The following is a 115,343-nucleotide window of genomic DNA, read 5'->3' on the forward strand; positions in this document are numbered from 1 at the left end:
GTAAACAACGTACAGCCTTACGAGTTCTCCACGGAGGCCGGCGAGCATACGGAGAGGTTCGAGGTGGTGTTCTCGCAACAGTCCCAGACCCTATCTCAGATAGACCAGGACATAGAGGATCTTAGGCTCTACTATGCGATGGGCAGGAAGAAGATCGTGGTTATGAATCCTAGGGGTGTTGAGATCTCACAGCTAAGCGTGACCAACATACTCGGCCAGAGGGTGTACCAGAACGGAAACGCCTATCCAGGGTCCTACAACGAGTACGATCTCCAGGAACTCGAAACGGGTACTTATATCGTCGAACTGGTGACGGACGGCAACACAAAGGTCACCAAGAAGTTTATAGTAAAGTAGTATATTTTAAATATAAAATAACACAAAGTCTTTCTATCTATTAGAAAGGCTTTTTTTTAGGATCAACAACTTATCCATGTTTTAGACATCTTCATAGGATTAATTTGTTTCAGAAGGGATTATTTGTGTTATTCGTTTTAACTATTTTAAATTATGAGCCATGGATGACCCTAGCTTTGATTTTTTGAAATCAAAATTCCATGTTACAAAAGAAACATATAAAGTATTAGAAGATTTAGCCAAGAAAAGAAAGCTAAAATCTGGGGAATGTATTGTTCGGCAAGGTAATAAAAGTAATAACGTAGCTTTTTTGACCTCTGGGTTAATGCGTGCTTATAGTACCTTAGAATCAGGTAAAGAAATTACCAAAAATATATTTGTACCAATTAGTTTTGTTGGCCCTTTTTCTTCAATTTTGAAAGACAAACCAGCATTGTTTTGTTATGAAGCTTTGGTTGATTCAACGGTTTTTGAAATAAATTTTTATGATTTTATTAAAATTTCAAAGACAAATATTGATATAAGTACTTTATATAATAGAATTTTGGAATCTGTATTTATTATGTACGAAACCAAACAATTAGAAACTGCCGCTTTAGACGCAACTCAACGCTATTTAGAATTAAAAAGAAGAATACCCAATATAGAAAACTTAATTCCCCAATATCAAATAGCTTCATATTTAAATATTTCACCAGTACAATTAAGTAGAATAAGAAAAGCGTTAAAGTGATTTTAACATATGTTATTTAATTCTCATATTATTCAATTTAAATTTGTTTAAGATTAATTTTTTTACGAACAAGATTAATTAATAGTCCTAGCAAGAAAAAGTAAGCCATCACGGTTTGCTTTTTTTTATTTTAAAATCAATCCTTTAAACAGAAATTCTTAATTTCGCGACTCCAAAAGAATTTTGATGTCATGAGTACAAAGTTCCCTGAATACAAAGGACTTAACTTGCCAAAAGTAGCTAACGCGGTTAGTGACTATTGGGAAGCAAATAATATCTTCGAGAAAAGTGTTACAACTAGAGAAGGTAAGGAGCCTTATGTTTTCTTTGAAGGACCACCATCAGCTAACGGATTACCAGGAGTACATCATGTCTTAGCGCGGGCTATAAAGGATATTTTTCCGCGATATAAAACCATGAAAGGATTTCAGGTTAAACGGAAGGCAGGTTGGGACACTCATGGATTACCTGTGGAATTAGGTGTTGAAAAGGAGTTAGGTATAACCAAGGAAGATATTGGCACTAAAATAACTATAGAGGCGTATAACGAAGCTTGTAAAGTGGCTGTTATGCGATATACAGATATTTGGAACGATTTAACCAAGAAAATGGGGTATTGGGTTGATATGGAGGATCCATATGTAACCTACAAGTCTAAATACATGGAAAGTGTATGGTGGTTACTTAAACAGATTTACGATAAAAATTTGTTGTATAAAGGATATACCATACAACCGTATTCACCAAAAGCAGGTACCGGTTTAAGTTCGCATGAGCTAAATCAGCCAGGGACTTATCAGGATGTCACAGATACAACAGTAGTTGCTCAGTTTAAAGCTATTGAGGACTCGTTACCAGATTTCTTAAAAGATGAAGGAGATATTTATTTCTTAGCCTGGACCACTACTCCTTGGACACTGCCTAGTAATACAGCCTTAACAGTTGGGCCTAAAATTGACTATGTTTTAGTTGAAACATATAATCAATATACATTTAAACCCATAAATGTCATTCTAGCTAAAGGATTGGTAAATAATCAATTTGACACTAAATTCAAATGCGTTGAAACTAAACCTGAGTTAATTGAATATAGCAATGGTGATAAAAAGATTCCATATTATGTTGTAAAAGAATTTAAGGGCAAAGATTTGGTTGGTATAAAATATGATCAGCTATTGAATTATGCATTACCAAACGATAATCCTGAAAATGCCTTTAGAGTAATTTCTGGAGATTTTGTTACAACAGAAGATGGTACAGGTATTGTGCATACAGCACCGACTTTTGGTGCAGATGATGCCATGGTTGCAAAACAAGCTAAACCAGAAATACCACCATTATTAGTAAAAGATGAAAACGAAAACTTAGTACCATTAGTTGACCTACAGGGACGTTTTAGGCCTGAACTTGGAGATCTAGGCGGTAAATATGTTAAGAATGAATATTATGATGAAGGTGAAGCGCCAGAGAAATCAGTTGATGTAGAATTGGCCATTAAATTAAAGATTGAAAATAAAGCCTTTAAGGTTGAAAAATATAAACACAGTTACCCAAATTGTTGGAGAACTGACAAGCCAATTTTATACTATCCTTTAGACTCCTGGTTTATAAAGGTAACTGATGTTAAGGATAGAATGCATGAGTTGAATACTACAATCAATTGGAAGCCAAAATCTACTGGTGAAGGCCGTTTTGGAAATTGGTTGGCAAATGCAAATGATTGGAATTTGTCACGCTCACGTTTTTGGGGTATTCCATTACCAATTTGGCGATCAGAAGACGGTAAAGAACAATTATGTATTGGTTCTGTTGAGGAATTAAAATCTGAAATGCATCGTGCAGTTGAAGCTGGTTATATGACTGAAGATATATTTTCCGATTTTGAAGTTGGTAATATGTCTGAAGTCAACTATGATAAGGTTGATTTACATAAAAATATAGTAGATAAAATAACTTTGGTTTCACCTTCAGGAAAACCAATGAAGCGAGAAAGTGATCTAATTGACGTTTGGTTTGATTCTGGTTCAATGCCATATGCACAATGGCACTACCCGTTTGAAAACCAAGAATTGATAGATAATAAAGAAGCTTTTCCGGCAGATTTTATTGCCGAGGGCGTAGACCAAACAAGAGGTTGGTTCTATACACTTCATGCTATAGGAACTATGGTTTTTGATTCTGTAGCTTATAAGAATGTTGTATCAAATGGACTAGTATTAGACAAAAATGGGCAAAAAATGTCCAAACGATTAGGAAACGCAGTAGATCCGTTTGAGACACTAGCAAATCTAGGTGCTGATGCTACGCGTTGGTATATGATAAGTAATGCGAATCCATGGGATAATTTAAAGTTTGATATTGATGGTATTGAGGAAGTTAAACGTAAGTTTTTTGGTACTTTATATAATACGTATTCATTCTTTTCACTTTATACTAATCTTGATGGATTTAATTATTCAGAGAGTGATTTGCCATTAAAGGAAAGGCCGGAACTAGATCGTTGGATACTTTCAGAGCTGAATACATTAATTAAAAAGGTTGATGCCTACTATGCAGATTATGAACCGACAAAAGCAGCAAGAGCAATATCTGATTTCACACAAGATTATTTAAGTAATTGGTATGTGAGGTTAAGCAGAAGGCGTTTCTGGAAAGGCGATTATCAAAAAGACAAAATTTCGGCATATCAGACATTATATACTTGTATGGTAACCATTGCAAAACTAGGAGCACCTATTGCACCATTTTTTATGGATCGTTTGTATTTGGACTTAAATTCTGTTACGAAAAAAGAATCATTTGATAGTGTACATTTGGCAGAGTTTCCGGAAGTGGATAAATCTGCTATAGATAAGATTCTAGAACGAAAAATGGAGAATGCTCAAACAATATCATCTTTAGTTTTATCGTTACGTGCAAAAGAAAAGATAAAAGTGCGACAGCCACTTCAAAAAATAATGATACCTGTTGATTCTCAAGAGCAGAAACAAGAAATTGAAGCAGTTTCTAGTTTAATTAAACACGAAGTTAATATTAAAGAAATTGAGCTTTTGCAGGATGCTTCAGACATTTTAGTTAAGCAAATTAAACCAAATTTCAAGGTGTTAGGACCTAGATTTGGGAAAGATATGAAGTTGATTTCTAGTGCAATAGGAAATTTTACATCAGATGATATAAAAAATATTGAACAGAATGGTTCAATTGCACTTGATATTAACGGAAAAAATATTACATTACAACTGGAAGATGTAGAGATTACGTCGCAAGATATTGAAGGCTGGCTTGTTGCTAATGAAGGTGCATTAACTGTGGCTTTAGACGTAACTGTAAGTGATGAGTTGCGTAAAGAAGGTATTGCTAGAGAACTGGTAAATCGTATTCAAAATTTACGCAAAGATTCAGGATTTGAAGTTACTGATAGAATTGATGTTCAGATTCAAAAAGATGAAAATATTGTTGCGGCAGTGGCTTCGAATGAAGCCTATATTAAATCTGAAACTCTAACAGAAGAATTACAAATAAAAGAAATATTAAATAATGGTATAGAAATTGCTTTTGACGACGTAAATACCAAATTGTTTATACAAAAACATTAATACATATGGCAGCAGAAACAACAAACCGTTACTCGGATAAGGACTTAGAAGAATTTAAGGTTTTAATTCAAGAAAAAATTGATAAAGCAGAGCATGATTTAGAGCTAATTAAAAGTGCTTATATGAATGACCATAATAATGGTACTGATGATACTTCGCCAACATTTAAGGCTTTTGAAGAGGGAAGCGCAACAATGAGTAAGGAAGCAAACTCAGCTTTGGCGATTCGTCAAGAGAAATTTATTCGCGATTTAAGAAATGCGATGATTCGTATTGAAAATAAAACTTATGGAGTTTGCCGTGTTACAGGCAAACTAATTAAAAAGGAACGCCTAAAACTAGTGCCTCACGCAACATTAAGTATTGAAGCTAAAAACATGCAGAAATAATACCTTTGAAAAAAGGTCTCAATTTCTGTGAGAATGAATTTTGAATACTACTAAAATCATACAGCCTTGGATTTTTTATTTCAAGGCTTTTTTAATAGTGTTATTTTCTCAATTTGTTTTTGCTCAAAACACCTCTATTAAAAAGATTGAAGCAGAAAATGTTGAAATCATTTCTATTGATGGTAATCAATTGTTTATGATTGAAGTAATGACATCGAATTTAAAGGAATTTAAAATAACTTCAATAGTTGATGGTGAATATGAAAATAATTATCAAATTATTAGTTCATTAGACGAAAATACTTTGAATATAAAACTTGAACGAGTTGCATTTGCAGAAATTGAAGATGACAAGCGAAATGCTCACAAGGTTATTGATGCAAAATTGCTTCTGGAAATACCGAAAAAAATGAACCTAAGTATTATCAGTGACATAGCTTCTGTTCAATTAGATGGCAATTACAATACAATTTCAATTCAGTTAAGACAAGGTTACTGTAATCTGAATGGCAGTTCAAAAACTACGTCAATAAATACTATAGATGGTAATATAAGTGTTATAACTGAAGAAGCTGATGTCAGGGCAATTTCTAATAAAGGAAGTGTAAACGTGTATCCATATAATTTAAAAACATCAATTTATAACTTAAGGTCTATAAATGGAGATATTTCAGTAAGAAGACCTGATTAATTTTATATGTATTAAAATGACTAATGTCTAAAAGAAAAACAATCATAGTTATTCTAATTATTTTACTAATAGATCAATTAAGTAAAATTTACATTAAGACACATTTTGTTTTAAATGATGATGTTAATGTCTTTACATGGTTTAAAATAGCCTTTGTTGAGAATGATGGTATGGCTTGGGGAACCAAACTAAGTGATTTTATTCCAGCTATATCTGATAGAAGTGCTAAATTGATACTAACCATATTTAGAATATTTGCGGTAACAGGTATTGCATTTTGGTTAATTGATGTACTAAGAAAGAATAAGTCTAAGACTTTGATTTTTGCAATTGCCATAATATTTGCAGGAGCATTGGGTAATATAATTGATTCAGTTTTTTATGGAATTTTATTTAGTGACAGCGCTACGGAAGTAGCAACCTTTTTACCTGCAAATGGAGGTTATGCAGATATTTTTCATGGTAAGGTGGTAGATATGTTACATTTTCCTATTTGGTCGGGCATATTACCAGATAATTTACCATTGTTTGGAGGTACATATTTCTCATTTTTTGATCCTGTTTTTAATGTGGCGGATGTTGCAATAAGTACAGGTATCGGTATTTTGATTGTTTTTAATAGGAAGGCATTCAAAGAAGTATCTAAAACTGAAAAATTTCAATTGGAGTCACACAATAATCCAACCTAATATCATTTTCTGAAGTATCCAAAACTTCATCTTCAGCGTCAAAAAAAGACAGCCCAATTTTTATTGTTTCTGGTTTGCATTCTTTTAAAAAGCGATCGTAAAACCCTTTACCATAACCAACTCTATTACCAGTTTTGTCAAATGCTAGAAGTGGAACAAAAACAACATCTGTTTGGGAAGCAGAAATTTCTATACCTTCGATTGGTTCAGGAATATTGTAGTCATTTTTTTTAAGTTTAGTGCCATCTGTTAGAAGATAGTGCGACATTGAAAAGTCTTCAAAATTACTTTTAGAGATTACAATGTTTTTATCTTTTCCCGCAAGAATATTTAATATATACTCTGTATTTATTTCTAGTTGTTCTTCAATAGTTAAGAACATATGATAAAAGGAATGATTCCAAATGTTTAGTTTTAAAAGTTGATTGGCTATGGCAAGGCTTAAATCTTCAATCTTATCCTTTGAAAGCTCTTTTCTAAGTGTCTTATACTTTTTTCTAAGTTCTGATTTGGTCACGATTCTAATTTTGTAGAAATATGAAAAATAGCATCTCCTTGGTAGATAATCGGAGATTCATTAACATTGAACAGGTAACCGTCATTTGGTGCTTTTACAAAATGATTAAAACTGCCATAAGGATCTGTAATGTGGCCAAGTACATCTCCTTTTTCAACCATTGTATTAACCGCAATATTAGATTTAAACATACCTGAATGGTTAGCACGCACCCATTTACTATCTAAAATTCTGATACAACTTTTTTTAGGATTAGATACTTTAAACTTACTTCTAAGCATACCCAAATGAGCCAAAACGCGTTTAATACCATTAACACCAGTATTAGTTATTGTTCTATCAATATTGAAGGATTTACCACCCTCAAATAGTAACATTGGAATTCCTAATTTATAGCAAGTATGTCTAAAGGATTTATTAAGGTTTTTTGAATAATAAATTATTGGAGCACCAAATATTTCGGCCAATTCATCTAAAACAACCTCGTTTTTTACAATTCTTATTTGAGCAGCATTAAACCGGTCTGCACCTCCAGTATGAAAATCTAAAATTAAATCTGCATGAGGTACAATTTCTGTCATAAGTTTATTTGCAACCCTACTTGCTAATGATCCACTTTTGCCACCCGGAAAAACACGATTTAAATCGCGCCCATCGGGAAATTCACGATCCATGTGAATAAACCCAAAAACATTAATTACAGGAATACAGATAATAGTTCCATTTTTTGGTTTATTAATTCCTTTTGCAATGATTTGGCGTACAATTTCTACACCATTAACCTCATCACCATGAATACCTGCAGTAATAAGTACAGTTGGCCCTGGTTTTTTGGATCTTTCAATAATAACAGGTACATCGATAGTGTTTTGGGTATGTAACTTGGCGACATTGAAACTTACTTTTGCACTTTCTCCAAGTGCTACTTTTTCACCTAAAATATGAAGTACTTCCTTTTCACTCATTTTCTGTTTCTTTCAATAAAGGTGATGATTGCTTTAGCTATATTTTTTTGGGTTGCTTTTTCAATACCTTCTAAACCAGGTGTGGAGTTAACTTCCATAATCAATGGACCTCTTTTAGATTGTAACATATCTACACCGCAAACAGGGAGTTTTAAAGCTCTTGCAGCCTTGATTGCAAGTTTTAGTTCGTCTTGAGAAAGTTTAATATAATTAGCACTACCGCCTCTGTGTAAATTAGATCTGAACTCGCCTTCTCGGCCTTGTCGCTTCATAGCTCCAACAACTTGTCCATCTACTATTAATGCTCTTAAATCTGAACCTTTTGCCTCTTCAATATATTCTTGTACTAATGCTCTAGCTTGTAAGCCATTAAACGCTTCAAGCACAGACTCTGCTGCATTTCTAGACTCTACTAAAACTACGCCTAATCCTTGTGTGCCTTCTAATAATTTAATTATTACAGGTGGTCCACCAACATGGTCTAAAACTTCTTCTACATCTCTAGAATAGTTTGTAAAAACGGTTTTTGGCATACCAATTCCTGCTTTTGATAAACGTTGAAAGCTTCTTAATTTATCTCTACTTCTAATGATAGCGTCAGAGGTAACAGTTGTAAAGACGTTCATCATTTCAAATTGTCTAACTACTGCACAGCCAAAAAAGGTTACTGAAGCACCAATTCTTGGTATAATAGCATCTACATAATCTAGATACCTATCTTTATAATAAATAGTTGGCTTTTCCTTTTCAATAATGATATCGCATTTAAGAGGGTCAATAACTTCTATATCGTGACCTCTATTTTCACCTTCATGAATGAGACGTTTTGTAGAGTAAAGATTTTCGTTTCTTGAAAGGATAACGATATTCATAATTGTACTTAAAGAGCCTAAAGTTAAGAAGTATTTAGAGTTAGTCAAACATTATAGACTTATAACTTATTGAACTTATAACTTATTACTTTTATTTACCTTTGAATTAATGTCAGAAACAGCCTTAGAGATACAAATAAAAACCTTACCTCACCAACCTGGCGTTTATCAATATTTTGATAAAGATGAGAACATTATCTATGTTGGTAAGGCAAAGGATATTAAGAAGAGGGTTAGTAGTTATTTTACTAAAAATCATGACTATGGCAAAACCAGAGTTTTAGTAAAAAAAATAATAGCAATTAAACATATTTTAGTAGAGACTGAAAATGATGCCTTATTGCTAGAAAACAATCTGATTAAGAAATATCAGCCTAAGTATAATGTGATGCTAAAGGATGATAAATCGTATCCATGGATTTGCGTTAAAAACGAAAGGTTTCCTCGAATTTTCCCCACAAGAAGAGTAATAAAAGATGGGTCTGAGTATTTTGGTCCATATACAAGTATGAAAACTGTTAAAACACTTTTGGGATTAATCAAGGGGCTTTATCAGTTAAGAACATGTAATTATGATCTTTCAGAATCTAAAATTGAAGCTGGTAAATATAAAGTATGTTTAGAATTTCATCTAGGTAATTGCAAAGGAGCTTGCGAAGGAAAAGAAACAGAAACTGAGTACCACGCTAATATTATTGCGATAAGAGAAATATTAAAAGGTAACTTTAAAGACTCTTTGCAACAATTTAGAAAACAAATGAAATTGTATGCTGATAATATGCAATTTGAGGATGCACAAAAAATAAAAGAGAAACTTGAAATATTAGAGAATTATCAATCTAAATCTACTGTTGTAAACCCAAAAATTAGTAATGTAGATGTATTCTCAATTGTAAGCGATGAAACTTATGCTTATGTTAATTTTTTACAGCTTAGTTATGGATCAATAATAAGGTCCCATACATTAGAGTTAAAAAAGAAATTACAAGAATCTGATAAAGAATTACTGGAGTTGGCTATAACGGAAATAAGACAGAGATTTAACTCAAATTCTAAAGAAATTTATGTGCCATTTAAGGTAGATTCAGGCGAAGATGTAAAGGTCACAATTCCTAAGCTAGGCGATAAAAAGAGTATTGTAGATTTATCTAAACGAAATGCCATGTACTATCGTATGGATAAGCTCAAACAAATTAAAATAGTAGATCCAGATAGACATGCTAATAGAATTATGGCTCAAATGAAGGCTGATTTACGATTGACTGAAGAGCCAAGACACATAGAATGTTTTGATAATTCTAATATACAAGGTACCAATCCAGTGGCTGCGTGTGTTGTATTTAAAAACGGAAAACCCAGCAAGAAAGATTATAGGCATTTTAATATAAAAACGGTTGAAGGACCTGATGACTTTGCATCAATGGAAGAGGTTGTGCATAGAAGGTACAAACGACTTTTGGAAGAAGATGCTTCCTTACCACAGTTGATAATTATTGATGGTGGCAAGGGTCAGCTTTCTTCAGCTCTTAAAAGTTTGGATTTGTTAGGTTTAAAAGGAAAAATTGCAATTATCGGAATTGCCAAGCGCTTAGAAGAATTATTTTATCCAGATGATCCAATTCCATTATATTTAGACAAGAAAAGTGAAACACTTAAAATAATCCAACAATTAAGAAATGAAGCACATCGTTTTGGTATTGAGCATCATAGAAATAGAAGGAGTAAAAGTGCTCTCACAACTGAGCTCGAAAACATTCCGGGTGTTGGCGAGCAGACAATAGTAGATTTAATGAAACATTTTAAGACTGTAAAACGCATAGCAAATGCTAAACTCGATGAATTAGAGAACGTTATAGGTGTTTCAAGAGCAAATAAGATTTACAATTATTATCACAAAGAATAGATTGAATATATCAATAAAATATACAACCAGAATTAATCCAATAGTTATTCTATTTATACTATTAGTTGGAGTAACTTTTTTTGATGCTGTTTATGCCCAAAAAAAGGATGAACCAAAAGTAGGATTGGTACTAAGTGGAGGAGGTGCGAAAGGATTCGCACATATTGGTGTGTTAAAAGTTATAGACAGCCTTGGTATCAAAGTAGATTATATCGCTGGTACTAGTATGGGAGCAGTTATAGGATCCTTATATGCATCAGGTTATTCAGGTGAGCAACTAGAAGCCTATTTTAATAATCAGGATTTTAATGTATTAATTAACGATGAATTTGAACGATCTTCTAAAACAATTTATGAGAGGGAAAACGCAGAAAAATATGCAGTCAGCTTGCCATTTGAAAATTTCAAAATAAGTCTTCCTTCCGCATTATCAAGGGGTCAGAACGTATATAACTTATTATATCAGTTAATGTTTCCTGTTAAGGATATTAATGATTTCAGTCAACTTCCAATCCCATTTTTTTGTATTGCAACAGATATTGAAACGGGTGAGTCCATAATAATGGATAATGGAAATCTTGCAGAAGCTGTTACGGCAAGCGGTGCCTTACCGTCATTATTTGAACCTGTTGTAATTGATGATAGAATTTTAATCGATGGTGGTGTAACCAATAATTTTCCAGTTGAAGAGCTTAGAGCTAGAGGTATGGATATAATTATTGGAGTTGACGTTCAAGATACATTAAAGGATAGAGAATCTTTAAAATCTGCACCAGATATATTATTTCAAATCAATAATTTTCGAACTATCAATGCAATGAAAGGCAAGGCGCCATTAACTGATATCTATATCAAACCTGATATTACAAATTATTCAGTCATTTCTTTTGATGAAGGTAGGGATATTATTGAAAATGGTGAATTGGCAGCAAAAGCTAAACTCAACGAATTAAAAAAAGTAAGAGATAACCAAGATTATGTTGTCCCTAGACCAAAAACATCTCCACTAGACAGCTTAAGAATAGCCTCCGTAAAAATAGATGGTTTTGAACGTTTCACCCGCTCGTACTTATTGGGTAAATTAAAATTTAAAGGCAATGAAAAAATAAGTTATTCCAAATTTAAAAAGGGGATTAATAATTTAATTGCTACTAACAATTTTGATGCTTTTAGATATCAACTAAAATCTAGTGCAGAAGATTCTACCTATTATTTAACGGGTAAAATAAGAGAATCTGAAACTACAACATTTTTAAAATTAGGTGTTCATTATGACGGCTTGTACAAAAGTGCTGCACTGGCAAATTTAACTAAGCAGCAGTTATTGTTTAAGAATGATCTGGCATCCTTAGATTTTATTTTAGGAGATAATTCTAGATATAATTTCGATTATTTTATAGACAAAGGATTTTACATCAGTATTGGTATAAAATCACGCTTCAATCATTTCAGTAAAGGTGTAAACCCAGGGATAGCTTTAGAGGATGACTCACCATTGTTGACTTCCCTTAACAAAATTGATGTGGATTTAAATGATTTTACTAACCAAGTTTATATACAAACTATATTTAGAAAAGATTTCGCACTAAGACTTGGTGGTGAGTATAAGCGCCTTAAGATTACGTCAGAAACACTTTTAGAAGAAGATCAGGACGATGAAATAACTTTTGAAAACACGGATTATTTTAGCCTATATGGTAATTTAGTTTTTGATGATTATGACAATCCTTATTTCCCAAAAAGTGGTTTTTATTTCAGTGGTGATTTTCATTGGTACGTGGGTGCTTCAGGGTTTAATACCAACTTTGAGCCTTTTTCTATTGCAAAGGCTGATATTGGCTATGCTTTCAGCTTTTCTAATAACTTGGTGTTTAAGGCAGAAACACATGGTGGATTTAAAATTGGAGATGATTCCACAAACTCATTGAATTTTGCTTTGGGTGGTTATGGAAGAAATTTTATTAATAATTTCTTTTCTTTTTATGGATATGATTATTTAGAAATTACTGGCGATAGTTATGTAAAGGCAACCTTCACTTTAGATTATGAGTTGTTTAATAACCATCATATGTTACTATCTGCTAATTATGCAAATGTTGAAAACGGACTATTTGAAACTGGCAATTGGTTATCCGCTCCCGACTTTACAGGTTATGCAATTGGGTACTCACTAGAAACTTTTTTAGGGCCTTTAGAAGGTAAGTACACATATTCTCCAGAAACAGGAGATTCTTACTGGTTTTTTAACCTTGGATTTTGGTTTTAAGTGTAAATTTTCTCAACTTTACACAACTATGAAAGTGTTTTGGGCAGATATTAAACTTCACTTACATTTCCTGATTAAGAGGAACCCAGAATAGATACGCATTTTTTGTACCTTTAATACAGTTTAAATTTACACGTTTCAGTGTATAATTAATTCAACCTTTAAACCAAAAAAGAAATGCCATTTTATCATAAGCTTGGAAAAATTCCACCAAAAAGACATACACAGTTTAAAAAGCCAAATGGAGATTTCTACTATGAGCAGTTGTTCGGTACCATTGGATTTGATGGAATGTCTACTAATAGCTATCACGAGCAGAGGCCAACACAAGTAAAAGAAATTAGATCTCAATATAGTATAGCGCCAAAGGTTGCCAAGGCTAACAACATGCAATCCTATCGTTTACATGGGTTTAAGGTTAAACCAGAAAAGGACTATTTAGATAGTAGAAAAGTGGTATTAACTAATAGTGACTGCAACATTATTTTGGCTGCACCAAAAGAATCTACCAGAGATTATTTTTATAAAAACACGGATGCAGACGAACTTATTTTTGTTCATAAGGGCACGGGGAAGCTGAGAACTATGCTTGGTAATCTAGATTTTAAATATGGTGATTATTTATTAGTGCCTCGTGGTATCATTTATAAAATGGATTTTGATACTGATGATAACAGGTTATTCATAGTTGAATCATACAGACCTATTTATACACCAAAGCGATACCGTAATTGGTTTGGTCAGCTTTTAGAGCACTCGCCATTTTGTGAACGCGATTTACGCCAGCCAAAAGAACTTGAGACCTATAATGAATCTGGCGACTTTTTAATAAAGATTAAGAAACAAGATGAAATCATAGAAATGGTTTATGCTTCTCATCCATTTGATGTGATTGGTTACGATGGATATAATTATCCATATGCATTTTCAATTCATGATTTTGAACCTATCACAGGTAGAGTTCATCAGCCACCACCAGTACATCAAACATTTGAGACTGATGCATTTGTAGTTTGTAGTTTTGTGCCTAGATTATATGATTACCATCCGCTCGCTGTACCTGCACCATACAATCACAGTAATATTGATAGTGATGAAGTATTGTATTATGTTGATGGTGATTTTATGAGTAGAAATGATATAGAAGCAGGGCATATTTCCTTGCATCCTGCAGGTATTCCTCATGGACCGCATCCCGGTGCTATGGAACGAAGTATAGGTAAAGTAAAAACCGATGAATTGGCTGTAATGGTAGATACATTCAAACCATTAAAGGTGACAGAAGAAGCATTAAAAATAGCTGATGAGGATTATTTTAAATCTTGGCTAGAATAAATAGTATCAATTTTAGAATATGAACAATAATAAGTTAGCAGCAGATCCACTAGCACTGGTTCTTGGAATTTTATCTCTTGTCTTGGGTATAGCCGGATGTTGTTGTTATGGTCTAACAGCAATAATTCCATTAGTATTAGCAATAGTGGGATTAATATCTGCAAATCGAAGCTTAAGAGAATATCGTGAAAATCCAGAAGCTTTCTCACCACAATCCGCGAGTAATGTTAATACAGCTAGAATCTTAAATATAATTGGAATTGTAATCAACGGTTTCGTAGTTTTAATATCAGTAGTAATTATTGCTTTTTATGGTACAATGTTGTCTTCTGAAATTTTTGATGAAATCCGGAATAATTCTAATACCAGTAGTTATTACGACTATGAATTTGTAATAGATTCTTCAGAAACTAGCGAAGAGGAGTATTATTTAGAGGAAGAAGATTCGGTTAATATAGATGTATTGATTGAAGATGAAACAGTAGAATTAGAACAAGAATTTAATTAATTATTATGGCAAAAGAAGTTAAAAGCGTTAACTATGGCTTAGAAAAAATATTTGATGAGGCTCAAGATTTTTTACCCCTCTTAGGGACAGATTATGTAGAGTTTTATGTTGGTAATGCAAAACAATCAGCACACTATTATAAAACTGCATTTGGATTTCAGTCTTATGCATATAAAGGATTAGAAACAGGTTCTAAGGATTCTGTGAGTTATGTGCTAAAACAAGATAAAATTAGACTTGTGCTTACAACGCCGTTAAATAGCGAATCTCCAATAAATGACCATATTGTAAAACATGGTGACGGTGTAAAAGTAATAGCGCTTTGGGTTGATGATGCGAGAAAATCTTACGAGGAAACAACCAAACGCGGTGCTAAATCATATATGGAACCTGTAGTAGAAAAAGATGAGTTTGGAGAAGTGGTAAGATCAGGTATCTATACTTATGGTGAAACTGTTCACATGTTTGTTGAACGCAAAAATTACAATGGAGTTTTTATGCCCGGTTTTGTGGAATGGAAAAGTGATTACAATCCAGAATCTGTGGGTCTTAAGTATATTGACCATATGGTAGGAAATGTAGGTTGGGGCCAAATGAACAAATGGGTAAAATGGTATGAAGATGTTATGGGTTTTGTAAATTTTCTATCTTTTGATGATAAACAAATTCATACTGAATATTCAGCCTTAATGAGTAAGGTTATGAGTAATGGAAACGGTAGAATTAAATTTCCTATTAATGAACCTGCAAAAGCGGCAAAGAAATCACAGATAGAAGAATATCTTGATTTTTACGAAGGGTCTGGCGTGCAACATATTGCAGTTGCTACTGATGATATTATTAAAACTGTAGCGCAACTTAAAGCGCGTGGTATAGAATTTTTGCCACCACCGCCACAATCCTATTATGATATGATTCCTCAAAGATTAGGTGTGCATATGGAAATGATGAAAGAAGATATTAAAGAACTTCAGAAGCTTTCAATTTTGGTTGACGCTGATGAAGAAGGTTATCTACTTCAAATTTTCACAAAACCTGTAGAAGATAGACCGACCCTATTTTTCGAAATCATTCAAAGGATGGGTGCAAAAGGATTTGGTGCTGGTAATTTTAAAGCTCTTTTTGAGTCTATAGAAAGAGAACAAGCCAAGAGAGGAACACTTTAAAATAATTATTCCGATTTTCATCTTAGTTATTGGGATGTGTTTTTATGATTTTATACTTTTGGAACAGTAATTGTAAATAGCCTAAATATAAGCTGATAAACAGTGACTATTTATTAAGATAATTGTAACACATTAAATGTGACACATTATTTACATTTACACTAAAAGAATTATGAAATACATTTTTGTAATACTGCTATTTTTTGCGGGACTGGGTTCTCCTGGAGTTCAGAAGGGCACTGCATTCCAAAAGGGAGAATGGTTTAAATTCAAAATGAGTTATAGTGGCTGGTTTAAAGCTGGTGAAGCAACCTTAAAAATAGATGAGAAGAAATTAAACGGAAAGCCTGTTTTTCATGTAGTGGGAAAAGGAAAAACCACAGGATTAATCAATGCGTTTTTTAAGGTTAGAGACCGTTATGAAAGTTATTTTGATAAAAAAACAGGCGCCCCATATAAGTTCATTAGAAAAATTGATGAAGGTGGCCATACGAAGGATATTGAGATTAATTTCAATCATCAAGAACAAAAAGCAATTGTCAATAACAAAAAACGCAAGAAGGTTACTACAATAACCACTGAGCGCGATGTACAAGATATGGTTTCTATGTATTATTACTTAAGAAATAATATCGACATCGATGCGTTGAAAGAAGGTGATGAAATTCAAACCACTATGTTTTTCGATGAGGAAAATTATGGTTTCAAACTAAAGTATTTAGGCAGAGAGACTATTAAAACTGAGGTTAATGGTTCTAGGGTGAAAGTAAAAACATTAAAATTTAGGCCTTATGTAATGGCTGGTCGTGTTTTTAAAGAAGAAGAGAGTTTAACCCTTTGGGTAAGTGCTGATAAAAATAAAATTCCTTTAAAAATTAAAGCAGACCTTGCGATAGGTTCCTTAAGAGCAGATTTAGAAGCGTTTAGAGGCCTAAAGCACTCTTTTCAGATTGAACTTGATGATTAAATTATGGAAGACCAACCCAATTATGACGATATCATAAAACAGCTTCAAGAGAAGTACGAAAAAATAGACCAAGATACAGATGACCATTTATACGGCTTGCTTTACAGCAAGCCGATTACGTATTGGGACTACATACAAACAGATGCATTATTAAACCTTCAAATTCAGCGCACTACTTTACCTGATGAGATGGTGTTTATTGCCTATCACCAGATTAATGAACTTATTTTTAAGATGATTCTTTGGGAAATGTCTCAAGTTGCAGAAAAGGAAAATTTGGATGTTACTTATTTTGAAAATAAATTAATGCGTATTAGTCGTTATTTTGATATGCTATCGACTTCATTCAATATAATGAGAGAAGGTATGGAAGTTGAGCAGTATATGAAGTTTAGATATACGCTCACACCTGCGAGCGGATTCCAAAGTGCTCAATATAGATTTATTGAATTTGCTTCTACAGAATTAATCAATCTTATAGACTATCGTTTTAGGTCTTCAATAAATAGGGACACGCCCTATACATATGCCTTTGAGCATCTTTATTGGCAAGCAGCAGGAAAAGATCATAAAACTGGTAAAAAATCCACACTTTTAATTAATTTTGAAAAGCGTTATAAAGATGAGTTCTTAAGATTTATGGAAAATTATAATACCAAAAATCTTTGGACACGTTTTAAGGAATTACCAGAAGCAGACCAAAATGATGAAGATTTGGTTAAAGCTATGAGACACTATGATTATACCGTAAATGTAACATGGGTAATGGCGCATTATAACGCTGCGGTACATTATATAGAAAGCGGATTGGGAGATGGAGAGGCAACAGGTGGTAGTGATTGGAAAAAATATATGCATCCAAAATACCAAAGACGGATTTTCTTTCCGGATTTATGGACCGAGGAAGAATTAAAAAATTGGGGAAATAACATAAAATAAGTGCATTAATGCAGTTAAAACGATTAGTAGCATTAGCCGTAGTAACTTTAGTTTTATTTAATTGTAAAAATGAAGATCCGGTAAAAGACAATCAAATTGATATAGCGGAAGTAGTTGAAGAAAAGAAAATCCTAGAATTTGGATTTAATCTCAATGACTATGTGGTTAAGCGCGATACAATAAGAAAGGGTGATAGCTTCGGACAAATTTTAGAGAAAAACAAGATTGGTTATCCTAAAATATTTGAAATTGCAGAAAAAGCGAAGGACACTTTTGATATAGCAAGACGACTCATTCCTGGTAAACCTTATACTTTATTATGCACAAAAGACAGTTTAGAAATACCAACTACCTTTATCTATCAACCAAGTATAGAAGACTACGTTGTAATTAATTTTAAAGATTCTATTGAAGCTTATACAAGTAAAAAACCGATAAAGTATATCGAAAAAACTGCAACTGGAATTATTGAAAATAATATTTCAGAAACACTTGAAGAAAAAGGATTAAGTCAAGTTTTAGCCTTTAAAATGGCAGATGACATCTACGCTTGGACCATAGATTTTAGGAGATTGCAAAAAGGTGATCGTTTTAAGGTTATTTATACAGATAAGTATATTTCGGATTCTATTTATGCTGGTGTGCACGACGTAAAAGCTGCCTATTTTGAGCATAATGGAGACTCTCTATATGCTTTTGAATTTGTAACAGATTCTGTAAAAGGGATTAAGGATTATTTTAATGATAAAGCAAAAAATTTAAGACGTGCATTTTTAAAAATGCCAGTAAAATTCGGAAGACTATCTTCTAGGTATAATCTTAAGCGTCGTATTGCTTATTATGGTTATAAAGTGAGACCTCATAAAGGTACTGATTTTGCAGCACCTGTTGGAACACCAATTATGGCTACAGCAAATGGTACAGTTGTAGAATCCACTAGTCGAGGTGGTAATGGTAAGTATGTGAAAATTCGTCATAATGATACTTATACTACACAGTACTTGCATATGAGTCGTCAGGCAGTTAAGAAAGGAGAATTTGTTAAACAGGGTGACATCATTGGATACGTTGGTATGACAGGAAATTCTGGTGGTCCTCATGTTTGTTATCGCTTCTGGAAAAATGGTAGGCAGGTAGATCCATTTAGACAAAAATTACCTGAAGCAAAACCGATATCAGACAGCCTTAAAATAAGATATTTAGAACATATAAAACCTATTAAACGGCAATTGGATAATATATTCTTCTTAGAGGCAGAGCCTAAGAAAGTTGAAACTACAATTACTGAAGATCCAATTTTATAAATCATGGCATTAAAATCGACCAATCCGACTACCACAAATTCGTGGAATAAGTTACAATCTCATTTTAAAAATATAGAACATAGTCATCTTAGAGATTTATTTAATTCTGATATTAATAGAGCTAAAGATTTAACCATTCAATGGGAGGATTTTTATGTAGATTTTTCAAAAAATAGAGTTACGCAAGAAACTTTGAATCTTCTAGTAGAGTTGGCAAATGAAGTTGACTTAAAAGATGCAATTTCAAGATATTTTGAAGGAGACGTAATAAATGTTACAGAGGGTAGAGCTGTTTTGCATACTGCCTTAAGAACTGCGAAAGATTCTGAAGTATTTGTTGATAGCGAAAATGTTGTACCAGGTGTTTTTGAGGTAAAACAAAAGATAAAAAACTTTACAGATAATGTTTCTTCTGGAGAGCATAAAGGATTTACTGGAAAGGCCATAACCGATGTTGTTAATATTGGTATTGGTGGCTCCGATTTAGGACCTGCAATGGTTGTTGATTCATTACAGTTTTACAAAAATTATCTAAATACACACTTTGTCAGTAATGTTGATGGAGATCACCACAAGGAAATAATTAAAAATCTTAACCCTGAAACTACGTTATTTGTAATTGTTTCAAAAACATTTACTACACAAGAGACATTATCTAATGCAAACTCTATTAGATCTTGGTTTTTAGAGTCGTTACCACAAGATGCTATATCTAAACATTTTGTTGCGGTATCAACAAATATAAATAGTGTCAAAGCTTTTGGTATAGACGAAAACAACATCTTTCCTATGAAGGATTGGGTTGGTGGACGTTTTTCGCTTTGGAGTGCAGTTGGGTTATCAATAAGTTTAGCACTGGGTTATGATCATTATGAAAGTCTTCTTAATGGCGCTTACAAAATGGATGAGCATTTTAAAACAGCAAGTTTTAATGAGAATATACCCGTAATTGCAGCACTACTTACTATATGGTATAATAACTTCTTTAATGCAGAAAGCGAAGTAATAATTCCATATACACAGTATTTAAATCAATTTGCAACCTACCTTCAACAAGGTATCATGGAGAGTAATGGAAAAAGTGTGGATAGAGATGGTAACTCTGTTTCGTATCAAACAGGTACAATAATTTGGGGTGAGCCTGGCACAAATTCTCAGCATGCATTTTTTCAATTAATCCATCAAGGGACAAAATTAATTCCTGCTGACTTTATTGGCTTCGTAAAATCATTGCATGGTAATAGTGATCATCATGATAAATTGATGTCTAATTATTTTGCGCAGACCGAAGCATTAATGAATGGAAAGACCAAAAAAGAAGTTTTACAGGAGTTACAAGGGCAAGGTCTTTCTGATAATAAAATAAAGGCATTACTTCCCTTTAAAATATTTGAAGGGAATAAGCCTACAACATCAATTCTTATTGATAAACTTACACCTGCGAGCCTAGGTAAATTAATAGCCATGTATGAGCATAAAATATTTGTTCAAGGTGTTATTTGGAATATTTATAGTTATGACCAATTCGGTGTAGAATTAGGGAAACAGCTAGCTAAGACCATTCTAAATGAGCTAAATGATAAGTCAAAATCTAATCCTCACGATGCTTCTACACAGGGATTGGTAGATTTCTATAGAAAGAATAGCTAAAACCTGTTAAAATATTTCAGATATTTTAATTGTGCGCGCATAATATTGTTATTTCTCTAAATTAAAGCCAATGTTAAAAATTTTAACATTCAGTTAATGTTTTAACAATAGATATATGTAATTTTGCACCACTAAAAGAAACCAATTAACTTAAATTTTATATGAAAAAATTTAACTATTTTTTATTTGCAACTGTATTAACCTTATTTACTACAGTAGCATTTGCTCAGAGTACACTTACTGGTAAAGTAATTGACGGAGAGATGAATGCACCACTTCCAGGAGCAAACGTAATTGTAAATGGAACTACTAATGGTGCAACAACAGACTTTGAGGGTAATTTCACAATTACTGCTCAATCAGATTCTGGTGAAATTGTAATTTCATATGTTGGATTCGAATCTAAGACTCTTTCTTTTAATGGAGATACAGATTTTGGTTCAATTGTATTGAATTTAGACAATACCTTAGATGAGGTTGTTGTTGTAGGTACAGGGATTATCGATTTAGCTGAGGGTAGAAAAACACCTGTGGCAGTATCGACAATTACAGGTAGAGACATTCAACTTAAGGCTTCAGGTAACGTAGAATTTGGTGAGTCAATGAAAAACACACCTTCTGTATACGTTTCTAACCAGGCAGGTGGTTTTGGTGATAGCCAGATATTCTTAAGAGGTTTTGACCAAACAAATACAGCTTACTTATTAAATGGTCAACCAATTAATGGTATGGAAGATGGCAGAATGTACTGGTCTAACTGGTCTGGTATGTCAGATGTTGCTAACGCAGTACAGGTTCAAAGAGGTTTAGGATCTTCTAAGCTTGCTATCTCATCTGTTGGTGGTACAGTTAACATTGTCTCTAAATCGACTGAAAAAAGAAAAGGTGGTTTTGTACGATTCTTAACAGGTAACGACAGTTATATGAAAGGAACTATTAACTATAATTCTGGTATAAATGATAAAGGCTGGGCATTTTCTGTATTAGTTGATCACTGGCAAGCACACAGAAAGTACTCAATTGGTACTGCTGGTCAAGGACAAAACTATATGATATCAGTTGGTTACAAGCCAAATGAAAATAATACATTCAACTTCTTATTAACTGGTGCACCACAATGGCACGACCAAAATTTCTCAGAAGATTTAGAATTTTATGAGGCATATGGTGAAAAAGCTAACGATAATTCTGGTTTTTACGAAGGTGAACGTTTTACTGAAAGACGTAATTACTACCACAAGCCAGTAGCCAACTTAAACTGGGACTGGAAAATCAAAGAAGGTTTAGATTTATCTACTGTATTATATGCGTCTTGGGGACGTGGAGGTGGAACAGGAAATCTTGGTCGTGGTCGTATAAGAAACGAAGACGTAGGTGTTTTTGGTCTTAACGAAAGAGAAATTAACTTCGATGCTATAGAGGAAAACAATATCGCAACTTCAGATGCCAATGGTAATGGTAGTTTTGGGGACTCTTACCTAAGAAGATCTTCTGTAAACAACCATAACTGGTATGGGATATTATCAAATTTAAATATTGAAACAAGTGAAAACTGGACATTTAATGTTGGGTTTGATGGAAGAACGTATAATGGTATACACTTTAGACAATTAAATGAGAAATTTGGTCTTAATGGATATGTGGACAATTTTAGAATTCCTGAGCGTCCAGATGATTATGTGATTTCAGAAACATTTGAAGCAAATCCATGGTCATCATTATTTGACTTTGCTGATGACGATCAGAGATATGACAGAAACTATGAAGAAGTAATTAATTACCTTGGTGCGTTTGGACAAGCAGAATTCTCTCAAGACAATTTCTCTGCTTTCATACAAGCTGCTATCTCAACTCAATCTTATCAAAGAGAAGGTTTCTTCGGAGGTTCAACTTCTACAATATATGAAGGGACATCAGCAGAGACAACGATTGATGGTTTAGGGAAATCTACAAAAGTAAATAAAACAGGTTACCAAATTAAAGGTGGTGCTTCTTATAATATTAATGAGAATCACTCAGTATTTGCTAATGCAGGTACGTTTTCTCGTCAACCTTTCTTAGATAATGTTTTTGCAAATATCCGTTATTCAAATGAATTAGTAGATACTAACAAAAATAATGCTAAAGACGACTTAATAGATAATGAAGAAATATTAGGTTTAGAAGCAGGTTATAGATTTAAAAATCAAACTTTAAGAATTAACCTTGATGTTTACAGAACAGAATGGGGTAATAGGTTCTTATCTTTTGGTACTAATCTTCCATTAGACGAGTTTGGTATTTATAGATTTACTGATGTAACTCAAATTCACCAAGGTGTGGAATTTGATTTTGAATATAGACCAATTGCTGCTGGATGGAGTTTAAGGGGTTATGGTTCATTCGGTAATTGGAAATATGAAGGAAGCACACCTTATACATTACAAAACGATGACACTGGTGATTTCTTAGTTACTGATGGTAATGTTGAATTAACAGATGTAAAAGTTGGTAATGCACCACAAACATCTTTTGGTGTTGGATTTAGAGCAGATATTTGTGAGGGTCTTTCTTTTGATATGGACTATAACTTATATACTGATTTATATGAGTTTGTTGATGTGGAGGATGTTGTCGACGCTGCATTAAATAATCAAAAGTATGAATCAGTGAGATTACCTGCATATACTTTAGCAGATGCTGGTATTACTTATAGATTCTCATTAGGTGATAATCCTATGGTATTTAGAGCTAACGTTTATAACTTATTTAACGAAGCTTATATAAACCAAACGGATAATTTTGGTACTTACTTAGGTATTGGAAGAACCTTCAACGCGAGTATCCGTTACAACTTTTAAAATTAATACCTTAAATAAACAAAAAGGCAACCTTGTTAAAAGGTTGCTTTTTTTATGAGTAAACTTTAAAGATTTATTCTTTCCATTTAAGCGATTCCATAAGACGTTCAATATCCTTTTTTAAGTATTCTGAAGCAGGATAGATGGAATCGTAGTTTGGTTTAGCATAGAAATATAATGAACCACTAATAAAATGGTTTATGCTGTCTGTAAGGTAAAATTGAGATTGCGAAGCTGCATCGCCACCAATTTCATATAACATACCATATGTGTTTGACTTTTTATTTTCAAATAAATTACTAGCTATTTCATCGGCTTTGATAGTGTGTTTTTGAGTTAAGTTTTGAGCATCCCTCAACAAACTGTCTAAGTTGTTATTTCTTATTTTTTGATAAGTGAGATAGATAGTAGCTTTCATTGAAGGATATTGAATATCAATTCCCTTAACTGCACCTGAAGACTTTATATTTTTTACAGGTGAAGTAGTTTTATTCTTATCAAAAGTAAAAGGTAAAGGAATATTAACCTTTGTATACTTAGCCTCTGGATACTGTAATCTTAAATAACCTTTGGGTTTAGGTAGCGGTTCGTCACCACAACCAATGAATAAAAGAGTCATTAATGGTATAATTATCTTTTTCATTCTAATGGTTTAATTAAGGTTAGTTTTATTTGTTTTATACGTTTACGCTCTAAAGCCTCTACAGTAAAAACGTAGGTTTTAAAATTTATTTTACTTCCAATTCTAGGAAACCCACCAGAAATCTCTAAAACAAATCCAGCTAAAGTCTCTGCGTCTCCTTTTTTGGATTCAAAATCTTCAATATCTTCTTCAATACCAACAATTTTATAAACATCTTTTAAAGGCGTCTTTCCTTCAAAACTATAGTTGTTATCATCGAGCTTAGTATATACTAAGTCCTCGTCATCATATTCATCACTAATATCTCCTACAATCTCTTCAATGATATCTTCTAGAGATACTAAACCAGAGGTACCACCATATTCATCTACAACCACGGCCAAATGCACTTTTTTAGTTTGAAACTCTACCATTAAATCATCTAGCTTTTTGTTTTCAGGCACAAAAAATGGTTCGCGTAATATTTTAGTCCAATCGAATTTATTTTTATTAAGATGTGGCAAGAGGTCTTTAACATAAAGTACTCCTTTAATAGTATCAATAGATTCCTCATATACAGGGATTCTTGAATAACCATTTTTGATTATTTCTTTTATTATTGTTTCAAAAGGTGTGTTTAAATCCAATGCAAACAAGTCCATTCTAGGACGCATTACTTGTTTGGTGTCAGTATTGCCAAAAGAGACGATACCTTGAAGCAATTTATGCTCTTCTTGTGTTGTGTCTTCATCATTTGTGAGCTCTAGTGCTTGCGATAATTGATCAACACTTAAGTTGGATTTTTGCTTTCCAAATGTATTCTGAATTTTCATTGTTACATATCTCATGGGAAGACTTATAGGAGAAAATAAAACATCTAATACTTTTAAAGGTCTCGCCATAAATGAAGAGAATTGTATACTATTTCTGCTTGCATAAATTTTTGGAATTATTTCTCCAAAAAGTAAGATTAGGAAAGTGGCACAGACAACCTCTAATAAAAATCTCATTATACTGTTAGTGACATTACTAAACAATGTTTCACCTATGTACGCAAATAATAATACAATTGCGATATTAATAAAGTTATTAGCCACAAGAATTGTAGCTAGGAGTTTTTTTGGGCGCTCTAATAGCACAGAGATAATCTGCATTTTTACAGATTTATCATCAATACCTTCGTCTATATTAGACTTTGTTAAGGAAAATATTGCCACTTCAGCACCAGAGATCATTGCGGAGCAAGCAAGTAAAATTATTAGTAATACAATACTTGTTATGAATGATGTATTTATTGCTAGAAAAGTTGAAATTAAAACCGAGGGCTCTGGATCCAAATTAGTCTTATTTTATTGTTTAGAATGGTAAATCATCATCCTCATCAGGTACAACACTCTTCTGTTCCGTCTGTTGAGGTTGTGCACTAGATACTGGTACGCTTGGCTGTTGTGTTTGTTGTTCATTTTTATTGGTTAAAAATGTAAAATCTGTACACTGTATTTCTGTAGAGTAGCGTTCCATACCTTTATCATCAGTCCATTTACGTGTTTTAATTCGTCCTTCAATATAGACTTTGTCCCCTTTAGTGAGGTATTTTTCACATATTTCTGCAGCTTTATTTCTAACTACAATATTGTGCCACTCAGTATTTGAAACTCGCTCATTAGTGGTTTTGTTTGTATAGGTCTCATTAGTTGCCAATGGAAAACGACCGACACAATTTTTATCATCAAAATAATGCATTTTCACTTCATCTCCTAAATGCCCTATAAGCATTACTTTATTTAACGTTCCTGACATATTAATTATATTTTATTGCAAAGTTAGTGTTTTATATACTCTATTAAAGGTAATAAATTTTTGTGATTCTTAAACTGCTTCAAAATTGAATTCGTCAATAAAGTTACTTATTAAGACAGGTGCAGGATAAGCCTTTAACTTCTCAATAGAAATACTTTCTCGAGGTAATTGATCTATCTCAATTATCCAAAATTTGGTATATAAATGTTGATGTGATAATTTATGAATCTTATCAGTTGCATTATAGAGTGAATGATCAAAATTAGAATTCTCTATAACTGTGTTTTTTAAATTTAACTGGTTAAACTCGTCTGCACTTAAACTTCTGTTAGACTCTATTAATGGGAACTGATAGAGGTTCTGCCAAATTCCCTTACCCGTTCTTTTTTCTAACAGGATATTCTTTTTTTTATCTATACATACCAAGAAGTTGAAATACTTAGTGGTAACTTTGGTTTTCTTCAATTTTACGGGAAGTTGATCTACCAATTTATTTTGATTTGCGTAGCAACTATTCACTATTGGACAAGAAGTACAATCTGGACTTTTAGGTCTGCACTGTCGTGCTCCAAATTCCATTATAGCCTGGTTATAATTTCCCGGTTGTTTCTTGTCTATTAAGGTTGAAGCTAATTCTTTAAATTCCTTAATTCCTTTTGTGCTATTTATTGGCGTATCTAAACCAAAGAATCTAGAAAGAACGCGATAAACGTTTCCATCTACAACTGCTGTCGCTTCGTTATAAGAAATGGACGCAATGGCACTCGCTGTATAATCACCAACACCTTTGAGTGTTTTTAAGTCTTTATAGTTATCTGGAAATACACCATTTAAATTAAATGCAATATGTTTTGCTGTAGTATGCAAATTTCTTGCTCTAGAATAATAACCAAGTCCTTGCCAAAGTTTAAGAACTTGTTCTTCTGACGCATTTGCAAGGTCAAAAACAGTTGGAAATTCCTTAACAAAAGAAAGATAATAAGGCAGACCTTGTTTAACCTGAGTTTGTTGAAGAATTATTTCCGATAACCAAATATTATAGGGATTTTTTGTAGCTCTCCACGGCAAATCTCTTTTATGACTTGAATACCAGCTAGTTAATTGCTTTTTAAAATTCATTAATTTAAAATCCAGTTTCGCAAAATTAAATCTTTATAGTGTTAAATTTTAATTAATTACGCTTGAAATATTGAAATTAAATTACCTATATTTGCATCCCTTAGAATTTATAATAACCCTAAAACTAATAACAATGACAAAAGCTGATTTAGTAGCTAAGATATCTGATAAGCTAGGAATAGAAAAAGGAGATGTACAAGCTACAGTAGAAACCTTTATGGAAGAAGTAAAATCCTCATTAGAAGGTGGAGATAACGTGTATTTAAGAGGTTTCGGAAGTTTTATTATTAAAACTAGAGCTGAAAAAACTGGTCGTAACATTTCAAAGAATACTACGATTAAGATACCGGCTCACAACATACCTGCTTTTAAGCCGGCTAAAGTATTTTTAGAAGGTGTAAAATCTAATGTTGAGGTTAACTAAAAAGAAACAAAAAATATATTAACTAAAAGCATTAATAACTATGCCAAGTGGTAAAAAGAGAAAAAGACACAAGGTAGCGACGCATAAGCGTAAAAAACGTAGACGCGCTAATCGTCACAAAAAGAAATAAACTGAAAAAAGTAGTTTTTAAACTACTTTTTTCAGTTTTAAAAAAACGTTCTTTGATATAGAATTTAAGAAGCATTTAATAGAGTGCACTTAAGTTTGTTGGATATTAAATCCTGTGTCAAATAATTTAGTAAAATCCATCTAACTCAATTAAGAGCTAGATTTAAATTAACATTATGAACAAAGAATTAATCGTAAGATCGAGTTCTGATATTGTTGATTTTGCCTTATTAAAAGATGGAAAACTTATTGAATTACATAAAGATGAAGAAGACAATAACTTTGCAGTAGGTGATATTTTTATTGCCAAAATTCGCAAGGTTGTACCAGGTCTAAATGCCGCGTTTGTTAACGTTGGTTACGAAAAAGATGGTTTTTTACACTATCATGATTTAGGACCTCAGTTACCTTCACTTTTAAAATTCATTAAACGTGTAAGCACAGGGAAATTAAGAGATTATAGACTCAAAGACTTTCCATTAGAGAAAGATTTAAATAAGCACGGCAAAATTGCTGATGCTATTAAATCTAATCAATCAATTTTAGTACAAGTAGTAAAAGAACCTATTTCCACTAAAGGGCCACGCATTAGTTCAGAATTATCTATTGCTGGTAGATACATTGTCCTAGTTCCTTTTTCTAATCGCATTTCAATTTCTCAAAAAATTGAAACTCAAGAGGAAAAAGACAGACTAAAAAGACTAGTAAAAAGTATCACACCTAAAGGATTTGGTGTTATTATTCGTACTGTAGCAGAAGGCAAAAAAGTTGCCGAGCTAGATAATGATTTACAGAATTTGCTGGGTAGATGGACCGCAATGTGTAAAAAATTGTACAAAGCTCATCATCCTACTAAAGTACTAGGTGAAATGAATAAAGCATCCTCAATTTTGAGAGACATATTTAATGATTCATTTTCTGGTATTGTTGTAGATGACGAAGAATTGTACATTCAAGTAAAAGATTACGTGCAACAAATTGCACCGAAAAAGGAGTCTATTGTAAAGTATTATAAAAATGGAGTGCCAATATTTGAAAAATTTGGTATAGAACGCCAAATAAAAACATCATTTGGTCGTACTGTTTCAATGGCAAAAGGCGCTTACTTGGTAATAGAACATACAGAAGCTATGCATGTTATTGATGTAAATAGCGGTAATCGTTCTAATAAAGAAAAAAACCAAGAAGACACTGCTCTAGAAGTAAATTTAATCTCTGCCTCAGAAACTGCCCGCCAATTACGTTTGCGTGATATGGGTGGTATTATCGTTATCGACTTTATTGATATGGGTAGAGCAGAGAACAGAAAAAAACTTTACAATCATCTTAGAGATGAGATGAAAGATGACAAAGCAAAGCATAAAATATTGCCGCCGAGTAAGTTTGGTTTAGTGCAAATTACCAGACAACGCGTTAGGCCAGAACGCAATATTAAAACAAAAGAAGAAAATCCTAACCTTGTAGGTGGAGATGAAATCGAAGCACCAATTAAAGTGGTGGAACGTATTAACCAAGACCTAGAACGGATTTTTAAAAGAGACTATAAAAAGGTAACACTAAATGCACATCCTTTTATAGCAGCCTTTCTAACCAAAGGGTTTCCATCAGTACGTTCAAAGTGGTTTTTTGAACACAAAAAATGGGTAAAAGTCTTACCTAGAGATGCTTACACTTATCTTGAATATCATTTTTTTGACAAAAATGGTAACAAAATCAAATAATATCTATTAGAAAAAGCCCTTCCATATATGGAAGGGCTTTTTTATTGTCTTTATTTTTAATTATGGTGCTGGGTTAGGTACTTCAGCATGTACTGCATTGATAGCGTTCATCACATCATCAGAAAGAGAAATATTAATACTATTAATATTTTCTTCTAATTGCTCAAGATTTGTTGCACCAATAATATTACTTGTTAAGAATGGTCTTTCATTTACAAATGCCAATGACATTTGTGCCAAGGTCATATCATACTCTTCGGCAATTTTTAAATAACGTTTTGTTGCTTCCGTGGACTGCGCACTACTGTAACGTGCAAACCTTGGGAACGCCTTTAAACGCGCATTTTTTCTGGCGGTACCCTTTATGTATTTACCAGAAAGTACACCAAATGCCATTGGCGAGTACGCTAATAAACCAATATTTTCCCTAATTGCAATTTCTGCAAGATCACCTTCAAACGGTCTGCATAATAAAGAGTAGGCATTTTGAATGGTTACCATTCTAGGTAAATTATGAGCTTTAGATTCTTCTAAATATCGCATGGTTCCCCAAGCACCCTCATTAGAAATACCAACTTGTCTTATTTTACCTGATTTTATTATTTCATCTAGATTGTGAAGAATCTCATTAAAATTATCTTGCCAAGGGTCATTAGGATTATGAGTATAGTCTCTAACTCCGAAAGTGTTGGTTTGACGCTCTGGCCAGTGTAATTGGTATAAATCTATGTAATCTGTTTTTAGACGTTTTAAGCTGTTATCTACTGCTTCATTCAGTGCATCTTTGCTAAAACCAGTTGTTCTAATGTGAGCTGTATAATCTCCAGGGCCAGCTATTTTGGTAGCTAAGACTACTTTATCCCTGTTACCAGTTTCTGTAAACCAATTTCCTATAATACGTTCCGTTTCGGCATAAGTTTCAGCAACTGCTGGTACAGGATACAACTCGGCAACATCAAAGAAATTAACGCCTTTATCAAGTGCCATATCCATTTGAGCAAATCCTTCTTCTTGAGTGTTTTGATTTCCCCAAGTCATGGTACCGAGACAAATCTTACTTACTTTAATATCTGTATTGGGTAGTTTAGTGTATTTCATCTTGCTTTTTAAGTAATTTCTTGTAAAAATAAGAAGACCCTTCAGGTTCATAAAACTTGAAAGGTCTAAATCTATGTTAAGTTTTTATTTAAATGTCATTCAATAGTTTAGAAATCTCATCTAATTTAGGTGTCAATATAACCTCAATTCTTCTGTTTTTAGCTTTTCCTTCTGAGCTGCCATTGGACGCTATTGGTGCATATTCTCCACGACCAGCTGCAGTTAAATTTTCTGGATTAATAGACTCATTTTCTCTAAGAATATTTACAATAGCAGTAGCACGTTTTGTAGATAGATCCCAATTACCGCTTAACTGTGCATTGCCCTTGTAAGGAACATTATCTGTATGTCCCTCAATTAGTATGGCTATGTCTGGGTTTTCTGCAAGTACACTTGCCAATTGCTGTACAGCCTTGCTTCCTTCTGAACCTACAGACCAGCTCCCAGATTGAAATAGTAACTTATTCTCCATTGATACATATACTTTGCCATCACGTTGCTCAACAGTTAATCCTTTACCTTCAAAATTGGTGAGCGCTTTTGATATGGCATCTTTTAAAGCTTTCATGCTAGCGTCTTTTGTAGCTATAACATTCTCTAATTCCGCAACTCTTTTGGATCTGTTCTCTAATTCTTTTTTTAGTTTTTCTAGTCTTGCATTTTCAGTTGCTAATGCCTGTTCTTTAGCCTCAAGTTGTGCTAATAATTCTCTATTTTTTTTAGAATTTTTTGCTATTTCTGCTGAGCTATTTTTTTCTAACGCCTCATAAGATGCTTTGAGATTATCAAGATTAGATTTAGTTGCGGCTATTTCTGATTTTAATTGATTTAATTCATCTATAGCTTTATCATATTCTGTAGTTAGCATATCAAGATCATTTTTTAAAGACGTCTTTTCACCTGAAAGTTTTTCAACCTCATCATTTAAACTCCTATTTTCTTTTTTGAGCGTTGCATATTTATCTTCTAAGTCGGTATATATTTTTTTTGATACACAAGAACTGAAAAGTCCTAAAGTGATTACTAACAAGGAAATTTTTTTTATCATTTTTTAATAGTTATTATTTTATTAAATATCCAATTCTAAAAGAATTGGGCAGTGGTCACTATGTACTGCTTCGGTAAGTATAACGCTTCGTTTTATCTTTTCTTGTAATGGTTTGCTTACCATGGCATAATCTAAGCGCCAACCTTTGTTATTAGCTCTTGAATTTGCTCTGTAACTCCACCATGAAAATTCTTGTTTTTCTGGATGTAAATACCTGAAACTATCTATAAAACCACTATCAATAAAATTGCCAAGCCACTCGCGTTCTTCAGGTAAAAACCCTGAAACGCCTTTCATTTTTGGATTGTGAATGTCTATAGGCTCATGACAAATATTATAATCACCACAAACTACAAGATTTGTAATTTTTTTTTGAAGAATATTTAGATATTCATGAATTAAATCCATGTATTCAAATTTATGTTCTAATCTAGCATTGTTGGTGCCTGAAGGAAGATACATACTCATTACAGAAACATTGTCGTAATCTACTCTGATGTTTCGGCCTTCAAAATCCATTGATTCTATACCAGTACCAAACTCAATATGATTTGGCTCTTTTTTACAAAGCAACGCTACGCCACTATAGCCTTTTTTTTGAGCGCTAAACCAATAGTTATAATCGTAACCAATCTGACTAAACAAATTTAAATCCAATTGCTCTTCTAAGGCTTTAATTTCTTGAAGACAGATAACATCAGGATTGGTAGCTTCAAGCCACTGAATAAATCCTTTATTTATTGCTGCTCTAATTCCATTTACATTATAGGATGCGATTTTCATAATTGAATTCTAAGGTTTAAGCTAAATTAAATAATACCCTACTTTTACACTATAATTTTGCACCTATTTTAACAATAAAATATTTTAAGTTATAATCAGTTATTAGTCTACATGAAACAAGCGTTTGTCTTAATCTTATTATTGTATTCTTTATTGGGTTTTTCCCAAGAAGAAAAAAGTAATTATAGGACAAAACGTATAGCATTTAATGATTCTATTAGAATAGATACTGTAAGTATAAATCCTTCACGATTTATTGTAAAATATAAAACGGGGAAAATCTTAGATTCTAGTTTTTATAGTATTGATTTTATGAAATCAATTTTAACGTTCAGAAGAAGGGTTAAAACCGATACTATTGAGGTTGACTATTTAAGTTATCCTGATTTTTTAACGAAGGTATACAAACAGTTAGATGACGATATCATTGTAAATAGAAGTTCTAGCCTACAGAAGTTATATCAATTAGAAAACACGACTAGAAAAAATGGATTCACTCCATTTGATGGGTTAACAACTTCGGGAAGTATATCTAGAGGAGTTACCATAGGGAATAATCAAAATTCGGTATTAAACAGTGAACTAGATCTTCAAATTTCAGGTAAACTTAGTGATAAGGTATCGTTAAGAGCTTCTATACAAGATGCGAATATTCCGTTACAAGAAAGTGGGTACTCCCAGAGGTTAGACGAATTTGACCAAGTCTTTATTGAATTGTTTAGTGATAATTGGAATATTAGAGCTGGTGATATTGACCTTGTAAATACTCAGAGTTATTTTGCCAATTTCACAAAAAGAGTGCAAGGACTTTTGGTAAGTGCCGACCTAAGTGATAAGACCAATGTATTTGCTTCAGGCGCTCTAGTTAGAGGTCAATTTACTACTACTCAATTTACTGCACAAGAAGGAAATCAAGGACCTTATAAATTGAGAGGACCAAATAACGAATTGTTTGTTTTAATAGTTTCTGGAAGCGAAACCGTTTATGTAAACGGAGTACCCTTGGAGCGTGGTGAGAATAGGGATTATATTATAGATTATAATGCAGGCGAAATAATTTTTAATTCTACATTCCCAATTACTTCAGAAATGAGGATTACTGTAGATTATCAATTTAGTGAACGAAACTATAGCAGATTTACGGTTTTTGGTGGCGGGAGCTATAAGACGGAAAAGTTTAAATTAAATGCCTCTGTATATTCTGAGAGTGATGCTAAGAATCAGCCATTGCAACAAAATTTATCTTCTGAGCAAACTCAAATATTAGCAGATGCAGGTGATGATAGAAGTTTAATGACTGCGCCTTCAGCAACTGCCGAATCCTTCTCCGAAAATAGGATTTTATACCGTAAAGAAATTATCGGTACTGAAGAGGTTTTTGTTTTCTCTAATGACCCAAATGATGAGTTGTTTAGTGTAAGCTTTACTTTGGTAGGCCCAAATCAGGGGAATTATATATTGAGTGATGATAATGCCGTGAGCAATATCTATGAGTATATAGCACCAATTGGAGGAGTATCTCAAGGTAATTACGAGCCTATTGTACAATTAGTAGCTCCAGAACGATTGCAGATTGCAGTTATAAATGGTCGTTATAAACCTACAGAAAAAACTGATGTGTTTTTTGAACTTGCAGGAAGTAAAAATGATCTCAATTTATTTTCAAGTTTAGATGACAATGACAATGATGGTTTTGCTGGCAAGATCAAAGTAAATCAACAAATCATAAAATCTGATAGTTTATGGAATTTATCTGCTTTGATTGATGCAGATTTTATTCAGAAGGATTTTAGAACCATACAGCGATTATATAGAGCAGAATTTAATAGAGATTGGAACTTGGAAGATGATAGAGATGACCAAGGTAATTTTAATTTTGGTAATCAATTACTCTTTACATCTGGCCTAATGTTATCCCATGCCAAAAAGGGAGTTGTATCATATAATTTTGAGTATTTGGATTACTCTGCTAACTTTAATGGAAGCAGACATAATGCATTGGCCAATTTAAGATTTGGTGATTTTTCAGTATTCTCTAATACTAGTTATCTAAATAGTGAAAGCACTGTAAATAATTCTACCTTCTTAAGGTCTTTCAATCGTGTTGTATATGGTAAAAACGATAAATGGGCTGGAGTTAAAATAGCACTAGAGGATAATGAACAACGTGTAATTACAACAGATTCCTTAACACCTCTGAGTCAAAAATTTAATTCTTATGAAGCTTTTGTCGGTGTTGGTGATAGTACCAAAGTATTTGTAGAATTAGGTTATATCAATAGAGTTAATGATAGTGTGCGAAACAATTTTGTAGAACGTGTAAATATATCTAACACTTATTATTTGAAGTCGAGATTAATACAAAATAAAGCCACTAATTTGCAATTGTTTGTCAATTACAGAAATCTGAAGGCAGAAGTAGAAGATTCTCAAAATGAGCAAAGTTTAAATAGTCGTTTAAACTTCAATCAGAAACTGTTTAATAATATCCTTATTTGGAATACAAATTTTGAAACCAATTCTGGAAGTTTACCACAGCAAGACTTCACTTATGTCGAAGTAGAGGCAGGTCAAGGTGCTTACACTTGGATAGATTACAATGAAAATGGAATACAAGAATTAAATGAATTTGAACTTGCTCAATTTCAAGATCAAGGAAATTATATAAGGGTATTATTGCCAAATCAGGTTTTTGTGAGAACGCATCAAAATAGATTGAGCCAAACAATAACATTTAATTTTCAACAGTTAAGTACGTCTAAGGATAAGTGGGATAAGTTTTTTTCACATTTCTATAATCAGACGTCTTTTTTAATTGATAGAAAAGTAAGGCGCGATGGTAACAACTTTAATCTTAACCCTTTTGAAGAGGATGAAGAAAATGAATTAGCATTAAATAATAGTATTAGAAATGTTTTGTTTTATAATAGGGGTAAGCAACGCTATACAACTTCTTATACTATTCTCACTAATACAAGTCGCAATCTATTATCTATCGGTTTTCAAGAAAATAAATTGACAAACCATCAATTTAATTTTAATCATAAGTTTGCTACTAATTGGCTTATAAATGCATTGGGTAGTTTTGGTACAGAAGAAAGTTTAAGCGAAAATTTTGCCAATAGGAACTTTAAAATAGACGAAGAAAGATTTCAACCTAAACTCTCCTATTTATTTAATGAAAATGCACAGTTTGATGTGTTCTATCAATATACATCCAAATCTAATATGATTGGAAATTTAGAGTCTTTAGCACAGAATAACTATGGATTATCCTTTACCTATAATAATGCCCAGAAAATTGCTTTAAATGGCGAATTTAATTTCTTTCAAAACCAATTTGAAGGGAATCCAAACACACCAGTTGCATACCAAATGTTAGAAGGTCTTCAACCAGGAAAAAACTTCACGTGGAATTTGCTCGCTCAAAAGAAACTGACTAAGTTTTTAGATTTGAATCTTTCATATTTTGGAAGAAAGACCGAAACTTCTAAAACGATTCACACAGGTACTATTCAATTAAAGGCATATTTTTAAATAAGGTAATTTCTTACGCAACCTTTTGACTTTTTTCTCATCTATTGGTATAATTGTTGTTGAACAAACACATTAAATCAATCACTAATGAAAAAATTATTTTTTGTATTACTATTATTAAATCTCAGTTTCACTATTTCTTCACAAGAAACTACAAACGATGAAAAACCAACCATTTTTGAGCGGAAGCACGAAGTTAGACTTGGAGCGATAAAACTATTGGCAGGCCCTATTTTTGAAGGTTCTTATGAGTATATAGTCAGTAGTAATCAAGGATTCGGTGCATATGCATTGGTTAACTTGGATTCGAGTAATGACTGGTTCGAAAATTACTCTTTGACACCTTACTATAGAATGTATTTTCAGACTAATGAAGATTATGGAGCTAAAGGTTTTTTCGTTGAAGGATTTACTTCATTTTTTTCGAGTGATTTTAATTTAGAAGATGAGATAAATGGTCAAGAAAGCAATGACGATGTTTTTGATATATCAATTGGACTCTCACTAGGAAAAAAATGGATAAATACTTCGGGTTTTGTTTTTGAATTTAAGATTGGTGCGGGAAGGAATTTACTAGGTAATGCAGATTCAGATGCAATTATTAAAGGCGATTTTTATATTGGCTATCGCTTTTAGAAATTATAGCATAAAAAAACCCAAGTAGAAGGCTTGGGTTTTTTATTTATGTTCCAATTATTTTATTTCATTCGCATTAACCACTCTCTAACATCAACTTCTTTTTTAATGATGTTTCTGAGCTCCTCTATCTTTACACGTTTTTGATCCATAGTATCCCTATGACGTATAGTTACTGTATTATCTTCTAATGTATCATGATCTATAGTAATACAGTATGGTGTACCAACTGCATCTTGTCTTCTGTAACGCCTACCTACAGCATCCTTTTCATCATAAACAACATTAAAATCCCATTTAAGGTCTTCAACAATTTGCTTGGCGATGTCTGGTAACCCATCCTTTTTTACTAATGGAAGAATAGCGGCCTTTGTTGGCGCTAATACTGCTGGCAATTTTAAGACTGTACGTGTTGTACCATTCTCTAATTCTTCTTCTTGTAGTGAATTAGAAAATACGGCAAGGAACATACGATCTAAACCGATAGATGTTTCTAATACATAAGGTGTGTAACTTGCATTGTCTTCGTGATCAAAATATTGCAGTTTTTTGCCAGAGTACTCTTCGTGCTGACTTAAGTCAAAATCCGTACGAGAATGTATGCCTTCTAGTTCCTTAAATCCGAATGGGAAATTAAATTCAATATCTGTTGCCGCATCAGCATAATGAGCTAACTTCTCATGGTCGTGAAAACGATAGTTGTCAGCTCCCATACCTAAGGATTTATGCCAATTTAATCTATGTTCTTTCCAATACTCAAACCATTCTTTTTGAGTGCCTGGTTTAATGAAAAACTGCATTTCCATTTGTTCAAACTCACGCATTCTAAAAATGAACTGTCTTGCAACAATCTCATTTCTGAAGGCTTTACCTGTTTGTGCAATACCGAATGGAATTTTCATTCTACCAGTTTTTTGCACATTTAAAAAGTTAACAAAAATACCTTGAGCAGTTTCTGGTCTTAAGTATAAATCCATGGCAGAATCAGCAGAAGCACCTAATTTGGTGCCAAACATTAGATTAAATTGCTTTACATCTGTCCAATTACGACTACCTGATAAAGGATCAGCTATTTCAAGCTCTTCAATTAGCGCTTTTACATCAGCTAAATCTTCATTTTCTAAAGATTTACCGAGGCGTTTGAGTGTCGTATCAATTTTTTCTTGATAACCTAAAACACGACCATTAGTAGAAATAAATTCTTCTTTATTAAAAGCATCACCAAATCTTTTCGTGGCCTTGGCAACTTCCTTATTTATTTTTGCTTCTAGTTTTGCACAGTAATCTTCCACTAAAACGTCAGCCCTGTACCGTTTTTTAGAATCTTTATTATCTATTAAAGGATCGTTAAATGCATCTACGTGTCCAGAGGCTTTCCATGTGGTTGGATGCATAAATATTGCAGCATCAATACCAACAATATTTTCGTGCATTTGCACCATTGCTTTCCACCAATAATTGCGAATATTATTCTTTAATTCGGCACCATTCTGTGCATAATCATATACAGCACTTAGGCCATCATATATCTCGCTACTCTGAAATACGTAACCGTACTCCTTTGCATGAGAGATTACCTTTTTAAATTTATCGTCGTTTGCCATGGCACAAAAATAAAAAACCGCTCTAATTAATAGACCGGTTTTAAAAAAATTATGTGATTGTAATTACTTAAATGTTACAGTAGTGCTTCCAAGCTTAATATTTTTGTGGAATACGTTAATAAAATAGTCCCCTTTTTGAAATGGCTTATCATCTTCATCGGCAATTATTGCTACACAAATTTCAAGATTTTCATTATCATAACTTATAACCTCTTTTTTGCTATAGATTAATGAAAATTCACCAAATACAACCTCGCCTTTATCAGCAACTATATTACCATCTGGGCTAACAATCTGTATATATATATCTTTGCGTCCTTTTTCAGTCAATGGATTTTCAGCCAATAAAACACAAACGTCTATGGCATTTGCCCGTCTTGCTCTTGTTGTGTATTTTTTTCTTGAGCCACTAAGCTTATATGACTTTGCTTTTACATCACCTGCCTTAAGTATTGCCGCATTATCAATGGCTTTATTTAAAAGATTATTTTTTGTTGCCAGGTCATTAATCGTGAAACTCTTTTTCTCAATGGTATTGAGTGCATCTCGATTTTCTTTTTGGAGTTGCTCGTTGGCAATGTTCAAAGAATCAATAGTACTTAGAAGTACTTTGCTTTTAGATTTTAGAATTATAAGTTGCTCCTTAAACTTTGTGATAATAGATAAATCACTTTTTAATAATCTTAAAGAATCTAAGGCATTCTTAGTTTCTAATTTTGCCTCTTGGAGCTGAGAAGCCATAAGATCATAGTCTTGGCTTAGTTCGTCATAACTTTCTAACATCTCTGATAGCTCTTGTTCTATCAAAAACTTTTCCTGCTTTAGGAATTCTTCGTAGGATTTAATGGATTTATAATTTGTAAAGCTATAAATGCCTAAAGCGGTTAAAACGACCAATAAAGAACCTATAATTAATCTGTAGTTAAATAATTGAGGGTTAACTATCATAATTAATTGCTAATTTGGGTTAAAATTAGAGCTAATTAAATGACCAATTTATTTTATTCGATTAAGTGGTAATAAATTTGTTAAACTTGTTCTTCCCTCAAGTCTGTGAAGCATGTAATAATGTTTTAAAGGATAAGGAATTTGTAATCTGCATTTCTTGTAGACATCAATTACCAGTAACTAATTTTCATTTTGAAAACTCAGATGCTGTAAAAAAGACCCTTTATGGCAGAGTTAAACTTGAAAATGCAACCTCATTATTACATTTTGCAAAAAAAGGAATTGTACAGCAATTATTGCACAATCTAAAATATAGAGGACACGAACATATCAGCGAATTCTTTGGTAAGTGGCTGGGCGAGGAGCTAAAATCTATTGAAGCTTATCAAAACATTGACGTTGTTGTACCTGTTCCTCTTTATAAAACCAAATTAAGAAAAAGAGGGTTCAACCAAGTATCAAAATTCGGGATTGAAATAGCAAAAGCTTTGCAAGCTGAATATAACGATGCTGTATTGGTTAAAACAAAGGCTACTAAAACACAAGTGTTTAAAGATAGACTAAAACGTGTAGATACAGATAATAGTTTATTTGATATATCAGATAGAACTTCCCTTAGAGGCAAGCATATTTTGCTGGTTGATGATATAATTACTACTGGTGCAACAGTAGAATCTTGTGCTTCAGTTTTGTTAAATATTGATAATATTAAGTTAAGTCTTGTTACAATGGCAATTGCAGATTAATTTTTTCGTTACTAACTATTAAAATTGTTTCTTTGTTCTAAATTATTCTTGCTGAATGTATTCATATTTACAGAGATTTTTTATTGGCCTATTTTTGATCGCTCTTATTGTAGGCTGTGCCAATCGTGGCACACCATCTGGAGGTGAAAAAGATACTGAACCACCTATTATTTTAAAATCTGAACCTGAGAATTTTTCGACAAATTTTAAGGGTGACGAAATCAAGATTTACTTCGATGAATATGTGAAGATTAAGGATCTTAGAAAACAGTTGATTATTTCTCCTCCAATGGACACAGACCCCTCTATAATTCCAATGGGAGGAGCAAGTAAATATATTTCTATAAAAATTAAGGACACTCTTGAAGCTAATACTACCTATGCATTTAATTTTGGAGAAAGCATTGTAGACAATAATGAAGAAAACCCATATCCATACTATAGATATGTGTTTTCAACAGGAGACACTATAGATTCACTATCTGTTAAGGGTTATGTGGAAGATGCGATATTAGAGGAACCAGACACTTTTGTTTCTGTAATGTTATACGAAGTAGATTCTTCTTATACTGACTCTATTGTTTTCAAAGAAAAACCAAGATACATCACTAACACATTAGATAGTTTAACAACTTTTAGTATTGATAACATTAAGGAAGGCAAGTATAAATTAATAGCAATAAAAGATAAAAACAGTAATTTTTTATTTAATCAGAAAGATGATAAAATCGCTTTTAAAGAGGGTTTTATAACTGTGCCTACAGATTCTTCATATGGATTAACCTTATTTCAAGAAGAACCTAATTTTAAAGCATTTAAGCCAAAGCAAGATGGAGAACAAAGAATTCTCTTCCCATATGAAGGTGATTATAAAACCATTCAAATTGAGTTGTTGGGTGAGAAACCAGAGGGTTTTGAAACTAGATTAACTAAGAACAAGCAAACAGACAGTTTATATTATTGGTATAAACCAAAATTTGAAGTAGACACGGTTAATTTCATTGTTAGAAATGAGAAGTATTTAGATACATTTAAACACAGATTTAGAGCAATGGAGACAGATTCATTAGAGATTAAAGCATTAGTCTCTGGGACTGTGAATTTTGATCAAGACTTTAGCTTGGAGGGAAATATACCTTTTACCAAAATAGATAAATCAAAAATCAGTCTTATAAACAAAGATTCAGTTTTTGTTGATTTTCAAATTGAATATGATTCAATTTATAATAAATACACCTTCCCAGTTGAGAAAGAAGAGGGTCAGAGCTATGTGATTACAATGATGCCTGAAACCTTTGAAGGCTTTTATGGAGGTGTCAATAAAGATACACTTAATTATTCCTTTAGAACAAAAATGAAATCTGAATATGGGAACTTAAGAGTTCAACTGAGGAATGCAAAATTTCCATTAATTGTCCAACTGGTAAATGATACAGGTGTGGTGATATATGAACGCTATACTACTGAGAATCCATTAGTAGATTTTACGGATATAGCACCTCGTAAGTATGCCTTAAGAGTTATTTACGATACCAATGGAAATGGTAAATATGATACTGGTAATTTTCTGCTTGGAACACAACCAGAAAGAGTTAGTTATGCACCTACAGGTGATGTAGAAGAAGTGAGAGCAAGCTTTGATTTTATAATTGACTTTACACTTTTAGATTAAAGTTATCTCTATCGTTAAGAAAATTTAGTTTAGCTCTGTATTTGCTTATCATTGATTTATCAAGAGATATTATTTCAACTTTTTCTTCATTTTCACTAATAGAATCTAAACGGTTACCCAGAACATCATATGCTCCCGAGTGACCAGAATATTCATAGTTTAGACCATCTAAACCAATTCTATTAACACCAATACAATAACACATGTTCTCTATAGCTCTTGCCTTGAGTAAGGCATCCCAAGCATTTATTCTTGGTTTTGGCCAATTAGCAACATAGAGTAATACATCATAGTCCTCCGTATTTCTTGCCCAAACAGGAAAGCGAAGATCGTAACAAATTAGTGGGCAAATATTCCAACCTAAATAATTGAATATTACTTTTTCAGTACCTGCAGTATATACATTATGTTCGCCTGCTAATGTAAATGTGTGCCTTTTGTCATATTGAATTAAGTCACCTGAAGGTTTGGCACAAATTAAGCGATTGTAGTAGTTATTATTTTCTGTTATGACTAAACTACCAATAATAGCAACATCCTTATCTTTTGCTATGGACTTAAGCCAATTTATGGTTGCACCATGCATAGTTTCCGCAATCTTTAAGGCGTTCATGGTAAATCCTGAAGTAAACATCTCTGGCAGTATTATCATATCTACCTCATTAGATATGGTATTTATTCTTTCTTCGAAATGTTTACGATTTGCTTGGGGATCTTCCCATATCAAATGCGTTTGAATAATTGCTATTTTAAGGGTATTTTGCATAGTTACATTTTACTGTTTGATTTCTTAACCTTAAATTCTAGTTCTAATATATTGACAACAAAATTTATAAAATACAAAAAGTAACTTAAATTTTACAGAGAATTTCTGATGCTCTAATCAAAGTCTCTTCTGTTTTGGCAAAGCAGAATCTTAAAACCTTATCATCTTTGTTTTTGTCATAAAATACGGATAAGGGAATAGAAGCAATTTTAGATTCAATAGTTAATCGTTTTGCAAATTCCACATCGTGTTCTTCCGTGATATCAGAATAATCTAAAACCTGAAAATAAGTTCCTTGTGAGGGTTTGAATTTAAATCGTGATTCGGAGATTAAATTCAGAAATAAATCTCGTTTACGTTGAAAAAACTCTGAAAGACCAATATAGGTTTTGGGATTCTGCATATAGTCGGCAATACCTTTTTGAACAGGATGATTTACAGAGAATACATTAAATTGATGCACTTTTCTAAATTCAGCCATTAAATAATTTGGCGCACAGCAGTAACCAATTTTCCAACCAGTATTATGAAAGGTTTTTCCAAAAGAGGCAGTAATAAATGACCTTTGTTTTAGATCATTAAATAAACAAACACTAAAATGTTTAGCATCGTCAAAAACGATGTGCTCATAAACTTCATCACTCAAAACAATAATATTGGTATTCTTAGTTAAGTTTTGAAGTTTAAGCATGTCTTCTTTAGACCAAATTGTACCAGTAGGATTATGTGGCGTATTAATAATTATCATTTTGGTCCTTGAAGTAATTTTTGATGACACCTCTTCCCAATTTACCTTATAATTGGGTGCTGACAATTGTACACTTAATGGTTTGCCACCATTTAAGATCACAGCAGGCTCATAGCAATCATAAGCAGGTTTAAATATTATTACTTCGTCATCTTTATGGATAAATGCAGAAATAATAGTATAAATGGCCTGCGTGGCACCAGCAGTTACAGTGATTTCATTTTCAGGATGATAAGTGCTTTTATATAGCAATTCATATTTATGAGAGATTGCTAGTCTTAAATCTAAATTCCCAGCCATTGGTGCATACTGGTTATAACCATTGTTCATTGCTTGAGTAACCAAATCATTTAATTTTTGATCACTAGTGTAATTAGGAAAACCTTGAGATAGATTGAGTGCATTATGCTCATTTGCCAGAGCACTCATCACAGTGAAAATTGTGGTACCTACATTTGGTAGTTTTGATTGGTGTTGCATTTTATAACTAACACTGTTATTGCAAGATGTCTTTAATTATTTTTAGATGATGGTTTGTATGCACTTCTAAAAACCTGATGGTTTGGGCTCTATTAAGACTGCCAAAGACAAAGTGTTTGAAGTATGAATTTTCATCTAATAATTTCAATTTGATAATATTTTCTTTTGCTTCTTTAATCTGAGCATAAATATCTTCGGTATAAATTACTTCAGGTGGTTTTACAATATCTGGTGATTGTGCGCGACCCCTTGGAATATAGCCTGATGTCATTGTAATAATTCTCATGGCATTTAAAGAAGAACTGTATTCTTTTGGATTGGATTTTTCCAATGCTTCAAAAATTCTATTGATTGTTTTTAGAATATGATCTAATTGCCAAGCAACATCAGCTTTTGATACATCTAATTTAATACTATCTCTTTGAGGTATATAGTTTTCAACCTTCTCAATTAAAGGGGATAGTACATCTGGATTGTCTTGACTCATCTTGTATCTTGAATAAATAAAAACCATAATTATCAAAACTAATACTATGATTATCCTTTTTTTCATAATAGAAAGGTAGTTAATTTTTTGATAGAAATTATCTAATATTCAATCCAGATAAATGTAAATAAATCATGACATCGTTTATGCAAATATTGAGATTGTCTTTAACCTCGTGCGCCCAAAACCGAAATACAGTAAAGCCCAATTCATTGAGTTTTTGATTAACCTCAAGATCTCGTTGCATATTACGCTCAATTTTAGGGATCCAAAACCTGCGATTAGTTTTCAATTTTGGTTTGCGCTCATCCCAGTCATAGCCATGCCAATATTCACCATCGATAAAAATAGCCAGTTTGTATTTTTTAATGCTTATATCGGGTTTACCAGGTAATTGTTTGCTGTTTATACGATAGCGAACACCTTTTCTCCATAAGGCTTTACGAAAAAGTAATTCTGGTTTGGTATTCTTACCGCGTATTTTGCTCATCATTTTTGAGCGTTTTATTGTGGTGTAGAATCCTTCTTCTTCACTAAAGCGTGGGACTTTTATTTTTTTGTTTGTATGGTACATTACAGTATTAAAATAAAAAAACCCTTTCATTTCTGAAAGGGCTTCCTTAATAAATTTGAGATTCTTTGCTTTCGCAATGAAAGTCAATTAGTATCTATAATGTTCTGGTTTATAAGGGCCTTCAACTGTTACGCCAATATAATCTGCTTGATAACCTTCAAGTTCAGTCAACTCAACACCAATTTTTTCTAAGTGTAATTTTGCTACTTTTTCATCTAAATGTTTTGGTAGCATGTATACTTTATTTTCGTAATTATCAGAGTTTTTCCAAAGTTCAATTTGTGCCAAGGTTTGGTTTGTAAATGAATTACTCATTACAAAACTTGGGTGACCTGTAGCACAACCTAAGTTTACTAAACGACCTTCAGCTAAAATGATAATGTCTTTACCGTCAATAGTATATTTATCAACCTGTGGCTTAATGGTATTTTTAGTATTACCGTAATTCTCGTTTAACCAAGCCATTTGTATCTCATTGTCAAAATGGCCAATGTTACAAACTATGGTTTTGTCTTTCATAGCTTTAAAATGCTCTGCTCTTACAATATCTTTATTTCCAGTAGAAGTAATGATAATATCAGAATTACCAACTACAGTTTCTAAGCGTTTTACTTCAAATCCGTCCATGGCTGCCTGTAAGGCACATATAGGATCAATCTCAGTTACGGTTACAATACTTCCAGCTCCTTTAAAAGAGGCAGCAGTTCCTTTACCTACATCACCATAGCCGCATACCGTTACACGCTTGCCTGCTAACATGATATCAGTAGCACGACGAATAGCATCAACAGCCGATTCTTTACAACCGTATTTATTATCAAACTTTGACTTAGTTACAGAATCATTTACGTTAATTGCTGGCATTGGTAATGTTCCGTTTTTAAAACGTTCATATAAACGGTGAACACCAGTGGTTGTCTCTTCAGATAAGCCTTTAATACCAGAAGTTAATTCTGGGTATTTATCTAATACCATATTGGTTAAATCGCCACCATCATCTAAAATCATGTTTAATGGTTTTCTGTCTTCACCAAAAAACAACGTTTGTTCTATACACCAGTCAAATTCTTCTTCTGTCATGTTTTTCCATGCGTATACTGCTGTACCAACATCTGCAATAGCAGCTGCTGCTTGGTCTTGAGTTGAAAAAATATTACAAGAACTCCAAGTGACCTCTGCACCTAGTGCTTGTAAGGTCTCAATTAATACAGCAGTTTGAATAGTCATATGCAAACAGCCAGCAATGCGCGCACCCTTAAGTGGTTGCTCATCTTTATATTCTTCACGTAGGCTCATTAGGCCAGGCATTTCTGCCTCAGCTAATTCAATCTCTTTTCTTCCCCAAGATGCAAGTGACATATCTTTCACTTTATAAGGGGTATAAGCAATTTTTGTACTCATTTTATAGTTCTTTTTTTAAATGACTGCCTTTGGGATTCTCACGTAATTGGTTAAATTCGTCATTCATTACGTGCCAAATCTGTTTAAGGCAGTGCAAAGATAAACATTACCATTTAGAATATTAAATGCCACTTTACAATTCGATTAGTGTAAACTCACAAACTACTGTTAAAATCTGGAAGATTGAGGAGTCTTATTCTGATCTTTTAAAGCCTTTGGATTTAAAACCAAATAGCTTAGAGCGTGTTTTAGGCATGAAAAGTGAACTGCATCAACGTGGGTTTTTAAGTGTAAGGCACTTACTTAGAGAGTTTGGGTATACCGATCAGGATTTACATTATGATGACTATGGTAAGCCACACCTAAAGGATGGAAAGCACATTTCAATTACGCATTCATTCACATTTTCTGGTGTAATAGTAAGTGATAAGGAAGTTGGAATTGATATTGAAAAACAACGCGATAAAATTGCAATCATTGCAAAAAAGTTTGTGGATTATGAATTTAATTATCTCAATATTAGTGCAGATGATTATATAAATAAATTAACCGTAATTTGGGGTATTAAAGAATCCTTATATAAACTATTTGCGACACCAGGAATGCTATTCAAAGATCATTTTTTAGTCATTCCTTTTATGATTGAAGATGGTAATACTGTTGCATGGATAGACTATAAAAATAAAAAGTATAGGTACAATACAGCTTTTTTAGAATTTGAAGGCTTTACATGTGCTTATGTGGTACCATAATGAAAGGCTTATATAAAAATATTATAATTAATTCTGAGATTGACAAAACTCAATTGGCCGTTTTAATTGATCCCGATAAAATGAAGCTTAAAAATGTTTCAACATTTATCGAAAAAGTCAAAAGATCAATTGCAACACACATTTTAATTGGTGGAAGTGAGGTTAAAGAAAATATTGTAGATGCATTTATAACGGAAATAAAATCACACACAAACTTACCTGTAATATTGTTTCCTGGTGACATTAATCAGATTGCAAGGAATGCGGATGGTATTTTGTTTTTATCATTAATTTCTGGGCGAAATCCAGAATATTTAATAGGAAAACAGATAGAGGCTGTTCCTAAATTAGCAAATACAAGTCTTGAGATTATACCAACAGGCTACATTCTGATTGAAAATGGTAAGAAAACTTCAGTAGAGAGAGTGAGTGAAACCATACCAATGTCTAGATCTAATATTGACCTTATTTGTGATACAGCAAAAGCAGGTGAGTTTTTAGGCATGAAACTTATTTATCTCGAAGCTGGTAGCGGAGCGACACATCCAATTGAGCCAACGATTATTTCTAAGGTAAAATCAACTTTAAATATTCCTTTGATTGTAGGTGGTGGTATTAGAACAAAAATGGACTTAGATAAAGCCATTATCGCTGGTGCTGATTTAGTAGTTATTGGTACTGCTTTTGAGGAAGATGAAACATTCTTTGAAGAATTGTTAAAGCCAGAATTAAAAATAACTGCCAATTAATAAATTCAATGAAAATATCCGTAGAGCTTACTCTAACGCCCTTAAAAGATGATTACGAATCTCATATTATCGAATTTATCAAAGAACTAAGAAAATCTGAATTTAAAGTTCTTGAAAATCCATTAAGCACACAAATTTATGGAGAATATGATGCTTTAATGACTTTTTTAACTAGAACCATTAAACAATCTTTTCTAGATATAGATATTGCCGTATTAAACATGAAAGTTGTAAAGACAGACCGAAGCGATTATGAACCAGATTTTTGATTTCTTTTTTGGTCAGTATTCAGACTATCAAACTATGGATATTGTATTAGAGATAGTTGCCGTAGTCTTTGGATTTCTATCCGTATGGTTTTCCAAGCAAAACAATATTTTAGTATTTCCAACAGGTATGATAAGTACCTCGATTTTTGTGTATTTACTGTTTAAATGGGAATTACTCGGCGACATGATGATTAACGGTTATTACTTTGCTATGAGTGTTTATGGCTGGTATATTTGGACGCGTAAAGTAGATGCCACACATGTAACGCCTATATCGACAACTACCCAAAAGGAAAAACAGATTAGCATTGGTATTTTCTTGGCTACTTTACTAATTGTTTTTGTGGTGTACAAGGCATTTGACAAATGGACAAGTTGGGTTGCCTACGCAGATACGTTAACAACTGCAATATTCTTTGTAGGCATGTGGCTTATGGCAAGACGTAAAATAGAAAACTGGATATTTTGGATTATTGGAGATGTCATATCTGTACCTTTGTATCTATATAAAGGTTTTACTTTTACTAGTTTTCAATATTTAGGATTTACAATTATTGCCATTTATGGCTATTTAGCATGGAAGAAGCACTTAAACAACAACCTTCAAATTGTATAAGAGTAGTTTTATTTGGACCCGAATCTACTGGAAAAACTACACTATCAAGGCAACTTGCTAGACATTATAATTCCGTTTGGGTACCTGAGTACGCAAGAGAATATCTTCAGAATAAATGGAATAATGAACGCAAAACTTGCGAGCCCAAGGACCTGTTGCCCATAGCTATTGGCCAAATGAAGCTTGAAAATGAATTGGCACAAAAAACAGATACAGTTTTAATTTGTGATACGGATCTTCTAGAAACCAAAGTTTACAGTGAAGCCTATTACTCTGGTACTTGTGACCCGATTTTAGAGACCAATGCTCTAAAAAATTCGTATGACATTTATTTTTTAACTTATATTGACACCCCTTGGGAAGCTGATGACCTAAGAGATAAACCCAATGAAAGAGAACGTATGTTTAGGGCTTTTGAAGAAGCCCTTATTAAGTACAATAAGTCGTATGTTTTACTCAAAGGTAATAAGCAAGAACGATTAAAATTAGCTATTAAACATATAGATAACCTACTAAAAAAACCATAATGAGCTTTACAGAAACCGATATTAGACAAATAGAGTCTAAAGGATTAACATTAGAGCAAGTACAAGCACAAATTAATTTATTTAGAACCGGTATACCGTTTACACATATCGTTGAGGCAGCAACAATTGATAATGGGATTATTAAATTAGATAACCAAATCATTAATAAGTATATCTCTAATTTTGATTCTCATAGAAACAAATTATCTCTAATAAAGTTTGTGCCAGCATCCGGTGCAGCTACCAGGATGTTTAAGTTTTTATTTAAATTCATTAAGGAGTATAATCCAAAAAATCAATCTATAAATTCATTTATCAATAAAAATAATTCAAAGGATTTGTCCTTATTTCTGGTTGGGTTAGAGAAATTCCCATTTTATAAAGAAGTAATATCAGAATTAAAGGCCAATAATATTGATTTTGATGAATTGTCTTCAGGTGAGAAAGCTTTTGAATTTGTTTATGCAATGCTATTAGAATCACATCTTAATTTTGGTAACTCACCAAAAGGGCTGTTGCCATTTCATGAATATAAAAACAACCATATATCTACGGCTTTTGAGGAGCATTTATATGAAGCGGCATTATATGCATCCGACAATAATGAGGCGAAATTACATTTTACTATCTCAGAAAAATATAAAGATAGATTTGATGAGGAATTTAAGAATATTGAAGAATATGTTGAGAAAAGAACAGGTATTTCGTTTGACATTTCCTTTTCATATCAACATGAATCAACAGATACAATAGCTGTTGATTTAAATGACGAGCCTTTTAGAGAAGATGATGGTTCGCTTTTATTTAGGCCATCAGGTCATGGCGCCTTACTTAAAAACCTTGATATATTGGACGCTGATATCATATTCATAAAAAACATAGATAATGTTGTTGTAAAACAATATAAGGATGAGGTTGCCAAGTATAAAAAAGTTTTAGCAGGTATATTGCTCGACGTACAAGAGAAAGCTTATAATTTTTTGAGAGATTTAGATACAAATGAAATTAATGAAGATCATTTAACAACAATCGCAGAATTTCTAACAAGACAACTCAACGTTAAGATTTCTGATGAGTTTGAAAAATATTCTGAAAAGTATAAGATTGAATATTTAAGAGAAAAATTGAATCGTCCAATAAGAGTTTGTGGTATGGTGAAAAATGAAGGAGAGCCTGGTGGAGGACCATTTTGGGTAAAGGATCAAAACTCTAATGTCTCATTACAAATTGTAGAATCTGCTCAGATTAATCAAGAGAACATAGAACAAAAAAACATCTTGAAAAATGCTACACATTTTAACCCTGTGGATTTAGTTTGTGGCATTAGAAATTATAAAGGTGAAAAATTTAACCTTGATGATTTTGTTGACCATAAGGCGGCTTTTATTACTATGAAAACCAAGGTTGGTAAAGATTTAAAGGCTCTAGAATTACCAGGGCTTTGGAATGGAAGTATGGCCTTTTGGAATACCATTTTCGTTGAGGTGCCAATCCTTACTTTTAATCCCGTTAAAACAGTAAATGATTTGCTGAAAGACACGCATCAAATAAACTAATTGTGGATGCTGAAAGTTTAATTTCTGAATTAACGTATAAGGCTGTTAGAAGTTCAGGTAGTGGAGGTCAACATGTCAATAAAGTATCTACGAAAGTTGTGCTCCATTTTGACGTTTTAAATTCTAAATATTTAAGTGAGGAAGATAAAATAAAGCTTAATTCCTTTTTAAAGAATAGAATAAATAAAGCAGGAATTTTAGTTTTAAGCTCGGACCAAAATAGGAGTCAATTAAAAAATAAAGCAGATGTTACTAAGCGTTTTTTAAATCTCATTAAGCTTGGATTAAAAGAAGAAAAAGAAAGAAAGCAAACCAAAATACCAAAAGCCGTAAAGCGTAAACGAATAGAAAATAAGCGTAAAATTTCAGAGAAGAAATCCAATAGACGACCTCCTAAGGTTAACTAATAAATATTTTAAAATTCATTAGTCCTCAATTATCATTTGTTATTATCTTAGCAGCGTTCTCAAAAAAGGGGTGCCAATAAGAGCTGAGATCATACCCATTGAACCTGAGCAGGTAATGCTGCTAAGGAATTAAACGAATTTGTTGTTTTATTTTTTACAATAAGTTCAAAATTAATCAATTACTAACAAAGAATAATTACCTCTTTTTATTCGATTATTATTTATAGTCGTATGAAAATTTTGTTCAAAAAACACTTTCAAAAATTCAAACCGAATTTACTGTTTATTTTATGTTTTTCATTTGGGACAATCTTCGCCCAGGAAAAACAGCAAGATTCTTCAAAAGTTCAAAAACTAGATGAAGTTTTGGTAAAATCAGTACGTGTAGATGCCAAATCGCCTATTACACATTCTAATGTTTCAAAAAAGGAAATAGCAAAAAGAAATTTAGGTCAAGACATTCCTGTCTTATTAAATTTTTTACCCTCTGTTGTTACCACTACAGATGCTGGAGCTGGTGTTGGCTATACAGGTATAAGAGTAAGAGGTGTAAGTCCACAATCTACCAATATTACTATAAATGGAATCCCCTATAATGATGCTGAATCCTTAGGTACTTTTTGGGTAAATCTTGGCGATTTTGCTTCATCAGTAGAAAGTCTTCAACTACAGCGCGGTGTAGGTACTTCTACTAATGGATCTGGTGCTTTTGGTGCGAGTATTAATGTACTTACTGATGCTATTTCAAAAGATGCCTCAGGCGAAATTTCCAATTCTATTGGTAGTTTTAATACAAGAAAACATACTTTAAAGTTTAGTACAGGTTTATTGAACGATCATTTTGAAATTGCTGGTCGTTTATCTAATATTTCATCAGATGGTTATATTGACAGAGCTTCTGCAGACTTAAAATCTTACTTTTTACAGGGTGCTTATGTTGATGATAATACACTGATAAAAGCTGTTGTTTTTGGTGGTAATGAAGTAACATATCAAGCTTGGTATGGTATTGATGCGCAAACACTAGCTGATGACAGAACTTTTAATTTTGCAGGTATATTTACTGACGATGATGGTAATACTCAATTTTATGATAATGAAGTTGATAATTATAGTCAGGACCATTATCAATTGCATTGGAATCAACGCTATAATAACTACTGGTCAACAACTGTTGGACTCAATTACACATATGGTCGTGGATATTTTGAACAGTTTAGGGAAGATGATGATTTTTCAACTTACGGTTTTGAAGAATTAAACGTCAATGGAGAAACTGTAAATACTACAGATTTAATCCGACGTCGTTGGTTAGACAATGATTTTTATGTCATCAATGCCAGTGCCAATTATAAAAACAACGGATTAGATATGATTTTTGGTGGTTCTTTTAGTCATTATGACGGTGATCATTATGGCGAAGTTATTTGGGCGGAGTTTGCAAGTCAAAGTGATATCAGAGACCGCTATTATGATGGTAATAGCTTAAAAAATGATTTATCGTTATTTACTAAGGCTAATTATAAACTTAACGACAAAGTGAGTTTATATGGTGATTTGCAAGTTCGAAATGTAACCTATAAGACTTATGGAAATACTTCTGATTTGGTAACTTTTGAGGTTGATAAAGATTTCACTTTCTTTAACCCAAAGGCTGGTATAAATTACGATTTAGACAATGCAAACAGCCTTTATTTCTCATATGCCAGAGCAAATAGAGAACCCAATAGAACTGATTTTGAAAGTAATACTGACATTGAACCTGAGCAACTTAATGATTTTGAGTTAGGTTATAGACATGGAAAGGGTAACTTCCGTTTCAATGCGAATGCTTATTACATGCTTTATAATGAACAACTGGTTTTATCTGGGCGATTAGATGATGTAGGAAACCCAATAAGAACTAATAGTGGAGAAAGTTATCGCCTAGGATTAGAGTTAGAGGCACTGATTCCGGTATCATCTAAATTAACATTGCAACCAAATATGACTGTCAGTACTAATAAGAATAAAGAAACAATTGTATCACTTAATGGAGAATTACAAAACTTAGGAAAAACAGATATTTCTTTCTCTCCAGATTTAGTTGCTGCAAATGCTATTGTATATCAACCAATTGAAAATTTACAACTGTCATTATTAAGTAAATATGTAGGTGAACAGTATATGGGTAATACAGAGAATACAGAATCAAAGTTGGATAGTTTTTTTGTAAATGATTTTAATATTAACTATACATTAAAAACGAATTCAGTTTTTGATTCGGTAGTATTTACTGGATTAGTAAACAACATTTTTAATGAAAAATATGTTTCTAATGGGTATTTTGGGTCGTTTGATTTTGATGACACAAGCAGTCCAACAGGAATTTCAACCGGATTTTTCTCAGGATTTTATCCACAAGCAACAACGAATTTTTTACTTGGTGTAACTTTAAATTTCTAATTGGTTACCAAATAGGTGTTATTTCCTAATGATTCAACCCTGTATGGTTTTAATGTACAGGGCTGATTGGTTTGGCTAACTAATTGGCCTGTAACCAAATTATATATATTTCCATCTTCACAGCCACATTCTGCATCAATACCGTTTAGTTGTAATGCCGAGCATGGTCCAGGTGTATGGTTCGGATCTGCTCCATCCCATGCAAGGATATTGTCACCAATACCTCTTATTAAAATAAGTCCTTCATTACCTTGTCCTTCAACTCTAACAGGATTATTGGCAAATTGAAGCTGACTAAATTGTGGTAAATTAGTGTTTACTGTTAGGTTAACACCAACGTTAAGAAGAAAGTTACAATTATTGTTATCATCGTTTTTATTACATCCTAATAAAAGCACAAAAACAAGTAGTAAGGACAATTTTTTCATCATAGAATTTTATGTGGCAATTTACAATTATTTCAACTATACCGTAAATATTTTATATATTTGCATACACGTCTTATTAAAAAGAGATGTATTAACGCTGAACATGGTTCGGCGTCTTTTTGTATATACAAAAACGATTGAATTATGAGTAAAGTATCTTATTATACAGAAGAAGGACTAAAAAAATTACGAGAGGAATTAAACCATCTCAAAGATGTTGAACGTCCTAAAGCATCACAAGCAATTGCTGAGGCAAGAGATAAAGGCGATTTAAGTGAGAATGCTGAATATGATGCAGCAAAAGAGGCACAAGGAATGTTAGAAATGAAAATTTCTAAAATGGAAGAAACCTTAGCCAATGCAAGAGTGATTGATGAGTCTCAATTAGATACATCTAAAGTATTAGCACTTTCTATAGTAAAAATAAAGAACCAAGTTAATGGAATGGAAATGACTTACACTTTGGTAGCCGAGAGTGAAGCAAATTTAGCTGCTGGTAAGATTTCAGTAAACTCGCCAATAGGACAGGGTTTACTGGGTAAATCTGTTGGTGATGTTGCCGAAATACAAGTACCAAGTGGTATTATGAAATTTGACATCTTGGAAATTTCTAGATAGAAAGTTTCTGCTAAAACAATAATCTTATTTATATTTTAAAGATTCCTTTATCGAGGAATCTTTTTATATTTATAATATGGCAACATTATTTACAAAGATTATCCAAGGAGAAATCCCTTCCTATAAAGTGGCAGAAACTGAGGATTTTTATGCGTTTTTAGATATTAATCCCAATACCAAAGGGCACACCTTATGTATCCCAAAAGCAGAAGTGGATAAAATATTTGACTTAGATAAAGAAACTTACTTGGGTTTAATGGAGTTTTCTAGAAAGGTAGCCATTGCAATAGAGAAGGCAGTACCTTGTGAACGAATTGGTATGTCTGTGATAGGTCTAGAAGTACCGCACGTACATGTACATTTAATACCATTACACAATATGGAAAATGCGCGTTTTACAACAAAGCAAAAATTATCACCAGCTGAATTTAAAGAGGTTGCAGGTTTAATTGTAAAGTATTACAATGACGATAATTAAATAGTCTTAAGTAATATTTGTATTGTGGTACCCTTACCAATGTCTGATTGAAGTACCTTTATTTTTCCATTGTGATAATCTTCAATAATTCGTTTAGCTAATGAAAGTCCTAATCCCCATCCACGCTTTTTAGTAGTATAACCAGGTTCAAAAATTTTCTGAAATTGATTCTTTGGTATTCCTTTTCCTGTATCCGAAATATTTATTAAGACTTGTTTTTCATTTTGAGAGACTTCAAGTTTTAAGTCACCCTTTCCTTTCATAGCGTCAATGGCATTCTTTACAAGGTTTTCTATAGTCCAACTAAAGAGTTGTGGATTAAGATTAACAAAGATTTCATTATCTAAATTTTTAAGTTCAAAATTAACGAGTTTAGAAGAACGTGATTGCAGATATTGAAATGATGTATTGGTAACTTCAATAATATCGGTTTTTTGTAATGTAGGAGCAGAACCAATCTTGCTAAACCGTTCGGTAATAGTTTGCAACCTATCAATATCTTTTTCAATTTCGGTAATGTATTCAGGATTTACATTTTCTGTTTTCAGAATTTCAGCCCAACCGACAAGAGATGACAATGGTGTGCCAATCTGGTGTGCCGTTTCTTTAGCCATACCTGTCCAAAGTTTATTTTGCGCTGCATTTTTAGAACTTCGGTAAAAGAAATAGACCACAGCGGCAAACAAAAGAATAATTAGCAATAAAGCCAAGGGATAATATTTGAGTTTATTTAATAAAGGAGAGTTTCCGTAATAAATAGTTTGTATTGTTTCTTTGCCAACTTTTACTTCTATAGGTGTATTTTCATTTGAAAACTTTTTAATTATACGCTGAACTTTAAGTGAATCACTAAGTTTAGAGTCTTCAATATTGATATAATTGTTTACTTCGCCATTAGCATCAATTACCAACATTGGTGTACTTGTAGTCATCTCTGTAAGAACATGAGACGTAACATTATTTACATCTTTATCTAGATCATCAATATTCTCTAATAGGTCTATTTGTGCCACGGACCAGGTATTCATTTTAACACGTTCTTCAGCCTTAAATTTTTGAAAGAAAGTATAGGTATTCCAAAGAATTAGAGAAATAATTATAAAAGAAGAAAGAATAATAATCCAGCGGATTACATTACGGTTTGAGCTAAACATTGGTTAGTACAATTTCATTTTTAAATATAATGGAATTCTGTTAATAATATTGTCTCTCATTATATATAAAATACTTTCGCCTAAGGCTCAATATAATTATATTTGTTGAAAATCAGAGTGCTATATGATTTCGATAAATCCAAAGGATCTTACTACAGCTAAATTACACAGTTATTTGTTAAGTTCGGTTGCGCCGAGACCAATTGCATTTGCCAGTACAATTGACGCTGAAGGAAATCCGAATTTATCACCCTTTAGTTACTTTAATGTATTTAGTACTAATCCTCCAATTTTGATTTTTTCTCCTGCAAGACGCGTTAGAGATAACACTGTTAAACATACTTTAACCAATGCGGAAGCTGTTAAGGAGGTTGTAATTAATGTTGTTAATTATGATTTAGTGCATCAAATGTCATTAACAAGTACAGAATATCCTGATGGTGTAAATGAATTTGAAAAGGCTGGTCTTACCATGCTACCCTCGGAGGAGGTAAAACCATTTAGGGTTGCCGAGTCTCCGGTTCAACTAGAGTGTAAAGTTAATGACATTGTGTATTTAGGAGAAGAAGGAGGTGCAGGAAATTTGATTATTTGTGAAATTGTAAAATTTCATATTGCTGAAGAAGTTCTTAACGGTGATGGTTCTATAAACCAAGAGGCATTAGATTTGGTTGCAAGGGCTGGAGGAAGCTATTACAGCAGAGCAAAAAAGGGATTCTTTCAAATACCAAAACCATTAAAATCAATGGGAATAGGTGTAGATGCTATGCCTGCAGATGTTAAAAACAGTATGATTTTAACGGGGAATAATCTTGGTATGCTAGCTAATGTAGAGGCTTTGCCTTCTAAGGAAGAGGTTAATAGTTTTATTAATCATGTTAGTGAGCGCTATCCTGATATTAAGAATACCTCACATAGAAAAAAGCATAAACTTGCTCAAAATTATTTGAGCTATGGTGATGTAGAAAGTGCATGGAAGTTATTACTTTCGTAAACTCAATAAAGAATAAATTTTAAAATAACATAGATTAAGTAAAAAATGGAAGTACAAGGACGAATTAAGGTGATTGGAGAGACACAGACTTTTGGTAGCAATGGGTTTAGAAAACGCGAAGTAGTAGTTACAACTGAAGAGCAATACCCACAACATATTATGGTAGAGTTTGTGCAAGATAAGTCTGATTTATTAAACAATTTTCAGGTAGGACAACAGGTTAAAATCAGTATTAATCTTAGGGGAAGAGAGTGGGTTAATCCACAAGGTGAGACAAAGTATTTTAACTCTATACAAGGTTGGAGAATTGAAGCTTTACAAGCAGAAGCGGGTAATGCAGATATGCCACCAGTACCTCCAACAGATGCCTTTGAGCCCGTTAGTGAATTAAATGAAGAAGATCATGATGATTTACCTTTTTAGTAAATAACAAATTAATTATTATTTAAGGAGACTTGTTTTGATAAAAAATAGGTCTTTTTTATTTTTAGAATAAAAAAGTCCTGATGGTTAGTCAGGACTTAATGTTGTGGTTTTAGGTTTTGACCTTTACAAACAAACTTAAAAAAAAGCAATGATGAACAAAAATTTATACATAAAGGTCAAGTCAAATATCAATAAAATAAAATTACTATCAAAGCCAAATGTCCGATTTAACAGCAAAAACAACGAAAAAAACGTATTATAGCTTGTAGAATGCACTTTCTAAACCAAAAAATCGAATTTCCTGATGTTACTGAGGCAACTGCAGAAGGCCTACTGGCTGTGGGAGGTGATCTTTCCTCAGAGCGACTTATACATGCTTATACCAATGGTGTTTTTCCGTGGTATGATGCTGATGATCCTATTTTGTGGTGGTCACCAGACCCTCGTTTTGTGTTATTTCCAGAGGATTTGAAGGTGTCAAAAAGCATGAAACAAATCTTACGTAAAAAGGAATTTGAGGTGACTTTTAATAAGGCTTTTACAGAAGTAATCAATAATTGTGCGTTAGCAAAACGCGAAGACCAAGAAGGTACATGGATTACGGATGATATGATTGATTCCTATATTAAACTTCATGAATTGGGTTATGCAAAATCGGTCGAGGTTTGGGAAAATATGAAATTGGTAGGGGGTTTATATGGTATTGACCTCAATAATGGTGTGTTTTGTGGTGAAAGTATGTTTGCAAAAGTTAGCAATGCAAGTAAAGTGGCTTTTATTACTTTGGTTCAGAGCAATAAGTATGAACTAATAGATTGTCAACTTCACACAAAACATCTTGAAAGTTTAGGAGCAAAGCATATTTCAAGGTCTGAATTCTTGAAACACTTAAAATAAATTTTCACACTTCATTATATCTAAAGCACGAAACTTCATGGTCATTAATCATACCTGTAGCTTGCATGTGCGCATATACTACAGTAGTTCCAACAAATTTAAAACCACGTTTTTTTAAGTCCTTACTAATAGTGTCACTGAGAGCTGTATTTGCTGGCATTTTTTTGTAATCTTCAAATTGATTTATTATCGGCTTATGATTAGTAAAACCCCAAATATAGTTGGAGAAAGAACCAAATTCACTTTGAATTTTTATAAATGCTTGAGCATTAGTTACTGTTGCCTTTACCTTTAACTTATTTCTTATAATACCAGCATCTTGTAATAATTCATCAATTTTTGACTGCTCATATTGTGCAATTTTTTTATAATCAAAATTATCAAAAGCTTTACGGAAATTTTCGCGTTTCCTTAATACTGTTATCCAGCTGAGACCTGCTTGAAACGTTTCTAATATTAAAAATTCAAAAAGTTTAGCGTCATCAAAGACAGGAACACCCCATTCCTCGTCATGATACCTTTCATATAATGGGTTGCCTACACACCAGCCGCATCTCTGTTTTTCCATTTTGTAAGTTTTTAAATTCTTTACTACTAATGTAACAACTGTTGCAGAATAAATAGTAACATTACTGTAATTTTATACTATGGAAGTACTAGATAAAATAATGATAAACGATACAATAAAAGATAGTTTAGAAAAAAGTATAAGCTATTCAGATTATAGAGATTTAGTTATAAAACTTGTTGAAGAAAATTCTACCACAGGTAATGAAAAAACTGAAGCATTAGCCAATTATACTATGTTAAATGACAGGCGAATGAGACGTTGGGATAAAACAGTAAAATTGTCTGATACTGATAAGGCAATTATTGAGTCATATAATAAAAAGGTAACTTGGTTGGTAATTACAGAAAGCTGGTGTGGAGATGCCGCGCATATAATGCCTGTAATTAATAAAGTAGCAGAACTAAATAAAAATATAGAATATAAAGTTGTGCTTCGTGATGATAATGATGATTTAATGAATCAATTTTTAACTAATGGAGGACGAGCTATTCCAAAATTGATTATGATTGATGATTCAACAAAAGAGGTTATCGATACTTTTGGGCCAAGACCTGCTCTTGCTACAAAAATGGTAAATGACTATAAATTGAAACATGGTAAAATAACTCCAGAATTTAAAGAAGATTTACAGCGATGGTATAATAAAGACAAAGGTCAATCTACGGTTAAAGATTTGGTAAAACTTTTAAATTAAATTAGTTTTTCCCTTTAAATAAAAAGGTTATTGTGCCCAGTTGATCTGTTTTGTTTGAGCTATCAAATTTTACAGATTTAGAATAATTTATTGCATGATCAATTAAGCATTGATTATTAGAAGTTGATGATCCATTAATGTAAGCATCGAAGACATTACCTACTTCATTAACTCTTATCGAAACCACAATTTTACCACCTTTTTCACACAAATAACGTGGAATATTATAGTATCCGAGAGTTCGTCCTTTTAGAGAATAAGTCAGGGTACTTCTTATTTTAGCATGTTCATCAGCGATTTTTTGATTCTCGAGTCGTTTGTTTAGTTTTTCTTGTAATTCCTTATATGATTTGGTTTCTTCAGTATTAAGTGCGTATGTTTTTTGATCACCAATTGGGCCTTTTGCATTTGGTTCTTCAATAACATTGTCGCTAGATGAACTTTGCTCAATTTCTTTAGTAGTTTTCTGAAAATCGTTCGATGACAATGTTTTAAAGTTACGCATCATTTCCTTGAATTCTTGGTCTTCATTGAAAGCCTTGTTGGTAGAAGGGCCCTTTAACTTTTCTAATTCTTCAATTAATTTTTCTTCTTCCTCGGATTGAGGTTCTATTTTATAGTAGCTTTCTGAAATCAGATTTCCTTTTTGCTTTAACTGAATAGTAAATAGACCTAACACCACAATTCCTGATATAAGGAATGTGATAATCGCCGCTTTATGTTTATCAATTAAATTCAAAATGTCGTCAATCAACTGTATTTGAATATACGAAAAATAAGGCTTTTTGGTTGTTATTAGGTTTTGGGATTAGGGCTGAAGTGGAAGCTCTTGCAGAAATTCTTCGGGAGTAACAGCTTTTTCAACTTTAAAATCTCCAATGCGTGTACGTCTTAGTTCGGATAGATGCGCACCAGAATCAAGAGCTTTACCAAAATCGTGAGCTAATGATCTAATATAAGTTCCTTTGCTACAAACCACTTTAAAATTTATGTTTAAACCATTTATTTCCGTGATTTGAAAGGCTTTAATTTCAACTTGTCTAGACTTTATTTCAACATCCTCACCGGCTCTTGCAAATTCGTATAACCGTTTACCGTCTTTCTTAATCGCTGAAAACACAGGTGGAAATTGATCGATAACACCTATGAATTGTTTAGTTGTAGATTGAATTAATTCCTTTGTGATATGATCTGTTGGGTAAGTCTGGTCTATATCAGTTTCTAAGTCAAAAGAAGGTGTTGTACTACCAATTGTAAATGTACCTATATATTCTTTTTCTTGTCCTTGAAAGGTATTGATTTGCTTTGTCATTTTCCCCGTACAAATCACCAATAATCCTGTGGCTAAAGGATCTAAAGTACCAGCATGGCCAACCTTTATCTTTTTAATCTTGAAGGCTTGTCTAATGGCCCATCGTAATTTATTTACTGCCTGAAAAGAGGTCCATGTTAAAGGTTTATCAATTAACAAAACCTGTCCATTTTTAAAATCTTCAGCAGTTTTCATATTTAATTATTGGCTCACCGCCCAAATTATAGCAATTAGGCCAACAATAGCACAATAGATCGAAAAATAGGTCAATTTACTTTTCTTTACTAAGGCAATCATCCATGTGCAAGCAAATAATCCTGCGATAAAGGCAGCAACAAATCCAATACTAAGTGGTAAAATGGTTGAACTTTCATAAGTTAGTTCACCACTGAGAATATCTTTTGCAATTTTCCCAAAAATTAAAGGAACAACCATTAAAAAAGAAAAACGTGCTGCTTTAGTTTTATCATTACCCAATAATACTGATGTAGAAATTGTTGCTCCAGACCTTGAAATACCTGGTAAAATCGCTATTGCCTGTGATATGCCAATTACAAAAGCATTTGAGAATGACACGCTTTTGTTTGTGTTTTTAGCTCTATCTGCCAAATATAGAAGTAAAGCTGTAATGATGAGCATAAAACCAACTAGTGCTATTTGGCCACCAAATAGCATTTCTAATTCTTCTTCAAAAAATACACCTATAATAGTGGCAGGAATCATAGAAACAGCAATTTTAGATATAAACTTCATATCCTCGTTCCATTCAAATTTTAAAATTCCTTTAATGATTTCAATAATGTCTTTTCTAAAAACAACAATGGTACTTAAAGCTGTTGCAAAATGAAGTACAACCGTAAATAGTAGGCTCTCCCTTGGTAATGAATTATCTCCCAATATAGCTTTTCCTAATTCTAAATGGCCACTAGAAGAAACTGGCAAGAACTCAGTAAGTCCCTGTACTATTCCTAAAATAACTGCATCAATTATTTCCATGTGGCAAAAGTATCAATTAGAAATAAGATTCAAAGCAATTGCTATAAAAATCATAAATCATATTTTTTATTTTAAATTTATACAGACCAACTAAATATTACTAACCAATAAAATTCACTGCGTTAAGCGCTCCATGAATAAACAAGAATTAATCGAAGGTGCAAAAGCTGTCCTAAATTCAAATTTTAATGAAGATAAAGGATTTACTATACCTTGCGAAGGGTTATATCCTTTTCAATGGCACTGGGACTCTGGTTTTATAGCTATAGGTTTTGCACATTATGATATCGAAAAAGCAAAATGTGAAATAGAGTCTTTACTCTCTGGTCAATGGGATAATGGATTTATTCCACATATTGTTTTTCATAATGAAAGTGACACCTATTTTCCCGGTCCAGATTATCACAGATCAGATTTACATCCAGCATCACCAAAACCTGTTAAAACAACTGGTATAACCCAGCCACCAGTTTTAGGTTTTGTCTTAAAAGAAATCTACGATATTGCATCGAATAAGCAAGATATACTAAAATTTATAAAACGCAATATTGATAAGATATATCAGAATCACACACATTTTTATACCCATAGAGATCCTTATAATGAAGGCTTAGTCTATATCTATCACAATTGGGAGTCAGGTACGGATAACTCTCCTATTTGGGATGAAATTTGGCAGACCATGAATCCACCAAAGTATAAATATGAACGCAAAGATACCACTCATGTTGATGCCTCACAGCGTCCAACAAATAGGGAATATGATTGTTACTTGCATCTTCTAGAAATAGCAAAAGCTCATAATTATGATGAAGGTAAAATAGCGGAGCTTTCACCATTTTTAGTTCAAGACCCTCTATTCAATGCCATACTTATTAAATCTAATGAAGCGTTGATTGAATTATACCAAATAATTGGTGGTAATAATAATAAGATTGAGATCTTAAAATCATGGCAGGATAAGGCTAAAACTAGATTTGAAGAGAAATTATTTAATGAAGAATTAGGCTCCTATGTGTATTACGATCTAAGAAATGACAAGCAGATAGCCTATGCTACATCTTCGTCTTTTACACCGCTATTTGCGGGTATACCAAATAAGGAAAGAGCAAATAAATTAGTAGATAGTTTGATTCAAAATTTTGGAAGTGAAGACTTATTTCTTTGTGCTTCCTTTGATCCCAAGAGCGAACATTATAATCCTGTTAAATATTGGAGAGGTCCTGTTTGGATTAATCTGAACTGGTTAATATATAGAGGACTTAAGAGATACGGCTACTTAGAAATTGCCAAGCGACTTAAGCAAGAAACCATTAATTATATTGAGCTTCATGGTTTCTATGAGTATTTTGATGCACGCAAAGATCAGTTTGAAAACGCTGCTTATGGAGGTAAGAATTTTTCATGGAGTGCCGCCTTAACATTAGACTTATTAAACGAATAATAAATTATTATGAATTGGTTAGACTATACCGTAATTGCTATTTATCTCATAGGTTTTATTGCCATGGGTTATTTCTTTAAGGATAATAAAGATTCCAAAGACTATTTCTTAGGTGGTAAAAGTTTGGGTTGGTTTCCATTGAGTTTATCTACCATGGCTACACAGTTGTCTGCAATAAGTTTTATATCTGCACCAGCTTTTGTAGGATTGAAAGCGAATGGTGGTATGAAATGGCTCACATTTGAATTTGCGGTACCATTGGCAATGATAGGGATTATGTTCTTTATTATTCCACCACTATACAAGTCTGGCATTGTTAGTATATATGAGTATTTAGAGCAACGGTTTTCTAAATCTACGAGAAAAATAATTAGTGTTGTTTTTCAAATAAGTAGAGCTTTAGGAACAGGTGTCATGGTATTTACAATGGCACTGATTATACAAGCCGTAGTTGGGATTAGCTTCCATTATACATTAATAATTATTAGCGTCGTAACGCTTGTTTATTCATATCAAGGCGGTATGAAAGCTGTGGTTTGGGGAGACGCTATACAAATGATTATACTTTTTGCAGGTTTAGTTATTTGCTTGATTGTTGGATATTCATTATTAAAAGATACTGGTACTTTTAATGGATTTGATGAAAGTAGATTACAAGTTATTGACTTTTCAAATCTCGGATTTTTTAGTGGTGATGAGTATGGATTTTGGCCAATGCTTTTAGGCGGTTTATTTATGTATTTGTCCTATTATGGTACTGATCAGACACAAGCACAGCGTTTGCTCTCGGCTAGAGATGAAGGCACTATAAAGAAACTTCTAATGGCCAATGGCTTACTTCGTTTCCCAGTTGTTTTAGTGTACTGTATAATGGGTTTAATAATTGGTTATTTGGTAAGTAATATCCCAGAGTTTTATGAAAGCATAGAAGAGACAACACGACTCCATTATCCGGCAGAATATGCTAAGTCTGGAATTAAGCCAGATTTAATGATTCCAGTATTTATAACCAACTACCTTCCGAATGGACTAATAGGGATACTTATGGTTGGTGTTATGTCAGCAGCAATGTCATCACTGAGTTCAACAATAAATTCTTTAAGTGCCGTTACTATCGAGGACTTTTTTAATAGTGGCGAAAGGAAACTATCAGGAAAGAAATATATGTTTATCTCTAAAGGTCTAGTGATATTTTGGGGTTCTGTTTGTATTCTAGCAGCCTATTTGTTTGGGAATAGTGAAAGCACAGTTATAGAATTAATTAATGCGATTTCATCACTCTTTTTTGGACCAATTTTGGCAGCTTTTATCATTGCTATTTTCTTCAAAAAGGTAAATCATATTGGTATGAATGTGGCGATTATTATATCTGTAGTAGTTAATCTAGTATTTAAATATCTGCCTGAATTGGTCTATCTCTTTAACCAAGGAAGTTTTTATTCTGGTAATGTTTCAATTCATCAAGCTTTAGCAGATATTGGTATTATTAATGTTCCAGATTTATTCTGGATATGGTATAATCTAACTGGTTTTGTAATTGCAGTTGTTTTGGCTGTTATAGTAAGTAAATTAACCGGTAAGGTACCTGCAAAACAAATGAAATTGCAGTACACATTTAATACTAAAGAATTAGTGCAAAAGGAGAGTGTCATATTAATTGGCTTCTTTGTGTTGATATTAGTATTTAGTTATTTCTTACCAACAATTTTGGGTTAACTCTATGCGAATAATTTTAGCACCAGATAAATATAAAGGATCAATAACGGGTTTAGAGTTTTGTGATATTTTAGAACCAATTCTTCAAAATCATCTTGATGCAGAAATTATCAGATTACCATTAGCTGATGGTGGTGATGGTACTATTGAGGTTATTGATTTTTACTTGTCTGGAGAGACCATTACCGTCCAAGTTAGCGATCCATTATTCAGACCAATTGAAGCGTCATTTTTGTTTTCAGATTCCACCAAAGTAGCTTTTATTGAAATGGCAGAATCCTCAGGTTTAAAATTATTGAAACCAGAGGATCAAAATTGCATGAACACTACAACATTTGGAACTGGAGAATTAATTCTTCATGCTTTAGATAAAGGTGCTCAGCATATTATTTTAGGTATTGGTGGTAGTGCTACTAACGACTGTGGTATTGGTATGGCATCAGCATTGGGCTATGAGTTTTTTGATAAAAATGATAATGAAATTATACCAATTGGTAGAAATCTTACGGAAGTTAAAAGAATTGACGATTTTCAAGTAGATAAGCGCTTGGCTGAAGTAAAAATTCAGATTGCGTGTGACGTAAAGAACCCTTTGTATGGACCACATGGTGCGGCACATATTTATGGAAAACAAAAAGGTGCTAGTCATTCTGAAATCAAACATTTAGATAATGGTTTGCGACAATTTTCAACTGTATTAGATAAGTATTTTAATTTATCAACTCAAGAAATTGAGGGTGCTGGTGCAGCTGGTGGTATGGGTGCTGGAACTGTAGCTTTTTTAAATGGAGAACTAATACCTGGGATTGAATTAATTATGCAAATAGCCAATTTTGAAACTAAGGTCAAGGGAGCAGATTGGATAATCACTGGTGAAGGAAGATTAGATCAACAGACCTTATCTGGCAAGGCTTTAATCGGTGTTATCAATATGGCCAAACAACAAAAAATTAAGATAGCTTCATTTTGTGGAAGTACAGATTTAAATCCAAATGAAATTAGAGAAATGGGTATAAATTATAGCAGTACAATAATGGATAAGGCTAATAGTCTAGAAGATGCCTTAAACGATACAAAGTTATATTTAGGCCAGTTAGCAGAAGATTTTATTTCTTCCCTTTAGATTTCTTTTTATCAGGATTCAGAAGAATGGCATATACCTGAATTCCAAAACCAATCAAAACTAAAGTAGGTGCCAATCGGATACGTCTCCAACTAAAAATTGATGGGTCAAAGACATTAGGGTCATCACTTCCGCCTCCTGCCATTAATATAAAACCAACAGCAATAAAGGCTAATCCTATAAATAACCATTTATAGTTTTTCTTTCCAAAAATGAACTCTGCCTTTGATTCTTGTTTTCGTTTTTGTTCTCCCATTAGTTGTCAAATTCTGTAAAGATGATTTCATCTCCAATAGCCAATTGTGAAATATGTTCTGAGGTGATACCACCCAATACTTTAGCTAAGTGCAAAGTAACAGTTTTATTTAAAACTTTTCTCTTAAGAGAATCTAAATTTAATCCTTGTTCTAGACCACGGTTAATATAATAGAAATCTGTACCATCATCTTTAAGGACTATATCAAAGCTTGAACCTTCTGTAATTTTTGTGATTTTCACATTAACAATAACACAATCTTCAGGAGATAGGTTTTGAATAATGCAGGACTTCAATAAGAAGAAAAATGCAACAATTAATGACAAACCAATAATGGAAGACAGTAAGGGTTTTTTCATAAATGTTGGTTTTCAATACTAACGATAACAAGTAATAATTATTTAGCCAAAATTTAATAATATAGCTGATCTGTCTTAAGATTCAAGAAGCGCTGTGTAGCGATAAAAGTACTTATCCAAGTTATGACAACACCTAAAAGAAATATACCTATAAAAAGGGTAATGATTAATATGGTGTTTCTAAGTAATTCTAATTCTGGGAAGGTCAAATCTAAATAGTAAAGTACAACGGCCATACCCATTAATGCTAAGATTGCTCCAATAATTCCAAGTTGAACACTCTTCCTAATAAAAGGTTTTCTAATAAAGCTTTTAGTAGCTCCAACCATTTGCATAGTTTTAATAATAAATCGTTTAGAATAAACAGCTAATCGAATAGAACTATTTATTAGGAGGACAGCAATTAATGTAAAAACACCACTAATTATCAATACCCAAAACGTTATCTTTTTAACATTGTCATTCATTAACTCAACCAAGTCATTATCGTAGCGAATTTCTTCAATAAAAGATTTGTTAGATAAGCCTTCAGATATTTCGGTAAGATTTTCAGTAGTTACATAATCTGCTTTCAGGTAAACATCGATAGAATTTTTAAGCGGATTATAGCCCACAAAATCCATAAAATCCTCTCCTGTTTCGGCTTTCATAAGAGCAGCAGCTTCTTCTTTAGAAACATAAAGTGCTTCTTTTGAGTAGTCTGCCATAGCCAAACTTTTCTTCAATTGATTGACTTCTACCTCTTTTGCAGTGTCATTTAGGTAAATTGTCATAACCACTTGTTCTTTGAAGTGGTCAGCTACTTTTTTAGCATTAATGACTAACAAACCAAGACAACCTAAAAGAAAAAGTACCAAGGCTATACTTATCACTACGGAGATGTAAGATGAAATAAGTTTACGCTTTTGGTATTTGTCAAAGGATGAGGCCATGTAAAACGGATTAATGCTGTAAAAATAAAAAACAATTTAGTTATCTAGAGTATTACAACGTTTAGTTTTTAATTGTGTTGTAATACCACTAAATTTGCACCTTATTTCAAGGAAATGTCGGTAATGAGATACGAGTTCAACAAGATTGAGGAAAAGTGGCAAAAGTATTGGTCGGATCACCAAACCTTTAAAGCTGAAAATAATTCAGACAGACCAAAATATTACGTTTTGGATATGTTTCCTTATCCTAGTGGTGCAGGTTTACATGTTGGTCATCCATTGGGTTATATTGCTAGCGATATCTATGCACGATACAAGCGTCATAAAGGCTTCAACGTGTTACATCCTCAAGGTTATGACAGTTTTGGGTTACCAGCTGAACAATATGCCATACAAACTGGTCAGCATCCTGCGGTTACAACTGAAGCAAATATTAGAACGTACCGTAGACAGTTAGATCAAATCGGATTTTCATTTGATTGGAGTAGAGAAGTACGTACTTCAGATCCTAAGTATTACAAATGGACACAATGGATTTTCATTCAGTTATTTGAATCGTGGTACAACTACAACAGTGATAAAGCTGAGAATATTGAAACTCTAGTTGAGATATTTCGATCAGAGGGAAATGCAACTATAAATGCAGCTTGCGATGATGATATTGAAATTTTTTCTGCTGAGGAATGGAAAAACTATTCATCTGAAGAGCAACAAGAAGTCCTGTTAAAATATAGATTAACCTATTTAGCAGAGACCGAAGTAAATTGGTGCCCTGCACTAGGCACGGTATTGGCTAATGATGAGATTATTAATGGAGTTTCGGAACGTGGAGGTCATCCGGTTATACGTAAAAAGATGACGCAATGGAGTATGCGCATTTCTGCCTATGCTGAAAGATTATTGCAAGGCTTAGAAACTATTGATTGGACAGACTCGCTTAAGGAAAGCCAGCGTAATTGGATTGGTAAATCAGTCGGTGCTTCTGTTACTTTTAATGTGAAAGACTATGAAGCAAAAATAGATGTCTTCACAACGCGACCTGATACAATATTTGGAGTTTCATTTATGACTTTAGCTCCTGAGCACGAATTGGTATCAAAAATCACAACAGATGAACAACAAGCAGAAGTTGAAGCTTATGTTGAAGCTACAGCAAAGCGATCTGAGCGCGATAGAATGGCAGATGTTAAAACTATTTCTGGTGTCTTTACGGGAGCATATGCTGAACATCCATTTACAAAAGAACCAATCCCGATTTGGATTGGTGATTATGTATTAGCTAGCTATGGTACCGGAGCAGTTATGGCAGTACCTTGTGGAGATCAACGCGATTATGATTTTGCCAAACACTTTAATATTTCAATACCAAATATTTTTGATGGCGTTGATATTTCAGAAGAAGCCTTCGCATCAAAGGATAATGTAAAGATTGGAAATAGTGATTTCCTTGATGGTTTAAATTATAAAAAAGGGACTAAACGTGCTATTTATGAATTAGAGCAAATAGGTCAAGGACAAGGTAAAACCAATTACCGTTTGCGTGATGCAGTTTTCTCAAGACAACGGTATTGGGGCGAACCATTCCCTGTGTACTATAAGAATGGATTACCTCAAATGATTGATGAAACGCATTTGCCATTAACACTACCAGAGGTTGAAAAATATTTACCAACAGAAACAGGTGAACCACCTTTGGGCAATGCCAAGGTTTGGGCATGGGATACTAGTTCCAATACGGTTGTAGATAATAACAAGATTGATGATGAAACTGTATTTCCTTTAGAGCTAAATACTATGCCAGGTTGGGCAGGTAGCTCTCAGTATTTTAATAGATATATGGATCCTCAAAATGATGAGGAAATTTTTTCTCAAGATGCTATTAACTATTGGCAACAAGTAGATTTATACATTGGTGGTAGTGAGCATGCAACAGGACATTTGCTGTATTCTCGTTTTTGGCAAAAATTTATGTTTGATAAAGGTTATGTGCCATATGATGAATACGCAAAGAAATTGATTAACCAAGGAATGATCTTGGGAACGAGTGCTTTTTTCTATATTTACGACGGTGGCTTTGCAAGTAAAGATGCAGATTCAGAAAGAGATTCATCAAAGAACTTAATCTTAAGTAAAGATGTAATTGAATTTATCAGTGAGCACAATAATTTATTTCATGATTTATGGAATAGAGCACCACAACCAGATGATGTTATTTTGACCAATTATTCCATAAATAATGAGGCCTTAATAAAAGTAAAGAATTTATATAATGAACTGTTAGACGCCGCTAAAAAGTTAGGTTTTATTTCCATTGCATGGTTGAGAGGGGTATTTCCTGTTAGACCCATTCACGTTGATGTATCTTTAGTTAATTCATCAGATGAGTTAAGGGCTGAAGATTTAATAAACTGGAGGCCAGAATTTAAAGATGCAGAATTCATATTAGAAGATGGTGTTTATAAGGTAGGTAGAGATGTTGAGAAAATGTCTAAGTCTAAGTACAATGTTGTTAATCCTGATGAAATCTGTGAGCAATATGGAGCTGATAGTTTAAGACTGTATGAAATGTTTCTTGGGCCCTTAGAGCAATACAAACCTTGGAATACAGCTGGGATAACAGGTGTGCATAGTTTTCTTAAGAAACTGTGGAAACTGTATGTTGGGCAAGATGGTTTAAATGTCAATGAAGCAGAACCAACAAAAGACAATTTAAAGACTCTACACAAAACGATAAAGAAAGTAGAAGAGGATATTGAGAATTTCTCATTCAATACATCGGTTTCAACTTTTATGATTGCTGTAAATGAGTTAACGGCTCAGAAGTGTACGAGCAAAGATATTCTTAAACCATTATTAATTCTTATCTCACCCTACGCACCACATATATCTGAAGAATTATGGGAGAGATTAGGCAATTCTGAATCAATTTCTACTGCAACATTCCCAGAATTTGATGAGAGTCACTTGGTAGAGAGTAGCAAGAACTATCCAATTTCTTTTAATGGTAAAATGCGATTTACCTTAGAATTACCGTTAGATATGAGTAAGGAAGATATTGAGAAGGCTGTCTTGGCTTATGAAAAAACTCAAGATCAATTGCAAGGACGTACACCAAAGAAAGTAATTGTTGTACCTGGGAAAATTGTGAATATAGTTGGATAGTTAGAAAAACCGGAATGATGATAAAGCTCAAAAGAAACGATAAGATTGGATTGATTTTCTTTTTAGCATTTATTATTAGTATGTCTTTTTTCTATTTTTTTGAAGAAAGATTTGATTCAGAAAATTGGAAAACGCAAAATTCTAAGCGTTATAAAATGGCTAATGATATTGTAGAGGAAAAATTACTCCTAGGGAAAACTAAGGATGATTTAATTCAACTATTAGGAAAGCCAGACTTTTCAGAATTTAACAATGACAATACTTTTATTTATCATTTAGGTACACCACCTAGTTTTTTTGATGCAGAACCTCAACAATTGGTGGTCAAATTTAATAACGAAATAGTTGTTGGAGTTGCAGTTCTACAAGAATAAAAATATAGTAATTCAATAACTCAAAATTTTCTAAAATTCACTTTATCGAATCAATATTACATACGTCTATTGATGTATTTATTTGAAAATGAACTTTTTGTTGCAAACTTTTTAATTTTCTTCATTTATAATAATAATTCCATAAAAAAAGGGTTAGGTCAATATCTAAATTTGGATTATTGAAAATTTTAATGGTATTTCACATACCTATTAATCTCAAAATCTATTACAATGAACATTGGAGTTCCAAAGGAAATCAAGAACAATGAAAACCGGGTTGGTATGACACCAGCTGGAGTTTTCGAACTTATTAAAAATAATCATACGGTTTATGTACAAAAAGAAGCTGGTTTAGGAAGTGGTTTTTTTGATGATGATTATCGTGAAGTAGGTGCAATAATATTAGAAACTATCGAAGAGGTTTATTCCTCTGCAGATATGATTGTTAAGGTTAAGGAGCCTATTGCAGAAGAATATCCGCTTATAAAATCACATCACGTTGTATTTACTTATTTTCATTTCGCATCTAGCGAACCATTAACTAAGGCGATGATACGTAGTAAAGCGGTTTGCATTGCCTATGAAACCGTTGAAGATGAAGATGGAACTTTGCCGCTATTAACGCCTATGTCTGAAGTCGCTGGTAGAATGGCTATTCAGCAAGGTGCTAAATATTTAGAAAAACCAATTAAAGGAAAAGGAGTACTTCTAGGTGGAGTACCTGGAGTTCCGCCAGGGAAAGTTCTTGTTTTGGGTGCAGGAACAGTTGGTATCCAGGCAGCTAAAATGGCTGCTGGTTTAGGTGCACATGTTACTATTATGGACATAAATATGAAACAGTTGCGTTATGTTAATGATATAATGCCAAAGCATGTGGTTACAGAATTTTCCAGTGAATTCAATATTAGAAATAGAATAAAAGATCATGATTTAATTGTCGGAGGTGTATTAATAAAAGGTGCAAAAGCTCCTAAATTAATTACGAGAGACATGCTTAAGGAAATGCATCCAGGAACTGTTATTGTTGATGTGGCAGTGGACCAAGGAGGTTGTATTGAGACTACCAAAGCAACAACGCACGAGGATCCAACATTTATTATTGATGATGTGGTGCACTATTGTGTTGCTAATATGCCAGGTGCAGTACCTTATACATCTACCTTAGCATTAACTAATGTAACGTTACCCTATGTTTTGCGTTTAGCAAATCAAGGATGGGAAGTTGCATGTGCAAAAGATCAATCATTAAGAAAGGGTCTTAACATTGTTAACGGTAAGATTGTATATAATGAAATTGCCGAAGCTTTCAACTGGTCTGTCGAAGCCATGTAATTTATTACTGACCTGACAAATTTTCTTAACTCAAATTTGGCGCATTTTTTGTTATTCATTTAGTAATTTTACAATAACTAATAGTTAAAAAATTATGTTTGGATATTATATATTAATAGGAGCAATAGCTCTTGTAAGTTGGTTGGTTAGTAATAAATTAAAGCAGAAGTTTGCTTTTTATTCAAAACGACAACTGCAAAATGGAATGAGCGGAAGGGAAATCGCTGAGAAAATGCTTGCTGATAATGGAATTTATGATGTTGAGGTAATTTCGGTTAGAGGGCAGTTGACAGATCATTATAACCCAAAAAATAAAACAGTAAATCTTAGTGAAGCTGTGTACAATCAGCGCAATGCGGCAGCTGCAGCTGTTGCGGCTCATGAAGTTGGTCATGCAGTGCAACACGCACAGGCTTATAGTGCTTTAGGTATGCGTTCTGCATTAGTACCAATTGTTAGTGTTACATCAGGAATGTCACAATGGTTGGTAATTGGTGGATTGGTACTTGGTGCCGCTGCAGGAGTTGGTTTAGGTTATTGGGTTGCAATAGCCGGACTTGCATTTATGGGATTTGCTACACTTTTTAGTTTTATTACTTTGCCAGTTGAGTATGATGCAAGTAATAGAGCATTAGCATGGCTTAAAAACAAAAACATGGTAAATCAGCAAGAATATGAAGGCGCTGAGGATGCTTTAAAGTGGGCGGCAAGAACTTATCTAGTAGCTGCTATAGGTGCTTTGGCTTCACTGTTATATTGGGCCTTACAGATTTTTGGCGGGAGAGATTAATTAAAAACCTTATATAGATTGAAAGCACTGATATTTCAGTGCTTTTTTGTTTAAATTTTTATTTGTCTATTTATCTGTTGCTGCAAGGATATAAATGTTTCTGTTCTAGAGACACCTTTAATAGTCTGAATTTGAGAATTAAGAACATGCATTAAATGCTCATTGTCTTTTGAGAGAATTTTAATAAAAATACTCCATTCGCCAGTTGTATAATGGCATTCAATAACCTCAGGTACTTTTTGTAATTGTTTTACAGCATCAGGATTACTTACAGCTTTGTCTAAATAAACACCTACAAAAGCCATAGTTGTATACCCTAAGACTTTAGGATTAACAATAAATTTAGATCCAGCCAGCAAACCAGATTTCTCTAACTTCTTAAGTCGTTGATGAATTGCAGCTCCTGATATTCCAACGCTTCTGGCGATTTCTAATATTGGTGTTCTGGCATCTGCCATTAATGCTCTAAGTATCTTTTTGTCGATACCATCAATGAAAATACCTTTATCGTTATCCTTCATCCTTAGTTTAATTTAAATATGAAAGTTAAAAATAAGGAAATGATTTCAAATTGAAATTATTCAAGATTTAATGGGTTGTAACCTAAGTAGGGTACTTTTTTCTCATTGAAGACCACACCATAGGATTCGAGTTCCTCTAATATTGGAGTATAGACCTCTTTTGAAATAGGAATTTGTACACCTGCTGTTGTAATTTTTTCATTCAAAATATCTAATGTTGCCATTGCAACTGGTAGACCTACTGTTTTAGCCATAGCAGTGTAAGTTTGGTCTTCACCAACAACAACCATTTTAGCATCAATTTGACGTTTTTCGCCTTCAATTTCATAGCCGAATTTGTGATACATCACAATCATATCCTTATCATTTTCGTTCAATGTCCAACTATCCATTAAAATTTTCTGAAGAATTTGAGCTGGTGTAGCTTTTTGCAATTCCACCATTTTAGTGGCACTGAACAAGTCTAACTCTAAAAACTTATCCCAAACAATGTCGTCTTGATCAATTTTTAAAGCATGTCTAAATTTAAGTTCAACAGAGTCAGTTGGGCTATATGGTAAAAATGAATTTACAAAATCACGATAACTCATATTAGCACTATCTTCTATGGTATAACTATCATCTGTCATCCCAAGCTGGACAAATACATGCCATGCTTTGCTAAAGCCAACGCGTCTCATTGTGCCACGATACAATGTTTTAGTATTATCTAGTCCATAAGAGTGTTGATACTTTAGAGAATCTCTATTAGCGTAGGCCTCAAATCTGCCAAATCCCTCTACTTCTAAAAATTCGGTACGTCTAAAGAGTCTGTGGTATGGGATATATTTAAACTGGTTTTCTTGCAAAAATTTGGCTGCGCCACCTTGTCCAGCAACTACAACATTTCTCGGATTCCAGGTAAATTTATAATTCCAAAGATTGTTATCGCTTTCAGGAGCTACAAGACCACCAGTAAATGATTCAAATAAAATTATTTTCCCTCCTTTATCTCTAATACGATCTATCACTTGCATGGCACTCATATGATCAATTCCAGGATCTACACCAATTTCGTTCATAAAAATTAAACCATTGGCTTTTGCTTCTTCATCAAGTGCTTCCATTTCCTTACTCACATAAGATGCAGTTACCATGTGCTTTTTAAAAGTAATACAGTCCTTTGCAACCTCGGTGTGCATTCTTGCTGGTAACATAGAAACAACTATGTCTGAATCTTTAATAGCCTCCTCGCGTGATTTAGAGTTGAATACATCCAAATTAATTACAGCTACATTTTTTGTATTCTTTTCTAAAAGTTTAGTTGCATTCTCTACATTAATATCACCAATTGTAATATGTAGATTTTCAGTGGTAGATTTATCTACTAAATACTTTATAAGATAGGAGGATGATTTACCTGCACCAATAATTAAAATCTTTCGCATAATGGCTTTATATGACTAATTTTGTATAGCACGAATGTAATAAATACAAAAGGGAATTTAAATGAAAATTGCAGTTTAATTATGAACAAAACAATTTTAATTACAGGCTCAATTTTGGGTGTATTAGGGATTATTTTAGGTGCATTTGCTGCACATGGATTAGAAAAATTAATTGATAAAAATGCGATAGAATCATTTGAAACTGGTGTACGATATCAATTATATCATGCATTTTTTCTTTTAATTATTGGAGGGACAAATTTTTTAAAAGAAAAGACTAAAAAAGAGATTTTCTATCTTGTGTTGATTGGTCTAATTTTCTTTTCTGGTTCCATTTATGGCCTTTCCACAAATTCACTTACAAATTTTGATATTAAGACCATTGCAATTGTAACACCTTTTGGGGGAATGCTCTTAATTTTGGCTTGGGTGCTGATGTTAATCGGTATAATAAGAAGTAAGGTCGATTAATGATTTTCTTATCCTTTTTTATAAAATAAAGTTTTAATTTTGCGACCTAAACAATACTAAAATTATGGCAAACCATGCTTCGTCAACGAAAACGATTTCGTTAGATAAATATGGCATTAAAAATGCTCAAATCCAATATCAATTATCACCAAAAGATTTGCAGGCTAAAACCATTGAAGGAGAAATGGGTAGAGAAACTAACAACGGTACCTTAGCAATTAATACCGGTAAGTTTACCGGTCGCTCTCCTGAAGATCGATTCTTGGTAAAAGATAATTATACTAAGGATAAAATATGGTGGGGGAAATCTAACAAACCAATTTCTCCTGATGATTTTGACTTTTTGCAAAGCGAAGTAGAAAATTATTTAAGCGGAAAAGAACTATATGTTCGTGATGGATATGTATGTGCAGACCCAAATTACAAAATGAATGTAAGAACAGTAACTGAGTATCCTTGGTCTAATATGTTTATTTATAACATGTTTTTAAGACCTGATGAAGAAGAACTCGAAACATTTAAAGAGGAATGGTTAGTACTTTGTGCTCCTGGTTATGTCTGCCATGAGCCGGAAAAACATGGATTGAGACAAGGGAATTTCTCCATTTTAAATTTTACAAAAAAGATTGCACTTGTTGCTGGTTCTGCCTATACAGGTGAAATGAAAAAAGGAATATTTACTGCATTAAATTTCATTTTACCAGTAGAAAGAAATGTTTTACCAATGCATTGCTCTGCCAATGTCGGAGATAATGGAGAAACAGCTATTTTCTTTGGTTTATCTGGAACAGGAAAAACAACATTATCTACTGATCCTAATAGAAAATTGATAGGAGACGACGAGCATGGTTGGACGGAAGAGAACACCATCTTTAATTTTGAAGGCGGTTGTTACGCCAAAGTAATTGATTTAAGTGAAGAAAAAGAACCAGATATATACAGAGCGATTAAACCTGGAGCCATTTTAGAGAATGTGATTTTCAAAGAAAATGGAGAGGTTGATTATATGGATAGTACAATTACCCAAAACACACGTGTGAGCTATCCCATATACCATATAGATAATATTAAGCAACCTGCATTTGCTGCCAATCCAAAGAACATTTTCTTTTTAACGGCAGATGCTTTTGGTGTTTTACCTCCAATATCTAAGTTGACACCATCTCAAGCGGCATACCATTTTATTTCTGGTTATACCGCTAAAGTAGCTGGTACTGAGGCAGGTGTTGTAGAGCCACAGCCATCTTTCTCTGCATGTTTTGGTGCACCTTTTATGCCATTGCACCCTACAAAATATGCAGATATGTTAAGTAGAAAAATGAAAGAAGCAGGTGTAAATGTATGGTTGGTTAATACTGGATGGACAGGAGGTCCTTACGGTGTGGGAACAAGAATGAAATTAAAATATACACGTGCAATGATTACTGCTGCGCTTAATGGAAAACTAGGGAACTATACTTACGAAGACTACCATATACATTCGGTATTTGGTGTTGCACAACCTAGAACATGTCCTGGTGTTCCAACAGAAGTTTTAAGTCCACGAACAACTTGGAATGATGATGATGCATACTACAAGATGGCGTTTAAACTTTCTAACTCGTTTAGACATAATTTTAAAAAGTTTGAATCTTATGCTTCTGAAGAGGTAAGACGTGGTGGCCCTCAGCGCTATGCTTTCTAATTAATTCCTTAGGAAATATCAATAAAGCGATTCAATTTGAATCGCTTTTTTTGAATTGTAATTGTTTGATAATAAATAATTTATATATTTAGGACTGAAAACAATGCTTATAATATTTTACTGAGTATGAAAAGTAGGTACTATCTGATTCTTTTTTTAGCAATGTTTCAATTGGGTTTTAGCCAATTCAAAAAGAAGTATTCAATCTATCTCAAATTTGATGCTTCAAAGGAACAAATGCTCACCTCAGAAAAGAGAATGAGTGATTCGATCTGGGTTAAAACATTTAATTTTTCTAAAGATATCTCAACTGAAAACTGCAAATATGCTTTAACGATTGATGGAAATGGAAAGCTAATTAAGGAAAATGACAAAAACGACTTAGTAAAAAAAGAAGATAAAATAGTCTTATACCATTACTCATACAGAAACAAAGTACTATCCCTTGACAAATTGCCACAATCTAATATTATTGAATATGCTGATTTTATTAATTCTGAATTTCAGAGTTTTAGTAAAATATTGAAAAATGCAGAAAAGGTTTATATTATTGATTCAAGTGAATTTCAAGATTCTACAGGTATAATCAAAGCATACCAAGTCGTATTTTAAGCAAAAAAAAAGCCCAACTTTCCGTTGAGCTTTTTATGTCTTTTTAATATTTTATTTTCCTTTATTAACAGAATCAATATATTTCTGTAGCGCCATAGTCATTGATGGAGTGTCTGGTGTTGGAGCTGCAATATCTACTCTCAGTCCTTTTTCTTTCACAGCGTTGACTGTAGTATTTCCAAATACAGCAATTCGTGTATCGTTTTGTTTGAAATCTGGAAAATTATGGAATAATGATTCGATTCCTGAAGGGCTAAAAAACACTAATATATCGTAGTATACATCTGCTAAATCTGATAAATCGCTTATCACTGTTCTATAAAACGTAGCCTGAGTCCATTTTACTTCTAATTTATCTAAAATTTCAGGTATTACAGGTTTTACTTTGTCAGTAGTAGGTAATAAAAATTTCTCTTCTTTATATTTTTTGATTAAAGGAGTTAAGTCTTCGAAATTACGTTTACCAACATAAATTTTACGTTTCCTATATACAACATACTTCTGCAAATAATATGCAACTGCTTCTGACTGGCAGAAGTATTTCATAGAATCAGGAACTTTAAATCGCATCTCTTCGGCAACCCTAAAAAAATGATCTACTGAATTTCTACTCGTAAGAATTATTGCAGTATACTTACTTAAGTCTATTTTTTGCTGTCTAATATCTTTAGCAGACACTCCTTCAACGTGGATAAAAGGTCTAAAATCTACTTTTACCTTTTGTCTTTCTTGGAGATCAAAGTATGGAGAGTTCTCTATTTTAGGCTCTGGTTGTGATACTAAAATTGTTTTCACTTTCATACGTCTATCTTTGTTTTATACGTTATAGTCCCTAATTATCTTATACAAAAGTATATAAGGTCCAATTTCGAGAGCGCAAAGATACAACAAAAAATAGAATAAATTAAGATTTATTGCGTTTTGATGGGTTTTAAAAGAACTATAAAAACCTATGAGATTTAATAAAAAAACTACGCTAATTGTTGCGATTATGATAATTTCAGGATAGCTATTCGTATAAACTAAAAATAAGTTTGCTACCAGTAAAATTATGCCTGAATAATTCTTAAAGGTGGTTTTTTGGAATAAATAATCATCTATTATATTATCAATTTCAAAAAGACTAGCCACGAGACGCTCAACTAGTACTTTAATAATTAGAATAGTTGCAATTGCAAACCCTATTTTTAAAAATGAAATTAATTTGAAATTTAAAGGTTCAATAAATTGAGAGTAACTATGGTAAATAAATATGCTTAAGCAAACAGTGAAATTGAAAAATAAAAATCCGTCGAATGTATCAATGAATTTTTGATCTCTAGAGTAAATCTTTAGGTATTTAGAATTACCTACAACATAAATAAAGTCATTAAATCTTAAGCTATGGAGAGACTTGGCCATAACAACCGATATGAGAGCCAATACAATAAAAATTGTAAACCATTCATAAGTTATAAATTCTCTCATATTGCTAAATTATAAAGAAAAAATGGCTTTGGAGAGTTTAAAATAACCAATAATCAAAAAAACAAATACCATTATATAATCCATTAAAAACTTTACTTTTGTCAAAATCTTAGAATTCTCAAATAAGACTTGAAAATACTGGTTAATGTCAGACACTATAGTAATAATTCCAACCTTTAATGAAATAGAAAATATAGAGTCTATTATTAGAGCTGTTTTTTCTCAAAATAAGTCATACCATATTTTAGTTGTAGATGATAATTCGCCAGATTATACTGGCAAGAAAGTAAAGCAGTTACAAACTGAATTTGACAATTCATTATTTCTATTAGAGCGCAAGGGGAAAAAAGGTCTAGGATCTGCTTATATTGAAGGATTTAAATGGGCTTTGGAAAAGTCTTATGATTACATTTTTGAAATGGATGCAGACTTTTCACATAATCCCAACGATCTCATTAAATTGTATAATGCCTGTGCTGTTGATGGAGCAGATATGGCTGTGGGATCCAGATATGTAAAAGGTATTACAGTTGTTAATTGGCCAATGTCAAGAATTTTATTGTCTTATGGTGCTTCAAAATATGTTAGAATTATAACTGGTATGAATGTGAATGATTCAACAGCAGGTTTTATATGTTATAAGAGGAGAGTTCTTGAAAATATTGATTTAAATAAAATTAAATTTGTTGGATATGCGTTTCAAATAGAAATGAAATTTAAAGCCTACAAAAAAGGATTTAAAATTGTTGAAATACCAGTAATTTTCAAGGACAGAACACAAGGAAAATCAAAAATGAGTGGAGGAATTATATCTGAAGCTGTCTTTGGTGTTATAAGTTTAAAGCTAAAAAGTTTATTTGCTAAGTCATAGTATCATGAAGCGAAATACCCTCATAAAAAATGCGAAAATTGTTAACGAAGGAAAGATAGTTGAAGGTGATATTCTCATTGCCGATAATATTATTGAAGCAATAGATTCATCTATTAGCGTAAAATCTGCTGATATGACCGTAATTGATGCAGAAGGCAATTATGTAATTCCAGGATTAATTGATGACCAGGTACATTTTAGAGAACCTGGTTTAACTCATAAGGCAAATATAGAAACGGAATCTAAAGCTGCCATTGCAGGAGGAATAACCTCTTTTATAGAAATGCCAAACACAAATCCTCAAACAACGACCGTTGAAAAACTTGAAGAAAAATTTGCCATTGCCACTAAGACTTCACATGCAAATTTCTCATTTATGTTTGGAGGTACTAATGATAACTTGGATGAGATTTTAAAAGTAGATCCAAAATCAGTTGCTGGCTTAAAATTGTTTTTGGGTTCCTCTACCGGAAATATGTTGGTTGATGATCCAGAGGTATTAGAAAAAATATTTTCAAGTACAGATATGGTAATTTCTGTGCATTGCGAGGATGAAGCGACCATAAGAAAGAATCTTAAAAAATATAAGGACCAATATGGTGATGATATTCCTATGGAATTACATCCAGTTATCCGAAGTGAAGAAGCTTGCTATTTATCCTCTTCAAAAGCTATAGAATTAGCTAAGAAAACAGGTGCAAGGTTACACGTGTTTCACTTATCTACTGGTAAGGAGACCAAATTGTTTAGCAATAAAATCCCTCTAAAAGACAAAAGAATCACGGCAGAAGTTTGTATTCACCATTTATGGTTTTCAGATGAGGATTATAAGACCAAGGGAAGCCGTATCAAATGGAATCCAGCTGTAAAAACGGCAAAAGATAGAGATCAGTTATGGAAAGCATTGTTAGAAGATAGAATAGATGTTTTAGCAACAGATCATGCACCACATACAAGTGAAGAAAAAAATAATCCATATACAAGTGCACCTTCTGGTGGGCCACTAGTTCAGCATGCACTTGTAGCTTTGTTAGAAGCACACCATAAAGGAAAAATATCGATTGAGAAGATTGTAGAAAAGGCATGTCATAATCCTGCAATTTTGTTCGATGTTGAAAAACGCGGTTACATTAAGGAAGGATACTATGCGGATTTGGTTATCGTAGATTTAAATAGTCCATGGACCGTGAATAAAAGTAACATCTTGTACAAATGTGGTTGGTCTCCATTTGAAGGTAATACCTTTAAAAGTAGAGTAACGCATACTTTTGTAAACGGTCAGTTGGTTTATAATAACTTCAAAGTTTTAGACGTTAAAGCAGGGCAGAGACTAACATTTAACAGATAACATGTTAAGAAAAATTATTGTATTAATATTTGTGGCGCTTATTTCCTTTTCTTGTGATAATAAGGATAGACCACCAAAACCGTCAAATCTTATCCCTAAAGATGAGATGGCTAATATATTATACGACCTATACATTGTCAATGCAGCTAAAGGGGTTAACCGTAAGGTGCTCGAAAAGCGAAATTTGGTGCCAGAAACTTATGTGCTTACTAAATATGATATAGACAGCACTCAGTTCGCACAAAGCAACAATTACTATGCTTTTGACACTGAAGAGTATACGACAATAATTGAATCTGTAAAATCTAGATTAGAAAGAGAAAAAAAGGAGGTTGAGGTTCTGCAGAAAAAACAACAAGAAGATGCCAAACGCAAGAGAGACTCAATAAAGTCACAAAACGAAACAAAGAGCAAAGCAAATAAGCTTAAAAAAGATTCAATTTCTAAATAATAAATTAGTCTTTTAAATCTTTTAGATATAATCTACATACCTCTTCTATAGACTGATCAATAGATTTAAACTCAAATTCCAAAACTTTTCTAATTTTAGAATTATCATATTTGGTAATACTTAATGCAGATCTAGCTGATTGCTTAGATAGACTTCTTCGTTTCCTAAATAATTTATGACGTAACCAGTCTATTCGCCATGCTAAGTTTAGCAACCACGCTTTTGCTTCTTTTTTAGGAGTACTAACATTTAAAGTTAATGCAACCTTGTTTTGGAATGTCTTAAAAGACAAATTCTCTGAAATTAATATAAATCCTTGATTAGTAATGTCACTTACCATTAATTTATGCATGATATTGACCACATCAAATACGTCCACGTAACCTACAACTCCTTTTACGTAGTATGGCATTCCACTGTAGATTTGTTTAAATAGATTCCCACTACTACCTCCATTCCAATATCCTGCACCTAAAACAACACCAGGATTTACAACAACTGCGTTCAACCCTTCTTGTGTGCCACGCCAAACTTCAAGTTCTGCGCCATATTTAGTAATGGCATACACACTATTGTCTTCTTCAGGATTCCAAGGTGTGTTTTCGTTTATAAATTCATCTGGGTTTTCAGTATGTCCGATGGCAGCAATAGAACTTACATAACACAATTTTTTAATAGAATTTGTGATACAGAGATTAACAATATTAGCTGTTCCCTGAATATTTATTTTTCTCAGTAGTCTGTACTTGTCCGGCTCAAACGAGACAAAGGCTGCACAATGGTATACGTGCGTAATGCCATTAAATGCATCTTGTAATTTCGGGATATTGTTTAAATCTGCTTCAAACCAATCAATTTTATTTAACAGAGTTTCTGGGTCATCTGAAAAATATGAAAAAACATGCTTAACACGTTTTAAGGTTTTTTCTCGTCTATAAATTGCTCTAACTTTTTCATTGTTACTAACCAATTTATATAATAAATGCGAGCCGACTAATCCTGTACCACCAGTAACTAATATCATAATGCTAAATTACGTTTTTTAGAATTGTCTTTTGTCTTTACATGTGGAAACATATCTTTGCTAAAATTTAATTACAACTATTATATAATGGGACAGAATTTCGTTAAAGAATTAAAGTGGAGAGGTATGTTACATGATAGTATGCCTGGTGTGGAAGAACACCTTGCAGAAGCAATGCGAAGCGCTTATGTTGGTTTTGATCCTACTGCAGATTCTTTGCATATTGGAAACCTTGTCCCAATTATGCTTTTGGCGCATTACCAACGTTGTGGACATAAGCCCGTGGCTCTTGTTGGTGGCGCTACAGGAATGATTGGTGATCCTTCGGGAAAATCTAGTGAGCGTAATTTATTGGATGAAAAAACACTACGTCATAATCAAGAAGCCATTAAAAATCAATTATCACATTTCTTGGATTTTGATAGCGACGAGCCTAACGCTGCTGTGCTAGTGAATAATTACGACTGGATGAAAGAATTTTCTTTCCTTGATTTTATTAGAGATGTAGGCAAGCACATTACTGTAAATTACATGATGGCAAAAGATTCTGTAAAAAACAGAATCTCAAGTGAGAATACGAATGACGGAATGAGTTTTACTGAGTTTACATATCAATTAGTTCAAGGATACGATTTTCTGCATCTTTACAGAGATGAAAATTGTACAATTCAAATGGGAGGAAGTGATCAGTGGGGAAATATTACAACAGGAACCGAACTAATCAGACGAATTGGGAATGGGAAAGGATACGCCATAACATGTCCATTAATTACAAAAAGCGATGGCTCAAAATTTGGTAAATCTGAAGGCGGTAATGTTTGGTTAGATGCCAACCGTACTTCACCTTATAAATTTTACCAGTATTGGTTAAACTCTAGTGACGAAGATGCGGAAAAGTATATCAAAATCTTCACTTTTTTATCACAGGACGAAATAGAAAGTTTAATCAAGGAGCATTCAGAAATGCCTCATATGAGATTACTTCAAAAGAAACTTGCAGAAGAAATTACAGTAATGGTTCATTCTCAGGATGAGTATGAAAATGCTGTAAAAGCTTCACAGATTTTATTTAGTAAATCATTTAAGGAAGATATTGTGACCTTAGATGAAAAGACCTTTTTAGATGTTTTTGAAGGTGTTAAACAAGCTGAACTAACAACATCTGAATTTAATGAAGGTTTAGATATGATTGGCGCACTTTCTGCTAAAACAAGTTTTTTAAACTCTAATGGAGAAGCGCGTAGAGCTCTTAAAGAGAATGCCATAGCTGTAAATAAAGTAAAGGTTAATGAAGATTATCAGATTACTTCAGAAGATCTTATAAACGAAAAATACATCATTCTAAGTAGAGGTAAAAAAACAAACTTCATACTAAAGGTTATATAACAAGAAAATGCCCGAAAGGATTTCGGGCATTAACTAACCAATCAATCAACTAATGAAAAATCTTTCTTTTTCATAAGTAATCCATTAGTCGTTTTTGATTTTAATTCCTTACAACACCATAAGGTTACAACCACGTATGTCAGAATTATCAAATCTTCCAATAATTTCAAACTGACCATTTTCATAAACCCTTCCTAGGTCTTGGGTTGCAATAAATGAGCAAGAATTAATGTTGGCTAAATCTATAATGTTAATTCCACCAGATTTATTTGGTTTTTGAAGCGTCAATGCATCTTCAGTATCTCTAGTTAGTATTTTCATCCAAGGTGGGCACTCAAAAATACCATTACCCCCAGAGTATGCTTGGCTCAATAATTCTGTCATACCATACTCGCTATGTATTTCATCTACTCCAAAACCCGCCTTTAAGATGGAGTGTAGTTCATTACGAATCATTTCTTTTCTTCGACCTTTCATACCACCTGTCTCCATTACAATAGTGTTATTCAAATTGAATTTATAGTATTCAACGAGGTCCAACAATGCAAATGAAACACCAATCAATAAAGTTTTTTGGTTTTTAGATTCTAATATTTCAATGGTTTCGGCTAATTTACCTAGGTTGTTTAAATAAAAACCGCTTTTTGGGCGCTTTGATTTTTTAATTAAATCATTGACCATATAAACTAAAGAAGAACCTTCTCTCTCCAAATAAGATGGTAGAAGCCCTAAAACTGCATAGTCACTAATTTCTCCATAGAAATGGGTAAAGCTCTTGATGAAACTGGTTTCATAGATTTTTAAATCTGTCACATGGTGTTTGCTAGTGACATTACCAGTAGTACCAGAACTTGTAAATATTTTTTGAGGTGGTTTTGTTGAACTCAATACCTCATGTGATTTAAAAAACTGAATAGGCAGAAAGGGGATTTCCTTAACTTTCTTTATATCTGATGGATGCTTATATAAAAGATCGCAAAATGATCTGTAGACAGGATTATTTTCAAACTGAAACTTGAAAACTTGGAGTGCAATTGACTCGAATTCTTCATTAGTTTTAATATTAAAAATATCCTTTTCTAATAGCATGATGCAAAAGTATGGAAAATAAAAAAGCGCAACCTGAACAATCAAGTTGCGCTTTTAATTATATCAATGCCACTATTTAATAACTAGTTTTTTAGTAACTGAAGCACTGTTTTGAGTAATCTTTACAATGTATAAACCAGATCTTAGGTTAGATACATCTAGATTGTTGTTTGCAAGTCTTTTGTTAATCACTTCTTTGCCTAAAACATCAAATACTTGAACATCCATTGCTTCACTATTGTTTGAAGAAATGGTAACACTACCCATATTTGTTGGGTTGGGGTATAAAGAGAATAAGTTGGTTTCAAAACTATCAGTAGATAACGGTACACTAAAATCAAAAGAACCTCTTGCAGTCAAGAAATAAGTGTTTCCACTTCTTTCGTTAATAATACCTATAATATCTGTTGCTATAGTTGGTACATCATATCCTTGATCAGCGTAATCGGCGCTAAAAAAAGTTGATCTAAAATTAAACATATCACCACCTTGATCCATTGCATGTACTGAACCACCAGAAAAGATAGGAGTAGAATTATCCATTGTAACATTCGATACAATAACTAGCTCAGATTCATAATCTTCTGGATTTGTTGCTAAATCTAATAATGACACGGCCTGAGGCGTCACAATATTGCCTGTGCTATTTGGTGTTCCTGGATCTACTGTAGGAACTAACTGCATCATGCCATTAAATTCACCTAATTGCCCTTTTACACTAAGAACACCATCACCTTCAACATATACCGTTGTAATTACTCCGTCAGTGTCATCTATCAAGATTCCACCAGTTGCATCTTGTATGAATTTTTGATTTCTAAAATCTTGTTGGTAGGTGCCATAAACTTCACCAGTAACTTCATAATACTCTCCTTGAGTACCTGCTCTTAATGCAGCTATATCCGCTACCACGTTATATGCGTTTGCATTTACTGTTAATGTATATACAATAGCTGGACTTAACGAAACACCAGAATTATCCAATAATTCAGCAGTTAATATATAAGTATTTCCTCCTACTAATGGAGTTAGTGGATAAGTCAATGAAGTATCGTATATATCTCCAGAGTCATGTACTCCACCACCTTGTAAGTCAACTACCCAACTAATATAACCATCTCCTTCACTTGCTGTACCTGGTTCTCCAACAACAAAGTTTGTAGTTGCAAATTCTAAATCACCAGTTAAATCTTCTGGGCTCAAATCAAGGGTTGAACCTGATACTGGACCATCTACCAATGTTAAGGTAGGTTCTGTAGGCATAGTATATATTGGATTTACAGATCCAAATGTTCCTGTCAATGCAGGTGCAGAATCAAAATCAGTAGCTTGAACTATAGTTGCAGTTATATCATAAACTGAAGTACCATCAAAAGGTTCGTTCAATGCAAACCAATCATCTGAAGCACCATCTCTAAATACTAGTCCAGGCTCATCACCTGTATAATCAAATGATACGCCACCTAATTGTGAGGCATAAGATGCTGTAACAACTGCGTCACCCGTATTATCTGGAATACCAATTGCGTCATAAATAGTGCCGAGAGATGATAAATCCTCAAATGTCCCATCATTATCCGAATCTAAATCCGTACCAATACCTGGGTCAGATTCACACAATGCAAAAGTAAATGAAGGATTTTCTAAATCTGGTATCATGACGACCAATAGTCCATTTGCATCGAATGTTCCTGAAACTGCAGCAGATCTGTCAACTGATCCATTATTTCCATCACTTTCGATACTGATTAGGTATCCACTAAATGAAGCACTAGGTGTTCCTTTTAATTCAATACTCATTGGGTCAGGATCTGCTCCTACCGCGTTAGGTTGAAATTCATTAATAATTTGCCCATAAGAAGCAAAACTTATTATTGTAAAAAGTAAAAAGTAAAGTTTTTTCATAATTGATTAATATAAAATTAGACATTAAATATAAGAACAAATAATGAGTAAAGGGAGTACTTTTTATCAACAATTAGGTATTTTACAATATCATAACATTGATGTTAATTAGACTTTTCAAAAGGTTAAAACTAAAAATCCAATGTTAGGTAAATGTTATCAAATGAAGGGATATAGTAAACTTAATAAAGATATCTTTTATATTTACGAAACCTTAAAACATTAACTTAAGCGTGAAGAAAAAGGATATTAAAATATTATTGGTTGATGATGAGCCGGATATTTTAGAAATAGTTAGCTATAATTTGTCCTCACAAGGTTATCAAGTAATTACCGGTGAAAATGGTGTTGAAGCAGTTGATAAAGCTAAAAAACATAAACCACATCTAATAATTTTAGATGTTATGATGCCAGAAATGGATGGTATTGAGGCTTGTGAGCGTATAAGAGAGTTGCCAGATCAAAATGATACGATAATTACATTTTTAACAGCCAGAGGGGAAGATTACTCTCAGGTTGCTGGTTTTGATGCTGGTGCGGACGATTATATTGCAAAACCAATTAAACCGAAAGTGTTAGTTAGCAAGGTTAAAGCACTTCTAAGACGCCTTAAGAAACAAGATAATACTGAAGATAGTATCGTTAAAATCGGAGATCTTGTTATTTATAAAGAAGAATATAAAATTACAAAAAAGGGCAAAGAAATTACTTTACCCAGAAAAGAGTTTGAATTATTATCTTTGCTGGTAACCAAGCCTGGGAAAGTATTTAAGCGCGACGAAATTTTAGATATAGTATGGGGTAATGAAGTTGTGGTTGGAGGAAGAACAATAGATGTTCATATTAGAAAACTTCGTGAAAAAATTGGCGATAAATCTTTTAAAACCGTTAAAGGTGTTGGTTACAAGTTCGTTGACTAATGCAAGGAAGTAACTTTAAGAAAACCTATAAATTTGCTACAATAACATCGTTATATGTAACGGTGTTTGCAACACTCCTTGTGAGTGTTTTTTTATGGTATTACCATAATTTTAATTGGCAGGTAATCTTCTTTGCACCCATTTGCTATGTCATATGTTTTTTTGTTATTCAATATAGAGTTGAACGTTTTATTTACAGAAGAGTTAAAAAAATCTATGATGATTTAACACTTTTAGAATCAGCATCCTTAAGGCAACAACCCATAACTACAGACATGGGAACACTTACCAAAGAAATTGATAAGTACGCTCGAGACAAAAAACTAGAAATTGAAACTTTAAAAGTAAGAGAAGAGTACCGTAAGGAATTCATGGGTAACGTTTCTCATGAAATGAAGACACCATTGTTTACAGTTCAGGGTTATATTTTAACCTTATTAGACGGAGCCATGGATGATGAGAAACTCAGAAATAAATATTTAAATAGGGCAAGTAAAGGTGTTGAGCGTTTAATTTATATCATAAAAGATTTAGACATGATCACTAAGTTAGAAGTTGGTGATCTTAGCCTTAACAAGGAAAATTTTGATATAGTAGAATTGGTTAAGAGTGTGTTTGACTTATTTGAAATGAAAGCCTCAAAAAGGAAAATCTCTTTGACTTTTGATATGGATTATAACCATCCAATCATGGTTTATGCAGACCGAGAACGTATTCAGCAAGTACTTACAAATTTAATTGTAAACTCTATAAAATATGGTGAAGAAAAGGGTACCACCGAAGTAAGTATAGAAAACTTAATAAAAAATAAGGCAATAGTACGAGTAACGGATAATGGAGAAGGAATCGATGAAAAAGATCTTCCAAGGCTTTTTGAACGATTTTTTAGAGTGGATAAGAGTGGTTCTAGAAAGGAAGGTGGTTCTGGTTTAGGTCTTTCCATAGTTAAGCATATCATTGAGGCACACGAAGAAAAAATCTATGTTGAAAGTCAACCTGGAGTGGGTAGTGAATTTTCATTTACCCTTGAAAAGGCTGAATAGTTTTTTAAAATCTATTTCGAAAGGATTCGAAATGAAACCTGTATATTCATCCAATTTATTTAGCATATCAACTTTAAATTCATCTTGATTGCAACTCGGTATAATGCGCTCCTCACTTAATTTTTTAGCTAAGTATTCTTGTTCAAATTGACCAGGAGTTGGTATAAAAAATGCTTTCTTTTCTAGTTTTGCCAGATCCATTATGGTTGTATAACCAGATCTGCTTAAAACTAGTGCACTTTCGTTAATTGCCTTCTCCAGATCATTACTTGTCATAAAATTATAAATAGTGATGTGGTTTTTATGTTCTATTGTCTGAGTTGCTTCTAATAAACCTTTCACAAATAAGATATCTCCTTTAAATAATTCTAGTTCATTGAACAATTTCTGCTCAAGGTAAGTACGTTGCGGTTCTGGACCGGAAAGTACAACCAATAAATCATATTTAATTTCTAGGTTTTGTTTTGTGAATCTACTAAGTGGACCCAAATATTTTGTTTCGGTAGCTTTAATTTTGCTTTGTCCTAAATCACCGCTTAGGTTATGTTCACCTTTATGATCTGGGACCCAACATTGGTCAAATTTTTCAATAATTTTTTGATGTAGTTTAGTACTTAGCCATGTGGTTGAACCACTCAATACCTTTAGCTGGTGGGTAATGAAAACGGATGGAACACCCTTTGCTCTAACCCCAAATCTGTTATCTGATATTATACCAGAAATCCCTTCGGTTTTTACTAATTTCTTAATTAGCTTGTTTTCTTTTTTTATGGTTTTTAATAAATGAGGTGAGTCAAAAAGTAATTTTTTTCTAAAGTTATTTCCTTTTTTAGAGTAAGTAATGTTGTACGAAGGAAGATCTATTTTCTTTAGTTGTGGAAATTCTTTTTGCAATAAAGCTAAAGCATTGCCGTCACTAGCAATTATGGGCTCAAAGTTTTGTTTTACCAGAGCATTGATAATAGGTATACATCTTGTTGCATGACCCAAACCCCAATTTAAAGGCGCTACTAATATTTTTTTCGGGCCATTATGTCTCAAAAACAAAGTTGTATTTAATTATTTTGAATCAATCTTCATCAACAAAGATAAACCTAAAATGTTTCCTTAATTTTACGGCATTATTAAACTAGTGAATATTAAAAGTGGGTAGTAAAAATAAGCTTAAACGGTTTAAAGAAAATGATACCTTTCATAATGTCTTTCAACCAACACGTGAAGAGTTATTGGGCAACATTTATAAAAACAAAGGTTCATGGCGCAACGAGGTATTTAAGAATAACAATCCTATTGTTTTAGAATTAGGTTGCGGCAAGGGCGAATATACTGTTGGCTTAGCAAAACGTAATCCTTCAAAAAACTATATAGGTATTGATATTAAGGGCGCTCGTTTTTGGCGTGGCGCTAAAACAGCGATAGAGGAAAGCCTGAATAATATTGCTTTTATTAGAACCCAAATAGAATTAGTAGAATATGTATTTGAAGAAAATGAAGTTGATGAAATATGGATTACATTCCCAGACCCACAAATAAAATACAAACGCACCAAGCACAGAATGACTAATTTGGCTTTTATAGAGCGTTATAAAAAAATATTGAAGCCAGACGGCATTATGAATCTAAAAACTGATAGTGAATTTATGCATGGGTACACACTTGGGCTATTGCATGGCGGAGGGCATGATGTGATTTATGCAAACCATAATGTTTATATGTTAGAAGGTAGCCCAAAAGAAGTTACCGAGATTCAAACGTATTATGAAAGTCAGTATTTAGAACAAGATAAAGCAATTACGTATATTAGATTTAAAATCAACTAAAATTTGAGCATAACGGTTATTTTCTTTCTTGGGTTATTTGTTGCGCTCGTTGGTGTGATTCCGCCGGGATTACTTAATATGACGGCTGCAAGAATTAGTCTCAAAGAAGGGCCTGGTAGAGGTATTACCTTTTCTTCTGGTGTTTGCTTAATTGTTTTTATTCAAACTTATATTGCAGCTATTTTTGCGAGATACCTATCCAACAGACCTGATATTGTAGAGATCTTACAGCGTGTAGCATTTGTGATTTTTATATTGATTACAATATATTTTTTGATAATAGCTAAGAATCATAAAGAGCAAAATTTAAAGCCAGATATACGAAGTAAGAAAAGTCGTTTTTTTCATGGTATGTTTTTGTCTTCATTGAATGTGTTTCCAATACCATATCAAGCTTATATGACTATTACTCTAGCATCTTTCGGTGTAATGGATTTTGAAAGATTAAGTATTATTACCTACGTAACTGGAGCGGTAATGGGCACTTTCGTAATGCTGTATTTTTATATTTTCTTTTTTGATAAAATAAAAGACAAGAAATTCACTTCTCAAAAAAGTATGAATTATAGTATAGGGATTATTACTGGTCTTGTGGCACTCATCACATTTATTAATATCTTAAGAGAGCTGTAATGAAACCTGAAACGCTAGGTTTTTTTGAGAAAGTTTATGAAGTTGTAAGGCAAGTTCCATATGGTAAAGTCACGAGTTATGGTGCTATTGCCAAGTATCTTGGAGCAACAAAAAGTGCAAGGATAGTTGGTTATGCAATGAATGCTTCCCATACCAAGGATGTACCTGCTCATCGAGTTGTTAATCGTAAGGGATTATTAACGGGTAAACATCACTTTGAAGGCACCAATTTAATGCAGCAACTACTGGAGAATGAAGGTGTTGAAGTAATTGATAATCAAATTCAAAATTTAGACGAAATTTATTGGGATCCTTCTAAGGAACTTCTCTGATTTACTGCCTATTACAAAATCAAATTCAACTATTATCCAATTCAATTTAGTAGCTTCAAAATATGAACTTTTAGCAGTATCTTTGCATTTAGAATTAATCTAGATAATGGTGAAACTTAACAAACAAGAAATACTTAATGCACTTAAAACCATAACGGTTCCTGGTGAAGGTGAGAACATGGTAGATAGCGGTGCAGTTACGAATGTAGTTACATTTGCTGATGAAGTAATTGTAGATATTACTATAAATAATCCTAGTCTTCAGGCAAAGAAAAAGACAGAGGTAGAAATATTACAAACCATTCATAGAGAGGTTTACGAAAAAGCAAAAATAAAAGTAAATATAAAAGTAGATGCTCCTGCGGAAAAACCTAAAAACGAAATAAAGGGTAAACCAATCCCAGGTATTCAAAATATTATTGCTGTTGCCTCTGGTAAAGGCGGTGTTGGTAAATCTACAGTTACAGCAAACTTGGCGGTTACCTTGGCGAAAATGGGTTTTAAGGTAGGTGTTTTAGATGCAGATATTTATGGACCATCTATACCAATAATGTTTGATTTAGCTTCAGAAAGACCACTTTCAGTTAATGTAGATGGAAAGTCAAAGATGAAACCTATTGAAAATTATGGTGTTAAAGTACTGTCAATAGGGTTTTTCACAAAACCAGATCAAGCTGTGATATGGAGAGGGCCAATGGCATCTAAAGCATTAAATCAAATGATTTTTGATGCAGCTTGGGGCGAATTAGACTTTCTTCTAATTGATTTACCTCCAGGTACAGGAGATATTCATTTAAGTATTATGCAGGCTTTACCTATTACTGGTGCTGTTGTAGTAAGTACTCCACAAAATGTGGCGCTTGCAGATGCGAGAAAAGGTGTGGCAATGTTTCAACAAGAGAATATCAACGTGCCAGTTTTAGGGATTGTTGAGAATATGGCATATTTCACACCAGAAGAATTGCCAAATAATAAATATTATATATTTGGGAAGGAAGGTGCAAAATATTTAGCGGAAGATTTGCAGGTTCCATTTTTAGGTGAAGTACCAATTGTGCAGAGCATTAGAGAGGCTGGCGATTTAGGAAGACCTGCAGCCTTACAAACGGCAACTCCAATTGAAGTTGCTTTTGAATCAATTACTCGCGAGATGGTACAGCAAGTAGTTTATAGAAATGAAGCCTTGCCCGCAACTGAAGCAATAAAAATTACAACAATGGCAGGGTGCTCTGCCGTTAAAAAGAAATAAATGAACTCAGAAGAATTAAAATTAAATGTTGAAAAAGCGTTAGACGAAATTCGACCTTTTTTACAGAGTGATGGCGGAGACATCAATTTATTGTCAATAGAGGATGAGAAGTTTGTTAAGGTACAGCTAGTTGGCGCCTGTACGTCTTGTAGTGTCAATCAAATGACTTTAAAATCTGGCGTAGAAATGACCATTAAAAAGTACGCACCTCAAATAGAACGTGTGATTAATGTTGAGTAAGTAATTTGACACTTATTACAAAAAGACCGAAACCCCATTGTTAGTTTTGTTTCCAATTCTAAATTCATGATTACAACAGATATACTTATTATAGGTGCTGGTCCTACAGGATTATTCACCGTTTTTGAGGCTGGGTTATTAAAACTAAAGTGCCACTTAATTGATGCTTTACCACAACCTGGGGGTCAATGTTCTGAGATATATCCTAAAAAACCTATTTATGATATTCCCGCATATCCAGAAATTCTTGCAGGTGACTTAACAGATAAGCTTCTTGAACAATGCAAACAGTTTGAGCCTGGTTTCACTCTTGGTGAACGAGCTGATACTATAGAAAAACAAGAGGACGGTACATTTATTGTAACTACAAATAAAGGGACAAAACATAAAGCGCCTATAGTAGCAATTGCTAGTGGACTAGGAAGTTTTGAACCTCGAAAGCCTTTAATTCATAACATAACTGATTTTGAAGATAAAGGCGTTGAGTATATGATTAAAGAACCAGAATTATATCGCGATAAAAAAGTGGTTATTGCTGGTGGAGGAGATTCAGCATTAGATTGGAGTATTTTTTTAAGTGATGTTGCATCAGAGGTTACCCTTATACATCGACGCAACGAATTTCGTGGGCACTTAGATTCTGTAGAAAAAGTACAAGAGCTAAAAAATGCAGGAAAGATTAAATTAATTACACCTGCTGAGGTAATTGGTATTGTTGGTGATGATAAAGTAAATGCCGTAGTTGTAAAGCAAGCGCAGCACATTGAAAAAGAATTTGAAATAGAATGTGATCATTTCGTTCCACTATTTGGTTTGTCACCAAAACTTGGGCCTATTGCAAATTGGGGACTCGAGATAGAAAAGAATGCTATTAAAGTGAATAATGCTTTAGATTACCAGACGAATATTCCAGGGATTTTTGCTATAGGCGATGGTAATATTTATCCAGGTAAGTTAAAGCTCATCCTTTGTGGTTTTCATGAAGCTACTTTAATGTGTCAAGCGGCATTTCAGATTATTAATCCAGGTAAAAAAAACGTATTAAAATACACTACGGTTACTGGTATAGACGGATTTGATGGTACTAGAAAAGAGGCTCCCAAGCAAGTCGTTAAAAAGATAAATTAATATTCTACTTACCTTTATAAATGCAAAAACATCTACTTCTTGATGAAATAGATGTTTTTACGAGATGATAAGAAGTTTACATATTTCTGTAAAGCTCTAATCTTTCCCATTTAGTATCAACTTCTTCTTGTGCCTGCTTAAGTAGCTTTGCGCCAACCTCAGCATTTTCCTTAACCACCCTCGTGAACCGAGTTTCGGTATACATAAAATCCTCAAGTGGTGCTGAAGGTGCTTTAGAATCTAATTTAAACTTCTTACCTTTTGGTTTTGAAGGGTTGAATCTAAATAATGGCCAATAGCCCGTTTGCACTGCTTTCTCCTGATGTTTTGCTCCATCCCTTAAATTATAGCCATGATCACCACAATGTGAGTAGGCAATAATTAATGAAGGGCCGTCATAAGCTTCAGCTTCTTCAATAGCTTTAAGAGTCTGCAGATCTTTTGCTCCAATGGCTACTTGAGCAACATAAACGTTTCCATAGGAAACTGCCTGTAATGCTAAATTTTTCTTACTTGTACGTTTTCCAGCTACCGCGAATTTAGCACTAGCTCCAAGTGGTGTGGCTTTAGACATTTGACCACCAGTATTAGAATAAATCTCTGTGTCTAATACCATAATATTGATGTTTTCACCAGAGGCTAAAACGTGGTCAACACCACCATAACCAATATCATAAGCCCAACCATCTCCACCGAGTATCCAAACTGATTTTTTACGTAAGTACTCTGTTAGTTGTAATAATTTTTTGGCTTCAGGCTTGTCAATTATCACCAACTTTTCTTTTAACTTATCTAGGTTTGAAAAATTTTCGGCTTTTTCAGCTTCCGTTTTTTCAGGATTGTTTAAAATAGCATTAACCAATTCAGAACCTACTTCTGCTTCTAATCCTCTTAATAGATTAGTAGAGATTTCTTGTTTTTTAGTTAATCCTAATTTCATGCCTAAACCGTACTCGGCATTATCTTCAAATAAAGAATTTGCCCAAGCAGGTCCTCTGCCAAATTTATTCGTTTTATAAGGCGTTGTAGGTAAGTTGCCTCCATAAATAGAAGAACAGCCTGTTGCGTTGGCAATTAATATACTATCGCCATATAATTGGGTTAATAATTTAATATACGGTGTTTCACCACAACCAGAGCAGGCACCAGAGAATTCAAATAATGGTTCCAAAAATTGTGATCCTTTTACATTATTAACAATTAGTTCTGTTCTGTCATAATCAGGTAAATCAATAAAGAAGTCCCAATTAGGATCTTCTGCACCTTCAACTTTAAGTTTGCTATGCATGTTGATAGCTTTAAACTCTGGGTCGTCTTTACTAACGGCCGGACAAACCTCTACACAAAGGTCGCAACCTGTACAATCTTGTGGAGAAACTTGTAAAACATAGGAGTCTTCTTCCTTATTAAACGGTCGGCCTACTGCTGGAACAGATTTAAGCGTTGACGGAGCGTCGATTAGCTCTTCGTTTGCAACAACCTTTGCTCTAATAGCAGCATGTGGACAAATGACTACACATTTATTACATTGTGTACAGAAATCTTCACCATCCCAAACAGGAATCTTATCTGCAATACCGCGTTTTTCAAATTGAGTTGTTCCTGTTGGGAACGTTCCATCTGCTGGGAATGCACTAACCGGTAGTTCATCGCCTTTTCCTGCTAATATTTTTCCTAAAACTTCTTTTACAAATGGGTCAGCGTTTCCAGTCATCATTGGCTTCAATTCAGCATCACTTGTTACTTGTTTTGGATATTCAACTTTTTGAAGATTTTCTAAAGATTTATCAACAGCGTTAAAATTCATCTGAACAACAGCATCACCTTTTTTAGAATACGATTTTACAATTGCTTCTTTAATTTTTGCGATGGCTTCGTCTTTTGGTAGTACACCAGAAATTGCGAAGAAACACGTTTGTAATACGGTATTGGTACGTTTACCTAAATTTGCTTCTTGAGCTACTTTTGTTGCATCAATTACATAAAAATCTAATTCGTTTTCTACAATCTCTTCCTGCATTTTTTTAGGAAGGATTTCCCAAACAGTATCTTTATCAAAAGGAGAGTTTAATAAGAATGTACCGCCTTTTTTAATATTCTTAAGGATGTCATATTTTTCAATAAAATTGAATTGATGACAAGCAATAAAGTTTGCTTTATGAATTAAATAAGTTGAGTATATTGGTTTAGGCCCAAAACGTAAATGGGATACGGTTTGAGCACCTGCTTTTTTAGAGTCATAAACAAAATACCCTTGTACATAGTTATCTGTGGTTTCACCAATAATCTTAATTGAGTTTTTGTTTGCACCAACTGTACCATCAGAACCTAGGCCGTAGAACATACAATTAAATGTTGTTTTAACAGTATGTAATCTACTACCAACATCTAAACTTCTAAATGAAACATCGTCATTAATACCAACTGTGAAGTGGTTTTTAGGACTTTCTTTATCCAGCTCATCATATACTGCTTTGACCATTGCAGGATCAAACTCTTTAGATGATAATCCATAACGTCCACCAATTATTTCTGGCATTACTCTGTCACTTTCCATAAATGCAGTTACAATATCTTGATATAGAGGTTCACCAAGACTACCCGGTTCTTTTGTTCTATCTAATACGGCAACTTTTTTAACGGTTTCTGGAAGCGCATCAATAAAATGACTAATTGAGAATGGTCTGAATAAGCGTACTATAATAGCACCTACTTTCTCACCATTTTTAACCATGGTATCTACAGCCTCCATCACAGGGCCTTGGCCAGATCCCATTATTACGATTACTTTTTCAGCTTCAGGATGGCCAACATAATAGAACAAGCTATAACGTCTTCCTGTGTGTTTGTAAAACGTTTTCATGGTGTCATCCACAATATCAGGAACTTTGTCATAATACAGGTTAGCTGCTTCTCTGGCTTGGAAGAATACATCGGGATTTTGAGATGTACCTCTTATTACAGGATTATCTGGATCTAATGATCTTTTTTTATGAGCCAATATTGCATCTTCTGGCATCATATCTTTAATTATGTCATCAGTAATACTATCTATTTTAGAAATTTCATGAGATGTTCTAAACCCATCAAAAATATTCATGAAAGGTATTCTAGATTTTAAGGTAGCTACTTGAGAAATCAGTGCCATATCTTGAGCCTCCTGTACTGAGCCACCAAACAACATTGAAAACCCTGTTTGTCTTGCTGCCATAACATCAGAATGATCACCAAAAATCGATAATGCATGTGTAGCAACAGTTCTAGCGGCTACGTGTATAACGGATGGTAATAACTCACCAGCCATTTTATACATATTAGGGATCATCAATAATAAGCCTTGAGAGGCTGTAAAGGTTGTTGTTAGAGCACCAGCCTGCAATGAACCATGTACAGCACCAGAAGCACCACCTTCACTTTGCATTTCAACAATTCTTGGGATATTTCCCCAAATATTTTTTTGTCCTTTGGAGCTATAAATGTCTACGTGTTCGCCCATTGGCGATGCTGGAGTAATTGGGTAGATTGCACAAACCTCATTGGTTTTATGAGCAACCATTGCAACGGCCTCGTTGGCATCACAAATAAGTTTTGGAAACTCTTTTTTCATAATAAATTATATTAATTACCATCGCCATAGGCAAGTGTCATGATGGGTTTTATTCTTAAGAATAGATTTTGGTAAAAACTAAAGCATTTAGTGCTTGTTATTCACCATGTAGCCATGCTTTTTTCTCTAACAAAGCTTCTTCAGTTTCTAAATTATCTTCATCAGGAACACAGCAATCCACAGGACATACAGAAGCACACTGTGGTTCGTCATGGAATCCTTTACATTCTGTACATTTATCAGGAACAATAAAATAGAATTCTTCAGATATAGGGTCATTTTCTTCGTCAGCGTCAACTTCAACTCCACTTGGAGTAGTTATAGCGCCACTTAATTCCGTTTCCTCTGCATAGGTCCATTCTTGGTCTGGTTCGTAAATTGCATTGTTAGGACATTCAGATATACAAGCGTCGCAGTTGATGCATTCGTCTGTGATTATAATTGCCATAATTACTTGATTTTATAAAATACGTTAGTAAAAGTAAAAGTTCTCACGCGTTTTTAATATGATAAAAATCATGTTGTATTTTAATAGTAGAAGGTAAATTTGACATTTAACCGTCATGTGGTTCAATAAACTTAGAATTGAATAATACTAACTTGTTATGAATATCCATTTAGAAGATACACAACCTGAAGTTATAGAGGCCGTTGTTATACGATTTGTTGGAGATTCTGGTGATGGTATGCAGTTAACAGGTACTCAATTTTCCGATACTTCTGCCATGATTGGAAATGATGTTTCAACGTTTCCTAATTATCCTTCAGAAATTAGAGCGCCTCAAGGAAGTTTATATGGTGTTTCTGGCTTTCAAGTTCATATTGGTAGTGTAGAAATTAGTACACCAGGAGATGATGTAGATTTGCTAGTGGCGATGAACCCTGCAGGCTTAAAAACTAATCTTTATGCTGTAAAGCCAGGGCACACCATCATAATAGATACTGATGCGTTTAGTAAAAAGAATTTAGAAAAAGCGAGGTATGAGACAAATCCGTTAGAAGATGGAAGTCTTGATAATTACCGAATTATTGAAGTTGCCATTTCATCGCTTACGAAAGAGGCTTTAAAAGATGTTAAAGGATTAGACAATAAGAGTATCACAAGAAGCAAAAATATGTTTGCTTTAGGTATGGTGTATTGGATGTATCATCGTTCTACAGATTACACCATTGACTTTTTTAATAAGAAATTTGCAACTAAACCCCAGTTAATAGAAGCGAATACTAAAGTATTAAATGCTGGTTTTTATTTTGCTGAAACATTAGAGTTAATTCCAAATTCATACACAATTTCTCCTGCGAATATGGCTCCTGGCACTTATAGAATAATAAGTGGAAATACTGCAACAGCTTGGGGGTTTTTAGCTGCAGCAGAAAAATCTGGCATAGAATTATTTTTGGGATCTTACCCAATAACACCTGCAACGGACATTTTGCACGAATTAGTAAAGCATAAACATTTTGGAGTAAAAGCTTTTCAGGCAGAAGATGAAATTGCTGGAATAACATCAGCAATTGGAGCATCATTTGCAGGTGATTTGGCAATTACTACCACATCAGGTCCAGGTCTTGCATTAAAAAGTGAGGCATTGGGTTTAGCTATGATGGTAGAATTACCTTTAGTTGTTGTTAACGTGCAAAGAGGAGGTCCATCGACCGGGTTACCAACCAAAACGGAGCAGTCAGATTTAATGCAAGCAATGTACGGTAGAAATGGTGAAAGCCCTGTAATTGTGATTGCAGCAAGTACACCTTCAGATTGTTTTAAATATGCATTCAATGCGGCTAAATTGGCCTTAGAGCATATGACTCCAGTTATTTTATTAACTGACGGATATATAGCAAATGGATCTGAGCCATGGCAAATTATGTCGGTTGCAGAAATGCCAGAAATTAGAAATAGTAGAATTAAGGAAGTTAAAGAAAATTGGAATCCCTATGATAGGAATAATGAGACGTTGGCACGTGATTGGGCTGTTCCTGGCACCTTTGGATTGGAACATAGAATTGGAGGTTTAGAAAAAGATAAAACTACTGGAGACGTTTCTCATGTTCCTGAAAATCATGAATACATGACACAAATTAGGGCTGAAAAAATTAAACGTGTAGAAAATTATATTCCTAAATTAGAAACTGAATTTGCTAAGTCGGGTGATTTACTTGTTGTAGGATGGGGTGGGACATACGGTAGTTTACATTCCGCAGTAAAACAATTGAATAATACTGGCTATGACAAGATTGGATATGCTCATTTTAATTATATAAATCCATTACCAAAGAACACAGAAGCTATTTTGAGTAGGTTTAAAAAAATAGTTGTTTGTGAGTTGAACAATGGACAATTTGCTAGTATTTTAAGAATGAATTTCAATTCGTTTAGCTTTTTACAATTCAACAAAATTCAAGGTTTACCATTTGGTAATACAGAACTTACGGAGAAATTTAAGCAATTACTCAATTAATTATGGAAACAAACGCTTTAGAAAAATACACATTTAAGGATTTTGCAAGCGATCAGGAAGTGAGATGGTGTCCAGGTTGTGACGATTATGTTATTTTAAGATCAATGCAAAAGGCATTACCAGAAATGGGTGTAAAAAAAGAGGATGTAGTTTTTATTTCTGGTATTGGATGTTCTTCTCGTTTCCCTTATTATATGGATACTTATGGCATGCATGGAATTCACGGAAGGGCACCAGCTATAGCCTCTGGTGTTAAACTGGCAAATCCAAATTTAAGTGTTTGGGTAATTACAGGTGATGGCGATGGTATGGCAATAGGAGGTAATCATTTTATTCACGTTTTGCGTAGAAACATCAATTTAAATATTATACTCTTTAATAACGAAATTTATGGATTAACCAAAGGTCAATTCTCTCCAACCTCTTTAGTTGGTCAAAAAACGAAGTCATCTCCATATGGCAATACACAACCTCCATTTCAACCAGGAGAATTGGCTATTGGAGCCCAAGCACGCTTTTTTGCAAGAATAGGTGGAAACACACCAAATGAAATGAAGCAAATTTTTATAGATGCTGAAAAATTTAATGGCACGTCTTTAATTGAAATATTACAGAATTGCGTAATTTTTAATGACGGTTGTTTTTCAAAATACACAGATAAAAACGTTAGAACGGATAAACAATTATTTGTTGAACACGGTAAACCAATGATTTTTGGTAAAAACAAGGATAAAGGACTGGTATTAAATAGATTAAAACTCGAGGTCGTGACGCTTGGCGAAAATGGAATTACGGAAGCAGATATTTTAGTACATAATGCAAAAGAACAAGACCCGACGTTGCATCAAATGTTAGTTAGATTAGAATACCCATTAGTTACTGGTATAATAAGAAGTTTTGATGATGTTACTTTAGAAGAACGAGAAGATGCTTTAACGAAAGAAGTCATGGCAAATTCAAAATTTACAAAAACAGATGATCTTTTCTTTTCAGGAGAAACTTACGAAGTGAATTAATATAGTGAAGTAGTCCTGCTATGTAATTACTCATAACAGCCTTAGCGACTGGGTTTTATATATTTAATATTGTACTTATCAAGTATTTTCTTTAAATAGTTTACACTACCAATAACGCCTAAGTTTCCTTCTTGACCAGAAACAATTCCTACCAAATAGCCATTTTTGTCAATTACAGGGGAACCGCTCCGTCCATGAGGTTGAGTATCGGTTTTTAAACGTGTTGTATAAAAATAGTCACCAAGATTGTCAAAGCATTGAAGCTTTATAAGTGCAGGTTTACTATTATCTTTCTGTTTAACTCCCCAGCCAACTGCATAGACAATTTCATTTTTTCTAACAGGTTTAAATCTAATCTTTAGTGGGTATACTTCAGTATTTACGTCTTCAGTCTCAAAAATAATCCAATCTCGTACCTTAAGGGTGTTATAACTCCCAATCTTTTCGTTTAAGTTTCTATTTATTAATCGCTTTATTGAAACAGTATTGTCCTTTTTATTTTTTGGATATAAATTCCAATACCGAAACTCGGTACCTAAATCAATATTATTTATTCCTGGCTGTTTTTCAAAAACCATAAACAGGTGTTTGCATGATACTCCTATAGTATCAATTCCTGTATTTATTAAAAATGAATTTGCGAAATCAGAATAGGTAGTATCTGCAAAACTAATAGTATTTGTTAAGGCGAAATCGGGCCATAGAGATACTGGTTTATCAATCCATGGCTCTTTATTAATTATTTGAGGCTCATTATTACAACCGAAAGTCAATAATAAAAAACTAAATATTATTAATCCGTATTTTCTCATTGATGTAACGATTTGTTTTTAAGGTCATAGGCCTACTGCAAATAGAATAGCAATTACTTATTCCATTCTTGTCTTAAACTAATGCTGCAAATCCTAAAAAAGCTAAAGATAAAAGTCCTGCAACTAACAAGTTTATAGGCACACCTTTCATACCTTCTGGAATATTTGCTAATTCTAGTCGCTCTCTTATACTAGCAAAAACTATTAAAGCTAAGGCAAAACCAATAGCATTTGAAATTGCAAAAAATACAGCTTTAACTAAGCTACTATCTTCTAATCCTAATGCCAATATTGCAACTCCTAAGACTGCGCAGTTAGTCGTAATTAATGGTAAAAACACACCTAAGGCTTGATATAATGCTGGACTCACTTTTTTTAAAATAATTTCTACCATCTGCACTAAAGCGGCAATGACTAAAATAAAAGTGATGGTTCTTAAATAATTTAATCCAGCAGGAACTAAAATATATTCATGCAATAAATAAGTCACAGTAGTGGCAATGGTCATTACAAATAAGACTGCGCCAGACATCCCTATCGATGTCGAAACTCTGTTAGAAACACCTAAAAAAGGACAAATTCCTAAAAATTGGGACAGTACAATATTGTTTACAAAAACAGCGGCTATGAGGATTAAAATATATTCCATTTGTTAGTTTGTTTTAGACACTTTATTGAATACAATAGATAAATATGCCAATGCTATAAAAGCTCCTGGAGGTAGAATAAAAAGAATTAAAGTATTGGCATCTTCTGATACAAAACTGAAATCAAACAAGCTCCCATTTCCTAATATTTCACGCACTGCTCCTAAAGCTGTTAAAGCTATAGTAAATCCAATTCCCATACCTAAGGCATCAACAATAGATGACCATAAATTGTTTTTTGATGCGAAAGCTTCAGCACGTCCTAATATTAAACAGTTTACTACTATTAAAGGAATGAAGATACCAAGCTGTTCATATAAGAAAGGTATGTAGGCTTCTAGTACCATTTCTACAATGGTCACAAAAGACGCAATAATGATAATAAATGCAGGGATCCTCACTTTACTTGGTATTTGAGATTTAATTAAGGATACAACTATGTTAGACATTAGTAATACAAATAGAGTTGCAATTCCCATTCCTAAGCCATTAAAAGCCGATGAGGTGACTCCTAAAGTTGGACACATACCTAATAACATTACAAAAACAGGGTTGTCTTTTACAATCCCTTTTAAAAAGTTCTCTTTTTGTGTTATTTTCTGTGCCATGATATTTAATTTTTAGATGCGTTTGTTTCCAAAAATACATCGTACGCCATTTGAGTCGCTTCACCAAAAGCACGAGTAGAAATAGTTGCTCCGGCTATGGCATCTACGTCACCACCATTTTTTTGTGGTTTTAGATTAAACTCTGATGGCTTTTTACCTTTAAACTGTCTTATAAATTTTTCACTCTTCATTTTAGTTCCTAGACCAGGTGTTTCTTTTTGCTCTAATACAACAATGTTTTTAATGCTTCCATCAGGATTAAATCCAACCATTATTTTAACCAAACCACTATATCCTTTTTCAGAAGAACCAATAACGGCAGTTCCTATAGGTTTGTTATCAAAAGTTCCTGTGTAAATTTCGATACTGTCTTTTGCTTTATCTGATTTCAGCATTAATACATCTTCAACCGGGTTGTTATTAAATTCTGGTAAAACTTGTTTTAAGGCATTTACCTTTCTCTCTAACTTTGCTCTCGCTTTTGGGCCTTTAGTGATATCATTTATAAAACCAAGAGACGCACCTGCAATAATTGTAATTACAAAAAGTGCAATGATCATATTAAAAAAAGTAGATTCTTTTTTACTCATAGTTACACGATTTTTGATTTGATTTTGTTTCCAAATCGTCTTGGTTTAAAATACTTATCGATAAGAGGAACAAAGGCATTCATAATTAATATAGCGAATGAAATACCTTCAGGATAGGCTCCAAATAATCGTATCACTACCGTAATAACTGCAATTCCTATAGCGAATATCATCATGCCTTTTTTAGTCATTGGACTAGTAACTAAATCAGTTGCCATATAGAAAGCTCCCAGAATAGCTCCACCTGACAAAATATGTATTATTGGGCTTGCATAAATTTCGGGATTTACTAACCAGAAGATTCCTGTCATAATAGCCATAGTTACAATAATGGTTGCTGGTATGTGCCAGGTAATCACTTTTCTAACAATTAAAAAGATACCACCAAGAAGCAATGCTAGTGCAGACATCTCTCCTGCCGATCCACTTGTAGTGCCAATAAGTAATTCCATTGTTGAAGGTATTTTTTCGCTAAGTGTGGTCATTGTTTCACCATACATTAGCCCTTCTTTAATAATTCCTAAAGTAGTTTCACCAGTAATTGCATCTAATGATAAATAATTTTCAACAGCAATAGGCCATGAGGTCATTTGAACCGGAAAACAAATAAGTAAAAATACACGACCAACAAGTGCAGGATTAAAAATATTATAACCCAATCCACCAAAAGATAGTTTTGCAACTCCTATAGCAATTAATGAACCAACAACAATCATCCAGATAGGTAAGGTTGCAGGTAAATTAAAGGCCAATAAAATTCCTGTTATCAATGCAGAACCATCTGTAATTGTAATTTCTGTTTTTAGAAGATATTTTTGAATGATATATTCAAAGGCAATACACGAAATCACAGCAACTGAGGTCAGTATTAAAGCACTTATTCCAAAAACATAAACAGACACCAGAAAAGCAGGAATCAGTGCATAAAGCACATCATACATAACTTTTTTTGATGTTCTGGCTGAATGAATGTGCGGTGAGGCTGAAATAATAATTGGATCTGCCATATTAGTTCTTTGTAGTGTTTAATTTTTTAACAATACTTTTTCCAAATCTTATGTAGTCTAACAACGGTCTATGTGATGGGCATATATAACTACAAGAACCACATTCTATGCAAGTCATCGCATCTTCATCTGCCATACGTTCGTAAAAACCTTTTTCTGATAAATTCATTAATAAATGAGGTTCTAATCCCATTGGACAAACAAAGACACATTGACCACATCGTATACAGTTTTTTGATTCTTGCCTACTGGCTTCATCTTCTGAGATAACTAATATTCCCGAGGTTCCTTTTGTAACAGGTACATCCGTATTTTTTATGGCTTTTCCCATCATTGGTCCACCATTCACTATTTTGCGGGTGCCTTCTGGTAAACCACCAACTTCTGCTACTAAATCTTTGATTGGTGTCCCAATTTTCACCCAAAAATTTGAAGCGTTTTCTATCTTTTTCCCTGTCACTGTTACAACGCGTTCAATTAATGGTTGGTCATATTGCACGGCCTGATAAATGGCGAAAATTGTTCCTACATTATGCACAATTACGCCAACATCCATGGGTAATCCTCCTTTAGGTACTTCGCGTTTTAGGATAGCCTTTATAAGTTGTTTTTCACTGCCTTGTGGATATTTAACCTTTAGAGCTGCGACTTTAATTCTTTTATCATCTTGGGCGGCATTTTTTAAAACAGCAATAGCATCCTTTTTGTTATTTTCAATTCCTATAATGGCTTCATTAATATGCAGGGCATGCATTAAAATTTGAATCCCAACAATAATCTCATCTGCTTTTTCAAGCATTAATCTATGATCGGCTGTTAAATAAGGTTCGCACTCTACACCATTAATAATTAAACAATCAATTTTGTTGTCATTTTTAAGATCTAGTTTTACATGAGATGGAAAAGTAGCTCCACCTAAACCCACAATACCAGAATCGGTAATATGTTGTAGGATGTCTTTTTGGTCCATGGTTATTTCCTTTTTTAAAGGAAAATTAGGGACTTCAAAATTTGATTCATTTTTTTGATCGGTTCTTATGACGATGCATTGTTTTTTATAGCCACTTGAATCAACAATCATATCAAGCTTGGTAACAGTTCCAGTTACTGGTGTATGAATATTAGAAGATACAAATCCACCAGACTTAGCTATAACTTGTCCGATTTCAACTTTATCTTTTTTTTCCACAATTATTTCTGAAGGAATTCCAATATGTTGCGCAATTGGAACATATACAACCTTTGGTACAGGCATCCTTTTGATCGCTTTTGAAGACGTAATTTTATTTTCTTCGGGATGAATTCCTCCTTTTGGAAATGTTTTAAGCATTAGCTTGAGGATTTTGTGATTTTACACTTGCTTTATCTAAAATTACATTTTTTGCTTTGGGCTTTACCTCTTTCGGTTTTCTTACTTTTTTTGGTGGAAAGTTAGTTTCTATAATAGAGTGTGTTGGACATACCTCAACACATTTTCTACAAAGCGTACATGCAATAGGGTCTATATAAGCTAAGGTGTCTGTCATAATAACAGCATCTTTAGGACAAATATCTTCACACTTAGAGCAACCAATACAAGCAACATCACAAGCCTTTTTTGCAATACCAGCTTTATCTTCATTAAGACATCCAACAAATATTTTTAAGTCTCGTTTATTACGTGGACGCATTTCAATAATATCTCTCGGACAAGCTTTTACACAAGCTTCACAAGATGTGCATTTGTCCGTGTCAATTACTGGCAAACCTGTGTTTTCATCCATATGCATAGCGTCAAAATCACATACTGCAACACAATCACCGTCGCCTAAGCAACCATATTGACAATCGGTTTCTCCGCCATATACCATGGCAGAAATAGCACAAGTTCTAGGACCTTGATAAATAGTAGTTTTTGGCCTAACATCACAACCTCCTTGACAAAGTATTACTGCTACTGTTGGGTCTTTTTCTGCAACCTCTTTACCTAAGATTTCTGATACTTGCTTCATGACATCATTTCCTCCAACCGGACAAAACAATTCTGAGATATCTTCAGTATTAACAAGCATATCTGCAAAAGCTTTACATCCTGGAGAGCCACAACCACCACAATTAGCTGCGGGAAGTATTTCTTCAACCTCAGCTATCATTGGATTTTCATAAACATAGAATTTTTTAGATACAAAAAAGAGCACTACTGCTGCAATCATACCTAATGATGCTAATAAAAGAACACTATTTAAGATAGATTCTGTCATAATAAAACTATGTTTTTAAGACCGAAATTTTAAACGTTGCTATAAGTTTGTTTTTTAAAAAATAGAGTAAAGCGTAATAAGGGATTAAGACAAAAAGTGCTAACAAACCAGCTAACCACTCTTTTAATAAGCTTGAAGTAATTACTAATGTAAAAACCATTAAGATAAAAGGAAAAACATAGGCCCAGAACACGGCCTTTAAGCCTGTGATTTTTTTTAACGTGACTAATACTTTCTCATTAATTCTAAATGAATTTTCTAAATCATGAGCTTCAACTTTTTTAGTGCTTAATTCCGAAAGACCACATGAGCCTTTGACCTGGCACGACTCACATTGTATATTTTGTTCTAGAGTTATAACAACAGAGTCGCTGTTTATTTTAGAAATAATACCAGCGTGAACAAATGTATTTCTATTTTTTAGTAGGGAATTCATACCTTGTTGTTCTATGCCTAATCACAAATCACTAAATTAGTTATTTGGGGTCTAGGATTATATGACTTATGTCAGGTTAAGCAATCCGTTAAATTTTCATAAAATTTTAATAGTGTAGGTTTTATAACTTATGGGAGTTATAGTTTTTCAAGATATTCACCTATTTTTGCCCGTAATTTTATAGAGTTGTGGATATTACAATCAAAATAACAGATAGAGAAGGTGTCCCTCACAAGGTGTCAGCACCAACAGATATGGCAATGAACCTAATGGAAGTGGTTAGGTCATACGAATTAGCACCAGAGGGCACAGTAGGTATATGTGGTGGAATGGTAATGTGTGCTTCTTGTCAATGTTATATCTTAAGCGATAATGACTTACCCGAAATGACAGATGATGAAGAAGCAATGTTGTCTGAAGCTTTTTATGTGAAAGACAATAGTAGATTGGGATGTCAAATTCCAATTACTCCAGAACTCGTTGGCTTAGAAGTAGAGTTGGCTCCAGAATCCTAGCAATGTGACTTTTTATTCAGTTTTATAATCAATTAGAGGTGCTGGGCCTTCTAATAGTACCCGAACAATTTTCAAAGTACCATCATCAGCTGTAGAAATTTGCCATTTGATAAGTGCAATTTTCCCATTTTCAATTTCTAGTCCGGTAATACTTCTAGGATGCACACAACTCCCATCATTAAAAAATGCAATATCACCAGGTTCGGGAAATCGAGGTCGATGCGTATGTCCAGTTACGGTAACTAGATTTTCGTTTTCTATGATCCATTTTTTTGTACGCCGTTCAACTTTAATAAGCTCTTTATAATTTTTTGCTGGACTTGTTGGATCTGCAATACCCATAACGTTAAGAGGTTTCCACAGAATTCTTACCATAAATCTGCTCCATTTCCAAAAGAGATAATTCCACCAATCTGCTTGATGACCATGACACAAGAATAACTCTTGTTTTGTATCTGAATGTTCTAGTACAATGCCTTCATGGTATTTTATGTCGCAAAACAGTTCTTCGTCATTACCTGTTTTAGGGTCAAAATAGGTGTTTAGGTATTTTTTCACATAGTTTTCATTCCGATAAACCATATCATGGTTACCCCAAATCATATGAAGTCGCTCCTCATCATGAAATTGCTTCATAAGCATGAAAACATTTTTATGAGCGTGCAAGATGGAATTAAACGATAAGTTTTCCCATAGCTCATCACCATCACCAAGCTCACAGTAATTAAACCCGTTATTGTAATAATGTTTTAGCGCATGGAAATAGATGTTGCGATTATTAGTAAAATCATCTGCAAAGCTATTGTCTCCTCTATGACAATCGCTAAATAAAATAAACTTAGAATCGTCATTGAACGGAATACGAAATGCGTTTTTATAAGCCTTTTTTAATCTACTTTTTGAAGACATAAATCGAATTTACGCAATTTATTCCATTAGCATTTCATATGCTAAGGGAAGTAATTGTGTCACTAATTGAGAATAAGCAAATTCGGAAGGATGTAAATTATCTGGCGCAATAAGTTCAGGGTTTGTAAGACCTTCAAAAATTAAATCTTGAGCATCGATTAAATTATAGTTGTTCTCATTGCAGAAGCTTTCAATGAATGCATTATATACTGTAATTTCATCTGTAATAGTGGCGCCTCCAAAAGCTTGACCAAAGCCAGTATTGGCATAATCTGGTATGGAAATGATTATCACATTATTTTTATCTCCTTTCGCAAGGGCTGTTGCGGTATTTACAAGCTCTGGGAAATCTTCTTCAAACCAAGAAAAAGGCCTATTTTGAAACTGATTGTTAACACCAATTAATAAGGTCACTAAATCATAATCATTTGTGAGGTTCTCACTTGATATTCCATTAATGAGATTTGAAGTATTCCATCCGGTTTCAGCTATTACCTTGAGGTTAAAAGTATCTTGAATGCTAAACTTTGTAACTAAACTATCTTTTAATTGAACAGGGTAGCCGCATGTATCGCATACACCTTGCCCTTTTGTATAGCTATCGCCCAATGATAAAATATTATAAGTTTTGGGTATGACTTGTTCAGTGTCATCAGATGTGCAACTATATGAGCAAATAATAATTAAAAGTAGATAGAACTTTTTCATCTCGGTAAAGATACAACATCCCTAAACAATAAAATGCTTCCAGATAAGTGGAAGCATTTCAAAATTTTTATAAGAATATTTTATTTGAATGCGTTTAAGCCCGTAATATCAAGACCAGTTATAAGCAAATGAATATCGTGTGTACCTTCATAAGTAATAACACTTTCTAAATTCATCATATGTCGCATTATACTGTATTCACCAGTTATACCCATTCCGCCAAGCATTTGTCTTGCTTCCCGAGCTATTTTAATAGCCATATCAACATTATTTCGTTTTGCCATGGATATTTGAGCTGAAGTTGCTCTATTTTCATTTTTTAATTGCCCAAGTCTAAAAGCAAGCAATTGTGCTTTAGTTATTTCGGTAATCATTTCTGCAAGCTTTTTTTGTTGTAGCTGAAAAGCGGCAATAGGTTTTCCAAACTGAATTCGCTCTTTAGAGTAACGCAATGCAGTGTCGTAACAATCCATAGCAGCACCAATGGCTCCCCATGCAATACCGTATCGAGCTGAATCTAAACACCCAAGTGGTGCGCCTAAACCAGATTTATTCGGCAGTAAGTTTTCTTTTGGAACCTTAACATCTTGAAAAATCAATTCACCAGTAGCCGAAGCCCTTAACGACCATTTATTATGAGTTTCTGGAGTTGAGAATCCATCCATACCTCTCTCAACGATTAGTCCATGAATACGCCCTTCTTCATTTTTAGCCCATACCACAGCTACATCACAGAAAGGTGAGTTGCTAATCCATAGTTTAGCACCATTTAACAAGTAATAATCACCCATATCTTTGAAACTGGTAGTCATGCCAGAAGGATTACTGCCATGGTCTGGTTCTGTTAAACCAAATGATCCCATCCATTCACCTGACGCTAATTTTGGTAGAAATTTTAGCCGTTGTTCTTCAGTTCCATATTTCCAAATAGGATACATTACAAGAGAAGATTGAACAGATGCTGTACTTCTTACACCTGAGTCACCACGTTCAATTTCTTGCATAATAAGACCATAAGATATTTGATCTAATCCTGCACCACCATATTCTTCGGGAATGTATGGTCCAAAAGCACCAATTTCTGCTAATCCATTGATTATTTGCTTAGGAAATTCTGCGCGTTGTGCATAATCTTCTATAATTGGAGAGACATCTCTTTTTACCCATTCTCTGGCGGCATCTCTTACTAACTTATGTTCTTCTGTAAACAGATCATCAAGGTTATAATAATCTGGAGCTTCAAATAAATCTGGCTTCATAATTGAAATTAAAATTTATAAAAAACAAAAGTAACGAAAACGTTTTCATTGCCCAACCAAAGCACTACATTTTCAAGTAAAAATCTTTGGTCAATTCTATATAATCATCAGTGTAATTATGTCGAGAATTTTCAATTAATAATTCTGAAATTTTTGGTTGGTGAGTTTCAAAGGAAAAAGCCATTAGGCTTCTTTTAATTTCAGAATTTTTATGACCTTTTACTCGGGTAAGTTTTATCAACTTTAGACCAGTTTGTAATGCCAAATTGATGAATTTTGCCTCTTCCTTGTATGGTATTATGGTTGAAAATATACCAGTAGGACTTAATAAATTGCCAGCTGCATAAACAAGATGTTCAAAAGGCATGGCATCATTAAATCTTGCCAAATCACGCGCCTTATTATTTGTTTTAAAATTTTCAGAATAAAATGGCGGATTGCAAATAATAGAATCGTACTTGTCGTTCACTTCCTCAACAAATTCCATGAGTGAAGCATGGTAACAAAATAATCGGTCATTCCATGTTGAATTCTCAAAGTTTTCTGCACATTGTTCAAAGGCGTCAGCATCTATCTCAATAGCTTCAATAACTTGAGCATTACTTCTTTGAGCAAGCATTAATGAAATAATTCCTGTACCAGATCCAATATCTAATATTGAAAAGGGTTTATGATCAATTGTAGACCATGCGCCTAGCAGAACACCATCTGTCCCAATTTTCATGGCACATTTATCTTGCTTAACTGAAAATTGTTTGAATTTAAATAGATCTGACATGTATAATTATAATTACTCCTCGAGGTATAGGTCTATTAATCCTTCTGGTGTATTCACAAAAATCGTTTTGTTTTTCCTATCAACCTTAATTATAAATTCATCATTCATAGGGATTAGGATTTCAGTACCATTTCTATCTATTTCAAATAGTGCTTGTGCAGTAGCGTCATTGATGTTTTTTAAAATGCCAACGTTGCCAAATTTTTCATCTGTAATGTTAAAACCAATTACCTCATGAAAATAAAATTTGTCACCTTCTAGTTTTGGCAACAATTCTAGTGGTAAATAAAGATCAGATTTAAGTAGAGAGTCAGCATCAGCTTCGCTATCAACATCTTCTAATTTAAGTCGTAAAAGGTTGGATTTATGCAATTGGGATTTTTCAATAAAAAAAGGAATCAAATTCCCACGTAAATCAATAAAAATGGCATCAAGACTATCGTACAAATCAGGTTCATCAGTGTCTAATTTTGCCAATAGCTCACCTTTAAAACTGTATTTTTTAACAATCTTGCCTAGATAGAAACAATCTTCCTTTCTCATATTGGTAGTAAATAAAAAACTCCGATAGAAACTATCGGAGTTTAAAAGTATAAAAATTTAATTTTTATTCTTCTTCGTTTGAAGCTGTTGTTTCTTCTGTTGTTGCATCTTCTGCAACCTCTTCTTCTTCAACTTCTGGAGTAGCTGCTGCAATTCTGGCTTCGTTTACCGCTTTCTCAGCTTCTAAAGCTAAGGCTTTAGCTTCTGCGTCAGCTTTAGATAACCCATCTGCTTTTGCTTGAACTTTAGCCATTTTTTCTTCCAACCAAGCATTGAATTTGCTTTCAGCTTGTTCTTCAGTTAATGCGCCTTTTTTAACACCACCAGCTAAATGATTCTTCAATAAAGCACCTTTATAAGATAAAATTGCTCTAGCAGTATCAGTTGGTTGTGCACCATTCTGTAACCATTGTACAGACTTATCTACATTCAACTCAATTGTTGCTGGGTTAGTGTTTGGGTTGTAAGCACCTAATTTTTCAAGGTATTTACCATCTCTTTTTGAGCGACCATCTGCCGCTACAATCCAGTAATAAGGTTTTCCTTTTTTACCGTGTCTTTGCAATCTGATTTTTACAGGCATAATAATTAATTAGTGAGGTTCTCGACCTCTGTTATTAATGAGGGCGCAAAGATAATACATTTTTTCAATTTTCAATGCTTTAACACACATTAGTCAATTTTAAAAAATATTATACTTTTGACATGCCTGATTCGTTATATTTGAATCGTAGTAAAAATTGCAAATTAGAATGAAAAAAATATTCCTCTTATCTCTCACTTTTCTTTTGATTTTTAGTTGTGGTGATGAAATTCAATTTAACAATCCTGCTTTTCAAGGCGATAGAGAAAATGAACTCTGGAGAGCTAAAGTTTTCTATGCAGGTATTGAAGCAAACGGTTTTTTAACAATAGTTGGGACCAATAATATTGAGACTGTAGAACTTAAAATACCAACTGTTGCTGAAGGCACTTATATTTTTGGTGATGTTAATACAATAGAAGCAGTTTACAGAGATGCATTTGATACGAGATATTCTACTAATAATAGACCAGATGAGAGTGTATCTGTTTATCCTGAATTAGGCGAAATCGTAATTGAAGAAATTGATTTAGTAAATGCAACTTTTACTGGCACTTACAGATTTTTGGCGTTTGATGAATCTGGTTTTAACTCTATTGGTTTTACTAACGGAATTTTCTATAAAGTACCATTGGAGTTCGGTGAGTTCCCTGCAGACCCTGTTTCATGTGAAGATGTACAAGTTAATGCTCTTTCAGCTAGACTTGCCTATGAGGCAACTTTTGCTCCAGAATTAGATTTTATAGATGCAGCAGTCTTAGCTGATGCATGCAACAATTATATTGCCGCATTAAACACACAGCGAAATTATTGTGGTGATGTAGATGGAGCAATACAAGGTATAATTGATAGTTTAGGAGACTGTCAGATAACTTGTGCCCAAACTATTTCCAATAGGTTAGAGGCAGAGAACCAATTTAGTGGTGCTACAATTGGGACTTACATAGCACTTTGTGACCAATACAGATTTTACCTCCTTGAGGAAATAAATGTTTGCGGTCCTGGTGACGGAACTACACAGCTAATTTTTAATGACCTTAATTGTAATGATAATGATGGTGATGGTATTGCTAATATCCTTGAGGATTTTAATGGTGATGGCAATTTCGGAAATGATGACAGTGATAATGATGGAATTGTAAATTATTTAGATGATGATGATGATGGTGATGGCGTATTAACAATTGATGAAGCTTTTGATGCCAATGGAGACCCAATTGATACAGATGGTGATGGTGATGTTGACTTTTTGGACAATGACGATGACGGTGATGGAATTTTTTCAAATTTTGAAACAGGAGATACTGATGGTGATGGCACACCAGACCATTTAGATAATGATGATGATGGAGATGGTATTTTAACTATAAATGAAAATGCAGATCCAAATGGAGATGGTAATCCCGCAGATGCTGTAGATACAGATGGCGATGGTGTTCCAGATTATTTGGACGCATAAATAAATGATAAAATATGTTTCAAAACGCTACCTAAAAGGTGGCGTTTTTTGTTTACAACTGTTTATAACTTCATTTTATTAAAGTACCATTATTTATTAATTTTAAAGTTCTGATTTTTTACATCAAAAGAACTCT

The 115,343-nt window shown here is 33.2% G+C and carries 112 protein-coding genes and 1 riboswitch; of the genes, 62 read left to right on the top strand and 50 right to left on the bottom strand.

The genetic code is table 11. The features are described from left to right. The 6 genes from ACFWV9_RS00005 to ACFWV9_RS00030 all read left to right on the top strand — a co-directional run. A partial coding sequence (locus ACFWV9_RS00005) for a T9SS type A sorting domain-containing protein (protein ID WP_411893173.1) occupies positions 1–357 on the top strand: 357 nt, incomplete at its 5' end. A 160-nt stretch (positions 358–517) separates the two neighbouring features. After that, positions 518–1,090: a Crp/Fnr family transcriptional regulator gene (locus tag ACFWV9_RS00010; RefSeq protein WP_411893174.1), complete on the top strand. Its 573-nt coding sequence runs from the start codon at positions 518–520 to the stop codon at positions 1,088–1,090. A 191-nt stretch (positions 1,091–1,281) separates the two neighbouring features. Beyond that, positions 1,282–4,686, top strand: coding sequence for an isoleucine--tRNA ligase (ileS, locus tag ACFWV9_RS00015; RefSeq protein ID WP_411893175.1), 3,405 nt, complete (start codon positions 1,282–1,284; stop codon positions 4,684–4,686). Between the two features lie 5 nt (positions 4,687–4,691). Beyond that, a complete protein-coding gene (locus tag ACFWV9_RS00020; RefSeq protein ID WP_411893176.1) occupies positions 4,692–5,075 on the top strand; it encodes a TraR/DksA family transcriptional regulator in 384 nt (127 codons plus the stop codon). Between the two features lie 40 nt (positions 5,076–5,115). Further along, entirely contained in the window at positions 5,116–5,766 is a 651-nt protein-coding gene (locus ACFWV9_RS00025) for a hypothetical protein (RefSeq protein WP_411893177.1), read from the top strand. A 23-nt stretch (positions 5,767–5,789) separates the two neighbouring features. Then, positions 5,790–6,455: a lipoprotein signal peptidase gene (locus ACFWV9_RS00030; RefSeq protein WP_411893178.1), complete on the top strand. Its 666-nt coding sequence runs from the start codon at positions 5,790–5,792 to the stop codon at positions 6,453–6,455. On the opposite strand, the gene ACFWV9_RS00035 is transcribed toward ACFWV9_RS00030, so the two are convergent. Genes ACFWV9_RS00035 through rimK form a run of 3 tightly spaced genes read right to left on the bottom strand, consistent with a single transcriptional unit; the run spans position 6,409 to position 8,809 of the window. After that, positions 6,409–6,972: a 5-formyltetrahydrofolate cyclo-ligase gene (locus ACFWV9_RS00035; RefSeq protein WP_411893179.1), complete on the bottom strand. Its 564-nt coding sequence runs from the start codon at positions 6,970–6,972 to the stop codon at positions 6,409–6,411. The two genes, ACFWV9_RS00030 and ACFWV9_RS00035, sit on opposite strands and share 47 nt — an antisense overlap. Next, positions 6,969–7,937: a succinylglutamate desuccinylase/aspartoacylase family protein gene (locus ACFWV9_RS00040; RefSeq protein WP_411893180.1), complete on the bottom strand. Its 969-nt coding sequence runs from the start codon at positions 7,935–7,937 to the stop codon at positions 6,969–6,971. The genes ACFWV9_RS00035 and ACFWV9_RS00040 overlap by 4 nt, the downstream gene beginning before the upstream one ends. Then, positions 7,934–8,809, bottom strand: coding sequence for a 30S ribosomal protein S6--L-glutamate ligase (gene rimK, locus ACFWV9_RS00045; RefSeq protein ID WP_411893181.1), 876 nt, complete (start codon positions 8,807–8,809; stop codon positions 7,934–7,936). Before rimK ends, ACFWV9_RS00040 begins: the two co-directional genes overlap by 4 nt. 109 nt (positions 8,810–8,918) lie before the next feature. Between rimK and uvrC the strand changes: the two genes are divergently transcribed. From uvrC to ACFWV9_RS00095, 10 genes are all read left to right on the top strand, one after another. Next, the gene (gene uvrC / locus ACFWV9_RS00050; protein WP_411893182.1) at positions 8,919–10,712 is read left to right on the top strand and encodes an excinuclease ABC subunit UvrC; all 1,794 of its coding nucleotides are present in this window, start codon (positions 8,919–8,921) and stop codon (positions 10,710–10,712) included. A gap of 1 nt (position 10,713) precedes the next feature. Then, positions 10,714–12,978, top strand: a complete 2,265-nt coding sequence (locus ACFWV9_RS00055) for a patatin-like phospholipase family protein (RefSeq protein WP_411893183.1) — start codon at positions 10,714–10,716, stop codon at positions 12,976–12,978. Positions 12,979–13,155: 177 nt separating this feature from the next. After that, positions 13,156–14,313 (top strand): homogentisate 1,2-dioxygenase, encoded by a 1,158-nt coding sequence (locus ACFWV9_RS00060; protein WP_411893184.1) that lies wholly within the window; start codon positions 13,156–13,158, stop codon positions 14,311–14,313. Between the two features lie 19 nt (positions 14,314–14,332). Beyond that, a complete protein-coding gene (locus ACFWV9_RS00065) occupies positions 14,333–14,821 on the top strand; it encodes a CCC motif membrane protein (RefSeq protein WP_411893185.1) in 489 nt (162 codons plus the stop codon). Between the two features lie 5 nt (positions 14,822–14,826). Next, positions 14,827–15,987, top strand: a complete 1,161-nt coding sequence (gene hppD / locus ACFWV9_RS00070) for a 4-hydroxyphenylpyruvate dioxygenase (protein WP_411893186.1) — start codon at positions 14,827–14,829, stop codon at positions 15,985–15,987. A 172-nt stretch (positions 15,988–16,159) separates the two neighbouring features. Next, positions 16,160–16,954, top strand: coding sequence for a DUF3108 domain-containing protein (locus ACFWV9_RS00075; RefSeq protein ID WP_411893187.1), 795 nt, complete (start codon positions 16,160–16,162; stop codon positions 16,952–16,954). A 3-nt stretch (positions 16,955–16,957) separates the two neighbouring features. Further along, positions 16,958–17,893, top strand: coding sequence for a tryptophan 2,3-dioxygenase family protein (locus ACFWV9_RS00080; RefSeq protein ID WP_411893188.1), 936 nt, complete (start codon positions 16,958–16,960; stop codon positions 17,891–17,893). An 8-nt stretch (positions 17,894–17,901) separates the two neighbouring features. Further along, positions 17,902–19,197, top strand: coding sequence for a peptidoglycan DD-metalloendopeptidase family protein (locus ACFWV9_RS00085; RefSeq protein WP_411893189.1), 1,296 nt, complete (start codon positions 17,902–17,904; stop codon positions 19,195–19,197). A 3-nt stretch (positions 19,198–19,200) separates the two neighbouring features. Further along, a complete protein-coding gene (pgi, locus tag ACFWV9_RS00090; RefSeq protein WP_411893190.1) occupies positions 19,201–20,847 on the top strand; it encodes a glucose-6-phosphate isomerase in 1,647 nt (548 codons plus the stop codon). Positions 20,848–21,008: 161 nt separating this feature from the next. Then, a complete protein-coding gene (locus ACFWV9_RS00095; RefSeq protein ID WP_411893191.1) occupies positions 21,009–23,687 on the top strand; it encodes a TonB-dependent receptor in 2,679 nt (892 codons plus the stop codon). 73 nt (positions 23,688–23,760) lie between these two features. Here the strand turns inward: ACFWV9_RS00095 and gldD are convergent, their stop codons facing one another. The 4 genes from gldD to mutY all read right to left on the bottom strand — a co-directional run bounded on the left by gldD (position 23,761) and on the right by mutY (position 27,228). Then, positions 23,761–24,330 carry a gliding motility lipoprotein GldD gene (gldD, locus tag ACFWV9_RS00100; protein ID WP_411893192.1) on the bottom strand — a complete coding sequence of 190 codons (570 nt, stop codon included), beginning with the start codon at positions 24,328–24,330 and terminating at the stop codon, positions 23,761–23,763. Next, positions 24,327–25,646, bottom strand: coding sequence for a gliding motility-associated protein GldE (locus ACFWV9_RS00105; protein WP_411893193.1), 1,320 nt, complete (start codon positions 25,644–25,646; stop codon positions 24,327–24,329). Before ACFWV9_RS00105 ends, gldD begins: the two co-directional genes overlap by 4 nt. Positions 25,647–25,665: 19 nt before the next feature. Then, a complete protein-coding gene (locus ACFWV9_RS00110; RefSeq protein WP_411893194.1) occupies positions 25,666–26,109 on the bottom strand; it encodes a single-stranded DNA-binding protein in 444 nt (147 codons plus the stop codon). 69 nt (positions 26,110–26,178) lie between these two features. After that, a complete protein-coding gene (gene mutY / locus ACFWV9_RS00115) occupies positions 26,179–27,228 on the bottom strand; it encodes an A/G-specific adenine glycosylase (protein WP_411893195.1) in 1,050 nt (349 codons plus the stop codon). 133 nt (positions 27,229–27,361) lie between these two features. On the opposite strand from mutY, the gene ACFWV9_RS00120 reads away from it, so the two are divergent. Then, positions 27,362–27,652 (top strand): HU family DNA-binding protein, encoded by a 291-nt coding sequence (locus ACFWV9_RS00120; RefSeq protein WP_224477121.1) that lies wholly within the window; start codon positions 27,362–27,364, stop codon positions 27,650–27,652. Positions 27,653–27,957: 305 nt separating this feature from the next. Next, a complete protein-coding gene (locus ACFWV9_RS00125; protein WP_411893196.1) occupies positions 27,958–29,502 on the top strand; it encodes an Rne/Rng family ribonuclease in 1,545 nt (514 codons plus the stop codon). 60 nt (positions 29,503–29,562) lie between these two features. Here the strand turns inward: ACFWV9_RS00125 and ACFWV9_RS00130 are convergent, their stop codons facing one another. The 3 genes from ACFWV9_RS00130 to ACFWV9_RS00140 form a co-directional block, all read right to left on the bottom strand. Continuing rightward, positions 29,563–30,600: an aldo/keto reductase gene (locus ACFWV9_RS00130; protein ID WP_411893197.1), complete on the bottom strand. Its 1,038-nt coding sequence runs from the start codon at positions 30,598–30,600 to the stop codon at positions 29,563–29,565. Between the two features lie 88 nt (positions 30,601–30,688). Then, entirely contained in the window at positions 30,689–31,648 is a 960-nt protein-coding gene (locus ACFWV9_RS00135) for an OmpA family protein (protein WP_411893198.1), read from the bottom strand. Positions 31,649–31,669: 21 nt separating this feature from the next. Then, on the bottom strand, positions 31,670–32,431 hold the full coding sequence (locus ACFWV9_RS00140) for an exodeoxyribonuclease III (protein WP_411893199.1): 762 nt from the start codon (positions 32,429–32,431) through the stop codon (positions 31,670–31,672). A gap of 111 nt (positions 32,432–32,542) precedes the next feature. On the opposite strand from ACFWV9_RS00140, the gene ACFWV9_RS00145 reads away from it, so the two are divergent. Continuing rightward, a complete protein-coding gene (locus tag ACFWV9_RS00145; RefSeq protein ID WP_411893200.1) occupies positions 32,543–35,968 on the top strand; it encodes a hypothetical protein in 3,426 nt (1,141 codons plus the stop codon). An 87-nt stretch (positions 35,969–36,055) separates the two neighbouring features. Then, on the top strand, positions 36,056–36,604 hold the full coding sequence (locus ACFWV9_RS00150; protein ID WP_411893201.1) for a hypothetical protein: 549 nt from the start codon (positions 36,056–36,058) through the stop codon (positions 36,602–36,604). A 62-nt stretch (positions 36,605–36,666) separates the two neighbouring features. Here ACFWV9_RS00150 and ACFWV9_RS00155 read toward each other — a convergent pair whose 3' ends face one another. Both ACFWV9_RS00155 and ACFWV9_RS00160 read right to left on the bottom strand, forming a co-directional pair. Then, on the bottom strand, positions 36,667–38,208 hold the full coding sequence (locus ACFWV9_RS00155) for a glycine--tRNA ligase (protein WP_411893202.1): 1,542 nt from the start codon (positions 38,206–38,208) through the stop codon (positions 36,667–36,669). 63 nt (positions 38,209–38,271) lie between these two features. Further along, positions 38,272–39,156 carry a hypothetical protein gene (locus ACFWV9_RS00160; protein ID WP_411893203.1) on the bottom strand — a complete coding sequence of 295 codons (885 nt, stop codon included), beginning with the start codon at positions 39,154–39,156 and terminating at the stop codon, positions 38,272–38,274. Between the two features lie 77 nt (positions 39,157–39,233). Here ACFWV9_RS00160 and ACFWV9_RS00165 point away from each other — a divergent pair, with 77 nt between their 5' ends. Both ACFWV9_RS00165 and ACFWV9_RS00170 read left to right on the top strand, forming a co-directional pair. After that, complete coding sequence (locus ACFWV9_RS00165; protein ID WP_411893204.1) at positions 39,234–39,902, top strand: ComF family protein; 669 nt, start codon at positions 39,234–39,236, stop codon at positions 39,900–39,902. A gap of 55 nt (positions 39,903–39,957) precedes the next feature. Then, positions 39,958–41,574 carry an Ig-like domain-containing protein gene (locus ACFWV9_RS00170; protein ID WP_411893205.1) on the top strand — a complete coding sequence of 539 codons (1,617 nt, stop codon included), beginning with the start codon at positions 39,958–39,960 and terminating at the stop codon, positions 41,572–41,574. Here the strand turns inward: ACFWV9_RS00170 and ACFWV9_RS00175 are convergent. The 5 genes from ACFWV9_RS00175 to ahcY form a co-directional block, all read right to left on the bottom strand. Continuing rightward, the gene (locus ACFWV9_RS00175) at positions 41,558–42,340 is read right to left on the bottom strand and encodes an amidohydrolase (RefSeq protein ID WP_411893206.1); all 783 of its coding nucleotides are present in this window, start codon (positions 42,338–42,340) and stop codon (positions 41,558–41,560) included. The two genes, ACFWV9_RS00170 and ACFWV9_RS00175, sit on opposite strands and share 17 nt — an antisense overlap. Before the next feature lie 85 nt (positions 42,341–42,425). Continuing rightward, positions 42,426–43,568 carry a methionine aminotransferase gene (locus ACFWV9_RS00180; RefSeq protein WP_411893207.1) on the bottom strand — a complete coding sequence of 381 codons (1,143 nt, stop codon included), beginning with the start codon at positions 43,566–43,568 and terminating at the stop codon, positions 42,426–42,428. A gap of 16 nt (positions 43,569–43,584) precedes the next feature. Next, positions 43,585–44,121, bottom strand: a complete 537-nt coding sequence (locus tag ACFWV9_RS00185; RefSeq protein WP_411893208.1) for a DUF1569 domain-containing protein — start codon at positions 44,119–44,121, stop codon at positions 43,585–43,587. Between the two features lie 31 nt (positions 44,122–44,152). Next, the gene (locus ACFWV9_RS00190) at positions 44,153–44,659 is read right to left on the bottom strand and encodes a very short patch repair endonuclease (protein ID WP_411893209.1); all 507 of its coding nucleotides are present in this window, start codon (positions 44,657–44,659) and stop codon (positions 44,153–44,155) included. Between the two features lie 57 nt (positions 44,660–44,716). Beyond that, positions 44,717–46,030 carry an adenosylhomocysteinase gene (gene ahcY / locus ACFWV9_RS00195; protein WP_411893210.1) on the bottom strand — a complete coding sequence of 438 codons (1,314 nt, stop codon included), beginning with the start codon at positions 46,028–46,030 and terminating at the stop codon, positions 44,717–44,719. A 125-nt stretch (positions 46,031–46,155) separates the two neighbouring features. Between ahcY and ACFWV9_RS00200 the strand changes: the two genes are divergently transcribed. The 8 genes from ACFWV9_RS00200 (at position 46,156) to ACFWV9_RS00235 (ending at position 53,351) form a co-directional block, all read left to right on the top strand. Continuing rightward, the gene (locus tag ACFWV9_RS00200) at positions 46,156–46,782 is read left to right on the top strand and encodes a 4'-phosphopantetheinyl transferase family protein (protein WP_411893211.1); all 627 of its coding nucleotides are present in this window, start codon (positions 46,156–46,158) and stop codon (positions 46,780–46,782) included. Further along, positions 46,782–47,531, top strand: a complete 750-nt coding sequence (locus ACFWV9_RS00205; RefSeq protein ID WP_411893212.1) for a geranylgeranylglyceryl/heptaprenylglyceryl phosphate synthase — start codon at positions 46,782–46,784, stop codon at positions 47,529–47,531. The genes ACFWV9_RS00200 and ACFWV9_RS00205 overlap by 1 nt, the downstream gene beginning before the upstream one ends. Before the next feature lie 8 nt (positions 47,532–47,539). Further along, positions 47,540–47,800 carry a hypothetical protein gene (locus tag ACFWV9_RS00210; RefSeq protein WP_411893213.1) on the top strand — a complete coding sequence of 87 codons (261 nt, stop codon included), beginning with the start codon at positions 47,540–47,542 and terminating at the stop codon, positions 47,798–47,800. Then, positions 47,784–48,416 carry a nicotinamide riboside transporter PnuC gene (pnuC, locus tag ACFWV9_RS00215; RefSeq protein WP_411893214.1) on the top strand — a complete coding sequence of 211 codons (633 nt, stop codon included), beginning with the start codon at positions 47,784–47,786 and terminating at the stop codon, positions 48,414–48,416. Before ACFWV9_RS00210 ends, pnuC begins: the two co-directional genes overlap by 17 nt. Continuing rightward, positions 48,377–48,943, top strand: coding sequence for an AAA family ATPase (locus tag ACFWV9_RS00220; protein ID WP_411893215.1), 567 nt, complete (start codon positions 48,377–48,379; stop codon positions 48,941–48,943). Before pnuC ends, ACFWV9_RS00220 begins: the two co-directional genes overlap by 40 nt. Beyond that, on the top strand, positions 48,943–50,499 hold the full coding sequence (locus ACFWV9_RS00225) for a DUF4301 family protein (protein ID WP_411893216.1): 1,557 nt from the start codon (positions 48,943–48,945) through the stop codon (positions 50,497–50,499). The genes ACFWV9_RS00220 and ACFWV9_RS00225 overlap by 1 nt, the downstream gene beginning before the upstream one ends. Before the next feature lie 2 nt (positions 50,500–50,501). Next, positions 50,502–50,906, top strand: coding sequence for an alternative ribosome rescue aminoacyl-tRNA hydrolase ArfB (arfB, locus tag ACFWV9_RS00230; RefSeq protein ID WP_411893217.1), 405 nt, complete (start codon positions 50,502–50,504; stop codon positions 50,904–50,906). A 56-nt stretch (positions 50,907–50,962) separates the two neighbouring features. Further along, a riboswitch (TPP riboswitch) is annotated at positions 50,963–51,052 on the top strand. A gap of 85 nt (positions 51,053–51,137) precedes the next feature. Next, complete coding sequence (locus tag ACFWV9_RS00235; RefSeq protein WP_411893218.1) at positions 51,138–53,351, top strand: TonB-dependent receptor; 2,214 nt, start codon at positions 51,138–51,140, stop codon at positions 53,349–53,351. Here the strand turns inward: ACFWV9_RS00235 and ACFWV9_RS00240 are convergent. Continuing rightward, positions 53,348–53,782: a hypothetical protein gene (locus tag ACFWV9_RS00240; protein WP_411893219.1), complete on the bottom strand. Its 435-nt coding sequence runs from the start codon at positions 53,780–53,782 to the stop codon at positions 53,348–53,350. The two genes, ACFWV9_RS00235 and ACFWV9_RS00240, sit on opposite strands and share 4 nt — an antisense overlap. Positions 53,783–53,923: 141 nt before the next feature. Between ACFWV9_RS00240 and greA the strand changes: the two genes are divergently transcribed. Next, complete coding sequence (gene greA / locus ACFWV9_RS00245; protein ID WP_411893220.1) at positions 53,924–54,397, top strand: transcription elongation factor GreA; 474 nt, start codon at positions 53,924–53,926, stop codon at positions 54,395–54,397. A gap of 76 nt (positions 54,398–54,473) precedes the next feature. After that, positions 54,474–54,875: an HIT family protein gene (locus ACFWV9_RS00250; protein ID WP_411893221.1), complete on the top strand. Its 402-nt coding sequence runs from the start codon at positions 54,474–54,476 to the stop codon at positions 54,873–54,875. Here the strand turns inward: ACFWV9_RS00250 and ACFWV9_RS00255 are convergent. Beyond that, complete coding sequence (locus tag ACFWV9_RS00255) at positions 54,872–56,029, bottom strand: sensor histidine kinase (RefSeq protein ID WP_411893222.1); 1,158 nt, start codon at positions 56,027–56,029, stop codon at positions 54,872–54,874. The two genes, ACFWV9_RS00250 and ACFWV9_RS00255, sit on opposite strands and share 4 nt — an antisense overlap. 124 nt (positions 56,030–56,153) lie before the next feature. Between ACFWV9_RS00255 and ACFWV9_RS00260 the strand changes: the two genes are divergently transcribed. The 3 genes from ACFWV9_RS00260 to aat all read left to right on the top strand — a co-directional run bounded on the left by ACFWV9_RS00260 (position 56,154) and on the right by aat (position 58,346). Then, positions 56,154–57,023: a flavin reductase family protein gene (locus ACFWV9_RS00260; RefSeq protein WP_411893223.1), complete on the top strand. Its 870-nt coding sequence runs from the start codon at positions 56,154–56,156 to the stop codon at positions 57,021–57,023. A 45-nt stretch (positions 57,024–57,068) separates the two neighbouring features. Beyond that, a complete protein-coding gene (locus ACFWV9_RS00265; RefSeq protein WP_411893224.1) occupies positions 57,069–57,446 on the top strand; it encodes a DUF3127 domain-containing protein in 378 nt (125 codons plus the stop codon). Positions 57,447–57,719: 273 nt separating this feature from the next. Further along, complete coding sequence (gene aat, locus ACFWV9_RS00270; RefSeq protein ID WP_411893225.1) at positions 57,720–58,346, top strand: leucyl/phenylalanyl-tRNA--protein transferase; 627 nt, start codon at positions 57,720–57,722, stop codon at positions 58,344–58,346. Between the two features lie 4 nt (positions 58,347–58,350). On the opposite strand, the gene ACFWV9_RS00275 is transcribed toward aat, so the two are convergent. After that, positions 58,351–58,914, bottom strand: coding sequence for a DNA-3-methyladenine glycosylase I (locus ACFWV9_RS00275; protein WP_411893226.1), 564 nt, complete (start codon positions 58,912–58,914; stop codon positions 58,351–58,353). A 79-nt stretch (positions 58,915–58,993) separates the two neighbouring features. Here ACFWV9_RS00275 and ACFWV9_RS00280 point away from each other — a divergent pair, with 79 nt between their 5' ends. Next, complete coding sequence (locus ACFWV9_RS00280; RefSeq protein ID WP_411893227.1) at positions 58,994–59,611, top strand: thioredoxin family protein; 618 nt, start codon at positions 58,994–58,996, stop codon at positions 59,609–59,611. 1 nt (position 59,612) lies between these two features. On the opposite strand, the gene ACFWV9_RS00285 is transcribed toward ACFWV9_RS00280, so the two are convergent. Genes ACFWV9_RS00285 through ACFWV9_RS00295 form a run of 3 tightly spaced genes read right to left on the bottom strand, consistent with a single transcriptional unit; the run spans position 59,613 to position 61,919 of the window. Continuing rightward, positions 59,613–60,365 (bottom strand): hypothetical protein, encoded by a 753-nt coding sequence (locus ACFWV9_RS00285; RefSeq protein WP_411893228.1) that lies wholly within the window; start codon positions 60,363–60,365, stop codon positions 59,613–59,615. Between the two features lie 54 nt (positions 60,366–60,419). After that, positions 60,420–61,118, bottom strand: a complete 699-nt coding sequence (gene truB, locus ACFWV9_RS00290; protein ID WP_411893229.1) for a tRNA pseudouridine(55) synthase TruB — start codon at positions 61,116–61,118, stop codon at positions 60,420–60,422. Positions 61,119–61,124: 6 nt separating this feature from the next. Further along, entirely contained in the window at positions 61,125–61,919 is a 795-nt protein-coding gene (locus ACFWV9_RS00295; RefSeq protein ID WP_411893230.1) for an undecaprenyl-diphosphate phosphatase, read from the bottom strand. A 133-nt stretch (positions 61,920–62,052) separates the two neighbouring features. On the opposite strand from ACFWV9_RS00295, the gene ACFWV9_RS00300 reads away from it, so the two are divergent. The 3 genes from ACFWV9_RS00300 to ACFWV9_RS00310 are packed head-to-tail and all read left to right on the top strand — an operon-like array spanning position 62,053 to position 66,202. Continuing rightward, positions 62,053–63,363 carry an amylo-alpha-1,6-glucosidase gene (locus ACFWV9_RS00300; protein WP_411893231.1) on the top strand — a complete coding sequence of 437 codons (1,311 nt, stop codon included), beginning with the start codon at positions 62,053–62,055 and terminating at the stop codon, positions 63,361–63,363. A 9-nt stretch (positions 63,364–63,372) separates the two neighbouring features. After that, complete coding sequence (locus ACFWV9_RS00305) at positions 63,373–65,079, top strand: sodium:solute symporter family transporter (protein WP_411893232.1); 1,707 nt, start codon at positions 63,373–63,375, stop codon at positions 65,077–65,079. A gap of 4 nt (positions 65,080–65,083) precedes the next feature. Continuing rightward, entirely contained in the window at positions 65,084–66,202 is a 1,119-nt protein-coding gene (locus ACFWV9_RS00310; RefSeq protein WP_411893233.1) for a glycerate kinase, read from the top strand. Here ACFWV9_RS00310 and ACFWV9_RS00315 read toward each other — a convergent pair. From ACFWV9_RS00315 to ACFWV9_RS00325, 3 genes are read right to left on the bottom strand one after another with little or no spacing between them, the layout of a single operon-like run. Next, complete coding sequence (locus ACFWV9_RS00315; RefSeq protein ID WP_411893234.1) at positions 66,186–66,458, bottom strand: DUF3098 domain-containing protein; 273 nt, start codon at positions 66,456–66,458, stop codon at positions 66,186–66,188. The genes ACFWV9_RS00310 and ACFWV9_RS00315 overlap by 17 nt on opposite strands. Continuing rightward, the gene (locus tag ACFWV9_RS00320; RefSeq protein WP_411893235.1) at positions 66,458–66,817 is read right to left on the bottom strand and encodes a hypothetical protein; all 360 of its coding nucleotides are present in this window, start codon (positions 66,815–66,817) and stop codon (positions 66,458–66,460) included. The genes ACFWV9_RS00315 and ACFWV9_RS00320 overlap by 1 nt, the downstream gene beginning before the upstream one ends. 53 nt (positions 66,818–66,870) lie before the next feature. Beyond that, the gene (locus ACFWV9_RS00325) at positions 66,871–67,749 is read right to left on the bottom strand and encodes a cell division protein FtsX (protein ID WP_411893236.1); all 879 of its coding nucleotides are present in this window, start codon (positions 67,747–67,749) and stop codon (positions 66,871–66,873) included. A 123-nt stretch (positions 67,750–67,872) separates the two neighbouring features. Between ACFWV9_RS00325 and ACFWV9_RS00330 the strand changes: the two genes are divergently transcribed. From ACFWV9_RS00330 to ACFWV9_RS00345, 4 genes are all read left to right on the top strand, one after another. Continuing rightward, complete coding sequence (locus ACFWV9_RS00330) at positions 67,873–70,911, top strand: leucine--tRNA ligase (RefSeq protein WP_411893237.1); 3,039 nt, start codon at positions 67,873–67,875, stop codon at positions 70,909–70,911. 17 nt (positions 70,912–70,928) lie between these two features. Continuing rightward, the gene (gene bamE, locus ACFWV9_RS00335; RefSeq protein WP_411893238.1) at positions 70,929–71,285 is read left to right on the top strand and encodes an outer membrane protein assembly factor BamE; all 357 of its coding nucleotides are present in this window, start codon (positions 70,929–70,931) and stop codon (positions 71,283–71,285) included. Positions 71,286–71,516: 231 nt separating this feature from the next. Then, positions 71,517–72,617, top strand: coding sequence for an alanine dehydrogenase (gene ald, locus ACFWV9_RS00340; protein WP_411893239.1), 1,101 nt, complete (start codon positions 71,517–71,519; stop codon positions 72,615–72,617). Between the two features lie 94 nt (positions 72,618–72,711). Further along, positions 72,712–73,407: a zinc metallopeptidase gene (locus ACFWV9_RS00345; protein ID WP_411893240.1), complete on the top strand. Its 696-nt coding sequence runs from the start codon at positions 72,712–72,714 to the stop codon at positions 73,405–73,407. Positions 73,408–73,457: 50 nt separating this feature from the next. On the opposite strand, the gene ACFWV9_RS00350 is transcribed toward ACFWV9_RS00345, so the two are convergent. Then, positions 73,458–73,928 carry an Lrp/AsnC ligand binding domain-containing protein gene (locus ACFWV9_RS00350; protein ID WP_411893241.1) on the bottom strand — a complete coding sequence of 157 codons (471 nt, stop codon included), beginning with the start codon at positions 73,926–73,928 and terminating at the stop codon, positions 73,458–73,460. A gap of 56 nt (positions 73,929–73,984) precedes the next feature. Next, a complete protein-coding gene (locus ACFWV9_RS00355) occupies positions 73,985–75,355 on the bottom strand; it encodes a saccharopine dehydrogenase family protein (RefSeq protein ID WP_411893242.1) in 1,371 nt (456 codons plus the stop codon). Positions 75,356–75,436: 81 nt separating this feature from the next. Here ACFWV9_RS00355 and ACFWV9_RS00360 point away from each other — a divergent pair, with 81 nt between their 5' ends. From ACFWV9_RS00360 to ACFWV9_RS00370, 3 genes are all read left to right on the top strand, one after another. Then, positions 75,437–75,826, top strand: coding sequence for a DUF423 domain-containing protein (locus ACFWV9_RS00360; RefSeq protein WP_411893243.1), 390 nt, complete (start codon positions 75,437–75,439; stop codon positions 75,824–75,826). Between the two features lie 64 nt (positions 75,827–75,890). Beyond that, complete coding sequence (gene pckA, locus ACFWV9_RS00365) at positions 75,891–77,510, top strand: phosphoenolpyruvate carboxykinase (ATP) (RefSeq protein WP_411893244.1); 1,620 nt, start codon at positions 75,891–75,893, stop codon at positions 77,508–77,510. 126 nt (positions 77,511–77,636) lie between these two features. Next, a complete protein-coding gene (locus tag ACFWV9_RS00370) occupies positions 77,637–78,122 on the top strand; it encodes a hypothetical protein (RefSeq protein WP_411893245.1) in 486 nt (161 codons plus the stop codon). A 51-nt stretch (positions 78,123–78,173) separates the two neighbouring features. Here ACFWV9_RS00370 and ACFWV9_RS00375 read toward each other — a convergent pair whose 3' ends face one another. Both ACFWV9_RS00375 and ACFWV9_RS00380 read right to left on the bottom strand, forming a co-directional pair. After that, the gene (locus ACFWV9_RS00375) at positions 78,174–78,923 is read right to left on the bottom strand and encodes a uroporphyrinogen-III synthase (RefSeq protein ID WP_411893246.1); all 750 of its coding nucleotides are present in this window, start codon (positions 78,921–78,923) and stop codon (positions 78,174–78,176) included. Positions 78,924–78,938: 15 nt separating this feature from the next. Continuing rightward, on the bottom strand, positions 78,939–79,589 hold the full coding sequence (locus ACFWV9_RS00380; protein WP_411893247.1) for a DUF4271 domain-containing protein: 651 nt from the start codon (positions 79,587–79,589) through the stop codon (positions 78,939–78,941). Positions 79,590–79,734: 145 nt separating this feature from the next. On the opposite strand from ACFWV9_RS00380, the gene ACFWV9_RS00385 reads away from it, so the two are divergent. Genes ACFWV9_RS00385 through ACFWV9_RS00395 form a run of 3 tightly spaced genes read left to right on the top strand, consistent with a single transcriptional unit; the run spans position 79,735 to position 82,259 of the window. Further along, positions 79,735–80,460: a polyprenol monophosphomannose synthase gene (locus tag ACFWV9_RS00385; protein WP_411893248.1), complete on the top strand. Its 726-nt coding sequence runs from the start codon at positions 79,735–79,737 to the stop codon at positions 80,458–80,460. Between the two features lie 4 nt (positions 80,461–80,464). Further along, a complete protein-coding gene (locus ACFWV9_RS00390; RefSeq protein ID WP_411893249.1) occupies positions 80,465–81,808 on the top strand; it encodes a dihydroorotase in 1,344 nt (447 codons plus the stop codon). Between the two features lies 1 nt (position 81,809). Then, a complete protein-coding gene (locus ACFWV9_RS00395) occupies positions 81,810–82,259 on the top strand; it encodes a DUF4296 domain-containing protein (RefSeq protein WP_411893250.1) in 450 nt (149 codons plus the stop codon). Positions 82,260–82,263: 4 nt separating this feature from the next. On the opposite strand, the gene ACFWV9_RS00400 is transcribed toward ACFWV9_RS00395, so the two are convergent. Continuing rightward, a complete protein-coding gene (locus ACFWV9_RS00400) occupies positions 82,264–83,283 on the bottom strand; it encodes an NAD-dependent epimerase/dehydratase family protein (RefSeq protein ID WP_411893251.1) in 1,020 nt (339 codons plus the stop codon). A gap of 87 nt (positions 83,284–83,370) precedes the next feature. Between ACFWV9_RS00400 and tyrS the strand changes: the two genes are divergently transcribed. Then, the gene (tyrS, locus tag ACFWV9_RS00405; protein WP_411893252.1) at positions 83,371–84,669 is read left to right on the top strand and encodes a tyrosine--tRNA ligase; all 1,299 of its coding nucleotides are present in this window, start codon (positions 83,371–83,373) and stop codon (positions 84,667–84,669) included. Positions 84,670–84,777: 108 nt separating this feature from the next. Here the strand turns inward: tyrS and ACFWV9_RS00410 are convergent, their stop codons facing one another. Next, positions 84,778–85,758: an acyl transferase gene (locus tag ACFWV9_RS00410; RefSeq protein ID WP_411893253.1), complete on the bottom strand. Its 981-nt coding sequence runs from the start codon at positions 85,756–85,758 to the stop codon at positions 84,778–84,780. 72 nt (positions 85,759–85,830) lie between these two features. Beyond that, complete coding sequence (locus ACFWV9_RS00415; RefSeq protein WP_411893254.1) at positions 85,831–87,663, bottom strand: T9SS type A sorting domain-containing protein; 1,833 nt, start codon at positions 87,661–87,663, stop codon at positions 85,831–85,833. Positions 87,664–87,896: 233 nt separating this feature from the next. Between ACFWV9_RS00415 and ACFWV9_RS00420 the strand changes: the two genes are divergently transcribed. Together ACFWV9_RS00420 and ACFWV9_RS00425 are read left to right on the top strand one after the other, a co-directional pair. Continuing rightward, on the top strand, positions 87,897–88,583 hold the full coding sequence (locus tag ACFWV9_RS00420) for a response regulator transcription factor (protein WP_411893255.1): 687 nt from the start codon (positions 87,897–87,899) through the stop codon (positions 88,581–88,583). Continuing rightward, positions 88,583–89,626: a sensor histidine kinase gene (locus tag ACFWV9_RS00425; protein ID WP_411893256.1), complete on the top strand. Its 1,044-nt coding sequence runs from the start codon at positions 88,583–88,585 to the stop codon at positions 89,624–89,626. Before ACFWV9_RS00420 ends, ACFWV9_RS00425 begins: the two co-directional genes overlap by 1 nt. On the opposite strand, the gene ACFWV9_RS00430 is transcribed toward ACFWV9_RS00425, so the two are convergent. Beyond that, the gene (locus tag ACFWV9_RS00430; protein WP_411893257.1) at positions 89,600–90,667 is read right to left on the bottom strand and encodes a glycosyltransferase; all 1,068 of its coding nucleotides are present in this window, start codon (positions 90,665–90,667) and stop codon (positions 89,600–89,602) included. The genes ACFWV9_RS00425 and ACFWV9_RS00430 overlap by 27 nt on opposite strands. 104 nt (positions 90,668–90,771) lie before the next feature. Here ACFWV9_RS00430 and trmB point away from each other — a divergent pair, with 104 nt between their 5' ends. The 6 genes from trmB (at position 90,772) to ACFWV9_RS00460 (ending at position 95,028) form a co-directional block, all read left to right on the top strand. Further along, positions 90,772–91,446, top strand: a complete 675-nt coding sequence (trmB, locus tag ACFWV9_RS00435) for a tRNA (guanosine(46)-N7)-methyltransferase TrmB (RefSeq protein WP_411893258.1) — start codon at positions 90,772–90,774, stop codon at positions 91,444–91,446. Between the two features lie 3 nt (positions 91,447–91,449). Continuing rightward, positions 91,450–92,079, top strand: a complete 630-nt coding sequence (locus ACFWV9_RS00440) for a LysE family transporter (protein ID WP_411893259.1) — start codon at positions 91,450–91,452, stop codon at positions 92,077–92,079. Further along, a complete protein-coding gene (locus tag ACFWV9_RS00445; RefSeq protein ID WP_411893260.1) occupies positions 92,079–92,411 on the top strand; it encodes an MGMT family protein in 333 nt (110 codons plus the stop codon). Before ACFWV9_RS00440 ends, ACFWV9_RS00445 begins: the two co-directional genes overlap by 1 nt. Before the next feature lie 109 nt (positions 92,412–92,520). Further along, positions 92,521–93,660 (top strand): P-loop NTPase, encoded by a 1,140-nt coding sequence (locus ACFWV9_RS00450; RefSeq protein WP_411893780.1) that lies wholly within the window; start codon positions 92,521–92,523, stop codon positions 93,658–93,660. Beyond that, a complete protein-coding gene (locus ACFWV9_RS00455) occupies positions 93,661–93,900 on the top strand; it encodes a NifU family protein (RefSeq protein WP_411893261.1) in 240 nt (79 codons plus the stop codon). It begins immediately after the preceding gene. A 66-nt stretch (positions 93,901–93,966) separates the two neighbouring features. Then, the gene (locus ACFWV9_RS00460; RefSeq protein ID WP_411893262.1) at positions 93,967–95,028 is read left to right on the top strand and encodes an NAD(P)/FAD-dependent oxidoreductase; all 1,062 of its coding nucleotides are present in this window, start codon (positions 93,967–93,969) and stop codon (positions 95,026–95,028) included. A 76-nt stretch (positions 95,029–95,104) separates the two neighbouring features. Here the strand turns inward: ACFWV9_RS00460 and nifJ are convergent, their stop codons facing one another. Continuing rightward, on the bottom strand, positions 95,105–98,635 hold the full coding sequence (gene nifJ, locus ACFWV9_RS00465) for a pyruvate:ferredoxin (flavodoxin) oxidoreductase (protein ID WP_411893263.1): 3,531 nt from the start codon (positions 98,633–98,635) through the stop codon (positions 95,105–95,107). Between the two features lie 97 nt (positions 98,636–98,732). After that, positions 98,733–99,083: a 4Fe-4S dicluster domain-containing protein gene (locus ACFWV9_RS00470; protein ID WP_411893264.1), complete on the bottom strand. Its 351-nt coding sequence runs from the start codon at positions 99,081–99,083 to the stop codon at positions 98,733–98,735. A 157-nt stretch (positions 99,084–99,240) separates the two neighbouring features. Here ACFWV9_RS00470 and ACFWV9_RS00475 point away from each other — a divergent pair, with 157 nt between their 5' ends. Both ACFWV9_RS00475 and ACFWV9_RS00480 read left to right on the top strand, forming a co-directional pair. Next, complete coding sequence (locus ACFWV9_RS00475; protein WP_411893265.1) at positions 99,241–101,097, top strand: 2-oxoacid:acceptor oxidoreductase subunit alpha; 1,857 nt, start codon at positions 99,241–99,243, stop codon at positions 101,095–101,097. A gap of 2 nt (positions 101,098–101,099) precedes the next feature. Beyond that, positions 101,100–102,113, top strand: coding sequence for a 2-oxoacid:ferredoxin oxidoreductase subunit beta (locus tag ACFWV9_RS00480; RefSeq protein ID WP_411893266.1), 1,014 nt, complete (start codon positions 101,100–101,102; stop codon positions 102,111–102,113). A 41-nt stretch (positions 102,114–102,154) separates the two neighbouring features. Here the strand turns inward: ACFWV9_RS00480 and ACFWV9_RS00485 are convergent, their stop codons facing one another. The 8 genes from ACFWV9_RS00485 to ACFWV9_RS00520 form a co-directional block, all read right to left on the bottom strand. Beyond that, complete coding sequence (locus tag ACFWV9_RS00485; protein ID WP_411893267.1) at positions 102,155–102,925, bottom strand: hypothetical protein; 771 nt, start codon at positions 102,923–102,925, stop codon at positions 102,155–102,157. A 73-nt stretch (positions 102,926–102,998) separates the two neighbouring features. Then, positions 102,999–103,574: an electron transport complex protein RnfA gene (locus ACFWV9_RS00490; RefSeq protein ID WP_411893268.1), complete on the bottom strand. Its 576-nt coding sequence runs from the start codon at positions 103,572–103,574 to the stop codon at positions 102,999–103,001. 3 nt (positions 103,575–103,577) lie between these two features. Continuing rightward, the gene (locus ACFWV9_RS00495; RefSeq protein ID WP_411893269.1) at positions 103,578–104,180 is read right to left on the bottom strand and encodes an RnfABCDGE type electron transport complex subunit E; all 603 of its coding nucleotides are present in this window, start codon (positions 104,178–104,180) and stop codon (positions 103,578–103,580) included. A 5-nt stretch (positions 104,181–104,185) separates the two neighbouring features. Beyond that, positions 104,186–104,770, bottom strand: a complete 585-nt coding sequence (locus tag ACFWV9_RS00500) for an RnfABCDGE type electron transport complex subunit G (RefSeq protein WP_411893270.1) — start codon at positions 104,768–104,770, stop codon at positions 104,186–104,188. 2 nt (positions 104,771–104,772) lie between these two features. Then, the gene (locus tag ACFWV9_RS00505; protein WP_411893271.1) at positions 104,773–105,777 is read right to left on the bottom strand and encodes an RnfABCDGE type electron transport complex subunit D; all 1,005 of its coding nucleotides are present in this window, start codon (positions 105,775–105,777) and stop codon (positions 104,773–104,775) included. A 1-nt stretch (position 105,778) separates the two neighbouring features. Beyond that, the gene (gene rsxC, locus ACFWV9_RS00510) at positions 105,779–107,107 is read right to left on the bottom strand and encodes an electron transport complex subunit RsxC (RefSeq protein WP_411893272.1); all 1,329 of its coding nucleotides are present in this window, start codon (positions 107,105–107,107) and stop codon (positions 105,779–105,781) included. After that, positions 107,100–108,017, bottom strand: coding sequence for a Fe-S cluster domain-containing protein (locus tag ACFWV9_RS00515; protein WP_411893273.1), 918 nt, complete (start codon positions 108,015–108,017; stop codon positions 107,100–107,102). The genes rsxC and ACFWV9_RS00515 overlap by 8 nt, the downstream gene beginning before the upstream one ends. A gap of 7 nt (positions 108,018–108,024) precedes the next feature. Beyond that, a complete protein-coding gene (locus ACFWV9_RS00520) occupies positions 108,025–108,453 on the bottom strand; it encodes a SoxR reducing system RseC family protein (protein WP_411893274.1) in 429 nt (142 codons plus the stop codon). A gap of 188 nt (positions 108,454–108,641) precedes the next feature. On the opposite strand from ACFWV9_RS00520, the gene ACFWV9_RS00525 reads away from it, so the two are divergent. Next, the gene (locus ACFWV9_RS00525) at positions 108,642–108,968 is read left to right on the top strand and encodes a ferredoxin (protein WP_411893275.1); all 327 of its coding nucleotides are present in this window, start codon (positions 108,642–108,644) and stop codon (positions 108,966–108,968) included. A gap of 12 nt (positions 108,969–108,980) precedes the next feature. Here ACFWV9_RS00525 and ACFWV9_RS00530 read toward each other — a convergent pair whose 3' ends face one another. The 6 genes from ACFWV9_RS00530 to ACFWV9_RS00555 all read right to left on the bottom strand — a co-directional run bounded on the left by ACFWV9_RS00530 (position 108,981) and on the right by ACFWV9_RS00555 (position 113,748). Then, entirely contained in the window at positions 108,981–109,877 is an 897-nt protein-coding gene (locus ACFWV9_RS00530; protein ID WP_411893276.1) for a serine/threonine protein phosphatase, read from the bottom strand. 18 nt (positions 109,878–109,895) lie between these two features. Next, a complete protein-coding gene (locus tag ACFWV9_RS00535; protein WP_411893277.1) occupies positions 109,896–110,585 on the bottom strand; it encodes a GDSL-type esterase/lipase family protein in 690 nt (229 codons plus the stop codon). Positions 110,586–110,665: 80 nt separating this feature from the next. After that, entirely contained in the window at positions 110,666–111,844 is a 1,179-nt protein-coding gene (locus tag ACFWV9_RS00540; protein WP_411893278.1) for an acyl-CoA dehydrogenase family protein, read from the bottom strand. Between the two features lie 64 nt (positions 111,845–111,908). Beyond that, positions 111,909–112,622: a tRNA1(Val) (adenine(37)-N6)-methyltransferase gene (locus ACFWV9_RS00545; protein WP_411893279.1), complete on the bottom strand. Its 714-nt coding sequence runs from the start codon at positions 112,620–112,622 to the stop codon at positions 111,909–111,911. A 12-nt stretch (positions 112,623–112,634) separates the two neighbouring features. Beyond that, the gene (gene rimM, locus ACFWV9_RS00550) at positions 112,635–113,165 is read right to left on the bottom strand and encodes a ribosome maturation factor RimM (RefSeq protein WP_411893280.1); all 531 of its coding nucleotides are present in this window, start codon (positions 113,163–113,165) and stop codon (positions 112,635–112,637) included. Between the two features lie 64 nt (positions 113,166–113,229). Further along, on the bottom strand, positions 113,230–113,748 hold the full coding sequence (locus ACFWV9_RS00555) for a 30S ribosomal protein S16 (protein ID WP_411893281.1): 519 nt from the start codon (positions 113,746–113,748) through the stop codon (positions 113,230–113,232). A 169-nt stretch (positions 113,749–113,917) separates the two neighbouring features. Between ACFWV9_RS00555 and ACFWV9_RS00560 the strand changes: the two genes are divergently transcribed. Further along, complete coding sequence (locus tag ACFWV9_RS00560; protein WP_411893282.1) at positions 113,918–115,207, top strand: DUF6252 family protein; 1,290 nt, start codon at positions 113,918–113,920, stop codon at positions 115,205–115,207. Positions 115,208–115,343: the final 136 nt, after the last annotated feature.

This window comes from Winogradskyella sp. A2, assembly GCF_046762865.1.
In the GTDB taxonomy this organism is placed as follows: Bacteria; Bacteroidota; Bacteroidia; order Flavobacteriales; family Flavobacteriaceae; genus Winogradskyella.

Excerpts from the sequence above, each read along its gene's own strand:
- ACFWV9_RS00010 (WP_411893174.1), top strand. The coding sequence starts at position 518 with ATGGATGACCCTAGCTTTGATTTTTTGAAATCAAAATTCCATGTTACA.
- ileS (WP_411893175.1), top strand. The coding sequence starts at position 1,282 with ATGAGTACAAAGTTCCCTGAATACAAAGGACTTAACTTGCCAAAAGTA.
- ACFWV9_RS00020 (WP_411893176.1), top strand. The coding sequence starts at position 4,692 with ATGGCAGCAGAAACAACAAACCGTTACTCGGATAAGGACTTAGAAGAA.
- ACFWV9_RS00030 (WP_411893178.1), top strand. The coding sequence starts at position 5,790 with ATGTCTAAAAGAAAAACAATCATAGTTATTCTAATTATTTTACTAATA.
- ACFWV9_RS00040 (WP_411893180.1), bottom strand. The coding sequence starts at position 7,937 with ATGAGTGAAAAGGAAGTACTTCATATTTTAGGTGAAAAAGTAGCACTT.
- rimK (WP_411893181.1), bottom strand. The coding sequence starts at position 8,809 with ATGAATATCGTTATCCTTTCAAGAAACGAAAATCTTTACTCTACAAAA.
- uvrC (WP_411893182.1), top strand. The coding sequence starts at position 8,919 with ATGTCAGAAACAGCCTTAGAGATACAAATAAAAACCTTACCTCACCAA.
- ACFWV9_RS00060 (WP_411893184.1), top strand. The coding sequence starts at position 13,156 with ATGCCATTTTATCATAAGCTTGGAAAAATTCCACCAAAAAGACATACA.
- ACFWV9_RS00065 (WP_411893185.1), top strand. The coding sequence starts at position 14,333 with ATGAACAATAATAAGTTAGCAGCAGATCCACTAGCACTGGTTCTTGGA.
- hppD (WP_411893186.1), top strand. The coding sequence starts at position 14,827 with ATGGCAAAAGAAGTTAAAAGCGTTAACTATGGCTTAGAAAAAATATTT.
- ACFWV9_RS00075 (WP_411893187.1), top strand. The coding sequence starts at position 16,160 with ATGAAATACATTTTTGTAATACTGCTATTTTTTGCGGGACTGGGTTCT.
- ACFWV9_RS00080 (WP_411893188.1), top strand. The coding sequence starts at position 16,958 with ATGGAAGACCAACCCAATTATGACGATATCATAAAACAGCTTCAAGAG.
- ACFWV9_RS00085 (WP_411893189.1), top strand. The coding sequence starts at position 17,902 with ATGCAGTTAAAACGATTAGTAGCATTAGCCGTAGTAACTTTAGTTTTA.
- pgi (WP_411893190.1), top strand. The coding sequence starts at position 19,201 with ATGGCATTAAAATCGACCAATCCGACTACCACAAATTCGTGGAATAAG.
- ACFWV9_RS00095 (WP_411893191.1), top strand. The coding sequence starts at position 21,009 with ATGAAAAAATTTAACTATTTTTTATTTGCAACTGTATTAACCTTATTT.
- gldD (WP_411893192.1), bottom strand. The coding sequence starts at position 24,330 with ATGAAAAAGATAATTATACCATTAATGACTCTTTTATTCATTGGTTGT.
- ACFWV9_RS00110 (WP_411893194.1), bottom strand. The coding sequence starts at position 26,109 with ATGTCAGGAACGTTAAATAAAGTAATGCTTATAGGGCATTTAGGAGAT.
- mutY (WP_411893195.1), bottom strand. The coding sequence starts at position 27,228 with ATGAATTTTAAAAAGCAATTAACTAGCTGGTATTCAAGTCATAAAAGA.
- ACFWV9_RS00120 (WP_224477121.1), top strand. The coding sequence starts at position 27,362 with ATGACAAAAGCTGATTTAGTAGCTAAGATATCTGATAAGCTAGGAATA.
- ACFWV9_RS00125 (WP_411893196.1), top strand. The coding sequence starts at position 27,958 with ATGAACAAAGAATTAATCGTAAGATCGAGTTCTGATATTGTTGATTTT.
- ACFWV9_RS00130 (WP_411893197.1), bottom strand. The coding sequence starts at position 30,600 with ATGAAATACACTAAACTACCCAATACAGATATTAAAGTAAGTAAGATT.
- ACFWV9_RS00135 (WP_411893198.1), bottom strand. The coding sequence starts at position 31,648 with ATGATAAAAAAAATTTCCTTGTTAGTAATCACTTTAGGACTTTTCAGT.
- ACFWV9_RS00140 (WP_411893199.1), bottom strand. The coding sequence starts at position 32,431 with ATGAAAATCGCATCCTATAATGTAAATGGAATTAGAGCAGCAATAAAT.
- ACFWV9_RS00145 (WP_411893200.1), top strand. The coding sequence starts at position 32,543 with ATGAAACAAGCGTTTGTCTTAATCTTATTATTGTATTCTTTATTGGGT.
- ACFWV9_RS00150 (WP_411893201.1), top strand. The coding sequence starts at position 36,056 with ATGAAAAAATTATTTTTTGTATTACTATTATTAAATCTCAGTTTCACT.
- ACFWV9_RS00155 (WP_411893202.1), bottom strand. The coding sequence starts at position 38,208 with ATGGCAAACGACGATAAATTTAAAAAGGTAATCTCTCATGCAAAGGAG.
- ACFWV9_RS00160 (WP_411893203.1), bottom strand. The coding sequence starts at position 39,156 with ATGATAGTTAACCCTCAATTATTTAACTACAGATTAATTATAGGTTCT.
- ACFWV9_RS00170 (WP_411893205.1), top strand. The coding sequence starts at position 39,958 with ATGTATTCATATTTACAGAGATTTTTTATTGGCCTATTTTTGATCGCT.
- ACFWV9_RS00175 (WP_411893206.1), bottom strand. The coding sequence starts at position 42,340 with ATGCAAAATACCCTTAAAATAGCAATTATTCAAACGCATTTGATATGG.
- ACFWV9_RS00180 (WP_411893207.1), bottom strand. The coding sequence starts at position 43,568 with ATGCAACACCAATCAAAACTACCAAATGTAGGTACCACAATTTTCACT.
- ACFWV9_RS00185 (WP_411893208.1), bottom strand. The coding sequence starts at position 44,121 with ATGAAAAAAAGGATAATCATAGTATTAGTTTTGATAATTATGGTTTTT.
- ACFWV9_RS00190 (WP_411893209.1), bottom strand. The coding sequence starts at position 44,659 with ATGAAAGGGTTTTTTTATTTTAATACTGTAATGTACCATACAAACAAA.
- ahcY (WP_411893210.1), bottom strand. The coding sequence starts at position 46,030 with ATGAGTACAAAAATTGCTTATACCCCTTATAAAGTGAAAGATATGTCA.
- ACFWV9_RS00200 (WP_411893211.1), top strand. The coding sequence starts at position 46,156 with ATGCCACTTTACAATTCGATTAGTGTAAACTCACAAACTACTGTTAAA.
- ACFWV9_RS00205 (WP_411893212.1), top strand. The coding sequence starts at position 46,782 with ATGAAAGGCTTATATAAAAATATTATAATTAATTCTGAGATTGACAAA.
- ACFWV9_RS00210 (WP_411893213.1), top strand. The coding sequence starts at position 47,540 with ATGAAAATATCCGTAGAGCTTACTCTAACGCCCTTAAAAGATGATTAC.
- pnuC (WP_411893214.1), top strand. The coding sequence starts at position 47,784 with ATGAACCAGATTTTTGATTTCTTTTTTGGTCAGTATTCAGACTATCAA.
- ACFWV9_RS00220 (WP_411893215.1), top strand. The coding sequence starts at position 48,377 with ATGGAAGAAGCACTTAAACAACAACCTTCAAATTGTATAAGAGTAGTT.
- ACFWV9_RS00225 (WP_411893216.1), top strand. The coding sequence starts at position 48,943 with ATGAGCTTTACAGAAACCGATATTAGACAAATAGAGTCTAAAGGATTA.
- ACFWV9_RS00235 (WP_411893218.1), top strand. The coding sequence starts at position 51,138 with ATGAAAATTTTGTTCAAAAAACACTTTCAAAAATTCAAACCGAATTTA.
- ACFWV9_RS00240 (WP_411893219.1), bottom strand. The coding sequence starts at position 53,782 with ATGATGAAAAAATTGTCCTTACTACTTGTTTTTGTGCTTTTATTAGGA.
- greA (WP_411893220.1), top strand. The coding sequence starts at position 53,924 with ATGAGTAAAGTATCTTATTATACAGAAGAAGGACTAAAAAAATTACGA.
- ACFWV9_RS00250 (WP_411893221.1), top strand. The coding sequence starts at position 54,474 with ATGGCAACATTATTTACAAAGATTATCCAAGGAGAAATCCCTTCCTAT.
- ACFWV9_RS00255 (WP_411893222.1), bottom strand. The coding sequence starts at position 56,029 with ATGTTTAGCTCAAACCGTAATGTAATCCGCTGGATTATTATTCTTTCT.
- ACFWV9_RS00260 (WP_411893223.1), top strand. The coding sequence starts at position 56,154 with ATGATTTCGATAAATCCAAAGGATCTTACTACAGCTAAATTACACAGT.
- ACFWV9_RS00265 (WP_411893224.1), top strand. The coding sequence starts at position 57,069 with ATGGAAGTACAAGGACGAATTAAGGTGATTGGAGAGACACAGACTTTT.
- aat (WP_411893225.1), top strand. The coding sequence starts at position 57,720 with ATGCACTTTCTAAACCAAAAAATCGAATTTCCTGATGTTACTGAGGCA.
- ACFWV9_RS00275 (WP_411893226.1), bottom strand. The coding sequence starts at position 58,914 with ATGGAAAAACAGAGATGCGGCTGGTGTGTAGGCAACCCATTATATGAA.
- ACFWV9_RS00280 (WP_411893227.1), top strand. The coding sequence starts at position 58,994 with ATGGAAGTACTAGATAAAATAATGATAAACGATACAATAAAAGATAGT.
- truB (WP_411893229.1), bottom strand. The coding sequence starts at position 61,118 with ATGAAAACTGCTGAAGATTTTAAAAATGGACAGGTTTTGTTAATTGAT.
- ACFWV9_RS00295 (WP_411893230.1), bottom strand. The coding sequence starts at position 61,919 with ATGGAAATAATTGATGCAGTTATTTTAGGAATAGTACAGGGACTTACT.
- ACFWV9_RS00300 (WP_411893231.1), top strand. The coding sequence starts at position 62,053 with ATGAATAAACAAGAATTAATCGAAGGTGCAAAAGCTGTCCTAAATTCA.
- ACFWV9_RS00305 (WP_411893232.1), top strand. The coding sequence starts at position 63,373 with ATGAATTGGTTAGACTATACCGTAATTGCTATTTATCTCATAGGTTTT.
- ACFWV9_RS00310 (WP_411893233.1), top strand. The coding sequence starts at position 65,084 with ATGCGAATAATTTTAGCACCAGATAAATATAAAGGATCAATAACGGGT.
- ACFWV9_RS00315 (WP_411893234.1), bottom strand. The coding sequence starts at position 66,458 with ATGGGAGAACAAAAACGAAAACAAGAATCAAAGGCAGAGTTCATTTTT.
- ACFWV9_RS00320 (WP_411893235.1), bottom strand. The coding sequence starts at position 66,817 with ATGAAAAAACCCTTACTGTCTTCCATTATTGGTTTGTCATTAATTGTT.
- ACFWV9_RS00325 (WP_411893236.1), bottom strand. The coding sequence starts at position 67,749 with ATGGCCTCATCCTTTGACAAATACCAAAAGCGTAAACTTATTTCATCT.
- ACFWV9_RS00330 (WP_411893237.1), top strand. The coding sequence starts at position 67,873 with ATGAGATACGAGTTCAACAAGATTGAGGAAAAGTGGCAAAAGTATTGG.
- bamE (WP_411893238.1), top strand. The coding sequence starts at position 70,929 with ATGATAAAGCTCAAAAGAAACGATAAGATTGGATTGATTTTCTTTTTA.
- ald (WP_411893239.1), top strand. The coding sequence starts at position 71,517 with ATGAACATTGGAGTTCCAAAGGAAATCAAGAACAATGAAAACCGGGTT.
- ACFWV9_RS00345 (WP_411893240.1), top strand. The coding sequence starts at position 72,712 with ATGTTTGGATATTATATATTAATAGGAGCAATAGCTCTTGTAAGTTGG.
- ACFWV9_RS00350 (WP_411893241.1), bottom strand. The coding sequence starts at position 73,928 with ATGAAGGATAACGATAAAGGTATTTTCATTGATGGTATCGACAAAAAG.
- ACFWV9_RS00355 (WP_411893242.1), bottom strand. The coding sequence starts at position 75,355 with ATGCGAAAGATTTTAATTATTGGTGCAGGTAAATCATCCTCCTATCTT.
- ACFWV9_RS00360 (WP_411893243.1), top strand. The coding sequence starts at position 75,437 with ATGAACAAAACAATTTTAATTACAGGCTCAATTTTGGGTGTATTAGGG.
- pckA (WP_411893244.1), top strand. The coding sequence starts at position 75,891 with ATGGCAAACCATGCTTCGTCAACGAAAACGATTTCGTTAGATAAATAT.
- ACFWV9_RS00370 (WP_411893245.1), top strand. The coding sequence starts at position 77,637 with ATGAAAAGTAGGTACTATCTGATTCTTTTTTTAGCAATGTTTCAATTG.
- ACFWV9_RS00375 (WP_411893246.1), bottom strand. The coding sequence starts at position 78,923 with ATGAAAGTGAAAACAATTTTAGTATCACAACCAGAGCCTAAAATAGAG.
- ACFWV9_RS00380 (WP_411893247.1), bottom strand. The coding sequence starts at position 79,589 with ATGAGAGAATTTATAACTTATGAATGGTTTACAATTTTTATTGTATTG.
- ACFWV9_RS00385 (WP_411893248.1), top strand. The coding sequence starts at position 79,735 with ATGTCAGACACTATAGTAATAATTCCAACCTTTAATGAAATAGAAAAT.
- ACFWV9_RS00390 (WP_411893249.1), top strand. The coding sequence starts at position 80,465 with ATGAAGCGAAATACCCTCATAAAAAATGCGAAAATTGTTAACGAAGGA.
- ACFWV9_RS00395 (WP_411893250.1), top strand. The coding sequence starts at position 81,810 with ATGTTAAGAAAAATTATTGTATTAATATTTGTGGCGCTTATTTCCTTT.
- ACFWV9_RS00400 (WP_411893251.1), bottom strand. The coding sequence starts at position 83,283 with ATGATATTAGTTACTGGTGGTACAGGATTAGTCGGCTCGCATTTATTA.
- tyrS (WP_411893252.1), top strand. The coding sequence starts at position 83,371 with ATGGGACAGAATTTCGTTAAAGAATTAAAGTGGAGAGGTATGTTACAT.
- ACFWV9_RS00410 (WP_411893253.1), bottom strand. The coding sequence starts at position 85,758 with ATGCTATTAGAAAAGGATATTTTTAATATTAAAACTAATGAAGAATTC.
- ACFWV9_RS00415 (WP_411893254.1), bottom strand. The coding sequence starts at position 87,663 with ATGAAAAAACTTTACTTTTTACTTTTTACAATAATAAGTTTTGCTTCT.
- ACFWV9_RS00425 (WP_411893256.1), top strand. The coding sequence starts at position 88,583 with ATGCAAGGAAGTAACTTTAAGAAAACCTATAAATTTGCTACAATAACA.
- ACFWV9_RS00445 (WP_411893260.1), top strand. The coding sequence starts at position 92,079 with ATGAAACCTGAAACGCTAGGTTTTTTTGAGAAAGTTTATGAAGTTGTA.
- ACFWV9_RS00455 (WP_411893261.1), top strand. The coding sequence starts at position 93,661 with ATGAACTCAGAAGAATTAAAATTAAATGTTGAAAAAGCGTTAGACGAA.
- ACFWV9_RS00460 (WP_411893262.1), top strand. The coding sequence starts at position 93,967 with ATGATTACAACAGATATACTTATTATAGGTGCTGGTCCTACAGGATTA.
- nifJ (WP_411893263.1), bottom strand. The coding sequence starts at position 98,635 with ATGAAAAAAGAGTTTCCAAAACTTATTTGTGATGCCAACGAGGCCGTT.
- ACFWV9_RS00470 (WP_411893264.1), bottom strand. The coding sequence starts at position 99,083 with ATGGCAATTATAATCACAGACGAATGCATCAACTGCGACGCTTGTATA.
- ACFWV9_RS00475 (WP_411893265.1), top strand. The coding sequence starts at position 99,241 with ATGAATATCCATTTAGAAGATACACAACCTGAAGTTATAGAGGCCGTT.
- ACFWV9_RS00480 (WP_411893266.1), top strand. The coding sequence starts at position 101,100 with ATGGAAACAAACGCTTTAGAAAAATACACATTTAAGGATTTTGCAAGC.
- ACFWV9_RS00485 (WP_411893267.1), bottom strand. The coding sequence starts at position 102,925 with ATGAGAAAATACGGATTAATAATATTTAGTTTTTTATTATTGACTTTC.
- ACFWV9_RS00490 (WP_411893268.1), bottom strand. The coding sequence starts at position 103,574 with ATGGAATATATTTTAATCCTCATAGCCGCTGTTTTTGTAAACAATATT.
- ACFWV9_RS00495 (WP_411893269.1), bottom strand. The coding sequence starts at position 104,180 with ATGGCACAGAAAATAACACAAAAAGAGAACTTTTTAAAAGGGATTGTA.
- ACFWV9_RS00500 (WP_411893270.1), bottom strand. The coding sequence starts at position 104,770 with ATGAGTAAAAAAGAATCTACTTTTTTTAATATGATCATTGCACTTTTT.
- ACFWV9_RS00505 (WP_411893271.1), bottom strand. The coding sequence starts at position 105,777 with ATGGCAGATCCAATTATTATTTCAGCCTCACCGCACATTCATTCAGCC.
- rsxC (WP_411893272.1), bottom strand. The coding sequence starts at position 107,107 with ATGCTTAAAACATTTCCAAAAGGAGGAATTCATCCCGAAGAAAATAAA.
- ACFWV9_RS00515 (WP_411893273.1), bottom strand. The coding sequence starts at position 108,017 with ATGACAGAATCTATCTTAAATAGTGTTCTTTTATTAGCATCATTAGGT.
- ACFWV9_RS00520 (WP_411893274.1), bottom strand. The coding sequence starts at position 108,453 with ATGAATTCCCTACTAAAAAATAGAAATACATTTGTTCACGCTGGTATT.
- ACFWV9_RS00530 (WP_411893276.1), bottom strand. The coding sequence starts at position 109,877 with ATGTCTTCAAAAAGTAGATTAAAAAAGGCTTATAAAAACGCATTTCGT.
- ACFWV9_RS00535 (WP_411893277.1), bottom strand. The coding sequence starts at position 110,585 with ATGAAAAAGTTCTATCTACTTTTAATTATTATTTGCTCATATAGTTGC.
- ACFWV9_RS00540 (WP_411893278.1), bottom strand. The coding sequence starts at position 111,844 with ATGAAGCCAGATTTATTTGAAGCTCCAGATTATTATAACCTTGATGAT.
- ACFWV9_RS00545 (WP_411893279.1), bottom strand. The coding sequence starts at position 112,622 with ATGTCAGATCTATTTAAATTCAAACAATTTTCAGTTAAGCAAGATAAA.
- rimM (WP_411893280.1), bottom strand. The coding sequence starts at position 113,165 with ATGAGAAAGGAAGATTGTTTCTATCTAGGCAAGATTGTTAAAAAATAC.
- ACFWV9_RS00555 (WP_411893281.1), bottom strand. The coding sequence starts at position 113,748 with ATGCCTGTAAAAATCAGATTGCAAAGACACGGTAAAAAAGGAAAACCT.
- ACFWV9_RS00560 (WP_411893282.1), top strand. The coding sequence starts at position 113,918 with ATGAAAAAAATATTCCTCTTATCTCTCACTTTTCTTTTGATTTTTAGT.